Source organism: Pseudomonas sp. Pf153, assembly GCF_001269775.1.
In the GTDB taxonomy this organism is placed as follows: domain Bacteria; phylum Pseudomonadota; class Gammaproteobacteria; order Pseudomonadales; family Pseudomonadaceae; genus Aquipseudomonas; species Aquipseudomonas uvaldensis.
In genome coordinates this window covers 115344-230384 of sequence record NZ_LHVL01000013.1, presented here as the reverse complement: position 1 = coordinate 230384, position 115041 = coordinate 115344, and the positions used below count along the sequence as shown (strand labels likewise).

Annotated in this window: 106 protein-coding genes and 2 tRNA genes (2 of these 108 running past the window's edge); 47 read left to right on the top strand and 61 right to left on the bottom strand. The window is 62.0% G+C overall.

Annotated features, from left to right (window positions below):
• The 3 genes from AD666_RS09950 to AD666_RS09940 all read left to right on the top strand — a co-directional run.
• On the top strand, positions 1 to 53 hold the end of the coding sequence (locus AD666_RS09950) for a DUF6555 family protein (RefSeq protein ID WP_041022040.1). Its footprint begins 202 nt before the window's first position; only the last 53 of its 255 coding nucleotides appear in the window; the start codon falls outside the window, past its left edge; its stop codon occupies positions 51 to 53.
• A gap of 151 nt (positions 54 to 204) precedes the next feature.
• On the top strand, positions 205 to 435 hold the full coding sequence (locus tag AD666_RS09945) for a hypothetical protein (protein WP_053150995.1): 231 nt from the start codon (positions 205 to 207) through the stop codon (positions 433 to 435).
• A 118-nt stretch (positions 436 to 553) separates the two neighbouring features.
• On the top strand, positions 554 to 982 hold the full coding sequence (locus tag AD666_RS09940; protein ID WP_053150992.1) for a hypothetical protein: 429 nt from the start codon (positions 554 to 556) through the stop codon (positions 980 to 982).
• A gap of 10 nt (positions 983 to 992) precedes the next feature.
• On the opposite strand, the gene AD666_RS09935 is transcribed toward AD666_RS09940, so the two are convergent.
• Positions 993 to 1220: a PLD nuclease N-terminal domain-containing protein gene (locus tag AD666_RS09935; RefSeq protein WP_053150989.1), complete on the bottom strand. Its 228-nt coding sequence runs from the start codon at positions 1218 to 1220 to the stop codon at positions 993 to 995.
• A gap of 84 nt (positions 1221 to 1304) precedes the next feature.
• Positions 1305 to 1493 carry a hypothetical protein gene (locus tag AD666_RS09930; protein ID WP_053150987.1) on the bottom strand — a complete coding sequence of 63 codons (189 nt, stop codon included), beginning with the start codon at positions 1491 to 1493 and terminating at the stop codon, positions 1305 to 1307.
• Between the two features lie 284 nt (positions 1494 to 1777).
• Here AD666_RS09930 and AD666_RS09925 point away from each other — a divergent pair, with 284 nt between their 5' ends.
• Entirely contained in the window at positions 1778 to 2140 is a 363-nt protein-coding gene (locus AD666_RS09925) for an NUDIX hydrolase (RefSeq protein ID WP_053150983.1), read from the top strand.
• Positions 2141 to 2207: 67 nt separating this feature from the next.
• Here the strand turns inward: AD666_RS09925 and AD666_RS09920 are convergent.
• Positions 2208 to 2294: transfer RNA gene (locus AD666_RS09920), tRNA-Leu, on the bottom strand.
• Between the two features lie 196 nt (positions 2295 to 2490).
• Positions 2491 to 2564: transfer RNA gene (locus AD666_RS09915), tRNA-Cys, on the bottom strand.
• A gap of 351 nt (positions 2565 to 2915) precedes the next feature.
• Here AD666_RS09915 and AD666_RS09910 point away from each other — a divergent pair.
• From AD666_RS09910 to AD666_RS09865, 10 genes are all read left to right on the top strand, one after another.
• Positions 2916 to 3725 carry an SRPBCC family protein gene (locus AD666_RS09910; RefSeq protein WP_053150980.1) on the top strand — a complete coding sequence of 270 codons (810 nt, stop codon included), beginning with the start codon at positions 2916 to 2918 and terminating at the stop codon, positions 3723 to 3725.
• Complete coding sequence (locus AD666_RS09905) at positions 3725 to 4897, top strand: zinc-dependent alcohol dehydrogenase (protein ID WP_053150977.1); 1173 nt, start codon at positions 3725 to 3727, stop codon at positions 4895 to 4897. Before AD666_RS09910 ends, AD666_RS09905 begins: the two co-directional genes overlap by 1 nt.
• A 153-nt stretch (positions 4898 to 5050) precedes the next feature.
• Positions 5051 to 6286 (top strand): MFS transporter, encoded by a 1236-nt coding sequence (locus AD666_RS09900; RefSeq protein WP_053150974.1) that lies wholly within the window; start codon positions 5051 to 5053, stop codon positions 6284 to 6286.
• 107 nt (positions 6287 to 6393) lie between these two features.
• Entirely contained in the window at positions 6394 to 6909 is a 516-nt protein-coding gene (locus tag AD666_RS09895; protein WP_053150972.1) for a sigma-70 family RNA polymerase sigma factor, read from the top strand.
• A complete protein-coding gene (locus AD666_RS09890; protein ID WP_053150970.1) occupies positions 6910 to 7875 on the top strand; it encodes a FecR domain-containing protein in 966 nt (321 codons plus the stop codon). It begins immediately after the preceding gene.
• Positions 7876 to 7962: 87 nt separating this feature from the next.
• The gene (locus tag AD666_RS09885; protein WP_053150967.1) at positions 7963 to 10392 is read left to right on the top strand and encodes a TonB-dependent receptor; all 2430 of its coding nucleotides are present in this window, start codon (positions 7963 to 7965) and stop codon (positions 10390 to 10392) included.
• Positions 10393 to 10422: 30 nt separating this feature from the next.
• Positions 10423 to 11601: an ABC transporter substrate-binding protein gene (locus tag AD666_RS09880; RefSeq protein ID WP_082339737.1), complete on the top strand. Its 1179-nt coding sequence runs from the start codon at positions 10423 to 10425 to the stop codon at positions 11599 to 11601.
• A complete protein-coding gene (locus AD666_RS09875) occupies positions 11598 to 12653 on the top strand; it encodes an iron ABC transporter permease (RefSeq protein WP_053150964.1) in 1056 nt (351 codons plus the stop codon). Before AD666_RS09880 ends, AD666_RS09875 begins: the two co-directional genes overlap by 4 nt.
• Complete coding sequence (locus AD666_RS09870) at positions 12647 to 13402, top strand: ABC transporter ATP-binding protein (protein ID WP_053150961.1); 756 nt, start codon at positions 12647 to 12649, stop codon at positions 13400 to 13402. Before AD666_RS09875 ends, AD666_RS09870 begins: the two co-directional genes overlap by 7 nt.
• A gap of 102 nt (positions 13403 to 13504) precedes the next feature.
• Positions 13505 to 14284 carry a TSUP family transporter gene (locus tag AD666_RS09865; RefSeq protein WP_053150959.1) on the top strand — a complete coding sequence of 260 codons (780 nt, stop codon included), beginning with the start codon at positions 13505 to 13507 and terminating at the stop codon, positions 14282 to 14284.
• Here AD666_RS09865 and nudC read toward each other — a convergent pair.
• From nudC to AD666_RS09825, 8 genes are all read right to left on the bottom strand, one after another.
• A complete protein-coding gene (nudC, locus tag AD666_RS09860; RefSeq protein WP_053150956.1) occupies positions 14252 to 15082 on the bottom strand; it encodes an NAD(+) diphosphatase in 831 nt (276 codons plus the stop codon). The two genes, AD666_RS09865 and nudC, sit on opposite strands and share 33 nt — an antisense overlap.
• 5 nt (positions 15083 to 15087) lie before the next feature.
• Positions 15088 to 15900, bottom strand: coding sequence for a crotonase/enoyl-CoA hydratase family protein (locus AD666_RS09855; protein ID WP_053150953.1), 813 nt, complete (start codon positions 15898 to 15900; stop codon positions 15088 to 15090).
• A gap of 163 nt (positions 15901 to 16063) precedes the next feature.
• The gene (locus tag AD666_RS09850) at positions 16064 to 17545 is read right to left on the bottom strand and encodes an efflux transporter outer membrane subunit (RefSeq protein WP_053150952.1); all 1482 of its coding nucleotides are present in this window, start codon (positions 17543 to 17545) and stop codon (positions 16064 to 16066) included.
• Complete coding sequence (locus AD666_RS09845; protein WP_053150949.1) at positions 17542 to 20646, bottom strand: efflux RND transporter permease subunit; 3105 nt, start codon at positions 20644 to 20646, stop codon at positions 17542 to 17544. The genes AD666_RS09850 and AD666_RS09845 overlap by 4 nt, the downstream gene beginning before the upstream one ends.
• Before the next feature lie 109 nt (positions 20647 to 20755).
• Complete coding sequence (locus AD666_RS09840) at positions 20756 to 23851, bottom strand: MdtB/MuxB family multidrug efflux RND transporter permease subunit (protein ID WP_053150946.1); 3096 nt, start codon at positions 23849 to 23851, stop codon at positions 20756 to 20758.
• Positions 23848 to 25164 carry an MdtA/MuxA family multidrug efflux RND transporter periplasmic adaptor subunit gene (locus tag AD666_RS09835; protein WP_053150943.1) on the bottom strand — a complete coding sequence of 439 codons (1317 nt, stop codon included), beginning with the start codon at positions 25162 to 25164 and terminating at the stop codon, positions 23848 to 23850. The genes AD666_RS09840 and AD666_RS09835 overlap by 4 nt, the downstream gene beginning before the upstream one ends.
• A gap of 178 nt (positions 25165 to 25342) precedes the next feature.
• Positions 25343 to 25843, bottom strand: a complete 501-nt coding sequence (tpx, locus tag AD666_RS09830) for a thiol peroxidase (RefSeq protein WP_024779993.1) — start codon at positions 25841 to 25843, stop codon at positions 25343 to 25345.
• A 137-nt stretch (positions 25844 to 25980) separates the two neighbouring features.
• Entirely contained in the window at positions 25981 to 26652 is a 672-nt protein-coding gene (locus AD666_RS09825) for a DUF3313 domain-containing protein (protein ID WP_053150940.1), read from the bottom strand.
• A 263-nt stretch (positions 26653 to 26915) separates the two neighbouring features.
• On the opposite strand from AD666_RS09825, the gene AD666_RS09820 reads away from it, so the two are divergent.
• The 4 genes from AD666_RS09820 to AD666_RS09805 all read left to right on the top strand — a co-directional run bounded on the left by AD666_RS09820 (position 26916) and on the right by AD666_RS09805 (position 31162).
• Positions 26916 to 28301, top strand: coding sequence for a hypothetical protein (locus tag AD666_RS09820; RefSeq protein ID WP_053150937.1), 1386 nt, complete (start codon positions 26916 to 26918; stop codon positions 28299 to 28301).
• Positions 28302 to 28373: 72 nt separating this feature from the next.
• A complete protein-coding gene (locus AD666_RS09815; protein WP_156315929.1) occupies positions 28374 to 29297 on the top strand; it encodes a halovibrin HvnC in 924 nt (307 codons plus the stop codon).
• Entirely contained in the window at positions 29294 to 30289 is a 996-nt protein-coding gene (locus AD666_RS09810) for a halovibrin HvnC (RefSeq protein WP_256222564.1), read from the top strand. Before AD666_RS09815 ends, AD666_RS09810 begins: the two co-directional genes overlap by 4 nt.
• A gap of 180 nt (positions 30290 to 30469) precedes the next feature.
• Entirely contained in the window at positions 30470 to 31162 is a 693-nt protein-coding gene (locus AD666_RS09805; protein WP_053150934.1) for an aspartate/glutamate racemase family protein, read from the top strand.
• Between the two features lie 482 nt (positions 31163 to 31644).
• Here the strand turns inward: AD666_RS09805 and AD666_RS09800 are convergent, their stop codons facing one another.
• The 10 genes from AD666_RS09800 to AD666_RS09755 form a co-directional block, all read right to left on the bottom strand.
• Positions 31645 to 32625 carry a LysR family transcriptional regulator gene (locus tag AD666_RS09800; RefSeq protein WP_053150931.1) on the bottom strand — a complete coding sequence of 327 codons (981 nt, stop codon included), beginning with the start codon at positions 32623 to 32625 and terminating at the stop codon, positions 31645 to 31647.
• An 86-nt stretch (positions 32626 to 32711) separates the two neighbouring features.
• Positions 32712 to 33656, bottom strand: coding sequence for a peptidylprolyl isomerase (locus tag AD666_RS09795; RefSeq protein ID WP_053150928.1), 945 nt, complete (start codon positions 33654 to 33656; stop codon positions 32712 to 32714).
• Positions 33653 to 34123: a YbjN domain-containing protein gene (locus AD666_RS09790; protein ID WP_053150925.1), complete on the bottom strand. Its 471-nt coding sequence runs from the start codon at positions 34121 to 34123 to the stop codon at positions 33653 to 33655. Before AD666_RS09790 ends, AD666_RS09795 begins: the two co-directional genes overlap by 4 nt.
• Before the next feature lie 19 nt (positions 34124 to 34142).
• Positions 34143 to 34790, bottom strand: coding sequence for a hypothetical protein (locus tag AD666_RS09785; RefSeq protein ID WP_053150922.1), 648 nt, complete (start codon positions 34788 to 34790; stop codon positions 34143 to 34145).
• Positions 34791 to 34805: 15 nt separating this feature from the next.
• Positions 34806 to 36497, bottom strand: a complete 1692-nt coding sequence (locus AD666_RS09780; protein ID WP_053150919.1) for a putative porin — start codon at positions 36495 to 36497, stop codon at positions 34806 to 34808.
• A 39-nt stretch (positions 36498 to 36536) separates the two neighbouring features.
• A complete protein-coding gene (locus tag AD666_RS09775) occupies positions 36537 to 37241 on the bottom strand; it encodes a TonB C-terminal domain-containing protein (RefSeq protein ID WP_053150917.1) in 705 nt (234 codons plus the stop codon).
• Between the two features lie 2 nt (positions 37242 to 37243).
• Entirely contained in the window at positions 37244 to 37669 is a 426-nt protein-coding gene (locus tag AD666_RS09770) for a biopolymer transporter ExbD (RefSeq protein ID WP_053150914.1), read from the bottom strand.
• A 10-nt stretch (positions 37670 to 37679) separates the two neighbouring features.
• The gene (locus AD666_RS09765) at positions 37680 to 39479 is read right to left on the bottom strand and encodes a DUF2341 domain-containing protein (protein ID WP_053150911.1); all 1800 of its coding nucleotides are present in this window, start codon (positions 39477 to 39479) and stop codon (positions 37680 to 37682) included.
• Between the two features lie 16 nt (positions 39480 to 39495).
• Positions 39496 to 41094, bottom strand: coding sequence for a ShlB/FhaC/HecB family hemolysin secretion/activation protein (locus tag AD666_RS09760; protein WP_053150908.1), 1599 nt, complete (start codon positions 41092 to 41094; stop codon positions 39496 to 39498).
• A gap of 26 nt (positions 41095 to 41120) precedes the next feature.
• Entirely contained in the window at positions 41121 to 41723 is a 603-nt protein-coding gene (locus tag AD666_RS09755; RefSeq protein ID WP_053151263.1) for a transposase, read from the bottom strand.
• A 229-nt stretch (positions 41724 to 41952) separates the two neighbouring features.
• Between AD666_RS09755 and AD666_RS09750 the strand changes: the two genes are divergently transcribed.
• A complete protein-coding gene (locus AD666_RS09750; protein ID WP_053150903.1) occupies positions 41953 to 42630 on the top strand; it encodes a Crp/Fnr family transcriptional regulator in 678 nt (225 codons plus the stop codon).
• A 34-nt stretch (positions 42631 to 42664) separates the two neighbouring features.
• On the opposite strand, the gene AD666_RS09745 is transcribed toward AD666_RS09750, so the two are convergent.
• From AD666_RS09745 to norR, 8 genes are all read right to left on the bottom strand, one after another.
• The gene (locus tag AD666_RS09745; protein WP_053150900.1) at positions 42665 to 43030 is read right to left on the bottom strand and encodes a putative zinc-binding protein; all 366 of its coding nucleotides are present in this window, start codon (positions 43028 to 43030) and stop codon (positions 42665 to 42667) included.
• Positions 43030 to 43500, bottom strand: coding sequence for an SCP2 domain-containing protein (locus AD666_RS09740; protein WP_053150893.1), 471 nt, complete (start codon positions 43498 to 43500; stop codon positions 43030 to 43032). The genes AD666_RS09745 and AD666_RS09740 overlap by 1 nt, the downstream gene beginning before the upstream one ends.
• Positions 43494 to 44384 (bottom strand): U32 family peptidase, encoded by an 891-nt coding sequence (locus AD666_RS09735; RefSeq protein WP_053150887.1) that lies wholly within the window; start codon positions 44382 to 44384, stop codon positions 43494 to 43496. The genes AD666_RS09740 and AD666_RS09735 overlap by 7 nt, the downstream gene beginning before the upstream one ends.
• 10 nt (positions 44385 to 44394) lie before the next feature.
• A complete protein-coding gene (locus AD666_RS09730) occupies positions 44395 to 45390 on the bottom strand; it encodes a peptidase U32 family protein (protein WP_053150885.1) in 996 nt (331 codons plus the stop codon).
• A gap of 82 nt (positions 45391 to 45472) precedes the next feature.
• Entirely contained in the window at positions 45473 to 46720 is a 1248-nt protein-coding gene (gene glp / locus AD666_RS09725; protein ID WP_053150882.1) for a gephyrin-like molybdotransferase Glp, read from the bottom strand.
• The gene (gene moaB, locus AD666_RS09720; protein WP_053150879.1) at positions 46717 to 47271 is read right to left on the bottom strand and encodes a molybdenum cofactor biosynthesis protein B; all 555 of its coding nucleotides are present in this window, start codon (positions 47269 to 47271) and stop codon (positions 46717 to 46719) included. Before moaB ends, glp begins: the two co-directional genes overlap by 4 nt.
• A 90-nt stretch (positions 47272 to 47361) precedes the next feature.
• Positions 47362 to 48009, bottom strand: coding sequence for a pyridoxamine 5'-phosphate oxidase (pdxH, locus tag AD666_RS09715; RefSeq protein ID WP_053150876.1), 648 nt, complete (start codon positions 48007 to 48009; stop codon positions 47362 to 47364).
• A 192-nt stretch (positions 48010 to 48201) separates the two neighbouring features.
• Positions 48202 to 49728 carry a nitric oxide reductase transcriptional regulator NorR gene (norR, locus tag AD666_RS09710; protein ID WP_053150874.1) on the bottom strand — a complete coding sequence of 509 codons (1527 nt, stop codon included), beginning with the start codon at positions 49726 to 49728 and terminating at the stop codon, positions 48202 to 48204.
• Between the two features lie 159 nt (positions 49729 to 49887).
• Here norR and ytfE point away from each other — a divergent pair, with 159 nt between their 5' ends.
• Positions 49888 to 50562, top strand: coding sequence for an iron-sulfur cluster repair protein YtfE (gene ytfE / locus AD666_RS09705; RefSeq protein ID WP_053150871.1), 675 nt, complete (start codon positions 49888 to 49890; stop codon positions 50560 to 50562).
• A 145-nt stretch (positions 50563 to 50707) separates the two neighbouring features.
• On the opposite strand, the gene AD666_RS09700 is transcribed toward ytfE, so the two are convergent.
• Together AD666_RS09700 and AD666_RS09695 are read right to left on the bottom strand one after the other, a co-directional pair.
• A complete protein-coding gene (locus AD666_RS09700; protein WP_371259576.1) occupies positions 50708 to 51145 on the bottom strand; it encodes a hypothetical protein in 438 nt (145 codons plus the stop codon).
• Between the two features lie 25 nt (positions 51146 to 51170).
• On the bottom strand, positions 51171 to 52361 hold the full coding sequence (locus tag AD666_RS09695) for an NnrS family protein (RefSeq protein ID WP_053150864.1): 1191 nt from the start codon (positions 52359 to 52361) through the stop codon (positions 51171 to 51173).
• 393 nt (positions 52362 to 52754) lie between these two features.
• Between AD666_RS09695 and AD666_RS26425 the strand changes: the two genes are divergently transcribed.
• The 3 genes from AD666_RS26425 to AD666_RS09685 are packed head-to-tail and all read left to right on the top strand — an operon-like array spanning position 52755 to position 53826.
• Positions 52755 to 52910, top strand: coding sequence for a hypothetical protein (locus AD666_RS26425; protein ID WP_156315928.1), 156 nt, complete (start codon positions 52755 to 52757; stop codon positions 52908 to 52910).
• Between the two features lie 35 nt (positions 52911 to 52945).
• Complete coding sequence (locus AD666_RS09690; protein ID WP_053150861.1) at positions 52946 to 53629, top strand: Crp/Fnr family transcriptional regulator; 684 nt, start codon at positions 52946 to 52948, stop codon at positions 53627 to 53629.
• Positions 53626 to 53826 (top strand): hypothetical protein, encoded by a 201-nt coding sequence (locus tag AD666_RS09685; protein WP_053150858.1) that lies wholly within the window; start codon positions 53626 to 53628, stop codon positions 53824 to 53826. The genes AD666_RS09690 and AD666_RS09685 overlap by 4 nt, the downstream gene beginning before the upstream one ends.
• 5 nt (positions 53827 to 53831) lie before the next feature.
• On the opposite strand, the gene AD666_RS09680 is transcribed toward AD666_RS09685, so the two are convergent.
• The 6 genes from AD666_RS09680 to AD666_RS09655 form a co-directional block, all read right to left on the bottom strand.
• Positions 53832 to 55670, bottom strand: a complete 1839-nt coding sequence (locus tag AD666_RS09680; RefSeq protein ID WP_053150853.1) for a nitric oxide reductase activation protein NorD — start codon at positions 55668 to 55670, stop codon at positions 53832 to 53834.
• Positions 55671 to 55748: 78 nt separating this feature from the next.
• The gene (locus AD666_RS09675) at positions 55749 to 57176 is read right to left on the bottom strand and encodes a cbb3-type cytochrome c oxidase subunit I (RefSeq protein WP_053150852.1); all 1428 of its coding nucleotides are present in this window, start codon (positions 57174 to 57176) and stop codon (positions 55749 to 55751) included.
• Between the two features lie 3 nt (positions 57177 to 57179).
• On the bottom strand, positions 57180 to 57620 hold the full coding sequence (locus AD666_RS09670; protein WP_053150849.1) for a cytochrome c: 441 nt from the start codon (positions 57618 to 57620) through the stop codon (positions 57180 to 57182).
• A gap of 113 nt (positions 57621 to 57733) precedes the next feature.
• Complete coding sequence (locus tag AD666_RS09665; protein WP_053150844.1) at positions 57734 to 57982, bottom strand: cytochrome C oxidase subunit IV family protein; 249 nt, start codon at positions 57980 to 57982, stop codon at positions 57734 to 57736.
• Between the two features lie 11 nt (positions 57983 to 57993).
• Positions 57994 to 58581 carry a cytochrome c oxidase subunit 3 family protein gene (locus AD666_RS09660; protein WP_053150842.1) on the bottom strand — a complete coding sequence of 196 codons (588 nt, stop codon included), beginning with the start codon at positions 58579 to 58581 and terminating at the stop codon, positions 57994 to 57996.
• The gene (locus AD666_RS09655) at positions 58565 to 59368 is read right to left on the bottom strand and encodes a CbbQ/NirQ/NorQ/GpvN family protein (protein ID WP_053150840.1); all 804 of its coding nucleotides are present in this window, start codon (positions 59366 to 59368) and stop codon (positions 58565 to 58567) included. Before AD666_RS09655 ends, AD666_RS09660 begins: the two co-directional genes overlap by 17 nt.
• A gap of 309 nt (positions 59369 to 59677) precedes the next feature.
• On the opposite strand from AD666_RS09655, the gene nirS reads away from it, so the two are divergent.
• From nirS to AD666_RS09600, 11 genes are all read left to right on the top strand, one after another.
• Positions 59678 to 61246, top strand: a complete 1569-nt coding sequence (gene nirS / locus AD666_RS09650) for a nitrite reductase (RefSeq protein ID WP_232775923.1) — start codon at positions 59678 to 59680, stop codon at positions 61244 to 61246.
• 24 nt (positions 61247 to 61270) lie between these two features.
• A complete protein-coding gene (locus AD666_RS09645) occupies positions 61271 to 61582 on the top strand; it encodes a c-type cytochrome (protein WP_053150834.1) in 312 nt (103 codons plus the stop codon).
• Positions 61583 to 61694: 112 nt separating this feature from the next.
• Entirely contained in the window at positions 61695 to 62024 is a 330-nt protein-coding gene (locus AD666_RS09640; RefSeq protein ID WP_053150831.1) for a cytochrome c, read from the top strand.
• A complete protein-coding gene (locus AD666_RS09635) occupies positions 62021 to 63205 on the top strand; it encodes a cytochrome D1 domain-containing protein (protein ID WP_053150830.1) in 1185 nt (394 codons plus the stop codon). Before AD666_RS09640 ends, AD666_RS09635 begins: the two co-directional genes overlap by 4 nt.
• A 1-nt stretch (position 63206) precedes the next feature.
• The gene (locus tag AD666_RS09630) at positions 63207 to 63668 is read left to right on the top strand and encodes an Lrp/AsnC family transcriptional regulator (protein WP_053150829.1); all 462 of its coding nucleotides are present in this window, start codon (positions 63207 to 63209) and stop codon (positions 63666 to 63668) included.
• Positions 63661 to 64173 (top strand): Lrp/AsnC family transcriptional regulator, encoded by a 513-nt coding sequence (locus tag AD666_RS09625; RefSeq protein ID WP_053150828.1) that lies wholly within the window; start codon positions 63661 to 63663, stop codon positions 64171 to 64173. Before AD666_RS09630 ends, AD666_RS09625 begins: the two co-directional genes overlap by 8 nt.
• Complete coding sequence (locus AD666_RS09620) at positions 64166 to 64609, top strand: Lrp/AsnC family transcriptional regulator (protein ID WP_053150827.1); 444 nt, start codon at positions 64166 to 64168, stop codon at positions 64607 to 64609. Before AD666_RS09625 ends, AD666_RS09620 begins: the two co-directional genes overlap by 8 nt.
• A complete protein-coding gene (locus AD666_RS09615; protein WP_053150826.1) occupies positions 64584 to 65120 on the top strand; it encodes an Lrp/AsnC family transcriptional regulator in 537 nt (178 codons plus the stop codon). Before AD666_RS09620 ends, AD666_RS09615 begins: the two co-directional genes overlap by 26 nt.
• Before the next feature lie 23 nt (positions 65121 to 65143).
• The gene (gene nirJ, locus AD666_RS09610; RefSeq protein WP_053150823.1) at positions 65144 to 66325 is read left to right on the top strand and encodes a heme d1 biosynthesis radical SAM protein NirJ; all 1182 of its coding nucleotides are present in this window, start codon (positions 65144 to 65146) and stop codon (positions 66323 to 66325) included.
• A 37-nt stretch (positions 66326 to 66362) separates the two neighbouring features.
• Positions 66363 to 67202 carry a uroporphyrinogen-III C-methyltransferase gene (cobA, locus tag AD666_RS09605; protein WP_053150820.1) on the top strand — a complete coding sequence of 280 codons (840 nt, stop codon included), beginning with the start codon at positions 66363 to 66365 and terminating at the stop codon, positions 67200 to 67202.
• The gene (locus tag AD666_RS09600) at positions 67199 to 68695 is read left to right on the top strand and encodes a nitrite reductase (RefSeq protein WP_053150817.1); all 1497 of its coding nucleotides are present in this window, start codon (positions 67199 to 67201) and stop codon (positions 68693 to 68695) included. Before cobA ends, AD666_RS09600 begins: the two co-directional genes overlap by 4 nt.
• Positions 68696 to 68849: 154 nt before the next feature.
• On the opposite strand, the gene AD666_RS09595 is transcribed toward AD666_RS09600, so the two are convergent.
• The 7 genes from AD666_RS09595 to AD666_RS09565 all read right to left on the bottom strand — a co-directional run bounded on the left by AD666_RS09595 (position 68850) and on the right by AD666_RS09565 (position 78463).
• A complete protein-coding gene (locus tag AD666_RS09595; protein WP_053150813.1) occupies positions 68850 to 69377 on the bottom strand; it encodes a nitrous oxide reductase accessory protein NosL in 528 nt (175 codons plus the stop codon).
• A 28-nt stretch (positions 69378 to 69405) separates the two neighbouring features.
• Positions 69406 to 70236, bottom strand: a complete 831-nt coding sequence (locus tag AD666_RS09590) for an ABC transporter permease (protein WP_053150810.1) — start codon at positions 70234 to 70236, stop codon at positions 69406 to 69408.
• The gene (locus AD666_RS09585) at positions 70233 to 71150 is read right to left on the bottom strand and encodes an ABC transporter ATP-binding protein (RefSeq protein WP_053150807.1); all 918 of its coding nucleotides are present in this window, start codon (positions 71148 to 71150) and stop codon (positions 70233 to 70235) included. The genes AD666_RS09590 and AD666_RS09585 overlap by 4 nt, the downstream gene beginning before the upstream one ends.
• The gene (locus AD666_RS09580) at positions 71147 to 72454 is read right to left on the bottom strand and encodes a nitrous oxide reductase family maturation protein NosD (RefSeq protein ID WP_371259571.1); all 1308 of its coding nucleotides are present in this window, start codon (positions 72452 to 72454) and stop codon (positions 71147 to 71149) included. The genes AD666_RS09585 and AD666_RS09580 overlap by 4 nt, the downstream gene beginning before the upstream one ends.
• Positions 72455 to 72489: 35 nt before the next feature.
• On the bottom strand, positions 72490 to 74409 hold the full coding sequence (nosZ, locus tag AD666_RS09575) for a TAT-dependent nitrous-oxide reductase (protein ID WP_053150803.1): 1920 nt from the start codon (positions 74407 to 74409) through the stop codon (positions 72490 to 72492).
• Between the two features lie 169 nt (positions 74410 to 74578).
• Positions 74579 to 76735 (bottom strand): transcriptional regulator NosR, encoded by a 2157-nt coding sequence (gene nosR / locus AD666_RS09570; RefSeq protein ID WP_256222559.1) that lies wholly within the window; start codon positions 76733 to 76735, stop codon positions 74579 to 74581.
• A 252-nt stretch (positions 76736 to 76987) separates the two neighbouring features.
• Positions 76988 to 78463 carry a hypothetical protein gene (locus tag AD666_RS09565; RefSeq protein WP_053150801.1) on the bottom strand — a complete coding sequence of 492 codons (1476 nt, stop codon included), beginning with the start codon at positions 78461 to 78463 and terminating at the stop codon, positions 76988 to 76990.
• Between the two features lie 193 nt (positions 78464 to 78656).
• Between AD666_RS09565 and AD666_RS09560 the strand changes: the two genes are divergently transcribed.
• Positions 78657 to 81314 carry an excinuclease ABC subunit UvrA gene (locus tag AD666_RS09560; RefSeq protein ID WP_053150798.1) on the top strand — a complete coding sequence of 886 codons (2658 nt, stop codon included), beginning with the start codon at positions 78657 to 78659 and terminating at the stop codon, positions 81312 to 81314.
• A gap of 376 nt (positions 81315 to 81690) precedes the next feature.
• A complete protein-coding gene (locus AD666_RS09555) occupies positions 81691 to 82419 on the top strand; it encodes a LuxR family transcriptional regulator (RefSeq protein WP_053150795.1) in 729 nt (242 codons plus the stop codon).
• A 76-nt stretch (positions 82420 to 82495) separates the two neighbouring features.
• On the opposite strand, the gene AD666_RS09550 is transcribed toward AD666_RS09555, so the two are convergent.
• Positions 82496 to 83095, bottom strand: coding sequence for a LysE family translocator (locus tag AD666_RS09550; protein WP_053150790.1), 600 nt, complete (start codon positions 83093 to 83095; stop codon positions 82496 to 82498).
• Positions 83096 to 83684: 589 nt separating this feature from the next.
• Here AD666_RS09550 and AD666_RS09545 point away from each other — a divergent pair.
• Positions 83685 to 84455 (top strand): acyl-homoserine-lactone synthase, encoded by a 771-nt coding sequence (locus AD666_RS09545; protein WP_053150786.1) that lies wholly within the window; start codon positions 83685 to 83687, stop codon positions 84453 to 84455.
• A 31-nt stretch (positions 84456 to 84486) separates the two neighbouring features.
• Positions 84487 to 85353, top strand: coding sequence for a helix-turn-helix transcriptional regulator (locus AD666_RS09540; RefSeq protein WP_053150783.1), 867 nt, complete (start codon positions 84487 to 84489; stop codon positions 85351 to 85353).
• 125 nt (positions 85354 to 85478) lie between these two features.
• Here AD666_RS09540 and AD666_RS09535 read toward each other — a convergent pair whose 3' ends face one another.
• Genes AD666_RS09535 through AD666_RS09525 form a run of 3 tightly spaced genes read right to left on the bottom strand, consistent with a single transcriptional unit; the run spans position 85479 to position 91089 of the window.
• Positions 85479 to 88562 carry an efflux RND transporter permease subunit gene (locus AD666_RS09535; protein WP_053150780.1) on the bottom strand — a complete coding sequence of 1028 codons (3084 nt, stop codon included), beginning with the start codon at positions 88560 to 88562 and terminating at the stop codon, positions 85479 to 85481.
• Positions 88559 to 89641 (bottom strand): efflux RND transporter periplasmic adaptor subunit, encoded by a 1083-nt coding sequence (locus AD666_RS09530; RefSeq protein ID WP_371259575.1) that lies wholly within the window; start codon positions 89639 to 89641, stop codon positions 88559 to 88561. The genes AD666_RS09535 and AD666_RS09530 overlap by 4 nt, the downstream gene beginning before the upstream one ends.
• 17 nt (positions 89642 to 89658) lie before the next feature.
• A complete protein-coding gene (locus AD666_RS09525; protein WP_053150778.1) occupies positions 89659 to 91089 on the bottom strand; it encodes an efflux transporter outer membrane subunit in 1431 nt (476 codons plus the stop codon).
• 241 nt (positions 91090 to 91330) lie between these two features.
• Here AD666_RS09525 and AD666_RS09520 point away from each other — a divergent pair, with 241 nt between their 5' ends.
• Positions 91331 to 92671, top strand: coding sequence for a diaminobutyrate--2-oxoglutarate transaminase family protein (locus AD666_RS09520; protein ID WP_053150775.1), 1341 nt, complete (start codon positions 91331 to 91333; stop codon positions 92669 to 92671).
• Between the two features lie 61 nt (positions 92672 to 92732).
• Here the strand turns inward: AD666_RS09520 and AD666_RS09515 are convergent, their stop codons facing one another.
• The 9 genes from AD666_RS09515 to pedF form a co-directional block, all read right to left on the bottom strand.
• On the bottom strand, positions 92733 to 94103 hold the full coding sequence (locus AD666_RS09515) for a hybrid sensor histidine kinase/response regulator (RefSeq protein WP_053150772.1): 1371 nt from the start codon (positions 94101 to 94103) through the stop codon (positions 92733 to 92735).
• A complete protein-coding gene (gene ercA / locus AD666_RS09510) occupies positions 94087 to 95244 on the bottom strand; it encodes an alcohol dehydrogenase-like regulatory protein ErcA (RefSeq protein WP_156315933.1) in 1158 nt (385 codons plus the stop codon). Before ercA ends, AD666_RS09515 begins: the two co-directional genes overlap by 17 nt.
• Positions 95245 to 95373: 129 nt before the next feature.
• Positions 95374 to 95445: a pyrroloquinoline quinone precursor peptide PqqA gene (pqqA, locus tag AD666_RS25950; RefSeq protein WP_003243383.1), complete on the bottom strand. Its 72-nt coding sequence runs from the start codon at positions 95443 to 95445 to the stop codon at positions 95374 to 95376.
• A 243-nt stretch (positions 95446 to 95688) separates the two neighbouring features.
• Complete coding sequence (locus AD666_RS09505) at positions 95689 to 97209, bottom strand: aldehyde dehydrogenase family protein (RefSeq protein ID WP_053150767.1); 1521 nt, start codon at positions 97207 to 97209, stop codon at positions 95689 to 95691.
• Between the two features lie 296 nt (positions 97210 to 97505).
• On the bottom strand, positions 97506 to 99281 hold the full coding sequence (locus tag AD666_RS09500; RefSeq protein ID WP_053150764.1) for a PQQ-dependent methanol/ethanol family dehydrogenase: 1776 nt from the start codon (positions 99279 to 99281) through the stop codon (positions 97506 to 97508).
• A 148-nt stretch (positions 99282 to 99429) separates the two neighbouring features.
• Complete coding sequence (locus AD666_RS09495) at positions 99430 to 100359, bottom strand: quinoprotein relay system zinc metallohydrolase 1 (RefSeq protein WP_053150761.1); 930 nt, start codon at positions 100357 to 100359, stop codon at positions 99430 to 99432.
• 16 nt (positions 100360 to 100375) lie between these two features.
• On the bottom strand, positions 100376 to 101134 hold the full coding sequence (locus AD666_RS09490; protein WP_053150758.1) for a quinoprotein dehydrogenase-associated SoxYZ-like carrier: 759 nt from the start codon (positions 101132 to 101134) through the stop codon (positions 100376 to 100378).
• 10 nt (positions 101135 to 101144) lie between these two features.
• Positions 101145 to 102020, bottom strand: coding sequence for an ABC transporter substrate-binding protein (locus AD666_RS09485; protein ID WP_053150755.1), 876 nt, complete (start codon positions 102018 to 102020; stop codon positions 101145 to 101147).
• A 5-nt stretch (positions 102021 to 102025) separates the two neighbouring features.
• Positions 102026 to 102487 (bottom strand): cytochrome c-550 PedF, encoded by a 462-nt coding sequence (pedF, locus tag AD666_RS09480; protein WP_053150752.1) that lies wholly within the window; start codon positions 102485 to 102487, stop codon positions 102026 to 102028.
• Between the two features lie 252 nt (positions 102488 to 102739).
• Here pedF and exaA point away from each other — a divergent pair, with 252 nt between their 5' ends.
• Together exaA and AD666_RS09470 are read left to right on the top strand one after the other, a co-directional pair.
• Entirely contained in the window at positions 102740 to 104596 is a 1857-nt protein-coding gene (exaA, locus tag AD666_RS09475) for a quinoprotein ethanol dehydrogenase (protein WP_053150749.1), read from the top strand.
• Between the two features lie 142 nt (positions 104597 to 104738).
• Positions 104739 to 105383 (top strand): pentapeptide repeat-containing protein, encoded by a 645-nt coding sequence (locus AD666_RS09470; RefSeq protein WP_053150746.1) that lies wholly within the window; start codon positions 104739 to 104741, stop codon positions 105381 to 105383.
• A 35-nt stretch (positions 105384 to 105418) separates the two neighbouring features.
• Here AD666_RS09470 and AD666_RS09465 read toward each other — a convergent pair whose 3' ends face one another.
• Both AD666_RS09465 and AD666_RS09460 read right to left on the bottom strand, forming a co-directional pair.
• The gene (locus AD666_RS09465) at positions 105419 to 106057 is read right to left on the bottom strand and encodes a response regulator transcription factor (RefSeq protein WP_053150743.1); all 639 of its coding nucleotides are present in this window, start codon (positions 106055 to 106057) and stop codon (positions 105419 to 105421) included.
• On the bottom strand, positions 106054 to 107313 hold the full coding sequence (locus tag AD666_RS09460) for a sensor histidine kinase (RefSeq protein ID WP_053150740.1): 1260 nt from the start codon (positions 107311 to 107313) through the stop codon (positions 106054 to 106056). The genes AD666_RS09465 and AD666_RS09460 overlap by 4 nt, the downstream gene beginning before the upstream one ends.
• A gap of 428 nt (positions 107314 to 107741) precedes the next feature.
• Here AD666_RS09460 and AD666_RS09455 point away from each other — a divergent pair, with 428 nt between their 5' ends.
• The 6 genes from AD666_RS09455 (at position 107742) to AD666_RS09430 (ending at position 112851) form a co-directional block, all read left to right on the top strand.
• Entirely contained in the window at positions 107742 to 108905 is a 1164-nt protein-coding gene (locus AD666_RS09455) for an ABC transporter substrate-binding protein (protein WP_053150737.1), read from the top strand.
• Positions 108906 to 108932: 27 nt separating this feature from the next.
• Complete coding sequence (locus tag AD666_RS09450; RefSeq protein ID WP_053150734.1) at positions 108933 to 109913, top strand: YVTN family beta-propeller repeat protein; 981 nt, start codon at positions 108933 to 108935, stop codon at positions 109911 to 109913.
• Complete coding sequence (locus AD666_RS09445; RefSeq protein WP_053150730.1) at positions 109910 to 110641, top strand: ABC transporter ATP-binding protein; 732 nt, start codon at positions 109910 to 109912, stop codon at positions 110639 to 110641. The genes AD666_RS09450 and AD666_RS09445 overlap by 4 nt, the downstream gene beginning before the upstream one ends.
• The gene (locus tag AD666_RS09440; RefSeq protein ID WP_053150729.1) at positions 110638 to 111429 is read left to right on the top strand and encodes an ABC transporter permease; all 792 of its coding nucleotides are present in this window, start codon (positions 110638 to 110640) and stop codon (positions 111427 to 111429) included. The genes AD666_RS09445 and AD666_RS09440 overlap by 4 nt, the downstream gene beginning before the upstream one ends.
• Before the next feature lie 167 nt (positions 111430 to 111596).
• On the top strand, positions 111597 to 112130 hold the full coding sequence (locus AD666_RS09435; protein WP_053150725.1) for a PQQ-dependent catabolism-associated CXXCW motif protein: 534 nt from the start codon (positions 111597 to 111599) through the stop codon (positions 112128 to 112130).
• A gap of 55 nt (positions 112131 to 112185) precedes the next feature.
• A complete protein-coding gene (locus tag AD666_RS09430) occupies positions 112186 to 112851 on the top strand; it encodes a response regulator transcription factor (RefSeq protein ID WP_053151254.1) in 666 nt (221 codons plus the stop codon).
• 151 nt (positions 112852 to 113002) lie between these two features.
• On the opposite strand, the gene nahK is transcribed toward AD666_RS09430, so the two are convergent.
• A protein-coding gene (nahK, locus tag AD666_RS09425; RefSeq protein WP_082339721.1) for a hybrid sensor histidine kinase/response regulator NahK/ErcS' crosses the window boundary here: on the bottom strand, positions 113003 to 115041 show its 3' portion. It continues 598 nt past the right edge of the window; only the last 2039 of its 2637 coding nucleotides appear in the window; its start codon lies off the right edge, out of view; it ends in the stop codon at positions 113003 to 113005.

Genomic DNA, 115041 nt, shown 5'->3' with positions numbered 1-115041 from the left:
ACGTGCGCTGGCGTGCGAGTGTCGCGCCGAGCTGGATCAAGGAATCCGGCTGACCCCACGAACCGGTCTGCGGCGCCCGGCTGTCCAGTCGGGCGCCGGAACCTGCGGCACAACGCCAATAACTCAACTACGCTTAATCGACAGTACGACCCGCCTGCAGCGGGCTTCGTACTGCCTGAACAACTCTGAAAACGGAGGTGCGACATGTCAGAGAAAGAGTCCATCACCACCCTGCTCACCTTGCTGGACTCGCGCCAGGCCCGATTGACGGCAGCTTGCAAGGAAATCGCCGACTGGGTCGACCATCACGGTGGCCATCCTACCGCCGTGCGCATCCGGGACCGGCTCAACGACATCGAAAAGGATGCTCCGTCGATCCAGCATGCCCTGTCATCGCTCAAGCCTGTCGAACGACCCTTGCCCAAATTTCGCTAGCGTTACGCGTCAGACACGCGTTCTCCTGAGTTCTATCCATTGAAAGCCGATGGAACGCAGCGGGTTTTTGCCCCTCGATATTGAAACAAGGGCAAAAAAACGCAAAAGGAGATTCATCATGAACGCCAAAGTCCTGCTGCTGTGGGTGGCCTGCTCGAGTCCCACCGTCGTGATGGCGCAAGGTTGCGATGTCATCACCCGCTCACAGAGCCAATCGGTGTCAGAAATCGAAACCCGTAGCTGTTATGAATACAAAGGCGTCCCCGCCGAAGCCATCGGCTGGTCGTGCAGCAACGAAAGCAAGGGAACCCTGAGCACCAGGAAAACGCCCGTCGAACGCTGCGCTGAAGGCTATGTGGCGACATGCGAGGCCAGGCTCACCCAGGAAGCCCTGGCTAACCCGCGTTCGACCAGCAAAGACACCACGGGCGGCTCGGCCAACATCCCCGACAACGCCCGAGTCACTTGGTACCACTACGGTGCCGAGCACTTGCAGCAAGCGCAAAAAGACTGCGAAACCAACGGTGGCCGCTGGCAGAACCGCTGATGCGCCTGCACTAACCTTTACTGTGCTCCGGCGACGACGGTCCTTCCTTGACGCCTCGCGGCCCGGCCACGCCCCAGATGATCAAGCCCAATACCGGCAGAATGATCAGCAAAAGGGCCCAACCGGCCTTGGTGCCGGCCGATTTGTCGCTGCGAAAGACACTGACGATCGCCCACAGATCCACGAGCAGCAAAAGCACCGCAACGGCAATCCAGAAATAGCTGGCTAACTCAGACATGGCCTAATCCTCGTGTGAAGTCTATGGATTAGGCATGGGCACTGCGGCACCGTTCAAAGAATCTGCCCTTGCTGGCACGGGCCACTAGGTAGAGCGCTCGTTTAGATAACCGACCCATTGCTCATAGGCTTCATGCTGACGCCTGACAGCCTCTTCCCAGGCCGTTCCGGTCATCTGGTGCGCGCAAATGAGGGACATCATTTCCGATGTCGCCGTCTCGAGCTCCACTAAAAGCTCATGGGACTTGATTTTGAAGTCTTCAACAGTGGTCATCTGGCCTCTCCCCACTGCCCGGGGTAACTATCCACACAACATGGATGCCGTTTTTCCCATCTGATTCATTTTAGGCGATGGCCGGTCAGCCGATGCATGTGGCCTCACAGACTCAGACGAAATGCGCCGCCGCAGCCTCATGGATCGAAATCAATGTCAGTCTTTCCCGCTTGGCCGCGGTCGTACCGCTAAGGAGCCGGAAAATCGTTGGGCATGCGAACGAGACCCGCGCCTTATATTTCAGTTATATTTCATTTTTATGACAGCCATTGCCGGACGAGCCCATGAAAATTCGAGCGACCGTCATCTGCCAAGAAAACCGCCAGATCCTGTTGGTCCGCAAACCCAACAGCCGCTGGGCGCTACCGGGCGGAGCCGTCGAGCGTGGCGAAACCCACGCCGACGCAGCGATCAGAGAGCTTGAGGAAGAAACCGGGCTCGGGGCCGAAAACCTGCTTTACCTGATGCGTATCAATGATGGCGACACTGAACATCATGTCTTCGAGGTTTCGGTCAGCGATGTCAGTGCGGCCAGACCGCAAAATGAAATCAGCGATTGTTTCTGGTGCCCGCTGGATACCCTTGCACAGGTGCAGATGAAAAAAGGCACACGTGAGATTCTGGAAGCGTTTCGGCGACGGTTGTAACGTTTTCCACCAGCAAATCGGCAAACAAAAAGGGTTGCATGAAAAACATGCAACCCTTTGTTCTAAATGGTGCCCGAAGCCGGAATCGAACCGGCACGCCCTTACGAGCGGGGGATTTTAAGTCCCATGCGTCTACCAGTTTCGCCATTCGGGCGGTAGCGCGGCCAGGCTTCGTGGCGTTGTCGGATAGCGGATCTGACAGGATCGAAGCCGGTGCAACAGAAGGGACGAAATATATACATCCCTCCCCGACGAAGCAAGGTCGCTCATGCTCTTTCGAGGCAAAAACCTTCATTGCTGCGTAAATAAAAAAGCTCTGTAAATCAAAGATCTACAGAGCTTTTTGAAAGTGGAGGCCGAAGTCGGAATCGAACCGGCGTAGGTGGATTTGCAATCCACTGCATAACCATTTTGCTATTCGGCCTCAGTACGCTTGATGTAAATGAAACCATCAACCGTGTACAAACCAGATCAGGAGAGATTCAGCTTGATTAAAGCGCTATCTCCTTGAAAACATTGAGTTTTTTTACCTCTCAATGCGTTCGATGGGCGCAATTATGTACTCATTTCCCAAAGCTGACAACCCCTTGATTTCAAAAAAAAATCGCTCGGCGCGTCGACCTCCTTTCCCCCGGTTCACTCGCACGGCAGGCGCTTCCATCACCGCCAGAACCGGGCGACACCGCCTCATCGGAAACCGTGAACGTCGATGGAACGACCGCCGTCCCACTGGTTCATTCCTTATGTCGCCTCCGGTTCTATAAGGAAAATCATCATGACCGAACGTCCACCACTGGTTGCGAGCCGGGCTGCGGTACCGAGTCCGTCGCGACCCAATCTCGACACACCTGAACGTGCAGTGTCACTGCTGGCCGGTACGTTGCTGATTGCCAACGGCCTGCGCCAAGGCGGACTCAAGGGTTGGCCGCAAGTATTGTTGGGGGCTTGTGCGGCCTGGCGTGCTTATTCGGGCACCTGCCGGGTGAAGCAGGCGCTGACCCATACGCCGTTCGAACAGGCCTTCGAGCAGGATCGAGGCTGGGACGGGAGTAAGGTGATCTCGCGCAGCGTCACCATAGGCAAGCCCAGGGAGGAAGTCTTCGCGTTCTGCCGCAACCCCGCCAACCTGGGCGCGCTGGTGCCCTGGGTCGATGAGATCGAGCAGACCGGCGAACGCACCTACCGCTGGACGGCTCATGGCCCGAAGGACAGAACCCTGCATTGCGTGCTCGAACAGCAAGAACCCAAGGAGGGTCGCAAACTGCACTGGATTGCCGGACCTGATACGCGCTTCAAACACGATATCCAGATGCATTTCAGCGACGCGCCAAGCGGCCGGGGCACGCAGATCAAAGTCATCGTTGCCTGCAAGACATCTTTCGGGGCAGCCGGGTATGCCTTGGCCGCCGCCATCTCCAAGTTCTCGGACAAGGCCCTGCTGAACCTGCTTCGCGGCATCAAGCAGCAATTGGAAACGGGTGAAGTCACCACCAACAGGATGCGTCCCCAGGGCACGGAAGATTTCCTGTTCATCCACCCGGCAACCGCCCCGTCCACTGCCCCGTCCACAGGAGGAACTGTCTGATGCGCGCATTGACCTGGCAAGGCCCCAACAAACTGCAAGTCGACACAGTCGACGATCCGACCATTCTCAATCCCCGCGACGCCATCGTGCGCGTGATGCTGTCCTCGGTCTGCGGTTCCGACCTGCATCTGCTGGGCGGTTACGTGCCGACCATGCAAGCCGGCGACATTATCGGCCACGAATTCATGGGCGAAGTGGTGGAAACCGGAGCGGCCGTCACGCAGTTCAAGAAAGGTGACCGCGTCGTCACGGTGTCGATTCTCGGTTGCGGCCAGTGCGAGCACTGCCAGCGCTCGGACTTCTCCTGCTGCGACAACTCCAACCCCAACCCCACAGCCACGGACATCGCCTACGGCCAGCCGGCGTGCGGCATCATCGGCTACAGCCACGCCTTCGGTGGTTTCGCGGGCAGCCATGCGACGTACATCCGCGTGCCGTATGCCGACGTGAACCTGTTCACGATTCCCGACGGTGTAAGCGACGAACAGGCGGTGTTTGTCTCCGATGCAGTGCCCACCGGCTACTTCGCCGCCGATAACGCCAATATTCAGCGCGGCGACACGGTGGCGGTCTGGGGCTGTGGCGGGGTCGGTCTGATGGCGATTTCCAGTGCCTACCTACTGGGAGCGGAACGGGTGATCGCCATCGACCGCTTCCCTGATCGCTTGCGCCTGGCGGAAGAAAAAGCGGCTGCCATCACACTCAACTACGAAACCACTGACGTGCATGCTGCCCTGCTGGAACTGACCGGTGGCCGTGGTCCGGATCGCTGCATCGATTGCGTCGGCATGGAAGCCCATGGCACCGAGGTCGATTACTACTACGACAAGACCAAGCAGATGATGCGCCTGCACACCGAGCGCGGAACCGTGCTGCGTCAGTCGATCCGCGCTTGCCGCAAGGGCGGCACGGTATCGGTGGTCGGGGTGTATGGCGGCCTGCTGGACAAGTTTCCGATGGGAGCGATCGTCAACAAGTCCTTGACTCTGCGCTCGGGCCAGCAGCCTGGGCAACGCTACGTGCCGAGGCTGTTCGAACATATCCGCAAAGGCGAACTCGACCCTTCCTATTTGCTGACACACCCCATGGGGCTGGAGCAATCGGTGCAGGGTTACGAAATGTTCAAGGACAAGCGCGAGAACTGTTTGCGGGCCGTATTCCGGCCCGAGTGATGCGCTACGGCATGGGCCCAGGGGTTGCCGGGCTATCGGTCAGCAGCAAGACATCCGATGCCCGGCAGGGAATATCCCGAGGTATTTTTTCCTTGCCAGGATCGACACTCTGTCGGATAAGACACAGCCTCATCCGCCTTCAAGAGTCAGTCCATGCCCCGCTCCGGTATTTCCCAGGGTTCGAGCGTCCGATTACTGGTTTACCTGTTATTCGCGATCCAGCTGGTGTCCATGGGCGCCATGGAGATGAGCGGGCCGTTCTGGCCCGTTCATCTGCGCCAGTTGACCGCTGATGACGCTGTGTTCAGCTTCGCCAGTACTGCGGTGTATGTCGGCCCGATGCTGGGCATCATTCTGACCAGTGCCTTCTGGGGCCGTATCGGCGATCGCTATGGTCATAAACTGATGATGATCCGGGCATTGGCCGGGTTGTCTCTGACTCAACTGGGTCTGGCGCTGAGCAGCGACGTCTGGGTGATCCTGATACTGCGTTTCCTGCAAGGTGCGTTCGCCGGCTATATCGCCCCAGCCCAGGCCTATGGCGTCAGCATCGAAGCGCCGTCGAGACGGGCCAGGCTGTTTGCCATCCTGCAGATATCCACCAACGTCGGCTCATTGCTGGGCGCAGTGATCGGTGGACTGATTCTGGACCATGCCTCTTTTTTCTGGATCAACATCGTTGCGTCCGCCCTGTGCGCGCTGTGCACGCTGGTGGCGGCACTGACCTTGCCGAATGTACCGCCGATCAAGAAGGCCCCCGATACCGACCGGCCATCCAGCTCCCTGCCCGTAAAACGGTCCAACCCGGCGATCATTTCGTTGCTGGGTATCATGGGACTTCTGTTGTTGGCGCGGATGCTGCCGCAGACGTCGTTTTCGCTGTACGTAAGCTCGACCTTCGAGGTGAGCAACGCGATGGTCGGGCTCTGCTACGGCTTGCTCGCCCTGGGGTTCATTCTTTGCGCCACGTCTTGGTCGCGTTACTTCGAACACCGCAACGCGACACAAACGCTGCATGCCATCACCCTGATCGTCATGGGGTGCATGGTATTGACGGCCACGGCCGGCCTGACGCGTCAGCCGCTGGTCTTTGCCCTCGCCTATTTCGTCTGGGGCCTGCTGCTGGGCGCCACCACGCCGGTGTTGACGGCGCTCGTGTCCAAGAGCACCGACAACAGCCGCCAGGGCCAGGTGCTGGGGTTGGCGCAGGGTGTGTCGCAGACGGCCTCCATCCTTGGCATTTCCCTGGGCGCGTTGCTCAGTCAGGTCTACGGCCTGCAGTACACCTATCTTTATGTTTGCGTGGCCTATGGTGCTGTCCTGATCCCCCTGGCCCTGCTGCGCCATCGACCGGCCGGGCTGGCTGCGTGCGAAGCACGAACGGATTAGAGTCCGTCCCCCAGCCCGTCCCCCTCTTCGCAAGAGGATCTTGCATGAAGCCGAGCGCCTCCACTACTATTGGGAATAATTCTCACTATCAAAAAATATAACCAGTCATGAGCGATCAAGGGTCAGCGGTCAACGATTGTCATCTGCGCACCGTCGCAGACCTCTACAGCGGTCACCATGGCTGGTTGTACAACCGTCTCTATCGAAAACTGGGTAACGCGCTGGACGCTGCGGACCTGGCGCATGACACCTTTATCCGCATTCTCGCCTCGAAGGTGGCGGTCATTGAAGAACCGCGGGCGTACCTGAGCTGCGTAGCGGGCGGCATCCTGGTCAACTGGTTCCAGCGCAAGGCACTGGAGCGCGCTTACCTCAAGGCGCTGGCGTTGCTGCCCGAGCCTGAAGCACCCTCGCCGGAACGACGCCTGCTGGTGCTGGAAACCCTGCATGAAATCGATGCCATGCTCGACAGCCTTCCAGGGCCGGTCAAGCGGGCATTTCTGCTGTCACAGATCAGCGGCCTGAAATACGACGACATCGCCAGTCAACTGGGGGTCTCGCTGATTACGGTCAAGCGCTACATGAAACAGGCCTTCCTGCACTGCCTGATGCTGGTGGATTGAATGCTGCGACGCGATAGCCATACCCTCGATTCACGCATCCTCAACGAAGCGGCCGACTGGCTGATGCGCCTGAGCGAAGGCAACGTCAACGATGCCGAACGCCATGCCTGGGAGCATTGGCGCGCCAGCAGCCCGGCGCACAGCGAGGCCTGGGCACGGGCCGAGTTGTTGCTGAGCAAATTGCAAAGCCTGCCCCCAGCCCTCGCGATGCCTGCGCTGGATCGTCCCGGCAATCCCGAGCGACGGGCCGCCATGGGCAAACTGGCCGCCCTGCTCGCCCTGGCGCCGCTGGCCTGGGGTAGCTGGAAGCTGAACGAGTGGCAACAATGGACCGCCGATTACCGTGCACCGGTGGGTGAGCGACGCGACCTGACACTCAACGACGGCACCCTTGTCACGTTGAACACCGACACAGCAATCGACGTGTACTTCGATTCACACCAGCGCCTGCTGTTGTTGCGCCGCGGCGAGATACTGATTCAGACCGCGGCGGATCCTTCTCCGGTGCCCCGCCCGTTCAAAGTGCAGACCGAGCAAGGCCGGATGCAGGCCCTCGGCACCCGGTTCAGTGTGCGTGAAGAAACCGGACATACTCGCCTCGCCGTCATGGAAGGCGCGGTGCGCATCGAATTGAAGGGCCTCGAGGAAAAAGTCGTCAGCGCGGGCCAGAGCAGCGGCTTCACCGCGTTTGCCATCGACGCCGTCAAGCCCGTCGATAAATCGGCACTGGCCTGGACCCGGGGCATGTTGATGGCGGACAACATGCGCCTGGCCGACTTCATCGACGAACTGGCCCGCTATCGCAACGGCGTGCTGCGTTGCGACCCGGCCATCGCCAACCTGCGAATCTCCGGCGCCTTCCCCATCAACGACACCCGACGCACCTTGAACATGCTCACCCAGACCTATCCCATCAACGTCACCTCCCGCCTCGGTGACTACTGGATCATGTTGGCTCCGGCGTGACCCTGAAAAAATAATCACGCGCAGGTGATACTTTTTTCGATCCTGGCTGGCTAGAGAACAAAACCCTCTGAACAGGATCATCGCACCATGCCCGTTGCCCGCCTCCTGCGCTCGGATCGCAAGCTGAATCTGGCGATTCGCAGCGCAATGCTAAGCATTGCCATTTCGACCTCAAGCCCGGTTATCTGGGCCGCGACGGGCAACACGCTGGACAACGTCGCCAGTCAGTCCTACAGCATTCAACCCGGTCCATTGGGGCCGACGCTGTCGGCCTTCGCCGTGCAGGCGGGTATCGCCTTGTCGTTCGAACCTTCGCTGACCCAAGGGCTGACCAGCCCTGGCCTGTCCGGCCAGTTCACTGCGCGCGAAGCGTTTACCCGGCTGCTGGCCGGCAGCGGCCTCGACCTGGTGGCGCGTGAAGATGGCAGCTACACCTTGCAGAAGCGCGGCGCCAACGGCGAGTTGACCCTGTCGGAAACCACCATCAACGCCAGCGAGACCCGCCCGGGGGACCTGCAGCCAGTCTACAGCGGCGGCCAGGTTGCCCGTGGCGGTCGGGTCGGCTTGCTGGGCAACAAGGATCTGATGGACACCCCGTTCAGTGTCAGCAACTACACCTCGACCTTGATGCGGGATCAGCAGGCGGTGACCGCCGCCGATGTACTGGAACGTGACTCTTCGGTGCGCTCCACCGGACAGACCGGGGGCATCGTCGACTCATTCTTCATCCGTGGCTTCCCGGTGGGCGAAGGCAACCTCGGCGAGTTGGCGTTCGACGGTGTGTATGGCGTGGCACCCAACTACCGGATATTCACCGAATATGCCGAGCGCATCGAAGTGATCAAGGGCCCGGCGGCGCTGCTGTATGGCATGTCGCCCAACAGCGGCGTCGGTGGCGTGATCAACATCGTGCCCAAACGTTCGCTGGACGAAGACCTGACCCGCGTCACCGCCAGCTACGCCATGGATACTCAGGCTGGCGGCCACGTCGATGTCAGCCGTCGCTTCGGCGAGGAGCGACGCTTCGGTGTGCGGGTCAACGGCAGTCTCCAGGGCGGCGACACAGCGATCGACAAGCAGTCCCGGGACGTCGGGATCGGTTCGATTTCCCTGGATTACCAGGGGGACAGATTCAGAACCAGCCTGGATCTGATCAGCCAGGAAGAAGAATGGGACGCGCCTTCCCGACCGTTCCAGATCGCCAGTGGCGTCGAGATACCGTCCGCCGCCAATGGACGCAGCAACGTCACCCAGGAATGGGCCAGGTCAAAGACTCGCGACAAATCCGCGCTGCTCAGCGGCGAGTACGATCTGAACGATAACCTGACGGTCTTCGGGCACGCCGGTGGCGGCAAGTCCGATGTGGCCCGGTTGTCGGACCAGACGCCCATGATCCTCAACGACGCGGGGGACACTCGCTCGACACCCGGCTATTACAAATTCGAGGTGGAGCGCTACACCGTGGACGCCGGCGCCCGGGCTCGCTTTGACACCGGTCCGGTCAGCCATAGCGCGACGGTGCAGGTCAGCCGCTATCGCGATGAACTGCGCCGAGGCATTAACTCCGGTGCCCCGGTGTTCTCGAACATCTACCACCCGGTGGAACGCGATAAGCCGTCCATTGCGTCGCCGGATGTGGCGAAAGTCTCTGACACCGAACTGTCCGGCGCAGCGTTGGCCGATACGATGTCGATTCTGGATGAACGAGTGCAGGTAACCCTTGGCCTGCGCAAGCAACGCGTCGAATCGCATAACTACAACACCACCACCGGAGCCCGCACCACGCCTTCCTACGATGAAGAAGCCACCACGCCATTGTTCGGCGCAGTGATCAAGCCTTGGGAGCATGTGTCGTTTTACTACAACTACATAGAAGGTCTGAGCAAGGGCGACATCGCGCCAAGCACGGCAAACAACGGCGATCAAATTTTCAAACCCTACATCTCCCGCCAACAGGAAGTCGGGGTCAAGGTCGATTACGGTACCTTCACCTCAACCCTGGCGCTGTTCCAGGTCAAGAAACCCAGTGGTGAACTCATCAACAATACCTTTTCGGTCGAGGGTGAACAGCGCAACCGCGGTATCGAGCTGAACCTGTTCGGCGAAGTCCGCGAAGGCACCCGCCTGTTGGGCGGTGTCACCCTGCTGGACGCTGAGCTGACCAAAAGCGGCACCGCGGCTAATCGTGGCAACAAACCGGTGGGCGTACCGGAAGTGCAGGCCAACCTCTGGGCCGAATGGGACACCCCCTGGGTCCAGGGTGTGACCCTCACGGGCGGCGCGATCTACACCGGCAGCCAATATGTCGACCAGGCCAACAGCCGGGAGCTCGACCCCTGGACCCGTTTCGATGCCGGCGCCCGCTACAGCACCGTGCTCGACGGTCGACCCACGACGTTCCGCGCCACGGTGCAGAATGTCTTCGACCGCGAATACTGGTCCGGCGTCGCTTCCTACGGCGCCTTCTCCCAAGGCGCGCCCCGTACCTTATTGCTCTCGGCCACGGTCGATTTCTGAGTGTTCCCGGTCGCCAACAAGGTTTCGTACATGCTATCCAGTACTCGAACACGCCCGTCGTTCATCGCAGGATGCCTGGGGTCCGTTGCTCTGCTGCTGAGCGGCTTTGCCTATTCCGATACGGCCCCGGACACCGTGCAAAAAACCACCGTGACCGACCTTCAAGGCCGACAAGTCCAGGTCCGCATTCCTGTCCGGCGGGTCATCCTCGGCGAAGGCCGCCAACTGTATCTCGTGGCGGCCCTGGACACCGACAATCCGCTCCGGCGCATCGTCGGTTGGCGCAAGGACATGATCCAGTCCGATCCGGACACCTACGGTGCCTATCTGCGTCACTATCCGGCCATTGCCCAAATCCCGACCTTCGGTGGTTTCGAGGACGGCACGTTCGACATCGAGCAAGCGATCAGCCAGCAACCGGACGTGATCATCCTCAACGTAGAAGCCCAGCACGCGACCGAGGATGCGCGCTACATCGAGAAGCTCGACGCCCTCGGCATCCCCGTGGTGTATGTGGACTTTCGCAACAACCCGATGCAGAACACCGAACCGACCATGCGTCTGTTCGGCCAGTTGTTCGGTGAAGAAGCCCGAGCCGAAGCGTTCATCGCCTTTCGCAATCAGCAGATTCGCCGGGTCACCGATGTGCTAGAGGCCAGGCAGCCGCCCAGGCCCAAGGTGTTCATCGAGCGCATCGGCGGCTATACCGAAGACTGCTGCCTGAGCTTTGGCAATGAGAATTTCGGTCGCTTCGTCGAGCTGGCCGGCGGCCGCAACATCGCCAGCGCCATTATTCCCAACACCTTCGGCCAGTTGAACCCGGAACAGGTGATCGTTGCCGACCCGGAGCAAGTCGTGATCACCAGTGCCAACTGGGAAGCTTTCGCCCCCGGTGGACATTGGGTGGGAGTCGGTCCCGGGGCCGATCTGGCCGAGGCCCGGCGCAAACTCCAGTGGTATACCCGACGCCCCGCCTACGCAGGTATCAAGGCCCAGCAGACCCAGGGCTTTCACGCGATCTGGCATCAGTTCTATAACAGCCCCTACCAGTTCATCGCCATCCAACAGTTGGCCAAGTGGCTGCATCCGGATCTGTTCGCCGACCTGGACCCCGATGCGACGTTTCGGGAATTCCATGAACGCTTCCTGCCGTTGCCCTACGAGCCCGGTTACTTCGTCAGCCTCAAACCCGCGCAGGCCCAGCCATGAATGGTCGTGTCGAGGTCTCCCTGGGTACGATCTATCGACAGCAAGTCTGGCGAAAGCGGCTGATGCTGGCGGCGCTGACGGTGTTGCTGCTGTTCAGCGTGTTGCTGGACCTGGCCCTTGGCCCAGCCAGCTACGGCCTGGAAGAAGTACTCACAGCGCTCTTTACACCCGACGCCGCCGCGCCTCAGGTACGCGTGGTGATGTGGGACATCCGCCTGCCGGTGGCCCTGATGGCCGTTGCGGTAGGCGCCGCCCTTTCCCTGGCCGGCGCGCAGATGCAGACGATCCTCAACAACCCGCTGGCGAGTCCTTTCACCCTGGGACTCTCCGCCGCGGCCAGTTTCGGCGCTGCCCTGGGGCTTGCGTTCGGCGTGGCGCTGGTGCCCGTGATCGCTCAATACATGGTGCCGCTCAATGCGTTCTTGATGGCGATGCTCTCGGCTCTGTTGATTCATGTACTGAGCCTTCGCAGAGGCATGACCAGTGAAACCATCGTGCTGCTGGGCATTGCCCTGGTTTTCACCTTCAATGCATTGCTGGCGCTGGTTCAATTCTTCGCGACCGAGCAAGCCGTGGCTGCCGTGGTGTTCTGGACAATGGGCAGCCTGACCAAGGCCACCTGGCCGAAACTGGGTGTGACCTGCCTGGTCATTCTGGTCACGCTTCCCCTGTTCGCTCGCCGCGCCTGGGCCATGACCGCCCTGCGACTGGGGGATGACAAGGCCGCGAGCTTCGGTATCAACGTGCGCAGGCTGCGTTGGCAGACGCTGGTCATGGTCAGCCTGCTGGCGTCCTTTCCCGTGGCCTTTGTCGGCACCATCGGCTTCATCGGCCTGGTGGGCCCCCACATCGCCCGGATGCTGATCGGTGAAGACCAACGGTTTTTCCTGCCGGCCTCGCTGCTGACCGGCGCCCTGATCCTGTCGGCCAGTTCGGTGGTGAGCAAGACCCTGATACCTGGGGCGATCTTTCCCATCGGCGTGGTCACCTCCCTGATCGGCGTGCCGTTTTTCATCTCACTCATCCTTGGCGGGAAGAAGCAGTCATGGTGACCCTTCAATTGGAGCATCTGGGCGCCGGGTATGGCGGCCGATCGATCCTCGACAATGTCAACACGCCCTTATTTTGCGCCGGAGAAGTGGTCGCCGTCATCGGGCCCAACGCCGCCGGCAAATCCACGCTGTTCAAACGCATCGCCGGTCTTGTCCCGGGACCCGGCCGGGTTCGCCTGGAAGGTTCCACCAAAGGCCAGGCGGGCATCTGCTACATGCCCCAAAACCTCAACGCCAACGCTCGGTTGACGGTCTACGAATCAGTGCTGCTGGCCCGCAAGCAACAGGCTCCCGGCTGGGTCGTGCAAGCGAACGAACTGCAGGTGGTGGATCGCATCCTCGAATCCCTGGGTATCAGCGACCTGTCGTTCCGTAACCTCGGCGAACTCAGCGGCGGTCAGCAACAACTGGTGTCCATTGCCCAGACGCTGGTGCGCGAGCCCGAGGTCCTGCTGATGGACGAGCCCACCAGTGCCCTGGACATGCACCGCCAGGTCCAGGTCCTGACGTTCATGCGCAGCCTCGCCCGTCAGCACGGGATGATCGTGTTCATCGCCCTTCATGACCTGAACCAGGCGCTGCGCTTCGCCGACCAGGTATTGGTCATCGCCCGAGGCACCTTGCAAGGCAGCGGCCCGAGCGAAGAGGTGATTACCGAGCAGATGTTGCGCAACATCTACCGGGTCGAGGCAAGGATCGAACAGTGTTCCAGAGGGGAGCGGCACGTGATTGTCGACAGCGTGGTCTGAGCCATCGGGCCCGAGCGCTCCGGCAGTCGCGGCCCACCGCCATTGCAGGTAACATACCGGCCTTCCCCGCAGCCTCTGCGACCTGCCCAATAAGCTCATTCCATGCCTTTTGAACTCAGCGTCGACCTCACTACCCTCGCCATCCTTGCCATTGTCGCGTTCATTGCCGGCTTCATCGACGCCATCGCCGGGGGCGGTGGCCTGTTGACCACGCCCGCCCTGCTGACCGCCGGACTGCCGCCGCATCTGGTGCTGGGGACCAACAAACTCAGCTCGACGTTCGGCTCGGCCACGGCCAGCTTCACGTTCTACCGACGCAAGCTGTTCCATCCAAGGCAATGGACCCATGCGCTCGTCGGCACATTGGTCGGCGCCCTGACCGGCGCCATCGTCGCCCATTACCTGCCTGCCGAATGGCTGAACAAGATGTTGCCGGTGATCGTCTTCGCCTGCGGCCTGTACCTGTTGTTCGGCGGCACGCCCAAGGCACCGCTGGACAGCGACGCGCCGATCAAGAAAACCTGGCAATCATCCCAAGGCTTCAGCCTGGGCTTCTACGATGGCGTCGCGGGGCCCGGCACTGGCGCGTTCTGGACCGTCAGCAGCCTGCTGCTCTACCCCATCGACCTGGTCAAGGCCAGCGGCGTGGCTCGCAGCATGAACTTCGTCAGCAACATCGCGGCGCTGGCGGTGTTCATCTTTTCCGGGCAAGTGGACTGGATCATTGGCCTGAGCATGGGCCTGTCGGTCATGGTTGGCGCATTCTTCGGGGCTCGCACCGCCATCAGCGGCGGCGCGAAGTTCATCCGGCCGGTGTTCATCACCGTAGTGCTGGGCCTGACCGTGCGCCTAGCCTGGCAGCACTGGTTCAGCGTGGCCTAGACGCCGCGCCACGTAGAGGTCGATCAGGTAACGGGCAATCGAGCGCGAAGCCGGCAACGGCGGCAGGTCGTGGATGCTGAACCATCGGGCATCCTCGATTTCTTCTTCCTGGCACACGATTTCACCGCCGGCATATTCGGCATGGAAACCCAGCATCATCGAATGAGGGAACGGCCAGCATTGGCTGCCCACGTACTGGATGTTCTTCACCTCGATGCTGACTTCCTCCCGCACCTCCCGGATCAGGCAATCCTCGGCCGACTCGCCCGGCTCGGCAAACCCCGCCAGGGTGCTGTAGATACCGGTGACGAAGCGCGGCGAACGGGCCAGCAGGACCTCATCGCCCCGGGTGATCAGCACGATCATGCTCGGCGACAATCGCGGGTAATGCCGCAGGTCGCAGACGTCGCAATACATTGCCCGCTCCAAGGGAATCTGGACCATGCGCTTGCCGCAACTGCCGCAGAAACGGTGTTCCCTAGCCCAGGTGCCGATCTGCGCCGCATAGCCCAGCACCTTGTAGAGCGTGTGGTCATCCTCCAGCATAAAGGCCCGCAGGCCTTTCCAGTTGCAACCGGGAATATCCAGGGGGCTGTGTAGCTCCAGCAGGTAGACCGGCTCGCCGTCCAGGTGGCCGATGCCGTGCTCGGCGAGCACCGAGAGGTCCTGGCGCTTGAGCCATTCGCGCGGAAACAGCGGGCCGTTGTCGTCGAACAAAAAGCCTTCCGGGCTGCGGGCCACGGCCCAGCCGCCCGCCAGATCGGTATCGAGTACTGCGGTGCTCCAGCGTGGAATCATGATGGTCAATCCAGAAATTCGGGTTTCTGTTTGCTCATATGGGCGGCCATGGCCACGCGCAGGTCGGTCGATTGCAACATGGCGGCGTTCCAGGTGGCGACGTATTCCAACCCGTCGTCGATGCGGTGATCGCGCATGTAGCTGATCATTTCCTTGGTGCCGGTCACGGCAATCGGCGACTTGGCGGCGATGTCCCGGGCGATACCCATGACGCCGTCGAGCAGGCTGGCGGTGTCTGCATAGACGCGATTGACCAGGCCGATGCTGCGTGCTTCGTCGGCACCGAACGTACGCCCCGTATAAGCGAGTTCACGCAGCATGCCGTCCCCGATGATCCGGGGCAAGCGTTGCAATGTGCCAACATCGGCCGCCATGCCGATATCGATCTCCTTGATGGAGAACTGGGCATCCTCGGCGGCATAGCGCATGTCGCAGGCGGAGATCAGGTCGATGGCCCCGCCCAGGCAGTAACCCTGGACCGCGGCGAGCACCGGTTTGCGGCAATTGTCCACCGCATTGAACGAGGCTTGCAGTTGCAGGATCTTGCGCCGCAGCACGCGCGCGTTGCGTCCCACATCCTTGCCCAGTTCATTGGCCACGCCGGCCAACATCATCAGGTCGATGCCCGAGGAAAAATGTTTGCCGGCCCCGCTCAATACCACCACCCGCACTTCATCGGTGTCGTCGACCCATTGGAAAATCTCGATGATCTCGCTCCAGAACGCCGCGTTCATCGCATTGATCTTGTCCGGGCGATTGATCTGCACATGGGCGATGTTGTCCGCGAGTTCGACGTTGAACGCTTGGTATTGCGACATGGCAGTGATCCTTTACCGGCTGGGAAGAGGCCTGAACTATAGCAAGGCATTACGACAGGTCGTAGACAGTGCATCGGCCAAAAACGGGACCTGGCCGCCAGGCAACCCAAGGAGAATCTTGTGGCGAGGGGATAAATCACCTCGCCACAAGACCCTGTTCAGATCAGGGTTGTTCCTGTGCCTGTAACTGCCCATCCCAACCCCCACCCAACGCGGCGATCAGTTGCACGCTGGCGATCAGCCGGCTCTGTTGCAGGCTCAGCACACTGCGCTCGTTGCTCAAGGCAGTGGCCTGGACCGTGACCACGTCCAGGTAGGCAATGAGCCCGGCCTTGTACTGGTTCTGGGTCAGGCGCAAGGATTCGCGGGCGGCGTCGAGGGCTTCCTGGCGCACGCGGGCTTCGTCTTCCAGCACCTTGAGTTGGATCATGTAGTTTTCCACCTCGCGGAACCCGTCGAGCACGGTCTGGCGATAGGTGGCGACGGTCTGGTCATAGGCCGCGACGGTGCGGTCGACCTCCGCCGAGCGCTGTCCGCCGTCGAACAGGGTCATCGCCAGTTGCGGGCCCACTGACCAGAAGCGATTCGGCACACTGATCCAGTTATCGTAGGTACTGCTGCTATAGCCCCCGCTCAGGCTCAGCGTCAGGTCCGGGTAATACGCCGCCTTGGCCACGCCGATGTTGGCGTTCGCGGCCATGACCGAGCGCTCGGCCGAGGCAATGTCCGGGCGGCGCTCGAGCAATTGCGACGGCAGTGCCACCGGAATCTGCGGCAACGCCGGGATGTCCCGGGTTTCGGCCAGGTTGAATTCAGCCGGCGGCAAGCCCATCAGCACAGCAATGGCGTTTTCGAATTGGGCACGCTGCCAGATCAAGTCGATCAGGTCGCCCTGGGTGGTTTTGAGCTGATTCTGGGCCTGGGCCACCGCATCCTTGCCCGATACACCGGCACGGTACTGGTTCTCGGTCATTTTCAGCGAACGCTGGTAGTTTTCCAGCGTGGCTTGCAGCAAGCGCTTTTGCTCATCGATCACCCGCAATTGCAGGTAGTTCTGCACCAGTTCCGACTGCTGGCTCAGGCGCATCGCGGCCAGATCAGCGTAACTGGCCTGGGCACTGGCTTCGTTGGCCTCCAGGGTACGGCGCAGCTTGCCCCAGACGTCTGCTTCCCAGCTCACCCCGGCCTGGGCGCTGTAGGTATCGCGGATACCGCTGGCCGAGCTGCTCAGGCTCGAACTGCTGCTGCCGGTGCCCTGGCTGGAGCGGTTCTTGCCGACGGTCAGGTCCACCGTCGGGAAGAAGGCACCACGGGCACTGCGCGCCAGGGCCTGGGCCTGGCGGTACTGGGCTTCGGCCTGGGCCACGGTCTGGTTGGAAGTGTTGAGCTTTTCCACCAACTCATTGAGTTGCTTGTCACCGTACAGCTCCCACCAGGCACCACGGGCCAGTGCGTCGCTGGGGTTGGCCTGGCGCCAGCCCTGGGCCTCTTTGTATTGCGCCGGCTCCGCAGCAGCTGGGCGCTGGTAGTCCGGGCCGATGGCGCAGGCGCTGAGCATCGCCACGCACAGCGCCAGGCTCAACGCCCGGGAGCCCCGGGCGGTCGCCAGCGGTGCGACAAGGTTGAAAAGCGAACGGTCGGTCATAGCGGAGTTTCCAGGGCAGCATCGGTACGCACGCCACGCCAGCGGTTGAAACGATGGCGCAGCTTGTCGAGATAGAGGTAAACCACCGGCGTGGTGTAGAGGGTCAGGACTTGGCTGAACACCAGCCCGCCAATAATGGTCAGGCCCAACGGCTGGCGCATTTCCGAGCCCTCGGCGCCGCCGATCAGCAAGGGCAAGGCACCGAGAATCGCCGCCAGGGTGGTCATCAGGATCGGCCGCAAGCGCAGCAGGCAGGCACTGCGAATCGACTCCTGCGGCGCCAGCCCGCCACGCTCCAGTTGCAGCGCCAGGTCGATCATCAGGATCGCGTTCTTCTTCACCACGCCAATCAACAGGAACAACCCCAACAGGGAAATCAGGCTGAACTCCTCGCCCAGCACATAGATCGAGAGCAGTGCACCGACACCGGCCGACGGCAAGGTGGACAGGATCGTCAGCGGATGAATGTAGCTCTCGTACAGCACCCCCAGCACCAGGTACACCGCCAGCAGCGCTCCAAGGATCATGAGCGGCTGGCCCTTCTGGGTGGCCGCGAACGCATCGGCGGTACCGGCCATCTTCGCGATGACGTCTTCCGGCATGCCGAGCCTGGCGATGGCCCGTTCGATGGCCGCCGTGCCCTGCTCCACCGTCACGCCTTCGGCCATGTCGAAGGAAATCCCCTCGGACGCGAACTGGCCCTCATGGCTGACCCGATCGGCTTCCAGGCTGTTCTCATAATGGGCAATGGTCGACAGGGGCACCCGTGCGCCATCGGCGGTGATCACCTGGACCTGCTCGAGGGTGTTCGGGTCCTGGGCATACTTGGGATTGACCTCCATCACCACCTGATACTGGTTCAGGCTGTCGTAGATGGTGGAAATCTGCCGCTGGCTGTAGGCGTTGTTCAGCACGGTGGTAACCATTGCCATGTCGATGCCCAGGCGCTTGGCCTGGTCACGATCCACCACCAGCGTCACCTGCTGGGCACCGCCGCCGTCCCGGGCATCGATGGCGGTCAGTTCCGGCAAGGCCCTGAACGCCGCCACGACCTTGGGATACCACTCACGCAGAGACGCCAGGTCGGCGCTTTGCAGGATGTAGGAATATTGCGAAGTCGTCTGTTCGCGGCCGCCACCGAACTGCAAATCCTGGTCGGCCATCAGCATCAACTGGGCACCAGGGACCTTGGGCATTTCCTTGCGCAGGCGCTCGATGACTTTCTGGGCAGAAATAGACCGCTCCTTGATCGGTTTCAGACGCACCAGCATGAAGGCGTTGTTAGTGCCGTTGTTGCCGCCGATGAAGCCGGCCACGCTCTGCACCGCGTCGTCCTTGAGCACAGCGCGCCGGAAGACTTCCATCTTCGGCTGCATCACGCTGAACGACAGCCCGTCGTCACCACGCACGAAACCGATCAATTGGCCAGTGTCCTGCTGCGGCATGAAGGTCTTCGGTACCACCACGTACAGTGCGATGTTCACGCCGACGGTCACCAACAGACTCAGCAACGTCAGGCGACGATGGCGCAGTACCCAGTCCAGGCTGGTGGCATAGCCGCTGACCATCCAGTCGTTGAGACGCCGGCTGGTGCGTTGCAAGCGGTTTTCCTGCCCTGGCTCATGGGGCTTGAGCCAGCGGGCACAAAGCATCGGCGTAAGGGTCAGGGAGACCACCAGCGAGACTACGATGGCCGCCGCCAGGGTGATGGAAAACTCCCGGAACAGGCTCTCGACGATACCGCCCATGAACAGGATCGACAGGAACACCGCCACCAGCGAGGCATTCATCGACAACAGGGTGAAACCCACTTCTTTCGCGCCGAGGTACGCCGCCTGCATGGGTGGCACCCCTTCGTCGATGTGCCGGGAGATGTTCTCCAGTACGACGATGGCGTCGTCCACCACCAGGCCGGTGGCAAGTATCAGCGCCATCAACGACAGGTTGTTCAGCGAGAAGCCGTAGAGGTACATCACCGCAAAGGTGCCCACCAGCGACACCGGCACCGCCAGGGTCGGGATCAGCGAGGCGCGAAAGTTGCCGAGAAACAGGAACACCACCAGCACCACCAGGGCCACGGCGATCAACAGGGTCATCTCCGCTTCGTGCAAGGTGGCCTTGATCACTGGAGAACGGTCCATGGCCAGGTTCAGCTTGACGCTGGCCGGCAATACGGCCTGCAACGCCGGCAGTTGCGCCTTGATCTCGTTGACCGTCTCGATGATGTTGGCCCCCGCCTGGCGGTTGATCACCAACAGCACGGCGGCATCGTTATTGAAGAAGCCGCTGTTGTAGCGGTCCTCGACACCGTCAGTGACTTTCGCCACGTCCTTGAGCCTCAACACCGAGCCGTCCTGGTAACGGATGACCAGGGTTTCGTAGTCCTTGGCCTTTTCCAGCTGGTCGTTGGCCTGGATCTGCCACATGCGCTGATCATCTTCGACCGACCCTTTGGGCCTGCGCACGTTGCTGTCGGCGATGGCCTTGCGCACGTCGTCCAGTGCCACGCCGTACTGGTTGAGCAACTGCGGCTCCAGTTCGATCCGCACCGCCGGCAGGGAACTGCCACCGATCTGCACCTCTCCGACCCCCGACACCTGGGACAGGCTCTGGGACAGGATGGTGGACGCCAGGTCGTAGAGCTGGCCCTTCTCCAGGACATCGGATGTCAGCGACAGCACCATGACCGGCGCCTGGGACGGGTTGACCTTCTTGTAGGTCGGCATACTGCGCATGCCGCTGGGCAGCAGGTTGCGCGAGGCATTGATCGCCGCTTGAACTTCCCTGGCCGCACCGTTGATATCGCGGTCCAGGTCGAATTGCAGGATCACCCGGGTGGAACCCTGGCTGGAGCGGCTGCTCATGGTATTGACCCCGGCGATGGCGCCGAAGGATCGTTCAAGCGGCGTTGCCACTGTCGAAGCCATCACCTCCGGACTGGCACCCGGCAAGTTGGCCTGGACCACGATCACCGGGAAATCCATCTGCGGCAATGGCGAAACCGGCAGCAGGCCGAAGCTCATGCCGCCGAGCAGCATGATCGCCAGACTCAGGAGCATGGTCGCCACCGGACGGCGGATGAAGGGCCCGGAAAGGTTCATGGGCGATAGCTCCAAGCTTCGAGCGGCAAGCGGCAAGCTAAAAGCGAGCGCTGTACCTTCTCTTCTCTTGAAGTTTGTAGCTCACCGCTTGAAGCTGCGCTCGCCGCCGTCATACCGCCACCTCTTTTACGTCAGGCTTGGCGAATCTGCGCCCCAACCGATCAAAGGCCAGGTAGATAACAGGCGTCGTGAAGAGCGTCAGCACCTGGCTGACCAACAGCCCCCCCACCATCACCAGGCCCAGGGGCTGGCGCAACTCCGCGCCGGAGCCGGTGGCGAGCATCAGCGGCACCGCGCCGAACAGGGCCGCCAGGGTCGTCATCAGGATCGGCCGGAAGCGCAGCAACGCGGCCTGGTAGATGGCTGTCTGCGGGTCCACGCCCTGGTTGCGCTCCGCGTCGAGGGCAAAGTCGATCATCATGATCGCGTTCTTCTTGACGATGCCAATCAGCAGGATGATGCCGATGATCGCGATCATGCCCAGGTCATTACCGCTGAGGATCAACGCCAGCAAGGCACCGATGGCCGCCGACGGCAAGGTGGAAAGAATCGTGATCGGGTGGATGTAGCTCTCATAGAGCACGCCCAGCACAATGTACATGGTCACCACCGCCGCCAGGATCAGCAGCAAGGTGCTCGACAGCGACGCCTGGAACGCCTGGGCCGCGCCCTGGAACTCGGTCTGTACGCCCACCGGCATGCCGATGTCCTGCTGAACCTTTTCGATCACGTCCACGGCATGCCCCAGGGCCACGCCCGGGGCGAGGTTGAACGACATCATCACCGCCGGAAACTGGCCGATGTGGGCAATCGCCAACTGTGCCTGACGCTCCTCGACCCGCGCCAGGCTCGACAGGCGCACCTGTCCACCTTCCGTGGTCTTGACGTGGATCTGGTCCAGCGCCTGTGGCCCGATCCGCTCCCCTGCCTGGGCCTGCAAGACCACGCGGTACTGGCTGGCCTGGGTGTAGATGGTGGAAATCTGCCGCTGGCCGAATGCGTCATACAGGGCATCGGTGATATTCGACACCGACACCCCCAGGCGCGAGGCGGCGTCGCGGTCGATCACCAGATAGACCTGCAAACCCTTGTCCTGCAAATCGCTGGTGACATCGGTCAGCTCCGGCTGGCCGGCCAGGGCCTCTGCGAGCCGACCGCTCCAGAGGGTGAGCAGTTCGGCGTCCGGCGACGACAGGCTGAACTGGTACTGGGTACGACTGACCCGGTCTTCGATCGTCAGGTCCTGCACCGGTTGCATGAACAGGCGAATACCCACCAGGTGATCCAGTTGCGGCTGCAGGCGGGCAATGATCTGGCTGGCGCTGTCGTCCCGTTCGCTGTGGGGCTTGAGGTTGATCAGCATGCGACCGCTGTTGAGCGTGGCGTTGTCACCGTCCACGCCAATGTACGAGGACAGGCTCTGCACTGCCGGATCGGCGAGGATGACTTTTGCCAGTTGCTGCTGGCGCTCGCTCATGGCAGCAAAGGAAATCGACTGCGGCGCCTCGGAAATGCCCTGGATCACGCCGGTATCCTGCACCGGGAAGAAACCCTTGGGCACGACCAGGTACAGCACCACCGTCAAGACGAGACTGCCCACCGCCACCAGCAAGGTCAGGGGCTGATGTTTGAGGACCCACTGCAACTTTCGGCCATAGGCGGCGATCAGCCAGTCGATCCAGGCACCACTGGCTCGATAGAAACGGCCCTGTTGTTGCTCCTTGGGCTCACGCTTGAGCAAGCGTGCACACATCATCGGCGTGAGGGTCAGGGACACCACCAGGGAAATCAGGATCGCCACCGCCAGGGTGATGGCGAACTCCCGGAACAACCGCCCCACCACGTCGGCCATGAACAGCAGCGGGATCAGCACCGCGATCAGCGACAGCGTCAGGGACACCAGAGTGAAACCGATTTGCTTCGCGCCCTTGAGCGCAGCCTGCAAGGGACTGTCGCCCTCTTCGATGTAGCGGGCGATGTTCTCCAGCATGACGATGGCATCGTCCACCACGAAACCGGTGGCGATGGTCAGGGCCATCAGCGTCAGGTTGTTGATGGAGAATCCGGCCAGGTACATCACCCCGAAAGTACCGATCAGCGACAGCGGCACGGCCACGGATGGGATGATGGTCGCGCTGAAACGGCGCAGGAACAGGAACGTCACCATGACCACCAGGGCGATGGCAATCAGCAACTCATGCTGTACGTCGGTGACCGAGGCGCGGATGGTCTGGGTGCGGTCGGTCAGCACGGTGACGTCCAGCCCGGCCGGCAGGTTGTCGGTGATGCTGGGCAACAGGGCCTTGATCCGGTCCACCACTTCGATGACGTTGGCCCCCGGCTGGCGCTGGATGTTCAGCAACACCGCCTGGTTTTCGTTGGCCCAGGCCGCAAGGCGCTCGTTTTCGGCACCGTCGACGATCTGTGCCACGTCCTTGAGCCGCAACGGCGCCCCGTTGGCGTAGGCCAGGATCAGTTCGGCGTAGTCCTTGGGCGAGGTCAACTGGTCATTGGCATCGAGCATCGAAACCCGCGTCGGCCCGTCGAAGTTGCCCTTGGGCTGATTGACGTTGGAGGCACCGATCAGGGTGCGCACATCCGCCAGGTTCAGGCCGTTGGCCGCCAGGGCTTCGGGATTGACCTTGATCCGCACGGCCTGGCGCTGGCCACCGGCGATGGTGACCATGCCCACGCCGTTGATCTGGGCGATCTTCTGCGCCATGCGCGTGTCCACCAGGTCATTGAGCTTGGGCAGCAGCATGGTCTTGGAGGTAATCGCCAGGGTCAGCACCGGGGTATCCGCCGGGTTGACCTTGTTGTACACCGGCGGTGCCGGCAGATCGTCGGGCAGCAGGTTGGTCGCCGCGTTGATCGCCGCCTGAACCTGCTGCTCGGCGACGTCCATGTTGGTCTCGAGGTTGAAGCGCAGGGTAATCACCGATGCACCACCGGAGCTGGTGGAAGCCATCTGCGTCAGGCCCGGCATCTGCCCGAACTGACGCTCCAGAGGCGCGGTCACGGCGCTGGTCATCACGTCGGGGCTGGCGCCCGGGTACAGGGTCATCACCCGGATGGTCGGATAATCGACCTGGGGCAATGCCGACACCGGCAGCAGTCGATAGGCGATCAGGCCGGCCAGGACGATGGCCAGCATGCTCAGGGTAGTGGCGACAGGACGAAGGATGAACAGCCGCGAAAGGTTCATGCGGCGCCCTTTTTCGCCTTGTCGGCGGCCGCCGGCTCAGCCGGGGCTGCGGCAGGCTTGCCCTGCAGGTGCTCGGTCGGCGTGGTCGGCACGTCCTGGCTGTCGTTGACCACCTCCACTTCGCTGCCCTCCTTCAGACGGTCAGTGCCTTCGAGCACCACCCGGTCGCCGGCGGCCAGCCCCTCGGTGACCACAGTGTTCTCACCGTCGCTGGGGCCGGTCTTCAACGGTTTGATGGTGACTTTCCGGTCGCCATCCAAGGCATAGACGAAGGTGCCATTGGTGCCGAATTGAATGGCCGCGGTCGGCGCCAGGACCACGCCCTTGAGGGTGTCGGCCAACAGGCGGACGTTGACGAACTGGTTGGGAAACAGCGATTGCTCGCGGTTATCGTAGCGGGCCTTGAATTTCAGGGTGCCGGTGGTGATGTCGATCTGGTTGTCCAGGCTCTGCAGCACGCCGCTGGCCTGGAGCTTCGCATCGCCACGGTCCCAGGCCTCGACAGGCAGCTTCGCCCCGCCGCGGTAACGGGCGAGCACGGTATCGAGACTGTTTTCCGGCAGGGTGAAGACAACGCTGATGGGTTGGGTCTGGGTAATGACCGCCAGGGCTGTGGTGTCGTTGGCCGCCACCAGGTTGCCGACGTCCAGCTGCCGCAGGCCGACGCGGCCGGAAATCGGTGCGCGGATCTTGGTGAATTCAAGGTTGAGCCTGGCGTCGTTGACCGCGGCTTGATTGGTCTTGACAGTGCCCTGGTATTGGCCCACCAACGCGGCGGCGGTATCCAGCGTCTGCTTGGCGATGCTGTCTTCGGCATACAGCCCGCGATAGCGTTCGAGATCGACCAGGGCGTTCTTCAACTGTGCCTGGTTCTGCAACAGCGTGCCTTCGGCCTGGAGCAAGGCATTCTGGTACGGACGCGGATCGATTTCGGCCAGCAGGTCCCCGGCTTTGACCATCTGCCCTTCTTCAAAGGCGATCCTGACCAGTTCACCGCCCACCCGGCTGCGCACGTTGATGGTATTGAGGGCCGTGACCGTGCCCAGCGCCTTGTAGTACAGCGGGAAGTCACCCGTGACTGCCGGCGCCACCCGGACCGGCACCGGCCCCGTGGCCCCTCCGAAGCCAGGACGCATGCTGCCTGAACGCCCCGCGTTCCCCTGCGCGGCTTTCTGCCCCGCCCCTTGTTTGGGATCCGTGCCGGCGGGCCAGAATTTCCAGGCCAGCACCGCCACGACCAATACGATGAACAGGCTGAACAGCCAGCGGCGGGAATTGCGGGGAGCAGAGGATTGCATGGAATGATCGACCATTGGACGCGTGGGCTTCTTTTACAGGAGGCTGAACGATAAGCACTGGCAGGGATTTAGCAAAGCGCCTTTACCGGCAATTTACCTTGGGTTTACGTATCGCTTTGTGACGCCAAACTCTTGAAGTACAAATGAAAACGGCCTGGACATGGCCAGGCCGTCAACAATTGTAATAAATACCTTACTTCAGGACAGCCAGCGCAGCGTCGTAGTTGGGCTCTTCGGCGATTTCCTTGACCAGTTCGCTGTGCAGCACCGTGTCATTTTCGTCCAGCACCACCACGGCGCGGGCCGTCAGGCCTTTCAGCGGGCCGTCGGCAATGGCCACACCGTAGTTCTGGATGAATTCAGCACCCCGCAGGGTGGACAGGTTCTGAACGTTCTCCAGGCCTTCGGCGCCGCAGAAACGCGCCTGGGCGAACGGCAGGTCGGCGGAGATGCACAGCACGACGGTGTTGTTCAGCTCGTTGGCCTGGGCATTGAACTTGCGCACGGAGGTGGCGCAGGTCGGCGTGTCGACACTCGGAAAGATGTTCAGCACTTTGCGCTTGCCGGCGAAATCCTTGAGGGAGACGTCGGACAGATTGCCGGCAACCAGAGAAAAGGCTGGCGCCTTGGAACCGGCTTGTGGCAGTTGGCCGTTGACCTGGACCGGGTTGCCTTTGAGGGTGACTTGAGCCATGAACGGTTTCCTTCTGACAGGTTTGAAAATGGTGAGGCCGGAGTTAACCACGAATCGGGCGCCGGACCTATGGCTGGACATGAAAAGTCATGATCCGCCTGCCCTCGTGGGAGCAAGGCTTCACTCCTCCAAGGAAATTATTTCGCCTTGAGCTTGAGGAATGACTGGTGCAAATCCGAAGCCCATCCGTCAATGACCCCTTTGACATCATCGGGTTTCATCACCTGGGATTCGTTGGACAACGGCTTACCCGTCCCCTTGCGCACCACTTGGGCCACCACCGCATTGTTGCCTCCGTCAAGAAACACCGCTTCGGTACCCAGGGTGGTTTCCTGATCGCGAATGCCGCTGGCGGTACTGACCGCAGCCGCCACCAACGCAATCGGCACCACCTCGTACGGTTTCAGACCTTCAGTCTTGCTGCTGACTGCGGTGATGGCCGCACGCATCACCAGCACGCCAGGACCCGGACTGGTTGCCAACGGCAGGGATTTTGCTGCTTCGCGCATGAGCGCCTGATCGTAATACCCTGTGATGCCGGACAAGGTTGCCTGGGGGATCTTCACGGTGGGCTGCGGCTTGGGATACAGCTGCGTCGGTTCGATGTAGATCCGGGTGTACTTGTCAGGGTCGATCTTCGGATCGATCCACCGCATCACCACGGCGCCCGACGGTGATTTCTCCTCCTTGAGTCGGCTGTAGTCGCCCAGGAATCCGGAGTATTCCTCAGGCTGGGTGACTTTGCTCGAACACCCCGCCAAAGCGAGCGTGGCGATGCAAACAGAGCCAATCATTGACGCGAACTTCATGTCTTCACTCCTGTAAGCCACACGAGACGGGGCCGGAACTACAGGTATAGCCAAAGGGCAGGTTTTTGCCTGTTTGCCAAATCGGAAAACCTTTCTGGCATGGCGGGGCCGCTACCGGCAAATCCGATGAATGGAAGCTCTTATGCCTGGGTTTTCCATCCCACCTGTCAGGAATGACAGTAGTCAAAGTCGCACGTGGAAGGTTTCATGAAATGACCGCCGGGACGGTAGACCGCCGATGCCTGACAACCGGAGAACGCGACATGACCAGCCATCCCCTAGACAGTGAAATAGTGCAGATCGACCCCGTCATCATCCTGGGCATGGTGTCGGTTGAACACCCTGCGGCCCCCCACGGCGGTGTCCCGCTTCGTTTGCTCATCAATGGATCGTTACCCCTTCTGGTGGAGCCCTGGACCCCGCAGGCGCCCTTTGATGACGCCCGCATATTGTTGGGCACTTCCGATATCCCCGTCTTGAACAAGACCATCCTGCCGGGCGAAGAAAATAAGTCGTTCACCCTGAACCTGCCGGGTGCCCTGCTGAGCAACGGCATCAACCAGATTCGCCTGAGCGTGCTGCGTGTGGGTCAGTCAATTCCCGAGACTTCACAGCCATTGAACATACTCTTCCACCGGCCACAACCGGGAGGCGAAGTCTCTACCCCAGGCGACAATCCCAACCTCACCCTCGGCCTGCCTGCCGATGTCATTGCCAACGGCGTGGATGCGGCGGCGGCCAACCAAGGGGTGATACTGACCGTTCGCTATCCGTACATGAGGGACAAAGATGTCATCACACTGGATCGTGACAGCCAGGAAATGCCGCGCCCCGTAAGCGCTGCCGAAGCCGCGGCCGGTAGTGTGGACATCATTCTGAGGACGGCCGACTTCTGGCAAGACAATCCCAGATTCGCCTTGCGGTACAGGGTCGCTGACTTGTTGGGCAACTCCAGCGGCCCACAGGCGATATGGTCGAGAACCACCTACATCGATGTACATATCCGCCAACCGACACTCGACCTCACCAAACCCCGGGTACTGGAGGCCAGGGAGCTCAACGGTCAACGCCTGAACTTCGAAAACGATTTCTACGAGGCTCAATTCGCCAACGTCGAGGTGAATTACATCGGGTCGGCGCCGGGGCAAACCGTAAAACTGTATTGGCTGGGACGCAGCTCGACGTGGGGCAGTGAGCCCCAGACCGTTTCGGTCGCAGGACAAACCTTGAGATTCCAGGTGCCCCGAAACGAGGTGGTGGACTGCATCGGCACCGGGGCGGAGGTCAGCTACACCGTCCGCCTGCCCGGCACCAGCACGGACATTCCGTCGAAGGATCTGGACCTGACCGTTACACCACAAAAATACACGCTACGGGAACCGACCCTGGACAGCAGCAAGACCAATCTAAGGGCTTACCATCCTGCCCTGTTCACTGCGCACAAGGCCCGGATAGCCCTGTTTGGGGTGACGACCCGCTACGGCGAGGAAATCCCAATGACCGCCGGGACCACCCAGACCGACTTGGCCGTCCCCCCCGCCTGGATAGCGGAAAACCGGGGAAAACCCATCATGATCAACTGGACACTCAGGGAAACCGGCACCAACGCGCCGATTATCTTTTCCTGGTTTCTGAGACTGATTGCCTGACCCGTCTTTTCCACCGGGCCACAGCTCTGATCCACACCTGGCGCTGCTTTTCTAAAAGTAGGAGGATGTATCGTGCGTGATTTAATGGGCGCTCTGTTAATGACGTTGATGGTCGGTTGCGCCCAGGTCACGACAGCGCCGCCTTCTCCCATCACGATCAATGGGGTTCAGGTACTCGACGGTCCGGCCACCGCCGAATCCCTGACGACGCTTTATCACCGGAAATTTCCCAACTGCAACACCTCCGACTCGCAACCCGCATTCCTTTGTTCGGGCGTCACCTTGAGGGTGACGATCAAGGACCCCGCAGAGCAATACAAAGTCTGGGATCCCAGCCCGACCTCAATAGCCAACGGCGGAGTGTCATTCTCCTATCTACGCGCCGACGCCAATTTCGGTAGGCTGGCATGGGGGCATGGCAACGGCTATATCCTCTATCCCATTTTCGGAGCACCACAGGACAAGATTGACTTGGACTATCTGTGCTCATTTCCGATGGATGCCTGGTCCTGGAATCGAACGACGCCTTGCGGACACTCCGTCGACTACCCCGCGCTAAGCCGCCCCTGCCACCTGGCCGGCGTGACCACCGCGCAACAATGGTTGGGCGTGTGGACGATGCCAGGGGGCAACGAATACCTGCGGCAATGCGGATTCGATGTCCAGGATGACCGTAATCACCTGGCTGGCCCTGCGTTCTACCAATCGGTACTGGGCAAGGTTCTGGTAGGGGCGCGTGGATTCGCGGAGCATAACGAAATCATTATCAAGACCTGGACGCCAGGACGGCCGAACACGTTTCCCCTCATGGCGTTTTTCTTTATTGCGGGCGGCACCAACGAGGGGTTGGCCGATGCTCGATACAACCAGCGCGATTTCTATAACTCCACCAATCCGAAAATCATAGTACCGATCATTCGTTTGACACCCGCTAACACTGCCGCCGGAAGCGCCACGTTTACCTATGTGGCGGCCGATCAAGCGGTGGCGCAATGACGTGCTTGTTGTTTCAACCTATGGGCAAAGCGTTGCGACGGTTGATATTGGGATCAGCGGGCCCGCTGTTGATCGGTTTGATGATCGGTTGCACGCAGCTTACGACTAAACCGCCTGAGATCATGCATATCAACGGTACTGACATACTGGATGGACCGGGGACCGCTGCTTACTTGACGACGCTTTACAATCGCAAATTCCCCAACTGCAATCGAGTCGACTCTCAACCTGCATTCCTTTGTTCGGGCATTACCCACAGGCTCACGGTAAAAGACCCCGCTAACCTTTACAAAGTCTGGGATCCCAGCCCTATCTCAGAATCCAATGGTGGGGTGTCTTTTTCCTATATGCGGGCGGATACCAACTTCAGTGCTTTTGGCGGCAATTACCAGAACGGCTATATCATCTATCCATTTCTCGAGGCGCCTGCGGGCAAGATTCAGTTGTTTTATATGTGCTCCTATCCGATGGACGGATGGACCCAAAGCCGGATTCAGGTTTGTGGTCCTCATGCCGATTACCCCAACCATAGTCATCTGTGCCAATACCATAACGTGACCATAGCCGAGCAATGGGTCTATGTTTGGACATACCCAAATCCGAGTGCCGAACTTCATCGCCAGCAATGCGGGTTCGACGTCTCCGACGACCGCAATACTTTAGCCGCGCCGGCATTCCATGAATCCTTGCGAGCCAGGGCCCTGTTGGCTGCGGTCCATCCAAGCTATGCGGCCCAGGTTTTCAGCGAGCATAACGAAATCATCATCAAGACGTGGGCGCGAGGACAGCCCAACAATCTTCCAATCCTGGCGTTCTTTTATGTCGCGGGATATCCCCTTGGTTTGGCCGAGGCCCAATATAACCAACGTGACTTCTACAACTCGACCAACCCAAAAATCCTGCTACCGATCATTCGCCTGACACCCGCAGCCAGCCTCAGCCAGAGCGCCTCTTTCGCCTATGTCACGACCGATCAAGCGGTGAGGCCCTGAATACCGCCCCTTAGCATCGACTCCGGGAGCCAGTACCAACCACAGCCGATCCAGGCACCATTACACCTGCCACCAAGATGAGCGCAACAGTTGATCTTGCGCTGGCATCCGTTCATCGACGAATAGAGACTCCAGGCAGGCCTGCCTTGTCGGTACAGGCCATTGTCTGAGGATTGACGAATGCGCACCATTGGCTTGATTGGCGGCATGAGCTGGGAATCCAGCGCCGAATACTATCGCCTGATCAACCAAGAGGTTCGAGACCGACTCGGGCCGTTGCGCTCGGCGCAGTTATTGATGCACAGCGTTGATTTCGGCCCGGTGGAACAGGCCCAGCATGCCGGTCGCTGGGACGACGCCGCCGCGATACTCGTGGATGCGGCGCGCCGGCTTGAAGCCGGCGGCGCCGAGTGCGTGGTGCTGTGCACCAACACCATGCACAAGGTCGCGTCGCAGATCGAGGCAGCCATTTCGATTCCGTTCCTGCACATTGCCGAACCCACTGGTCAGGCTGCCCTTGAGGCGGGCACCGTGACGGTCGGACTGTTGGGCACCGCCTTCACCATGGAACAGGACTTTCTCAAGGACCGACTGGGCGCACAGGGTTTGAACGTCCTGATACCCGACACCCAGGAGCGCCAGGCGGTGCATCGCATCATCTATGACGAGCTCTGCGTGGGCGTGATCAGTCCGGCATCGCGCCAGGTCTACCAACGCGTCATCGACTCCCTGGCCGAACGCGGCGCACAGGCAATCATCCTGGGTTGCACGGAAATCGGCCTGCTGATCAAACCCGAACACAGCCCCCTGCCCCTGCTGGATACCACCCACCTGCATGCCCGTGCGGCGGTGGCGTTTGCGCTGGGGGATTGACCGACGCTTTTTACTCCAGGGCTCGCACATAACAACCGCGCTCCGCCAGCAGCGCCGCGAACCATTGTGTAGGCTTGTTCGCGATAGCGGCGGCACATCCAGCCTCACCGGTTCAGGCAGACCGCTATCGCGAGCAGGGCTCGCTCCCACAGGGAACTGCGGTCCGTCAGGTGCACCGTGAACCACTGTGGGAGCCCAGCTTGCTGACGATGACTGCGGCTCATCCAGCATCACCGGCTCAGGCAGACCGCTATCGCGAGCAGGCTCGCTCCCACAGGGAACTGCGGTCCGTCAGGTGTACCCCGAACCACTGTGGGAGCCCAGCTTGCTGGCGATGACTGCGGCTCATCCAGCATCACCGGCTCAGGCAGGCCGCTATCGAGAGCAGGCTCGGTCCCACAGGGAACTACGGTCCGTCAGGCGCACCGCGAACCATTGTGGGAGCGAGCCTGCTCGCGATGACGGCGGCACATTCAACATCGCTATGCCTGGAACCAGTCCCCACGCTCGTCCAGTGTGTGGCGGATCAGCTCGACGAGCATCTGCACCTGTGGGACGTGCCGGGGCTGGGTGCCGACGGCCATCCACAAGTGGCGTTGCATCGGCACGTCGAACAGCCCCGGCAAAGCGATCAAGCCACGGTCGAAGTGGCTCATGTATTGGGGTAGCAAGCCGATGCAGGCGCTGCAACGGATCATCTCCAGCATCAGTTCGTAGGACTGCACTTGCACCACGCCAGCACGGCGTTGCTCGATCAGGGCGTTCCAGGGGGTGAAGCTGTCCACCTGCCGGTCCGCCTGCCATTGCACCAGCATGTAGTCGTTCAGGTCGCCCAGGCAGCCAGGCCGGGTGACGGGTCTTGAATAGCGTTTGGCGATATGGGGCAGATAGTCCAGGCGCGCCAGCCGTTTCGCTGGTTGCGTGGGGAAACTTGGCCCTGCCACCGAACCGAGCGGATCACTCAACCACAGCACAAGGTCGGCACTGACGGATTGCAGCGCCATTTCGCTGTCCAGTGTGATGATCTGCAGGCGCACACTGGCATTGCGGCGTAATAACGCGATCAGGTCACGCCCCAGGATGTCATGCAGGATCGACTCGGCCACGGCCAGGCGGATCAGTGGCTGGTCGAGCATGGGCTGCGGGCCGCCGTCGGCCAGTGCGATCAGCCGCGACTGCAACTGGCGCCCCTCACGACTGAGGGTCAAGGCACTCCCCTGGAAACTGAACAACGAACGTTCCAGCCGTGCTTCCAGCTGCGCCAGTTGCTTGCGCAGCCAGGTCGTCTTGACGTTGAGGCTGCGGGCTGCCTGCATGAAGCAGCCGCAACGGGCACTGACCAAAAAGCACTGCGCCACTTGGGGTTCGATGTCCACGGCCAGCGCCAGCCAGGGTTCGGGGGCACGCAACGGTGCACGGTATGGAATGGCGGCCTGGCGTCCTGCGGGCTCGATGAAGGTCATGGGTGACTCCCTGTCGGTTGTACAGATAAGCGGGGAACGCGTGAGACTCCAGCCAGCACATTCCCTCGCCACGGGCAGAAGCTGGTCTAATGAGTCTCCTCCAACACCTTGCTCAACTGCGCCCCATCGATGCTCAGGGTCGCCGTATCGAGCATGCCATCCAGGTAGGCCTTGGCAATCTGCTCCTGACGCTGGGCACGCAGGGCCTGGGTCAGTTGAGCGCGCACTTCGTCCAGGGTGGCTTCCCGGGCCGGTTGCTGCTCGGTGAGTTTGATCACATGGAACCCCGCCGCGCTCTGCACCGGTTCCGAAACGGCGCCTGGTTTCAAACGCGCCACCGTCTCACGCACTTGCGGCACGAATTGCTGCAGCGGTTGCATGCCGCTGTCCCCGCCCCGCTCGGCACTGGCACGATCCTGGGAAAAACGACTCGCCAACGCCGCTAATTCTCCCGGCGATGCCTGGGCTTTGCGGCTCAGTTCGACCGCTTGCCGGCGCACCGCTTCCACCGTTTGCGGCTCAGTGGCCGCCAGGAATATCTGACTGACCCGATACAACGTCGGCGTCGTCCAGTTGGCTTTCCCGGCCTCGTAGGCCTGCTTCAGTTCCTCTTCGCTGGGATACCCAGCCGGCACCTGACTGACCGACTGCAAGTAATCCCGGAACACAATCTGCTCGGTCGCCGCCCGGGTCTGGCGCTCCACGTCCGGTCGCTGTCGCCAGCCTTGGGCATCGGCCTGCTCCAGCACAGCTTTCTCCGCCAGTCGCGCCCGGATCCAGCCTTCCAGTGCCGCCCGGTTGCCACGCAGCTGTTGCCGCACGTCTGGCGTCATCGCCTTGAACAAGGCCTTCAACTCATCAGGACTGACAGTTTGACTGCCCAATCGCGCCAGGCTTGGCGATTCGACCGAGACCCCATTGGCGGTCTGCACGGCAGCCACCGGATCGTTTCCTGGTCGCAGGCCCAGGACCACTGCCACGACCAGCAGACCTGCCGCCGCTGCGCTAAAGACAACCGTCGGCTTTTTCACGATGCAGCAACCTCCTCCACCGGGGCCTCGGCCTGGGCCTGCATACGCAAGGCGTTCTGGCTGTATTCGCGCAGATAAACAATAAATTCCTGCAACAGACGGTCCCACAGTTCAAGGTTGCTGCGCAGATGGTCGGCGCTGACACCCGCGGCCACCACCACATCCATCTCCATCACCAGGAATTCACCCTGCACCGACAACCGGGCGAAGCGCCGGGAGGCATTCCACAATTCGGCCAACCCGACCGGCAACTCACCTTGCACCCGCAGGGCGCAGCTGAACGTGAAGTCCAGATAGTCGCCAGCCGTTGGCGTCGGATTGCCGAAGCGCACCGCGAAACCGATGCCCTGGCTGGCACTGAGCAATTGCACGATACCGTTTTGATCGGTTTGGTTGACCCGGTAGCCAGCAGCCTGTAACAGCTCGGTCAGGGATTTTGGGGAGACGTGTTCGATCAATGAAGTCATGCTCGGTTCATCCTTGCTATCAATGGGTAATCGAGGCCTGGGGCGCATCGAAACGGTTCTTGTAGAGCTCGTCGCCAATGCCCTGGGCCAGCTCTTCGAAACGCACCCGGGCCTTGGCGGCGAACGGTTGGCGGATCTTCATGACATCAGCCACATCGATGGTTTCGTAGGCGTGCAGCAGAGATTGGGCCACTTCGTACATCTGCTGATTCTTGACCGAACATTGCTGCACTTGTGTGTCACGTTCGGTCAATTTCGCTTCCAGGCGGGCCCGTTCGGCCTCCTTTCCGCGGGCCAGGACCAGTAGTTCGTCGTAGGCTTTCTTGAATTTGCCGATCTGCTCATTGCTGGCCGCCACCTGGGCCTGGGCCTGGTTCTGCAGGCTTTCCTGGCGCCCGGCCAGTTGCTCAGCCTGGGCCTGGGCCTTGGTCAACTGCGCGGTCAATTGCTTGATCTGCGCCTGGGCCTCCCTGGCCTGGCTTTCGGCGGCCTGTCGGGCGGCACTGGCCTGGGCCTGTTCACTTTGCAGGGCCTGCAACTGCGCGGTGGTGCTGCGCAGTTGCGCCCGCAGGCGCTCCTCCAGGCCTTCACCGTGGGCACTGGCATTCAAGAACAGACCCAGCATCAGCAACGCAACGGGATAAGGAATATTGGCTCGCCTTTTCATGAGGCCTCCCTGCGCTTAGAAGCGCGTGTTGATTTCAAGCTGCATCACGTCGATGTCGTACGGCGCGCCGTACACCGCTTCGGAACTCAGCCAGCGACCGGTGGCGAAGACGTTGCTCGCCAGGCCATAGTTGCCGCCCAGGAAATAACCCTTGGCGTTGGTGCCGCCCAGGTGGAACGACGAGTCGTTGAAGCCGTCCGGCAAGGCATCCGGCTGGATGTACTTGTAGCCGGCGAACAGGTTCCAATCGCCTTCGCGTTTGAGCTCCAGCGCGTTGCCCAGGGTGAATTGGAACATCCAGGCGTTGGCGCCGCTTTCCAGCTCGCCGTTCTCGTCGAGGTTGTTGGCGAACTGGCCTTCGGAGCGCTTGCGCATCTCGCCTTCGTCGTAGCCCAGGTTGTGCACGTAGTGCGCCTGGCTGCGCAACTTCAAGTCCGAGGGCAGGTCGGTATCCAGCGCCAGATTCAGGTCCAGCAAGTTGAACTCCGAAGCCAGGCCAACATACTGCGGCTGTGGCGTGGTGGACGGATTGAGGGGATTGGGCGTGATGTCGCGCAGCAGGAATACCGTGTTGCCCTTCTGCATGAAGGCCACGCGAGAGCCGTCGCTGTCGCAGCCCGGGTCACCGGCCCAAGGCTGGCACGGCGAGGACCGCTTGCCCTCGATGTCATCGAAGCGGTAATAGGCCAGCGCCCCCTTGACCCGGTTACTGTCGTTGATCGCCCAGTTCGCCCCCAATTGCGCACCGTAGAGCCACTTGTTGTCGCTCTCCTCCTTGTCGGTCCCGTTGCTGGTACTGGTGTCGTTGGTGTACTCCACCGGAAACGCACCGACGGTACCGAACAGCCCCCAATCCTGGTTGAGCTTGTGGTTGAAAATCGCCGCCACGCCGTCGAAGTTCAGGTCGCCGGAATACAACAGGTCGGTGGAGAAAAACGGGTTGGCGAAACGCCCACCGGTCAGGGTCAGTTCATCCGACGGTTTCCAGGTCAGGTAACCCTGGTCGAGCCAGATGTCTTTCTTGCCGAAACCGCCGCCCAGGGTCTGGGTGGTGGACACCGGGTTGTTGTCCGAGCCGGTACCGATCCGGATACCGGCGGTCCATTGCGGCGCGATCACGGCTTTCATGCCCAGGCGCGCTCGCAGGCGGAACAGATTCTCCCGGTCTTCGCGGGTGTTGAGCAACGGCGGCAGGCTGGAACTGCTGTTGGGGTTGACGTCGTACGGTCCCTTGTCATTGAGCCGGGCGAAGTCGACGATCTCGTTGCTGTTGTTGCCCGAGTAGTAGCGCGACTCATCCCGCAGGCGAATATCGCCATCGAAACTGATGCGCGACACCCAATCCGGAAAGGTGTTGGGCTGGGCCCAGTTTTCCTGTTTGGCGGTGGCCATGACTTCCGCCTTGACCTGGTCGCGGATCTGCTCACGCACGATGTTCGGCACGTATTGCACCCGTACGTCTCCCGGCGCCCCAGCGGGTGCTGCGGCAACCGCTGCCGAGGCCTGGCGGGCCTGCACGGCTTCACGTTCGGCCTGGGCGATCAAGCCATCGGCCTGATCCTGTTTCAGCACGCCCTGCTGCACCAGCAGTCGGATCAGATTGATCGTGGCGTTTTCCGAAGGTGCCGGGGCGGCGGCCGCATGCCCGGCCAGGCTCAGGACCACCAGGCCGACCGTCCACGACAATCGATTCACATTGGAAATCATCTGCACACAACTCCTGTTGGCAAACTTTCAAGCATTCGGTTAACCCGGACGTCGTCCCTGCAAGGACAGGCGCACGGGCAAAGTCAGGGAAGCCGGCGGTCGCTCACTCAAATGGGGTGAGGCGCGCAGGGCCGAGATCACTTGTTCATCCACTTGCGGGTTGCCGCTGGACTTGACCAGCTCGACCCGAGTGATCTCGCCCACGGCGCTCAGCCAGACGTCGGCCTGCAGCGAAAACGCCAGGCTGCGCAGATCAGGGTTTTCCCGCAGCAGGCGCTGGAAGGTGAACGCCAGAAACTGGCTGTAAGTCCCATTGCCCAGGCGCCCGCCCCCGGCACCGGCCATGCCACCGCCCTTGCCAGCGCCGATGTTGAAGGCGTCGTTGCCAGCCTGGGCCTCGCCGTCCATTTGCATCGGATTCGCCAGGTCATCCACTGGTGAAGGCGGTGCTTCTTCTTCGGGCTTGACCTCTTCGGGTTCCGGGGTCGGCTCGGGCTCGACCACTTTCTCCTCGACTTGGGGTTCCGGCTCCTTGGGTTTCTCCGGCGGCGGTGGTGGCGGAGGCGGCAATGGAATGATGGTGGGCACCTTGGGCGCTTCACGCCGCACACCGCTCATGTCGTTGGCCCACTGCCACAGCAGCCAGGCCGCCACGGCGCCCAGCACAAGGCCGGCGGCCCACTTGAGCAGGCGCAGCGGCGAAGGCTTCACCGGGGGTGGGTTAATGGGAAGTCTGGCGGTCATGGTCAGCCCTGGCTCGGTTTGCCGGTCACCAGACCGACCTGGGACAGTTCCAGGCGCCGCAGAAGGTCCAGCACTTCGATGACCTTCTGGTACTGCACCGTGGCATCGCCGCGCACGATCACCGGAAAATCAGGGTTCTGGGCCTTCTCGATGCGCAGGCGTTCTTCCAGTTCCGCCAGGGTCACCGGATAGGCATCGAGAAACACCTGGCCGCCGTCGTTGACCGAAATCGCCTTGGTCTTGGCTTCGGACAGCGACACCGAGGCACTGGCCTTGGGCAGGTTGATCTGGATACCCGACACCTGCGCCGTGGCGGTAAGGATGAACATCACCAACACCACCATGAGCACGTCCACCAGCGGCGTGATGTTGATGCTGTCCACCGCGGCGTCATCGTCGTCATCGTGCGAAGCATTTACGCTAGCCATCGCGATTTCCTCAGGCCGGTACGGAGGTTGGGTGGTGATGATCGCGGCGGTGAGTCGCTTCGCCGGATTGCCCTTCACCGTGCATCTCCGCCAGACGCGTGATGAACTCATCGACGAACACCCGCATGTCGGCACTGACTTCCTTGTTTCGAGTGATCAGGCGGTTGTAGCCAAACAGCGCGGGAATCGCGACGAACAGCCCCATGGCAGTGGCGAGCAATGCCGCGGCCATGCCGGGAGCGATGGCGTTGATGTTCACGTCGCCAGCCATGGCGGTGCCCAGAAACACCACCATGATCCCCAGCACGGTGCCGAGCAGGCCAATGTAGGGCCCGCCGGCGATGGCGTTGGACAAGGTCGAGAGTTTCGAACTGAGCTGCTGGTTTTCCCGGGTGCGCACGCCGTCCATGGAGCAGCGGATCGCTTCGATGGTCGCGGCCGACACCGATGAGGTATCGGCGCCCTGCTCGCGACGGGTACGGATTTCCTTGACCGCCACCAGGTACAAGCGCCACAGGGAGGAATGTTGCAGGCGCTGGGCCAGGTCCTGATCGTCGGCAAACATCTCCAGGCGTGTGCCGACCCGGGCGAACTGTTCGCGAAAAGCTTCGTTGGCCGAGCTGACCCGGCTGACCATACGGTTCTTGCGGATCATGATGACCCACGACTGGACCATCATCAGCACCAGTATCGCGATGATCACCCAAGCGTCCATCGGTACGGCGTTAAGTAAAAAGCCCAAGCTGCCGAAGCCGAAGCCGGACTGTTCTTCATCGACCCCGTAGGCTACCAGTTTCGATTCGGCGCCCTGGGCGTTGGCGTCGGCCAACAGCAGCGGTGCCGGGCGGGCAACCTTGGACAGGCGGGCCTCGTCCAGGGCACCACTGAACGGTGCGAAGGACCCGGCGGCGACATCGCCCCCCAAGGCGATGGGCGAATTGAACGCCGGCATGGCCATCGCGAGGCTCGCGGTTTCACGGCCGTTGACGTACAGCACCACCCGGTCTCCCGAAGCGGTCACCGCCAGATGTTGCCATTGGCCGGGATTCAGCGGCTGGGTGGAGACGGCGCGCTGATCGTTGACCGCCAGGAACGGCACGCCCTGGTTTACGCCGACCAACAGGCTGGTTGTGGATTCGCGGCGAGCCAGGATGACCTGCTCACCGCTGGCCTGGTCCTGGCGCAACCAGGCGCTGAAGGTGAATGCCGCGCCGGCGTTGTGTTGCAGCGACGGGCTGGCGGGCAGCAGCAGCGGCTGGCCGCTGAACTGCAAGGCGCGGCCGATCACGCCATCGATGCTGGTGCCGGCGGCGCCTTGGGCATTGTTGCCGTAGGCCGTGGTGTCCCGGGGCGGCACACCGGTTGCGCCGTCAAAGTGATACAGCGCGGTGTAGTCCGGGTCGAAGGTCAATTGACCACTGGCGGTGGCCGGTGCCTTCTGGTTGCCGTAATACATCCAGAAATCCTGGCGCTGGCCGCCCTCCACGCTCGGCACATCGACCCAGATCAGTGCCATGCCCATCAGCGGGTCGAAGCTTTCGATCTGGTGGTTGAACACGGTCTTGTCGTCGGCACTGACGAAACGCAGGTCCGAGCCGTCCTCCTTGACCCCGTCGAAGGTGAAATTGCCGGTGTGCAGGCGCACCAGCAACGCGGTGCGACCAAGCGCCTGGGCGATGGCCGCGCCTTGGGGCGTGGTGTCCACCGATATCTGTTTGCGGTAGTGCCAGTCGTCCTGCCACCAGGCGTTGGCGGTCGCCGGAAGGACCAGCCCCAGGCAGATCAACAGGGGTAACAATAAGCGTTGCATGGCATGACTCCTGGGTTCAAAACGTCGCCTGCAGGTTGAAGTGCAGGCGTGATTCCTGTTTCGTGGTGTTAGGACCGTCGAGCAGCGGATAGCCCCAATCGAGGCTGCCCGACAACCATTTGCTCAGGCTTGCGCGAGTGCCGAGGCCAACGCTGGCCAGGCTGTAGTCGGCTTCCTGATCGGGCAATTCGTCACGCAGGTACAGCTGAGCGCCTTCTGCAAACGCATAGAAACGCCATTCCTGGACGTAGCTGCCGACGAACCTGGCGAGAGAGGGTGTGCGCAACTCTTGGGACAGCAGGTAGCCATCGTCCCCGGTGCGTTCGGCGGCCAGGTACCCGCGTATGGAGGTGGCACCGCCGGCGGAAAACTGTTCGTTGGACACCAGCGGCCCGGACGCCAGTTGGAACGCGGCCTTGGATGCGGTCTGCCAATCGTTGCCGAAGGTAAAGGTGTAGTTGCCGTCGCCCTTGAGCACGGCAAAGCTGGGGCTGGCGCGGTAGCGCTTGTAGTCGAACTCTTCGTCCGAACTTCCGTAGCCCAGCAAGCTTCGTGTCCCCGCCACCAGACTCAGGCCAAGGCCCAGCTGGCTCTTTTCGGTGTAGCGATACCCGTTATAGGCAAAGGTGAAGGGTGCGTACTTGAGCGGGGCCTTGTCGCTGGAACCGCCCAGGCTCAACTCTTCATCGAAATCCTTGAAATCCACGCCGGCGGATAAGGTATTGGACCAGGCGCCACTGGAGGGCAGGCTGTAGATCGCCGAGACCCCGTAGGAATGCCCCTTGCCCAGCACGTTGCTACCACCGACGGTCGCCACGTTGCTGTCGGATTGGTAGCCGGAGAACTGCACGCTCCAGCGTTCATTCAACGGCGCGGTGTAGGACCCCGACCAGACCTTGGCGTTGTCAGTGTCCTGGGGCGCGGTAAAGAAGGTCAGCGAAACGCTATGTCCCAGTTGCCAGAGGTTGTTGTAGCCCAGGCTGGCAACGGTGCGCAGCTTCTCGGTGTCGGCACTGTAATCGTTGTTCAGGCCAAGGCTGGCCTGCCAGGGGTTCTGGTCCTCGACCTGCAGATCCACATCCATGGTTCCGGGCCGCTGGCCTTCACGGACCAAGGGCATCACCTGGCGCCCCGGGGTCTTGTTCAACTGCGCCAGTTCGGCCTGGACTTGGGCAAAATCAGGCACTTCGCCTTCCTTGAGCGCCGGGACGTCCTCGCGGATCTCCAGCGGCGAATAATGCTTGGCGCCCACGACCCTGACCCGGCCGACCTTGGTTTCGCTGACTTGCAGATAAACGATGCCGTCTTCGACCTTTTGCTCCGGCAGTTCGACGAACACCGATTGATAGCCCCGAGCCTGATAAGCCTTCTGCAGCGCATCGCGGGCCCCTTCGATATCGCTCATCGCTTTCTGCGGACCGAGGAACGGGTACACCGCCTCCTCGATGGCACGGGCGTCGAGCACGGTGTTGCCGCGCACGAAATACTCGTTCACGTCCACCAGACGGGCCGCCTGGGCCTCGGTCCCTTCCTGCGCGGCAAGGGCCGACGGACCGCCGACTGTCAGCAACAGCCAGCCCCACAGCGCCGGCCGTGACTTGAAGAAATGCTCCACACCACCCCCTGAATTCAAAGTACCGCTCAATTGCTGGTCGTCGATGTCGTGGCATGCCGGGCCAGCCAGGTGTGCAGCAGCGCGAAGTTCAAGGAGAACTCCGGCATTTGCAGCAAGGCGCCACAGAACACTTCGCCGATGATTTTCTGGATGAGTCGCACGGCACGCACATCGCCCAGCAACGTGGCGAGGTCCCTGCTCAAGACGTCATAGCTCCAGACCTTCTGGTTCAGCTCCAGGCCGACGAACCAGCGGAACAGCAGGTTGTAATTGAGCTGCTCGTAGAGTTGCTGCTCGCTGGGCACCGAATAGAGCAGTTGCAGCAAGAGGATGTGCATGGCGGTCTGCGGCGCAATCCGCATTCCGGCGGCGGTATCGAGGGCTTGCAGTACGTTGCGATGCTCGTCCAGGAGGTCGTCGATCTGCGGACGCAGCAAGACCAGCGAGTGGCCCTGTGGGATGTAACTGGACACTTCCTTGAGCGCGCCCTGCCAGTCATCCTGGGAAACGATCCAGACCCAGGGTGCGCCATAGCGATACACCGAGACCGGCTGTTTGCGCGCCGCCTCGACGATCTTCGACAGCCGCTGATCGAGCTCCTGCATGCCCACTTTCGAATAACGTTCCATAGTCCCCATTGCCTCACTCCCGGCTTTGCGCCCCCGTTTCGAAAGACCTTGAAGGTCTCCTCGAACGCGTCACACAGGCATGACGGGAATGGCGATGTGCTACCGAACTTTTGTCATGAAAGCTTCATGTGGGCTTTCCGGAACATGGCTCCCTCTTCCGAGGTAGGCCTGCCGAGGCATATGCCGGCGAGGGCTGGAGCCCTACCATGGCGGTACGCGGAGGTACGCCATGTTGACCCACCCTTCTATCGTTCTACTGTTGCGCCGTCATCATCTGTTCAGCCAGTTGCCGGAACGTGTCTTCGAAGAGGTGTGCGGACTCGCTGTGCTCAAGCGCCTGGCTTGCAATGGCACGCTCATGCACCAGGGCGACCCGGCCAAGCGCTTTTTCCTGCTGATCAGCGGCCAGATCAAGTTGTTCCGGGTCACCGGCGAAGGCCAGGAAAACCTGGTGGAAATCATCCAGCCGGGGCAGACCTTCGCCGAAGCCCTGCTGTTCAGCCAGGCCCGCTGCTATCCGGTGAGTGCGTCGGCGCTCAAGGACAGTGTATTGGTGAGTATCGAGGGCGCCCATTATCGCAAGGCCCTGGAAGACCAGCCCAAGGTCTGCCTGGCGATCCTGGCGAGCATGAGCGTGCACTTGCACCAACGCCTCAGGGACATCGACAACCTGACCCTGGCCAGCGCCAGCCGGCGCGTGATCAATTTCCTGCTGCAAGAACGTGATCCACGGGACGGCCAGGTGGTATTGCAGGTATCCAAGCGTCTGGTGGCCTCCAAGCTGGGCATCCAGCCGGAAACCTTCTCGCGGATTCTTCATCGCCTGGTGGACGGCGGACTGATCACCATGGAGCGACGCAACATCCGCATCCTCGCCGAAGAGGAGCTGGCGGATTACCAGCAGTAAACCGCGCTCCCCTGTGGCGAGGGTGTCGTTGCAATCAGTCGGCGCCTATCAGAGGCACCAACCGCTCGAACAACGCCTCTGCTTCCTCCTCCGTGCAGTCGACTCCGAAGCGCTTGCGCAAGCCCAACTGGTTCAGGATCACATGCACGTCCGCTACCAGGTCATGTTGTTGCAGGCAGGCCTGGACGCACTGCAACGCGCAGCCGTCCAGTGCAATGATCCGTCGCCCCGAGCGCGCCTTGTCGACCAGGGGCGTCACGTGCCCGCCCACCCCGACGATGCACGACATCTCGGCCAGGCCGGCCCGGTCCAGGCGTAAGGCAACCGAGTTGGCCAGTTGCGCGACGTTGGAGCAGCCGGAACAGGAATACACCAGGGGCAGTTCGTTCGAGGCTTTCATCACGCTGAAGCCAACCCCTTCCCCGCCCGTTCCAGATTGCGCCATAACCATGGCGGCAGTACGTCCGGGTCAAGACTGTCGATCAGGTTCTTCACCGCCAGCCCCAGTTCGGTGTCGCCCTCGATGACCAGCCGGCGCCGGAAGAACAAGGTATCGGGGTCTTCCTGACGGCTGGCCAGCAACAGGAATTCACGCCAGTTGCCGCTGATGGTGACCTGGGCCTCGGCCCGTTCGGCAATGCGCAGTCCGTCGCGCGCCAGCGTCAGATACCAGCACAATTTCAGGTCGAGCACCCGCAGGCACAACCAGCGACCGCGCAGCATATCGAACCCGCCTTCGCGCAACGGTTCGGCCAGGCAGCGATTGAGCGCCTGCTGCAATGCCAGGCGCTGCACCACAAAAGGCACCTTGCCCACCAGTGGCAGCAGTCGATCGGCGCCCTTGAGCACCCACTTTTTCGGATTCAGCACAGGCCAGCCTCCTCGACTTTCAGCATGCCGGCCTGACCGTGCCAATAGCCGTTGCAACCCTCGACGAACAGCGGCGGTGCCTCGCCCCGGCGGACCTTGTCGAACGCAGCGACCACTTCGGCCATGCCTTGAGCCCGTGGACTGAGGCGCAGCACATCCGCACCGCAGGCCATCAGTGCGTTGTAATCGGCCAGCAGATTGGTCGGTTCACCGGACATCGTCTGGATGCCATTGAGGGTGAACAATGACTGGCCCTCCTGGCTGCTCAGCGCCAGGCCATCGGGGTAGTTGATGCAGCAGAACTGACAATCATCCTTGGGTCGGTTTTCCGCACGCGCGGTAAAGCAACGTGCCGAATAGGCCAAGGGCAGATGCCCGTAGGAAAAGATTTCCACCTCCGGCACCTCGCGGTCCATGCCCCGCACCTGCTCCAGCACATCGGCGATCAGCGCGGCCGAGCACTCCACCGGAGGCACCCAGCGGATCATCCCGCTGTCGAGCAGTTGCGCCAGGGCGTGGCCGTTATAGAGGTTCAGCGCCGGACCGCCCACGAATGGCAGCTTGCGCTCGGCAAGGAAGTGCACCGCGCCCATGTCGTTGGCTTCCACCAGCAACTGACCGTTGTCACATAGCCGACGCAACGTGGACAGCTCCGATGCGGCCTCGATCAACGTCAGACTCGACAATACGATTTGCGCCTGGCTGCTGGCCTGAAGCTCACGCCCCAGGCCCAGCCATTGATCCAGTGAGAAGGCCCGGCGTTTCGAGCACACGGTTTCCCCCAGGTAGATCACGTCCAGCGGCAATGCCGACATGTCGGCGTAGAAATTCCCCAGTTGTGTTTTGTCCCAATAGAACAGGACCGGTCCCAGGCTGAGTTTCATCAGGCTTCCCTCATTGCCACGATCGATGGTAGGCACCCAGGGTGGTCTGGCTGCCTTCCGACAGACCGGCCAGCACCTGGCGCCATTCTTCCCGCACCCGGAACCGTTGCGGCGCGGACCGGTGTGCATCCAGCGCCGCACGCCAGACCCGGGTCACCTGCTCGACATAAGCCGGGCTGCGTTGGCGACCTTCGATTTTCACCGCCTCGACGCCGACCGCCGCCAGCTCCGGCAGCAAATCGAGGGTGTCCAGGCTGGTGGGCTCTTCCAGGGCATGGAAACGCTTGCCACCCACCAGGAAACGGCCCTTGCACAAGGTCGGGTAGCCGGCCGGTTCTTCAGGGGTGTAACGGTCGATCAGCACTTCGCTCAAGCGTGCACTCAACCCTTGGGCGTCTTCGCTCCAGCGCACCGCCTTGGCAGGTGAGCAGACGCCGCACAGGTTCGGCGACTCCCCTGTGATGTAGGAAGACAAGTGACAGCGTCCCTCGGCCATGATGCACAGGCTGCCGAAACCGAAGACTTCGATGGGCACGGGGCTATTCGCCGCCACCTGGCGCACCTGGGCCAGGGACAGCACCCGAGGCAGCACGGCACGGCGAATGTCATAGCGCTGGGCGTAAAAGGACAGCGCCGCCGCGTGGGTCGCAGAGCCCTGAACCGACAGATGCAGCGCCAGGTGTGGATGGCGCTGACTGGCGTAGCCGAGCACGCCGGGGTCGGCGGCGATCAGGGCATCCACGCCGAAATCGGCGGCGCGATCCACCGCTCGCTGCCAGCGCTCCCAGCCCTTGGGTTGCGGGTAGGTGTTGACCGCCACGTACAGCTTGCGTTGGTGCTGGCGGATATGCGCGACAGCCGCATCGAATTGCTTATCGTCCATGTTCAGCCCGGCGAAATGCCGGGCATTGGTGTCGTCGCGAAAGCCGACATAGACGGCATCGGCGCCTTGGCGCACGGCCGCTTTGAGGGCAGGCAGATTCCCTGCCGGGCAAACCAGTTGCATGGGGCATCCTCATGGAAGAACTAACAGCGCCGCCCAGTCTAGCCAGCCCCCGGGCGAGCACCTTGACGGCAATCAATTGCCGTCAATGCATCAATGCGGTGAACGGCACATACATCACCCGGTCGTGCTTGTGCACCAGGGTGTCCCGTTCCACCACCGCCAACCCATCCGCCCAACACGCGGCACTCAACATCGCCGAACTCTGCTGGGGATGCACCTCCACGCACAAATGACCATTGGCATCCGGGACGAGTCTGGCGCGCAGGTATTGCCGACGCCTGTTGCGCCGCAGCCAATCGAAACCCGCCGGCAACGACAGCGGCACAGGCAGCACATCGACCATGCCCTGAGCCCGGAGCAGGAACGGCCGCACCACGACCAGCGCCGTCACCAGCGCCGCCGACGGATTGCCCGGCAAACCAATCCAGGGCTTGCCCATCACATCACCGAACGCCAGGGGTTTGCCCGGCTGGATCGCCAGGCGCCAGAGGTCGATATTGCCCAAGGCTTCGATGGCTTGCTTGAGGTGGTCTTCCTCGCCCACCGACACACCGCCCGAGGTCAGCAGCAGGTCACACTCGCCAGCGGCCAGGCCCAACGCTTGCCGGCTGGCCTGCAACCGATCGGGCATGACGCCGAAATCATGCACCTCGACACCCCAGCCACGCAGCAGCGCGGCGAGACTCTGGCGGTTGCTGTTGTAGATCTGCCCGGGTGCCAGCGGCTCACCCGGTTCGCGCAACTCATCGCCGCTGCTGAGCAGCCCCACCCGCAACGGACGATACGCCTCCACGCACGCTATCCCGGCACCGGCGAGCAACCCCAACTCCTGGGCACGCAGGCGCGTTCCGGCCCTCAGCAGGCGCGCGCCCTGGCGCAGTTCTTCACCTTCCTTGCGTACGTGGTCACCCGGCTGAATCGACGCTACCCACACGCGCTCGCCTTCTACCCGACAGCTTTCCTGGGGCACCACCGTGTCAGCGCCCGGCGGCAGTGGCGCGCCAGTGAAAATCCGTACCGCCTGCCCTTCTTGCAACGAAGCGCCGGCGCCGTCGCCCGCGGCGATTCGTCCACTCACCGTCAAGAAGCCGCCGACGCTCGGCACGTCGGCGGCGCGCAGGGCGTAACCGTCCATGGCGCTGTTATCCCAGGCCGGCAGATTCATGGGGCAGATCACGTCGGCGGCCAGCACCCGGCCCAGGGCCTGGCCCAGGGCAACCGACTGTACGAACGGTGGCGGCGGCGCCTGGTCGAGCAGATGACGAATCGCCTCGTCCACGGGCATCAGCACACCGCTGTCACAGGCCGAACCGCACCCACGGCTGCTCATGACCGCGTCTCGCAAGCAACCGGGACGACGCCCGTCTGCGGCTTGAGATGGGGAGTGAAGTTGCAGGGGCCGGTACGACTGTCCAACTGCGAGGCCAGGATCTGCTCCCAACCGGTCCGGCACGCGCCGGGCGAACCCGGCAGACAGCACACCAACACGCCATTGCTCATGCCGGCCAACGCTCGGGACTGCAGGCTGGACATGCCGATTTCCGCCAGTGAGACCTGGCGGAACAGCTCACCAAAACCGTCCACTTGCTTATCCAGCAAGGGCAGGACCGCTTGTGGCGTATTGTCCCGTGGTGTGAAGCCGGTACCGCCGGTCATCAGCACCACTTGCACGTCCGGCGCGGCGATCCACTGCGAAACCTGGGCGCGGATCTGATAGATGTCGTCCTTTACCAGCCCGCGGTCGACCAGCACATGACCGGCCGTTTGCAGTAAGTCGATGAGCGTCTGCCCGGAGCTGTCGGTGTCGAAACGGCGGGTATCGCTGATGGTCAGCACCGCAATGTTCAGCGGTTGGAAGAGGCGTTGCGTCAGATGGGCCATGGTCTCAGCCGTCCTATCAGAAAAGATGGCCCAGCCTGAACTGCAATCCTCCCCCGGCCTATTCCTCCATGGAGGTACCTCCCCTGGCGCTCAGGGCGCCAGACGACTGCGCTGCCAGATACCCGCCCGCAAGCGGTAGTCGAGGCGATCATGCAGACGGTCGGCGCGGCCCTGCCAGAACTCCAGCCGCTCGGGGCACAGGCAGTAGCCACCCCAATGCTCGGGACGCGGCACCGGTTGGTCCGGGAAACGCTGTTGGACTTGCGCCAGCGACACCTCCAGCGCAGCCCGTCCTTCTACCGGAGAACTTTGCGGCGACGCCCAGGCACCGAGGCGACTGGCCACGGGACGGGAGTTGAAATAGGCGTCCGACAGCGCTGGGTCGAGTCGGTGGACCTGCCCTTCGATGCGCACCTGCCGCTCCAGTCCCGGCCAGAAAAACGTCATGGCCGCCCAGGAATTGACTGCCAGATCCCGCCCCTTGGCGCTGTCATAGTTGCCGAAAAATACAAAGCCGTCCTTGCCGAAGCCTTTGAGCAATAGCACCCGGGCATGGGGCCGGCCCTGTGGATCGACCGTCGCCAGAACCATGCTGTTGGCTTCCACCGGCGGGCTCTCGGTGTCGCGGGCCTGTTGCATCCAGCGTTCGAACAAGGCCAATGGCTCGTCCGGCGCCTGGGCTTCATCGAGGCCATCGCGGGTGTATTGGCGGCGCATATCGGCCAGGGATAGGGGCATGGCAATGAGCTCCACGTTGGATTTGGCCCAGTGTGGATTTTGTGGCGTGGAGAGGCCTTGATCGCTGTCAATGCCGGCTTATTTGATGAATGTGCCGGCCTCTTCGCGAGCAAGCCCGCTCCCACAGTAGTCGCTACCGATCCTGTGTGGGAGCGAGCTTGCTCGCGAAGGCCGCACCGCGGTTGCACAGGATTACTTGAGCCCCAACCGCCGCGCCAGTTTGTGCAGGTTGCTCGGATCGACCTCCAGCAACCGCGCCGCGCCGGCCCAGTTCTGCCCGCAACGCTCCAGGGCCTTGAGAATCGCCTGGCGCTGGCAGGCGTCGACGGTTTCATTCAGAGACAGCAACGGTGCATCTCCTGGCGCCACAGGCGTGTCCTGCAGCGCTTGCACCGCGTTGGCATTGACGTCCAGGTCAAGCACCTGGGGTTCAAGGGTCATGATCAGGCTGCGGCTGGCGCCCCGGCTCAATTGCTTCAACGCGGCGCGGCTGATGACATGCTCCAGCTCCCGCACATTCCCCGGCCAACGGTAGGCCAACAGGGCCTGCTCGGCCGCCGGCGACAGGCGCAGCCCGCGCAAGCCCAACCGGGTGCGGTTCAATTCGAGGAAATGCCCCGCCAGCATCAGCACATCATGGCCACGCTCGCGCAGCGGTGGAATCGGCACCGGATAGACCGAGAGCCGGTGATACAGGTCGGCGCGAAACAACCCGTCGCGAATGCTGTCAGGCAGGTGCCGATTGGTCGCGGCAATGATGCGCACGTCCACGTGCAGCGGCTTGTCCGCCCCCAGGCGCTGGATTTCGCCATTTTGCAGGGTGCGCAGCAGTTTGGCCTGTACGCTCAACGGCAGCTCCCCCACTTCATCGAGGAACAGCGTGCCGCCATTGGCCGCGTCGAAGCGTCCGGCGCGATCCGTCGTCGCCCCGGAGAACGCCCCCTTGACGTGACCGAACAGCTCGCTTTCGGCCAGGGACTCCGGCAATGCAGCGCAGTTGACCTGGATCAGCGGCTTGTGGCCCCGCCGGGACAAGCGATGCAGACGCCGGGCGAACAGTTCCTTGCCCACGCCGGTTTCACCCAGCAACAACACCGGCAGTTCGGAGTCGGCCAGCACGTCCAGTTCGTTGAGCAGTTGTTGCAGGCCCTCGCTGCGTCCGAGGATCTCCCCCTCTTCGACCGGCACGCGCAAGTCCGAGGGATCGCTGCGCGACGCCCGCAGGCTGCGGTTCTCCTGTTCGAGCCGGGTCACCCGCACCGCGGCCTCGATCTGCAGGGTGCAGCGCTTGAGCTCCTCGCGGGCCCGACTGTCAAAGGTCCCTGCGTGCAACGCATCCAGGGTAATCGCGCCCCAGAGGCGCCCCTCCACGTAAAGGCTCACGCCCATGCAATCGTGCACCGGCAGCGGCTCACCGACATGGTGATCGAGCAAGCCGTCGTAGGGGTCCGGCAGGCGGCTGTCGGGCTCGAACCAGGTGGGTTCACGCGAGGCCATGATCGCCGCCAGACGAGGGTGTTGGGCGATGACGAAGCGCCTGCCCAACGCCTCATGAACCAGCCCCACGGTCGCCACGGGCCTCAGGCTGTCGTCGTCCAGGCGCAGCAGGCCCACGGCGCCACTGTTGAAGTATTCGCGCAGGGTCTGCACCAGACGCTGCAACCGTACGGCATTGGGCAGCTCGACGATCAGGTCGGCGGCCAGGCTTTCACGCAGCATGGTAATGAGTACCCTCCAGGGTTCGTTTGACCCCTTCCGGCCGGGGTAGGAATCACCCCGACATAAAAATATTCGTTGTTTTTCAATCGGTTGACTCTGGCATACCGGCTGCAGAGCCCGCTTATCCGTCCCACCCGGGATTCAACCCAAGGAACCACGATGAACCTCGATCTGCTGGAACAAAGCCTCGGCCAGTTGGCCTGCGACATTCCCGGTGCCACCCGTACCTTCCATCATTACAACCTCGACTTCTGTTGCGGCGGGCAAAAGACCCTGCGCGAAGCGGCGCTGAACAAAGGGCTTAACCCACTGCTGATCGCCGAAGCCCTCGGTACGCTGCAAGCCACCGGGGAACCGGGCCATGACTGGCGCAACGAACCCCAGGGACGGTTGATCGCCCACATCCTGGAACGCTACCACGCACGCCACCGCGAACAACTGCCGGAACTGATCCGCCTGGCCCGTCGCGTCGAGCATGTACATGGCGCGCGAGCCAGTTGCCCCAACGGCCTGGCCAACCACCTGGAGGACATGTACCAGGAGCTCGAGGGCCACATGCTCAAGGAAGAACAAGTCCTGTTCCCGATGCTGCAACACGGCCTGGGTGAACGCGCCTCGGCGCCGATCCAGGTGCTGCGCTACGAACACGACCAGCACGGCGAAGCCCTGGAAATCATGCTCACCCTGACTAACCAGATCACCCCGCCGGCCGATGCCTGCAATACCTGGCGCGCCCTGTACCGCGGTCTTGCGGAGCTGCGTGACGACCTGATGGAGCATATTCACCTGGAAAACAATGTGCTGTTCCTCAATGCGATGAAGGCGGCTCACTGACCGACATCCCCACACAACACTTGTGGGAGCAAAGCTTGCTCGCGATGGCTGATCCACCGCTATCGCGAGCAAGCTATGCTCCCACAGTGTTTCATCCCCACAGTGCTATACCCCCCACAGCGTTTTGCTCCCACAGGATCAGCGGTTAAAACTGCCAATAGAACATCCCCTTCGCCAACACCACGATCAGCACCATGTGCCCAAGAATGCTACGCCGCAGCCAGCAGGCCCGCCCCGGACTCAACCGACCTTGGGTCAGCCAGTAAGCCAGCAACAGATAGTGCCCGATGATGCTCAACGCCAGCAGTATCTTCAGGCTCAGCAGCAGGCCGAAGCTGTTGCTCAACGGCTGGCTCAACGCACCGCGATGCTGCCAGGCCAGACCGATCCCGGCGCTGTACAGCACCAGCACCACGCCATGCAGCACATGCCGCGACCGCTTGGCGATGGCCTGGTCGGCAGCCTCCCGGGCGTCCTGAGCCAACGACCTGCGGGCGGCATGCCAGATAAACACTTCGAAAAACAGCGTGCCGATGAAGGCAATCGCCGCCAACAGATGCGTGACCAGCACAATCCCGTACATCATCGATCACCTGCGCGCAGTCGGTTCATCCCGGATGTCCATCCACCCGTGACCTCACCAGCATCGGACCGTATCGCCAGGCATAGAGCCCGAACGCCAGCGTCCAGCACAACCCTGCCAGCCACAACGCGGCCAGTGGGAAGAACGTCACCAGCAATACGCGACTCAGGCAGGCCAGGTTGAGCAGGATGAACGCCAGGGTCATGCCCGCCGGCGGTTCCAGCGGTCGCCCGGTGTGGCCCAGGCTGACGCGGGCGATCATCGCCAGGATCAGGCCGGCCATGGCGCCGATGGTCAAGCTGTGCACGGCCAGGCTCGGGTTCAACGGCGCGCCGAAATGCCAGAGCGCCATGCCCAGACAAGCCAGCATCAACCATGCATAGGCCAAGTGCAGCGACCACAGCAACGGCACCCGCCACAAGTCCCGGTCATGCCAACGCACCAGCCGGATCCCATGCCCAAGCGCCAGTGCAGCGAACAGCAGGCCGCATCCAAGGTTGGCGGTCAACGCCGGCCCGAACGCATACAGCAGCGCTACCGCCGCCGAACCCGCCAGCAACAGCCGGTCGAGCCATGGCCAAGGGGCAACGCCCTCTACCCGACCGAGTCCACGTTGGGTGAAGAACGGGATCACCCGGCCGCCGATCAGTCCCATCATCGCCGCCACCAGCCACAGGCCCGTCAACACGCTCTGGCGCTGCAAGCCTTCGTCGTGCTGCACCAGCCCGTAAACGGACAATCCATCCGCCGCGGCCAACAACAGCAAAACCAGCACAATCGGATAATTGCGCTTCTGCCGCACACGCCACAACGTGACCCCCATCGCCACCGCGACCGCCACGGCGAAACCCAACTCCAACACCATCAGCAACGCCCACGGCGCATTGATCAACCAGGCCAGCCGCGCCCCCAGCCACAACAGCGCCAACGCCGCCAGGCGCCTGCCACTGAGCCCCGGCGTGCCGGTCCAGGTCTGCACGGCCGTCAACAGGAACCCGGCGATGATCGCCAGACCGAAGCCGAACAACAATTCATGACGGTGCCAGGCCAGCCAGCCTCCCGCCGGTTGCCAGGCAGACAGTTGACCACCGAACACCGCCAGCCACAGCGGTATGACCGACACGGCAAGCACACAGCCAGCCAGGAAAAACGGCCGGAACGCCAAGCGCCACAGCGGCGGAATGGCCATGGCCTTGCGACGATCGAGCACTTGCATACCTCACTCCTTTACCGCTTCGCGGTGCCGTCCTGTTGATGAAGATCAACAGGGTCCGAATGATCGGCTATCGACACGAACAGACCTTGTCTCAGATCAAACAAGCCCATCGGCGGATCGCCTTGCATGAGGCCTTGCAAGGGCTTGCCGAAATGCGTCGCGCAACATCCGGCCCTTACCCCTGTAGGAGCAAAGCTTGCTCGCGATAGCGCCGGCACGCTCAGCATCGATGGAGATGTCCCACCGCCATCGCGAGCAAGCTTTGCTCCCACAGGCCCTACACACAGAGGCATTGGGGTATTTATTACCCTTTTATGGTGATTATCACCCTGTCTTGCCAGGGTCATTAATACCCTGATCGGCCGCAGGCGCCCAAACATAAGGGCCACAGCCATGGCCCATCTCTTGCTCTGGCAGGAGAACACGATTCTTTCCCACGGGGTTGCCATGAAAGTTGCCATGAAACACGTCGTCTTGCCGCTTACCTGGTTCGTCCTGCTGTCCTGCGTTGTGGCGCTCGCCAGCGGCTTGTCCCTGAGCCTCGTCTGAACCCTTTTTCCTTTGCCCAAACAAGGATCCACGCCATGGTGCTCCACCGCGTCCATCACCAGATTCTGCGCAGCCATCACTTGTTCGAACCGCTCAACGAAGAACAGCTCGACGAACTGATGAGTACCAGCCAACTGCTGAACATCGACAAGGGCGACCCGCTGTTCCGCCAGGGCGAACCGGCCCAGGCGTTTTACTTCGTGATCGCCGGGGCGGTGAAGATCTACCGGCTGACGCCGGACGGCCAGGAGAAAGTGTTCGAAGTGATAGGCGAGCGCCAGACCTTCGCCGAAGCCATGATGCTGATGGACACGCCCAACTACGTGGCGTCGGCTGAAGCCGTCGGCCCGACCCAGTTATATCGCTTGTCCAATGCCACTTACCTGCGCCTCTTGCAGAGCAACAGCCGGCTGACCTTCGCCCTGCTTGGCAAGCTGTGCGTGCGCCTGCACCAGCGGGTCAACGAGATCGAAACCCTGTCGCTGAAGAACGCCACCCACCGCGTGGTGCGCTACCTGCTGACGCAATTGGTGCGCCTGCACCCCGTGGAAAGCCAATTCGAACTGCCGATGGCCAAACAGTTAATCGCCGGGCACCTGTCCATCCAGCCGGAAACCTTTTCGCGAATCATCCGGCGCCTGATCGACGAGAAAATCATCACCCAGGACGGTCGCCACATCGCCATTCTCGATCGCCCGCGCCTGGAGCAGTTCGAATGAGTCCGCAGCCCACCTGCCTGTACTGCCAGCAGGCCAATCCCGTGAATGAAACCGAATGCCGCCAGTGCGGCATGCCCCTGCCGACCGAAGCGGCACTGGCGCAAGAACGCCGGTTGCGACGCTTCACCTGGTTCTGTGTGGGGCTGACAGTCTTTTGCGTTGCGATGTTTTTCTGGTTGCCGCGCAACATGGTCTGAACGCCTCAGTCCTGGGTCAGTTGCCGGTACAACTGCGGCAACCGCAGCGGTAATTGCTCGGGCTGACGGATCAAGGTGTAACCGTTGGCCCCGAACATGTAAGGCAGATAATCCCCCGCTTCGCGGTCGATGGTGATGCAGAACGGCGTCAGCCCCTGGCGTCGGGCTTCCAACACCGCCTGGCGGGTGTCCTCCACGCCGTAGCGCCCTTCATAGCGATCCAGGTCGTTGGGCTTGCCGTCACTGAGCAGCAGCAACAACTTGCGCCGTCGCTTGCAGCTCGCCAACTGTTGTGTGGCCTGGCGGATTGCCGCGCCCATGCGCGTGTAGTAACCGGGCTTGAGCCCCTGGATGCGGCCGCGGGTGTGGTCGTCATAACGCTGCTTGAACGCCTTGAGTTCATGCAGGCGCACCTGCTGGCGCCGCAAGGACGAAAACCCGTACAAGGCGAAATCGTCCCCAAGTACCGACAGTGTTTCGGCGAACAGCAACAGGCTGTCGCGGATCACGTCGATCACTCGGTGTTCGTCGTTGAGGTGGGCGTCGGTGGACATCGACAGGTCCGCCAACAGCAGGCAGGCCAGGTCGCGACGGGTCTGGCGCTGCTCCATGAACAGGCCCCGCTCGCTGCACGGGCCTTGCTGGCGTTCGACATGAAAGTCCAGCCAGGCTTGCAGATCCAGTTCCGAACCCTGGGTTTGCTGACGCAGCCACTGGCGATCGTTGCGCAGGTGCTCGAACTGGCGACGCAACCGCTGGGCTGGAGCACGCAGGCGTGGCGGCAGGGGCTGAGGTTCGCAGTCCCGGGGAATGAAGGTCTGCAAACTGACGAAATCCGCCTGGAGGCGTTGCTTTCGGTAGTCCCATTCCGGCAACAAGATGCCCTCGCCCAATGGGATGTCATCCACGTCGGCGGGCGGCAGATCCAGGTGCAGTTTCAACCCGCCGCCCTTGCGCAACCGGGTGCGCGACAGGGTCAATTGGTCCAGGTCTTCAGCCACCCGGGCGGCGTCCGGATCTTCGCTATCGTCCGACCAGCGATCCAGATCCACGTGTTCGGTCCAACTGAACAGGTTCTCCAGGCGAACGATGAGCAACCCACCGTCACGGGTGGTTTCGTCGATACGCTCGGCGCGCTTGCGACCACCCTGCTGCTCGCCCGGTGGCGTCGCGAGGTATTGCTCGGAATCCTCCAGGCTGGCCGCCTGGGGGTTGCTCAAGTGACGAGGCGGATACAGCCATAGCGGCAACGGCCAGGCGGCTCGCTCGCTACGGGGAAAATGCTCGACACTGCCCGGCTCGCGCAGGGCCTGGCACAGCGCTCGCTCCAACGCGGCTTCGGCCGAACTCAATGAATCCGAGTCGGGACGAAGGGACAAATGCGCCTCCACCAGGCGCCGATAACGCGGGCGCAGCGCCGGGTAGCGCCGCAACAGCGCCAGGGTCCAACGCTGGTTATCACGGCCCCAGTGTTTCATGGGGTCCGATTGCGCCGCCAGCAAGGCGAGCCAGCGATAAAGCTCCTCGTTCAGCCCGACGTCGGGAAACGCCGCCAGGCTCGCCGGCAATCGCAGATTGTCGCCATCGCACCAGGCCAGCGGCATCTGCTTGCAGGTACCGGCGATCTGCTGCAACAGGTTACGGCGCAGCAAAAGCTCACGATCACTGACCGCTTCCACACCCAGGTGCCGGGCACCGCCGGTGGCGCGAAACAGCACTTGCAAGGCGCGTTGCCGGGGGATCAGCTCCACCCGCGCCTCAGGAAAATCCGCGCTGGCGCGCCGGGTGATGAAACGGTGCCAGACACTGCCGACCCATTCTTCCAGCTCCAGGGTGAATGCCATGCTTGTCCTCCTGTTCGAACGAAACCTGTGTGGCGAAGGGATTGCGCCCCTCGCCACTGTTCATTCAACGGCCAGTGCTCACGACGACACCACTGCCACCGGAACACGTTGTGTTGCGCGACCACGCTGCCTGAAGCTCAGGAGGTAGCAGAGCAACCCCAGCAGGAACCCGACACCGCTGAACAAACGTGCCCAGAACAACGGTTTCAAGTGATCCATGGTCGCCATGAAAGGCATGGCACTGCCATCCGCCATCCAACGCTGCAGCCATACCTGGACCACACCGGCCGCGGTGAGGAACAACGTGATCATCACCATCGACAGGGTCATCAGCCAGAAGCCCCAGATTTCCAGTCGCTGTGAACGCTCGTCCGCCGCCTCCCCCAGACCGCGCAAACGCGGCATGGCGTAGCTGATGAGCGTCATCACGATCATCGCGTAGGCGCCATAGAACGCCAGGTGGCCGTGGGCCGCCGTCAGTTGCGAGCCGTGGGTGTAGTAGTTGACCGGTGCCAGGGTATGCAGGAAACCCCAGACGCCCGCGCCGAAGAACGCAGTGACCGTGGTGCCCTTGGCCCACAGCGTGGCGGCACGGTTGGGGTGTTGCCGACGACGGTTCTTCACCATGCTGAAGGCGAATACCACCATCGCCAGGAACGGCAGCGGTTCCATCGCCGAGAAGATCGAGCCAACCCACAACCAGACCTCGGGCGCGCCGATCCAGAAAAAGTGGTGACCGGTACCGATGATCCCGGTAATCAGCGCCATGGCGATGATGACGTACAACCATTTCTCCACCACTTCACGGTCCACGCCGGTGACCTTGATCAGCACGAAGGCCAGCATCGCGCCCATGATCAACTCCCAGACGCCTTCGACCCAAAGATGCACCACCCACCACCAGTAGTACTTGTCGCGAGCGAGGTTTTCCGGGTTGTAGAAAGAGAACAGGAAGAACACCGCCAGGCCGATCAAGCCGGTCATCATGACCATGCTGACGGTGGTCTTGCGGCCCTTGAGCAGGGTCATGCCGATGTTGTAGAGAAAGCCCAGGCACACCACCACGATGCCCATTTTGGTAATCGTCGGCTGCTCCAGGAATTCGCGCCCCATGGTCGGCAGCAAATCGTTGCCGGTGACTTTCGCCAGCGTGGCATAGGGCACCGAGAGGTAGCCCAGGATGGTCATCACCCCGGCCGCCGCGAATACCCAGAACAACAGCAGCGCCAGTTTCGGGCTGTGCAGTTCGCGATCCGCCTCCTCCGGCACCAGGTAGTACGCCGCGCCCATGAAGCCGAACAGCAGCCAGACGATCAACAGGTTGGTGTGGACCATGCGGGCCACGTTGAAGGGAATCAGCGGGAACAGGAAATCGCCGACCACGTATTGCAGCCCCATGATCAAGCCGAACAACACCTGCCCCAGGAACAGCATCAGGGCGAACACGAAGTACGGTTTGGCGACGGCTTGCGAGGCGAATTTCAGATGCGGGTTAGCCATGCTCATCTCTCAGCCCTCCTTGTTTGGCGGCCAGCCATTGGTGTTGATTTTCGAGCTCCACTTGAGGAACTCGGCAATGTCGTCGACCTCTTGCTCGCTCAGGTTGAATTGCGGCATGGCCCGCCGTCCCGGAACGCCCAGGGGCTGCATTTTCATCCAGGCCTGGAGGAAAGGCTTGAAGGCTTCCTCGCCGCCGCGACGGTTGACCACGTTGCCCAGCTCCGGCGCAAAGTAAGCGCCCTCGCCCAGCAGCGTATGGCAGCCGATGCAGTTGTTGCGCTCCCAGACGCCCTTGCCGCGAATCACCGATTCGGTCAACTGCGCCTGGTTGCTACGGTCTGGAAAGGTCTGTTCCGTGTGGTAGGTCAAGGCCAGGAATATCAGGAAAAAGAACACGCTTCCCCCGAAATAAATATTCCTGGCCATGCCTTTGGTGAAGGTATCTGACATGGTCACTTCCTCATTGCTTGGCGTGTTCATTCTAGGAAGCGAGGGGTCTGGAACCGCTTGATGGCGATCAAGAATTTCCGATGGTTTTGGTGGGGTATCAGGGTGAATTTGCCTTATGGCAATGTTGCGCCGATCACGACTGCCAGCATCACTGCCCAACTCAACACCAGCCACCGCCACAAGCGTGGCGCACGGCGAAGTTCCATGAAGCCGTCGGCGATCAGCCAGGCCTTGGCCACGGCGACCGTCAACAAGGCGAAGGTGCCCCATCCGGTGGCGGCGGCCTGCCCCAGCGCCACAGTGCCTGCGCTGAGCATTGCCAGGGCCATCCAGCAAGCGATCAGGACACGGGAAGTCGACATGTTGAACTCACTCAATCGAGGATATAGACCAGCGGAAACAGCACCACCCACACCAAGTCCACCATGTGCCAATACAACACGCCGGACTCCAATCCACTGCAGCGCTGGGGCCTGTAGCGATGTCGACGGCAGCCTTCGGCCAGCCAGCCGAGGATCACCATGCCCAGCAGCACGTGCAAGAAATGGAACGCCGTGAGAATCCAGTACAAGGTGAAGAAGGTGCTGTGCTCCAGGCCCAGGCCGCTGGCCGAGAGGTGGGCATATTCCGTGAGTTTGATGGCGACATAGCCGCTGGCCGACAGCAGCGCCAGGCACAAGCACAACGCGCCCCGGCGGGGTCGGTCGAGACGGACCTGTTCCTGGGCCAGCGCCGCGAACAACCCGGCGGTCAGCAGGCTGAGGGTCATCGCCAGGCCAGTGGAGCGGTCCAGCCACTGCCGGCCTTCGCTGAAGGTCTGCGGATACAATGCCTGGGCAACCGTGAATGCCAGCATCAGCAAGGCGAACACCGACAGCTCGGCGAGGATGAAAAACCACATCGCCAGGTCACCCGGCAGATGTCGCCGGGTGTCGATCGTGGTGTCAGCCGAAGTGGACATCGACCACATCCATCAGCGCTGCAACCGTCTGCGGATCGTCGCTCAAGGGCTCGGCCAGGCATGCCAGGCAGGCCTGGCGCGGATCCATGCCGGCACCGATCATGCGCGCCGCGAAGATCAGCAAGCGAGTGGAAGCGACTTCCTCCAGGTCATGCTGATCGAGCCGACGCAGCGCCTGTCCGAGCCGTACCACCTGGGCCGCCAGGACCATGTCCACGTTGGCTTCGCGAGCCACGATACGCTCTTCATCGGCCTGCGCCGGATAGTCGAAGCGCATCGCCACGAAACGTTGGCGGGTGCTGGGTTTCATGCCCTTGAGCAGGTTCTGATAACCGGGGTTATAGGACACCACCAACATGAAGGACGGCGGCGCCTGGAGCACTTCGCCGGTGCGCTCCAGATACAGCTGACGACGGTCGTCCGCCAGCGGGTGCAATACCACCGCCGTGTCCTGACGCGCTTCGACCACCTCATCCAGATAACAGATACCGCCCTCGCGCACCGCACGGGTCAGTGGCCCGTCCTGCCACCAGGTGCCCTGGGCACCGATCAGGTGCCGACCGACCAGGTCGGCGGCGCTCAGGTCGTCGTGGCACGCCACCGTGTACAGCGGCAGCTTCAGGCGGTGAGCCATGTGTTGGACGAAACGGGTTTTCCCACAGCCTGTCGGGCCTTTGATCAGCACCGGCATGCCGTGGCGCCAGGCCTGTTCGAACAACGCCGGCTCGTTGTCCTGGAACTGGTAGAAGGGTTCGTCCGGCTGCTGGAGAGAGAGACTTGGGTTCATTGAATGACCTTCGCGAGCAATACGATTGCCGCTCACGCTACGGTGCCCTGCGACAACCTGGCAAGGCGCTCGGCGGGCAAACTTGATCGACGTCAAGCGGGTTACCAGCGGCCAGGGAATAGCCTTGCATCGCACCCGGAACCTGCGCGCCGAACCTCCATTACAGCGCAGCGCGGGTCATGCCTGAGGAGAAATGGAATGCTGATCAGCCACAAAAAATCGTGGGTCTTGAGTGTCACGGCGCTGTGTACCGCGCTGGCTGCACCCCACGCCTTCGCCGACCAACCCGCCGCCCCGGAACAGCCCCGCATGGTCAAGACCGAAGGCGCGCCGGACCTGAGCCAGGCCGATTTCGACGCGGCCAAGGAAATCTACTTCCAGCGCTGCGCCGGTTGCCACGGAGTGCTGCGCAAGGGCGCAACCGGCAAGCCATTGACGCCGGACATCACTCAGGCGCGCGGCCAGGCCTATCTGGAAGCGCTGATCACCTACGGCTCGGCCGCCGGCATGCCGAACTGGGGCACCTCCAATGCCCTGACCAAGGACCAGATCACGGTCATGGCCAAGTTCATCCAGCACACCCCGCCGACGCCGCCGGAATGGGGCATGGCCGAAACCCTCAAGACCTGGAAAGTGCTGGTCAAGCCGCAGGACCGGCCGAGCAAGCAACTCAACTCCCTGAACCTGCAAAACCTGTTCTCGGTGACGCTGCGCGACGACGGCAAGATTGCCCTGATCGACGGCGACAGCAAGAAGATCGTCAAGCTGATCGACACCGGTTATGCGGTGCACATTTCCCGTATTTCCGCCTCGGGACGCTACCTGCTGGTCATCGGTCGCGACGCCAAGATCGACATGATCGACCTGTGGCCGAAAGAACCGACCAAGGTCGCGGAGATCAAGGTGGGCATCGAAGCCCGCTCGGTGGAGACCTCCAAGTTCAAGGGCTATGAAGACAAGTACGCCATTGCCGGCTCCTACTGGCCGCCGCAGTTCACCATCATGGATGGCGAGACCCTGGAGCCCAAGCAGATCGTGTCCACCCGCGGCATGACCGTCGACACCCAGCAGTACCACCCCGAACCGCGGGTCGCCGCCATCATCGCGTCCCACGAATGGCCGGAGTTCATCGTCAACGTCAAGGAAACCGGCAAGGTAATGCTGGTCAATTACCAAGACATCAAGAACCTCACCATCACCAGTATCGACGCGGCGCCGTTCCTCCATGACGGCGGTTGGGACAGCAGCCACCGCTATTTCATGACGGCGGCCAACAACTCCAACAAGGTCGCGGTGATCGACTCCAAGGAGCGCAAGCTCACCGCCCTGGTGGATGTCGGCAAGACCCCGCATCCGGGACGCGGCGCCAACTTCAATCACCCACTCTACGGACCGGTCTGGGCCACCAGCCACTTGGGTGACGCCGGGGTTTCGCTGATTGGCACCGACCCGGTCAAGCACCCGCAATACGCCTGGAAACAGGTGGGTTCGCTCCAGGGCCAGGGCGGCGGTTCGCTGTTCATCAAGACCCATCCGCAGTCACGCCACCTGTACGTCGACACCACCCTCAGCCCCGATGCCAAGCTCAGCCAATCGGTGGCGGTGTTCAACATCGACAAGCTCGACGCCGGCTACACCGTGCTGCCGATTGCCGAGTATGCGGGCATCAAGAAAGGCGCGCTGCGCGTGGTGCAGCCGGAGTACAACAAGGCCGGCGATGAGGTCTGGTTCTCGGTCTGGAGCGGTCAGGAAGACGAGTCGGCGCTGGTGGTGATCGACGACAAGACCCTCAAGGTCAAGGACGTGATCAAGGACAAGCGCCTGATCACCCCGACCGGCAAATTCAACGTCTACAACACCCAACATGACATCTATTGAGCTCCATCAATAAGAGGAAAAACCATGAAGCCTATTCTGATCGCACTGGCCTTGACCGCTGTCTCCAGCCTGCAACCGGCCCTGGCCGAAGACGGCCCGACGCTGTTCAAGAGCAAGCCCTGCGCGGCCTGCCACTCCATTGATACCAAGGTGGTGGGCCCGGCGCTCAAGGATATCGCGGCAAAAAACGCCAACGTCCCCGGTGCACAGGACGTGCTTGCCAAGCACATCAAGGAGGGCACCCAAGGTAACTGGGGCCCGATGCCGATGCCGGCCAACCCGGTGACGGAAGAGGAAGCCAAGGTACTGGCGGCGTGGGTGTTGAGCCTCAAATAGCCCAGGCACGGAACCCGGTGGCGCGGGGATAAATTCCCTCGCCACTGATAATTCCATTTCACTGATAAAGCTTCTTTCTGAAGAGGCGCGAAAATTTCGATCAGGAGGCGTCATGGAACGACACAGCTCTGCACACCGGATGGGCGCCTTCCTCCTGCTCTTCTGCACCTCGGTACTGGCCGCGCCCGACAGCCAGCGCCAGGCTCAACTCCAGCATTTGCTGGACCAGGACTGCGGCGCCTGCCACGGCCTGTACCTGACCGGCGGCCTCGGCCCGTCGCTGACACCGCAGGCACTCGCTGGCAAATCCCGCGACAGTCTCATCGCCACCGTCACCCAGGGACGCCCCGGCAGCGCCATGCCCGGCTGGGCAGCCCTGTTGGGACCCGACGATATCCGCTGGCTGGTGGACCGGCTTCTGCAAGGAAAACCTGCCTCATGATCCGCATCCGCGCCTTACTGACCTCGACCGCCATCGCCCTGTTGCTCTACGGCTGCACCCAGACCCCGCTGCGCGGCACCGGCGACCTGGGCGTGGTGGTGGAGCGCGCCACCGGCAGCGTACAAATCATCGAGAGCGACACCCGCACCGCCCTTGCCCGCGTCGACGGACTGGGGGATCTGTCCCACGCTTCGGTGGTGTTCTCCCGCGACCAACGCTACGCCTATGTGTTCGGCCGCGATGGCGGGTTGAGCAAGGTCGACCTGCTGACTGCGCGGATCGAGCGCCGGATCATCCAGGGTGGCAACAGCATCGGCGGCGCGATCAGCCAGGATGGCAAGCTGATCGCCGTTTCCAACTACGAACCCGGCGGCGTCAAGGTGTTCGATGCCCGGACCCTGGAGCCAATCGCCGATATTCCCGCCACCCCCTTGCCTGACGGTCACAAGCGTTCTCGGGTGGTGGGTCTGGTGGACGCGCCGGGACAACGCTTCGTGTTCAGCCTGTTCGACACCGGCGAAATCTGGATCGCCGATTTCAGCCAGGGCCCAGCACCGCGCATCGAGCGTTTCACCGCCATCGGCCAACAACCCTATGACGCACTGATCACCCCGGACGGCCGCTATTACATGGCCGGGCTGTTCGGTGAGGACGGCATGGCGCAACTCGATCTCTGGCATCCTGAACGGGGCGTGAAACGCGTGCTCGGGCATTACGGACGTGGCGAGGCCCGGCTGCCGGTGTACAAGATGCCTCACCTGGAAGGTTGGGCCCTGGCCGACCAGCAAGCATTCGTCCCCGCCGTCGGTCATCACCAGGTGTTGGTGATGAATGCCCGCAACTGGCAGCCGGTCGACGCCATTGCCGTCGCCGGCCAACCGGTGTTTGTCACGGCCAGGCCGGATGGCCGTCAGGTGTGGGTCAACTTCGCCTACCCGGACAATGACCGCGTCCAGGTTATCGACACCCAGACCCACGCCATCGTCGCCGACCTGAAACCAGGGCCCGCGGTGCTGCACATGGAGTTCACCGCACGGGGCGACCAGGTGTGGCTGTCGGTCCGGGATGGTGGCGAGGTACAGGTATGGGATCCGTACCGGGTCGAGCGCCTGGGCGCCCTGCCCGCCCTCAGCCCCAGCGGCATTTTCTTCAGCAGCCGTGCGCATAAACCGGGGTATTGATATGTCCAGTACCTCGCTCGCCCGCCGCCTGATCGATCGCTTCCAGCATGGCCTGCCATTGTGCGCCGAACCTTACCGGGCCATGGCCGACGCCCTGGGTTGCACCGAGGCTCAAGTGCTCGAATGCCTGCAACACCTGCAACTGGCCGGCAGCCTGTCGAGGGTGGGCCCGGTGTTCGAACACACCCGGGCCGGGGCCAGCACCCTGGCGGCCCTGGCGGTGCCCGTCGATCGTTTGCATCACGTGGCACACCGTGTCAGCCAGTACCCCGAAGTCAATCACAACTATGCACGGGAACATCGCTACAACCTGTGGTTCGTCCTGACCGGTCCCAACCGCGCGCACCTGGACAACATCCTCCAGGAGCTGGAAAAAGACACCGGCCTCACGCCCCTGGACCTGCCCATGCTGAGCGCCTACCGCATTGATCTGGGTTTCCCACTGGAGGCTTCCCATGAATAACGCCTTGAATGAGCAACAAGCCCTGGCCCTGCGCCGCCTTCTGGAGACGGGCCTGCCCCTGACGCCGCGCCCGTTCCGCAACCTGGCCGGGCAAATCGATGCGAGCGAACAGCAGGTGCTCGACCAGGTGCAGCACTGGCATGAACAGGGTCTGTTCCGTCGCGTCGGCCTGGTGGTCAACCACCGGGCCCTGGGTTTCGCTGCCAACGCCATGCTGGTACTGGACGTGCCGGACGCCTTGGTCGATGAAGTGGGACGACGCCTGGGGCAAGCGCCGGGGATCAGCCTTTGCTATCAGCGACCACGACGCCTGCCCCAATGGCAGTACAACCTGTTCTGCATGATTCATGGCCGTCAGCGCGATCGCGTGGAAGCCCAGGTGCAGGCCCTGCTCGAACACCATCTACTGGACGACCTGCCCCACGAGCTGCTGTTCAGCTCCCATCTGTTCAAGCAATGCGGCGGACGCTTCGCCCCACCGGCTGGAGCCGTTCTCCATGGATGAGCTGGACCGCCAACTGATCAACCGCCTGCAACTGGGCCTGCCGCTGGTGCGTCATCCCTGGCGGGCATTGGCCCATGAGCTGGGTAGCAGCAGTACCGAGTTGCTCGACCGCCTGCACGAGCTGCTCAACGACGGCGTGCTCACCCGTTTCGGCCCGATGTTTGATATCGATCGCCTGGGCGGCGCGTTCACCCTGGCGGCGCTGGCAGTGCCCGAACCGCGCTTCGACACCATCGCCGAGCTGCTCGCGGGCATGCCCGAAGTGGCCCACAACTACCGTCGCGAACACACCTGGAACATGTGGTTCGTGCTCGCCTGCACCAGCGAACAGGCGATCACCGACACCCTGCTGCGCATCGAACGCCTCACCGGCCTGGTGCCGCTGAACCTGCCCAAGGAGGAGACCTACCATGTCGGCCTGTATTTTCCGGTCTGATGCTTCGCTGCAAACGTCCACACGGCTGGACGAAACACCCGCGGCGCGGCGACTGGTAGCGCTGACCCAGGCCGGCCTGCCCCTGGTGGAAGACCCCTGGGCCTGGCTCGCGGAGCAATTGGGGATGGACGTGGACGCGACCCTCAAGCTGCTCAAGCAGTTGCAGGCCGAAGGCGCCATTCGCCGCATCGCCGCCGTCCCCAACCATTACCGCCTGGGCTTTCGCCACAACGGCATGACGGTCTGGGATGTATCCGACGCTGACATGCCGCGCCTCGGCGCACTGCTGGGGGCGCAACCCTTTGTCAGCCACTGCTATCGCCGCCCGCGTCGGCCCGGCTGGCGCTACAACCTGTTCGCCATGGTGCACGGCCGCAGCCGCGAAGAAATCGACCGCTACCGCGACCATTTGCGTTACCTGCTGGGCGGCGCTTGCGAAGCCGACGACATGCTGGTGAGCAGTCGCATCCTGAAAAAGACCGGCCTGCGCCTGCCACCCGGCGTGCGCTAATCCCATGAGGACAAGGAGTGTTTATGTTGAGGATCAGCCACTACCTGCGTGCCCTGGCAGGTCATTGCCCCGCCCCGCGTGTCGCGTCCCCGGGCAGCCTGCGGGCACCGGTGGTGATCTGGAACCTGCTGCGACGTTGCAACCTCACCTGCAAACATTGCTACGCCACTTCGGCTGACAGCGTTTTCCGCGACGAGCTGGACACAGAAGCGGCGCTCAAGGTGATCGATGAATTGCATGACGCCGGCGTGCGGGTGCTGATCCTGTCCGGCGGCGAGCCCCTGCTGCGCGAGGACCTGTTCCAGCTCAGCGCCTATGCCCGCGACAAGGGGTTCTTCCTTGCCCTGTCCACCAACGGTACGCTGATCACCCCGGACAACATCGGGCAGATCCACGCCGCGCAGTTCGACTACGTCGGCATCAGCATCGATGGCCTTGAGGCGAGCCATGATGCGTTCCGCCAGCTCAAGGGAAGTTTTGCCCGCTCCATGGCCGCCATCAAGCTGTGCCGCGAGCACGGGATCCGGGTCGGCCTGCGTACTACCCTCACCCAACAGAACCATGCCCAGCTGCCCCAGTTGCTGGCCTTGATGCGCGAGTACGACGTGCAGAAATTCTATCTGTCGCACCTCAACTACAGCGGCCGGGGCAAACGCAGTCGCAAGCTCGATGCCCATCAGCAGATGAGCCGCGAGGCCATGACGCTGATTTTCCAGCGAGCCTGGGACGACATCGAGCAAGGGCGCGACAGCGACTTCGTCAGCGGCAACAACGACGCCGATGCGATCCTGCTGCTGCAATGGGTCGCCCGCCACCTGCCCCAACACGCCGGCACCCTGGAGCAGTTGCTGCGGGCCTGGGGCGGCAACGCCTCGGGGTGCGGCATCGCCAATATCGACAATACCGGCGAGGTCCATCCCGACACGTATTGGTGGCAGCACTCGGTGGGCAACGTACGGCGCACGCCGTTTCGCACCCTCTGGTTCGAACGCCCCGATGCCCTGCTGATGAAACTGCGCGAACACCCTCGAACCGTGGGGGGGCGCTGCGGACAGTGCCGTTGGCTGGCGATCTGCAACGGCAACACCCGCACCCGCGCCTGGGCCGAGGGAGACCTGTGGGGCCAGGACCCCGGCTGCCACCTGCTCGATGAAGAAATCGGCCTGCACGCGATCCCCAGCGTTGCGATGCCCTGTGCCCGATAACCGACGGCGAACCCGTTACCGAACCAAGGAAGTCCCAATGCCTGCCCCCATCGTTCTGCCCGCGGCCCTGCAATCACCCTTCAGACCCGGGGAAGTGGCCCTGGTCGGCGCCGGCCCCGGTGATCCCGGTCTGTTGACCCTGCGCGCCTGGAGCCTGTTGATGCAGGCCGACGCGGTGGTCTACGACCGCTTGATCAGCCCGCAACTGCTCGGCCTGGTTCCGCTGACCTGCGCCCGGCACTACGTGGGCAAGGCCGCCGGTTGCCACAGTCTCCCCCAGCCGCAGATCAACGAGCTGCTGGCCGACCTCGCCGACCAGGGGCAACGGGTGGTGCGGCTCAAGGGCGGCGACCCGTTCATCTTCGGACGCGGCGCCGAAGAGCTGGAATACCTGCTGGCCCGTGGCATCGATTGTCAGGTGGTGCCCGGCATCACCGCCGCGGCCGGGTGCAGTGCCTATGCCGGTATTCCGCTAACGCACCGCGACCTGGTCAACTCTTGCCGCTTCATCACCGGACACCTGCAACACGACGGCGAATTGGACCTGCCCTGGCAAAGCCTCGCGGACGACAGCCAGACGTTGGTGTTCTACATGGGGCTGTCGAACCTGGGCACTATTGCCACGCGGCTGATGGCCGCCGGGCTGGCGGCGGACACCCCCGCGGCACTGATCTGCAACGGCACCCGCCCCGACCAGCAGGTGCTGCGCGGGACCCTGGCGCGGTTACCGGACATGGCGCTGGAGGGCTGCGACGGCCTGCCCACGCTGACCGTGATCGGTCAGGTGGTCGGGTTGTTCGCTCACCAGCCGCTGCATCATCCGGCGTGCCTGCACCCGGTGCGAGCTCAATTGCTACTCTCGAAGGTGGCGCCATGATCCGCTGGTGGCTGGCCCCCTTGGTGTGGATTGGCACAGCCCATGGCAACGAAGCGAGCGTCCCGGACATGGCCTTGGCCGAACGCACTTATCAGCAACATTGCCAACAATGCCACGGGGTGAATCGCATCGGCGGCGCCGGACCGGCGCTATTGCCCCAGAGCCTGAGCCGGATCAAACCCGACGAGATCCGCCAGGTGATCGAAAAAGGCCGTCCGGCGAGCCAGATGGCGGCATTCGGCACCGTGCTGGACGCGGCGCAGATGGACAGCCTGACCCATTACCTCCAACGCCCGCCAGCCGTCGAGCCCACCTGGAACGAAGATGACATCCGCCACAGCCACCGCCTGCTGGCGGATCCAGCCAGCTTGCCGAACACGCCCCAGCACAAGGCCGACCCGCTGAACCTGTTCGTCGTAGTGGAAGCCGGCGACCATCATGTCGATGTCGTCGATGGGGACCGTTTCGAAGTGCTGGCCCGCTTCGCCTCGCACTTCGCGGTGCATGGCGGGCCGAAGTTTTCTCCCGACGGGCGCTTCGTCTACCTGGCGTCCCGGGACGGCTGGGTCAGCCTGTATGACCTGCACAACCTCAAGCTGATCGCCGAGGTACGCACCGGACTCAACACCCGCAACCTGGCCGTCAGCAAGGACGGGCGCTGGGTGCTGGTGGGCAATTACCTGCCCGGCAACCTCGCCGTGTTGGACGCCCGCGACCTTTCGCTGGTCAAGACCATCGAGACCCTCGGCGACGATGGCCAGGCCTCCCGCGTCAGCGCGGTGTACACCGCCCCACCGCGCGACAGCTTCATCGTAGCCCTCAAGGACGTGAAGGAGGTCTGGGAGTTGTCCACCGGGCCGAACCCGGATTTCGTACCGAGGCGTATAAAAGTCCAGGACTACCTGGATGACTTCTCCTTCTCGCCCGATTATCGCCAGCTGCTCGCCACGTCACGCAAGGCCCTGGGTGGCCAGGTCATCGACCTCGATAGCGGCCACGTCGTCACCGACATCGCCCTGCCAGGCATGCCGCACCTGGGTTCGGGGACCTATTGGCGGCGCAACGGGCATTGGCTGTTCGCCACGCCCAACATCAGCAAGGGACTGGTGTCGGTGATCGATTTCGATACCTGGAAAGTCATCAAGCAGATCCCTACTCTCGGGCCGGGCTTTTTTCTGCGCAGCCACGCCAATTCCCGCTACGCCTGGACCGACGTGTTCTTCGCCCCTGGCAACGACGCCATTCACCTGATCGACAAACAGACCCTGGAAATCGCCCACACCCTGCGCCCCATGCCTGGCAAAACCGCCGCCCATGTCGAGTTCACCCGCGACGGCCGCTACCTGCTGCTGAGCATCTGGGACACCGACGGGGCGCTGATCGTCTACGACAGCCAGACACTGGAGGAAATCAAACGCCTGCCCATGAACAAACCATCGGGCAAGTACAACGTCGGCAACAAGATCGAATTCGCCGAAGGCACGTCCCACTGACAAACACCAAGGGCAAGGCTTGCCCGCGATAGCGGTCTATCTGACCCGATGATGTCGGATGGGCCGCCGTCATCGCGAGCAGGCTCGCTCCCACAGTGGTTCGCGGCGTGCCTGAAAGACCGCACTCCCTGGTGGGCCATGAGGAAGGGTCCGGTCAGTGGTTCATCGATGACATGGCCGAAGCCTGTCCAAGTACCTTCTGGTCAATCTCTTCCAGACGCAGCACGCGCCCGCCGGTATCGCCGGCAAGTTTCCGGGCTGCCTGAGCATCGGAGAACGAGGCCAGCACCACGCCCATGGCGCCCTTGAGGCCGGTGCCAACGACGAACCAGGCGGTTCGCGCATCGATCAAGTGGGCGTCATCCGGTGCGTTCCAGTGGCTTTGCCCCATGTCGTGGACATACAGCTTGACGTCGGCCCGATGGTTCTCCGGCTGCAGCCACCAGCCAAGCATTTCCGCTGGCGAGCAAAACTTCTTCACACCGCCCGCCCCCACCGCAGCCCCCTTGGGCCCGGGAAAATCAGTGATCACCATGCCGCACACGTGGCACTCATCATTGGGGTGAAACGCCAGGGCCGCTTCGGTCCCCTTGGATGAGGACACTTTTTCACATCCCACCATCGCCAGGCACACCCACATTGCGGCCAGGAACCGACTCGCCTTAAAGGACACCTTGTTCATTGTTGCATGCTCCCTTACCCATCAGAAATCACGGGCACCGGCGGTTGAACAATCGGTAGGCCAACCACAACGGCACCGCCATCCACAACCCGAGGCAAAGCCAGAGCACCAGCCCCGACACCGGCAAGTCGCCGCCCAGCGCCATGACCGAGGCACCGTTGGAGGCGGCGTCGAACCCCGACAGATTGATCAACCGGTACACATCGGCAGGGTTGAACAACAGCAGCCACGGCAACAGCTCCGGACTGAAGCGGCCCTCGCTCAGCACCAGCAATGCCAACAGCACCAAATCGAACACCAGCACAAAGAAGAACCACACGCCCAGCGCCAGGCCGGCGGCGGTGGATTTTTCCGCCGAAACACTGCTCAGCACATAGGCCAGTCCCAGGAAGACCCAGCCCAGCAGCGTGCTCGACAGCATGAAGCGACCGAAGGCCCAGAGCAGCAGGCTCAACTCGACATCATCGACCCACAGGGCGATGGCGAGCATCGCGCAGCCGAAGCCGATCAGCGTCGCCAGAGCCAGGATGAGGCCATGGCCGACGAACTTGCCCAGCAGCAACTGGCCGCGACTCAACGGATAGGTCAGCAACAGCAGCAATGTCCCGCTCTCGTCCTCGCCGACAATCGCGTCATACGCCAGCAGCAAGGCGATCAAGGGCATCAGGAAAGTTGCCAGGCTCGCCAGGCTCGCTACGGTCGCCGGCACCGAGGTGAACCCCAGTTGACCGGACGCCGCCGCGCCCAGCCACGCGATACCGATTGCCAGCGCGGCGAACAACAGACTGATCGCCAATAGCCAACGGTTGCGCAAGCCATCGCTGAGTTCCTTGCGGGCCATGTTCCAGATCGGGTTCATTGACAGGTCTCCCCGGTTGCCGCGCCGTTCATGTAGTGCCGGTACAAGTCCTCGAGGGACGGCGGCTTGACCTCGACGTCCGTCGGGTTGTGTTGCGCCAGTAACTGGCGCAGCAAGGCCAGTTTGCTGCCGTCCGGCGCGGACACCTGCAAGCCTTGGGCGCCCCAGCCCTGGGCCAGATGCCCTTCACTGCGCCAGTGCTCTTGCAGTTGGCTGGCCCGTGTGACACCCGATGCGCGGATCAGCGTCGGCAGCCCCGCCTCCCGACGCAACCGATCCAGGCTCCCCAGGGCCAACAGGCGCCCTCGGGTCAGGATCGCGGCACGGTTGATGTGAGCCTCGACGCCCGGCAGGACGTGGGAGCAGAGAATGATGCTGGTGCCCTGCCAGCGCAGGCGGTCGAGCATCCGGTAGAGATCCTGGGTGGCGATGGGGTCAAGGCCCACCGTGGGTTCGTCCAGCAATAACAGGCGCGGTTGGCCGAGCAACGCCTGGGCCAGCCCCAACCGTTGGCGCATGCCCTTGGAGTAGGTCCGCACCCTGCGTCGCGCCGCCTCCGCCAGCCCGACCTCTTCCAGCAAGCGTTCGACCTGTGCCGGCGTCGCCCCTTTGAGCCGGGCGAAATGCTGCAAGGTTTCCAGGCCGCTCAACTGCGGGTAGAACATGACGTTCTCCGGCAGGTAACCGAGCATCCGGCGCACCGTCGAGTCGCTGGGCTCACGGCCGAACACCCGCACCCGGCCTTCACTGGCCCGCAGCAAACCGAGTATCAGCTTCATGGTGGTGGTCTTGCCCGCGCCGTTGTGGCCGAACAGGCCAAGCACCTCGCCCTGGGCCAGGTCCAGGTCCAATTCATGCAATACGGTGGCATCCCCGTAGTGCTGGCTCACGCCTTCGATCTCGACGACGTTCAAGATGCGTCCTCCGAAGCACTGTTGCGTTGTGGGGCGAGGACCGGTGGCTCCATCAACGGATGGCGGTCGGTTACCCCTGGGGATTTCATCACCGGGAACGCCCGCTGGACCCAACGCAGCAACTCGATCCCCGGACTGTTCATCAACAGCCGTACCTGCGGGTAGCGCCACAGAAGGCGGTCGACGTTATCGTTGGGTTCATAGGGCACGTCGCCCAGGCCATCGCCATTGCGATCCCAGCCGAGGTAGTCGCTCCAATAATTGCCGCGCCCATCCGCCGACCATTCCTGCAAGCGCGTGGCTACGTACTTGACCTGGCGCTGGTTGCCGGCAAAGACATTCCCGACGATGCGGTTGTCCTCCGAACCGGCGGTCAGATGGATGCCCAGGGCACTGCGCTCGAAGCGATTGCCTTCGATGCGGTTGAACAAGGAGTTGTAGATGAACAGTCCCTTGCCCTCGGCGCCAGTGATCATGGTGTCGCCGGTGGACCCGTCGCGTACGTCGCTGACGACGTTGTCGCGCAAGGTCGAATAAGTGATGTAGTTCATCAGGATCCCGTAGTTCTGGTCCTGTTCGGAGCGGTTGCCGATCACCGTCAGTTGGCGGCTCTGCATCAAGGCGTACCCGGTACGGGTACGCCGGGTGGTATTGCCCAACAGGCGGTTATCGTTGGCAAACATGTAATGCACGCCGTAGCGCAAATCCTCCAGCGTATTGCCCTGGAGCAGGTTGCCACTGGAAGTGTCGATGTAGATGCCGTCACGGGTTTCGCGTATCTGGTTGCCGATGACCCGGGCACCATGGACGGCATACAGATGAATGCCATTGCCACGATCCTGAGAACGTAGGCTCGGGTCACCCTGGATAACGTTATCGATCAGGCTGACGTCCCGTGCGCCATCGACCCAGATGCCGAAGCCCTGACCCTGCATACGGTTTCCCTCGATCACCGCGCCTTGTGCAACAGGCTCGATGAACACGGCGGCATTCATGGCCGTCAGGTCATGGCCCCAAGCCTGAAACGTACAGCCCTGGACCTGAACATTCGGTGCCCGGATAGTCAGGCCATTACCCTCACCCGCCCCCCGGAATACTGCGCCCGGTTCACAGGTGAGGGTCATGGATTGATCGACACTGAACGAGCCCTGGTACTGGCCGGCAGGCAAGCGCCAATGCAGCTCGCCGTCGGCCTGCAAGGGCAGATCGGTGATCGGCTGTGGCGCCGCGAGCACGCCACCGGACACCAGCCAGAGCACCAGCGCAATGACCGGTTGCCGAGCGTCGCTCGCAAGTCGTCGCATGTTCCCGATCATTGCAGTCTCCCGGATCGGCCGACTCAGGCCTTTTCAACCAGCATGCGCCCGACCATTTCCATGTGCAGGGCGTGGCAGAACCAGCTGCAGTAGTACCAGTGCAGGCCAGGCTTGTCGGCGGTGAAGGTAATGGATGAGGTTTGCTGAGGGCTGATCTCCATGCTTACGCCGTGGTTGGTCATGACAAAACCGTGGGACACGTCCTCGATCTGGTCGATGTTGGTGATGGTCACCGTCACTTCGTTGCCCTGTTTGACGGTGAACTCCGTCAGGCCATAGGCCGGCGCCATGGACGTCATGTAGACCCGCACCTTATTGCCGTCGCGGATGACCTTGTTGTCGGTTTCCAGGTTGATGCCATCCTTCTTGGCGCGCTCCACCGTGGGGGCGAAGAACGGGTCGTTGCGGTTCCAGATTTTCTGGGTCTTGATCTGGTCCCGCCGGGCGAGGATGCAGTCGTGGGGTTCGGCGAAGGCCGGGCCGTCATGCACCAGTTTCATTTCGTCGCCGGAGATGTCGATCAACTGGTCGTTCTCCGGGTGCAGCGGCCCGGTGGGCAGGAAACGGTCCTTGGAGAATTTGCACAGCACTACCAGCCATTTGCCGTCCGCCTCACTGGTCTCGGTCAGCGACGCGTGGTTGTGGCCGGGCTGGTACTGCACGTCGAGTTTCTGCTTGATGTAGTTGACCTTTTCGCCCTTGTAGGCGCGGATGGCCTCATCCATGTTCCACTTCACCACCTGGCTGTCGATGAACAGCGTGGTGTACGCATTGCCGCGTCCATCGAAGGTGGTGTGCAGCGGCCCCAGGCCCAGTTCGGGCTCTGCGACGATTACCTCGCGCGGATCCTTGTAGCGGCCCTCGAACAGGCCATCCAGGCGGTCGATGGCGATCATCGAGACAGTGGGCGACAGCTTGCCGTTGGCGATGAAATATTTGCCGTCCGACGAGGTGTTGCACCCGTGGGGGTTCTTCGGCACCGGGATGTAGCGGGTGAATTCGGAGTCCTTGCCATCGGTCTTGCGACCATCGACCACCGGTACCTTGGAGCCGTCCAGGGTAATGAACTTGCCGGCCTTGATCGCCGCCTCGATCCGCGGGATGTTGAACACCACCACCCAGTCGCGTTCGTTGCGCATCATGCCGCCCAGATCGTAGGCTTTCTCCGAGTTGTAGCAGGTGCTGGCAGCGTATTTGCCGGTGTAGTCCGCGTCGGAGTTATCCAGGTTGCCATCGACGATCACCTGGAACGCCATCTCCATTTTCTCGGCATCGATGGCGTTGAACATCGTGTAGCTGTTCTTGTCTTGCAGGTCGAAAGTGCGGCCGTCGTTGGGGTGCGGGATCACGAACTCGGCGTTGGCGAACACATACTTGGTGTACGGCACCTTTTGCAGGCGCAGGCCGTGGATTGCCTGGACGTTGGGCACGGTGAGGATCTTGTCGCACTTCATGATGTCCAGCCGAATGCGCGCGACCCGGGAGTTGGCCTTGTCATTGATGAACAGGTATTTGCCGTCGTATTTGCCATCGGTCATGGAAATATGCGGGTGGTGGCAGTCGCCGTTCTGGTATTTGGCGCTGTCCCCCAGGATATGCTTGCTTTCGTTGGTCAGGCCCCAACCGGTGGCCGAATCGACGTTGAACACCGGGATGCGCATCAACTCGCGCATCGACGGAACCCCCAGCACCCTCACCTCGCCCTGATGGCCTCCGCTCCAGAAACCGTAGTACTCGTCCAGCTCACCGGGCGCGACATGGATCTTGGACTTGGCTTCCTTGGCCGCCGCTGCCCACGACTCGCGGGTGAACGCTCCGGCCCCCAGCGCCGTGGCGCCGGCCAGCACCGCGCCCGTCACCGCGCCCGTGCCAAGGAAGCTGCGCCGGCTGACACCCCTGGGTTCTGGCGCCACCTCGGTGGTGTCGTTTGTCTTGTCGTTCATGCTAATGCTCCATCAAGAATGAATCGGTCGAAGGGAACAGGTCACCGGGTCATGCCGATCAGTGATGTCACACACCTGTGGGAGCAAAGCTTGCTCGCGATTGGGGCAAGGCAGTCGACACTGTATTGACTGGCTATCGCGAGCAAGCTTTGCTCCCACAGGTTGAACTTCACCGTTGCACCACGGGAATCAATTGCGCATCGGTCACGCTCGCTTTGCCGCGCTTCTTGCGCTTGTTGATCAGCGGCGGGCATTTGTTTTCGTTGTGCCAGGTCATCTGGCAGTCGAGGCAGTAGTGGCATTCGTTGGCGTTGATCCGGCCGTCGGGATGAATCGCCTGGATCTCGCATTCCCTGGCGCACAACTGGCAAGGGTTACCGCACTCCTTGCGGCGCTTGAGCCAGTCGAACAGCCGCAGGCGCGTCGGCATCGCCAGGGCCGCCCCCAGCGGGCAGATGTAGCGGCAGTAGACTTTGCGGGTAAACAGATTGACCAGCAGCAGGCCCGCCGCATACGCGACGAACCACCACTGGCGATCGAACCGTAAGGTGATGGCGGTCTTGAACGGCTCGACTTCAGCCAGCCGCTCGGCGGTGGCCATGGACTCCAGCGAGACACCGAACAGCACCAGCAGAATGATGTACTTGATCGCCCACAACCGCTCGTGAACGGCAAACGGCAGTTCGTATTGAGGCATCTTGAACCGGCGCGCCAGTTCGTTGATCAGCTCCTGCAGAGCACCGAACGGGCACAGCCAACCGCAGAACACGCCCCGTCCCCACAGCAGAATGCTGGCGGCGGTGAACACCCACAGGATAAAGATCAGCGGATCGGTGAGGAAAAGCTCCCAACGAAACCCTTCGAACAATGCATGGACGAACGTCAGCACATTGACCACCGACAGTTGCGCCAGGGCATAGCCGCCGAGAAACACTACCGTGAACACCAAATAGCCCCGGCGGACCCAGTGCAGCAGCTTCGGCCTGCGGGCCAGCGCATCCTGGAAGAACAGGATGACGGTGAGCACCAGCAAGGCCACCCCCAGCACGACGATCTCGACGCTTTTCTGATACCAGAGCGTCAGCCACAGGGGGCGGCTGGCCTCCTCGGCCGCCGCCAGTTGCGCGGCCGTGGGCAACGGCCGCTCCAGATACGGCTCAGGCAGTTGGTAGCCAAGTTCGAAGCTGCTGAAGATACCGCTGACGGGGCCGGTCTGGCGGCGCACCAGCAGCTCCAGGCTCCAGGACGAGCCGGGATCGAAACGGTGGGACGCACGGATGATGAAGATTGCCATTTCATCGAACGCCGGCATGTCGTCGAGGGCCACATCATCCAGGCGCTGGAAATCCAGATCGCGGAAGCTGATGGTGTCACCGAACTGGCGCAACACCACCCGGTCGAAAATGCCCCCGCGTACGTAGCCCGAGCCCTTGAATGAATAACGCCCGCTGCCCATTACGGCGATGGCCTGCTCGCCCGGCTTGAGCTCGGCCATCAGCGTGCGATATTGCACCTCACCCAGCAGATTGCGACCGATGGTGGGTGGGTTCAGGTGCGTGACGTACAGGTCGATGAAGGTGTCATCCACCTGCCCGGCACTGGCCATTTCGACCTGCTCGGCCTCGGTGCCCTTGAAGGAAGCATCCACTTGACCGCGGGTCAGCAGCAAACGCCGCACCGAGCCATCCCCGACCAGCGTGTTCCAGTCGGCGGTGTGATAGGTATCTTCACGCACCCAGGCCGGCGCCACGACCACCCCGGAATTGCCTTTGACCAGGCCCAGGGACACCGCGACGTCATGGGCGGCGCGCATGATCACTTCGTTGACCACCATCGCCGTCACGGTGGCACCGGCTATGGCGTCCACCGTCACCGCATCCGGGTCGCTGGAGTGCCCCACGACGACCCGCTGGTTGACCTTGATACCGCTGTAGCGCGCACTGAACCTATGGAGCTTTTCTTCGGCGATGCCGATCAGCAGGATCGGCTCATGGTGTTCGAGCACATAGGCATCCAGAATCATGCCGGCGGGATCGAGGATGACCTGGACGTTGATCGGCTTGCCCGAGTAGGCGGGAATGTTCACGACATCCAGACTCTGGAACACGTAACCCAGAACCTTGCCCGCGGCGGACAGCGTGCGCACCTTGAAGGGGCCTTCAGGCGCGGAGATCGTATCGGTTTTGTTCAGGACATGGCGGATGCGCTGTTGCTGGATCTCGCCGTAATCCCTGGCCTGGGCGAGACTCATGAAGCTCAGCAGGAGCGCAAGCAGTCCATGAAGCCAGAAGCGGGATGGGTACAGCATCACAAAGGAAAGGGTCATGGACGCCAGGGCTTGAAGGCACAATCGTGGCGATGATGCTAGGCGCCGCCCCCTCCCCGGCCCTTGATTGAAATCAACTTGGAAAAACTAAACCTGTGGGGAGGGAGGTGGATGTCCAGCCCTCATCGCGAGCAGGCTCGCTTCCACAGGGTTTTTCTATCGACCACAAAACCTGAGCCCACCACAGCCCCACTGGGGGAGCGAGCCTGCTCGCGATGGCGTCAGCCCGAACACCTCCGATCAGCCCGATCCTCAACGCAACCCATAGGAATAAATACCCACATCCTTGTTGTCATACCAATTGCCGTTACCCCAGATCACCCGATCCTGCGCCGGCTGGAAACCGACGATGCCCAGATAGCCCGCAATGGCCAGGCGTTTCCACGACTGGCCCCAGTCCCTGGAATAAAACACCCCATCGGCCGAGATGCTCGCGTCCGACCACCAATAGAGCCAGCGCGGCGGGTAATGTTCGCTGGTGGTGTTGATCAACAGGCTGTTCTGCCCGACCCAGAAATTCGTCCCGCGCACCCGGCTTTCCGACGCCAGGGGGGCAAACACGCTGGGCAGTTCGCTCAGGGTGCGCCAGGTCAGCGCGGTGGTGTCCAGTTCGGCGACGACGTCGCGGCCTCGATTGCCCTGATCGATAAGGCCAATGACCTTGCCGGCATCGTTCTGGACCAGTTTGGAGACAAACAGGTTGTCGTCGCGCTGTACCTCGACGACTCGCCAGGGCCCTGTTTCGCGTTGCAGGCGGGCCCGCGTGGTCACGTTGAACGCAATGTTGTTGCCGACGCCGTCGGGGTTGCTTGCCCAGAATCGCTGGGACACCCAGATGAAGGCCTGCCGGGCATCCAGTTGCAGCACGTTGGTCTGCACGTCCCCCTGCTCGCCTGAGCCGGTGTGCCATTCATTGATCTCCGGATACTTTTCGTGCACTGACTCAGCAGCTACCAGCAACGGCTCGGAGGCGACAATCGCTGTGCTGCTGGCGCCGCGATCAGCCGAATAGAAAACGCCGGTGGAAACGCTGCCCGAGGTCCCTTCGCTGCTGTCATCGTCCGCAGCACTCGGCCGGCCCCACGCCCAGACTTCGTCCGTACCGTGGAAATAGGGGGTCAGGCTCCAGGCCAACCGATCGGCTTCGGCAAACCAGCCCTCGCTCAACCAAGTCCAGTGTTTACCTTGATCGTCGCTACGAAAGACCACGGTCTGGTTGATGTCGTCGGCGTTTGCGGTATCAGGGCGGTCAAGCCCCGTCAGCAGGAATACGCTGGCGCCGTCCGGACTGGCGACCAGGCAAGCCGCGCCGCTGACGTGGGCCACCAACTGGAATTGCCCCTGGGCGTCCAGGCGAGAAATAAAGGAAGTTTCCTTGTCACGTCCAAGCAAGCCCGGGAAAGGTGCTTGCGGCTCATCTTCGCCCGCTTCAGCCGGTTTGCCATAAACCACTGTGTCCAGGTCCACGACATCCGCAGTGGGCTCCAACCGACTCGCGTCCCCCTCCAGGCGGCCGACCAGCCAGGTGCTTTGCCCGGTCACGACAACACCCGTGCAGTATTGGGTCATCGCACGCTGTTGGATATCCTTCACCACACCTATGCGTTGCTGGTCCGGACTGGCGCCGCCCCACTCCAATTTGGCGCTGGTGATCATCCACATGTACCACAGCGCGGCGGCACCCACTAATGCGGCAAACAGGGTAGAGAACAGCTTTGATCGAGGCATGGGAGGTCCGTATCCTGGGAAATTCCGGGAAGCTTTTCGCATCTCTCTGGCCCGGAGTAAATTTTTTTTTGCACGAGAACGAATGAAGCCGGTCGCATACTGGTCAACGCCTTGAACCAGGTTCAACTCTCCAGGAGGCGCCGTGCCCCCGAAGCCTCAACGCGCCAAAGCAGACGCCCACAAGGAATGCTCCATGCCCTCACGCTCCGGCCCCGCTTCCTCCACATCACAGACCGAAAACACCGGGTTCGTCCGGGTCCGTGGTGCCCGCGAACACAACCTCAGGAACATCGATGTCGATATTCCTCGCGATGCCCTGGTGGTGTTTACCGGCGTGTCGGGGTCTGGCAAGTCATCGCTGGCGTTCTCCACCCTCTACGCCGAAGCCCAGCGTCGTTACTTCGAGTCCGTCGCGCCTTACGCCCGGCGCCTGATCGATCAGGTCGGCGTACCCGATGTGGACAGCATCGAGGGCTTGCCGCCAGCGGTGGCCTTGCAGCAGCAGCGCGGTACGCCCAGCGCCCGCTCCTCGGTGGGCAGTGTCACGACCTTGTCCAGCCTGATCCGCATGCTTTACTCCCGCGCCGGCAGCTATCCGGCCGACCAGCCCATGCTCTACGCCGAAGACTTTTCGCCCAACACGCCACAAGGCGCCTGTCAGGAATGCCATGGCCTGGGCCGGGTCTATGAGGTGACCGAAGACTCCATGGTGCCGGACCCGTCGCTGACCATCCGCGAGCGTGCCGTGGCGGCCTGGCCCATGGCCTGGCAAGGCCAGAACCTGCGGGACATCCTGGTCACCCTGGGCTACGACGTCGACATCCCCTGGCGCGACCTGCCGCAAGCACAGCGTGACTGGATTCTCTTTACCGAAGAAACGCCCACCGTCCCGGTATACGCCGGGATGACGCCGGCGCAGACCCGCTCCGCCCTCAAGCGCAAACTCGAACCCAGCTACCAGGGCACGTTCAGCGGCGCCCGGCGTTACCTGTTGCACACGTTCATGCATTCCCAGAGCGCCCAGATGCGCAAGCGCGTGGCGCAATACATGCGCGCCAGTGCTTGCCCGGTGTGCGAAGGAAAACGCCTCAGGCGCGAAGCGCTGACCGTCACGTTCGCGGGGCTGGATATCGCCGAGCTGTCGCACCTGCCCTTGCTGGAGCTGGCCGAGGTGCTCAAGGGTGTCACGGCACCCGCTTATCTGGAACAGGCCGAAGAGCCCGGCGCGGTCTTAAGCCATCGGCAAACCCGAGAGGCCCGCGAACAGCGTGCCGCCAGAGGCGAAAACCCTCACGCCGGAGGGCCGGATGCGCGCCATACGCCCAACCTGTCCCTGGAAAAACGCCTGGCTGCCCAACGCATCGCCGCTGAATTGCTGGAGCGGATCGTCACCTTGATCGATCTTGGCCTGGGCTACCTGTCCCTGGAGCGCAGCACCCCGACCCTGTCCTCCGGCGAGCTGCAACGCCTGCGCCTGGCCACCCAGCTCAATTCCCAGCTGTTCGGTGTGATCTATGTACTGGACGAACCGTCCGCCGGCTTGCACCCGGCCGACAGCGAAGCCCTGTTCGATGCCCTGCAACGACTCAAGGCCGCGGGCAATTCGGTATTCGTCGTCGAGCACGACCTGGATACCATGCGCCGCGCCGACTGGCTCGTCGATGTCGGCCCGGACGCGGGTGAACAGGGCGGCACGATTCTCTACAGCGGCCCACCGGCCGGCCTCGGAAAAGTACCTGAGTCACGAACGCGGGCCTACCTCTTTGCCGAACGCACCCTCGCTACGCACAGCCCTCGAACACCCAGTGACTGGCTACGCCTGGAAGGCATTACCCGCAACAACCTCGACAACTTGAGCGCGGCCTTCCCCCTCGGCTGCTTTACGGCCGTGACCGGTATCTCCGGTTCTGGCAAATCCAGTCTCGTCAGCCAGGCGCTGCTGGACCTGGTGGGCGCCCACCTGGGCCAGGCCAGCCAGCGCGCCGAACCTGAAGAACAGAGTCTGGAAGACGAACCCCGGCAAACCAGCGGCGGGTACGTCAGCGCCGGACTCGATGCGATCAAGCGACTGGTCCAGGTGGACCAGAAACCCATCGGCCGCACCCCACGCTCCAACCTCGCCACCTACACCGGCCTGTTCGACCATGTGCGCAAGCTGTTCGCCGATACGGAGCAGGCTCGCACGCTGGGATTCGATGTCGGGCGATTTTCTTTCAACGTTGCCAAGGGACGCTGCGAAACCTGCGAAGGTGAAGGCTTCGTCAGTGTCGAACTGTTGTTCATGCCCAGCGTGTATGCCCCCTGCCCGACCTGCCACGGCGCTCGCTACAATCCGCAGACGCTCACGGTGAACTGGCAAGGGCTGAACATCGCCCAAGTCCTGCAACTGACCGTGGACCAGGCACTCGAAGTCTTCCGCGAACAACCCGCGGCAAAGCGCTCACTACAGGTGTTGCAGGACATCGGACTGGGTTATCTGCGCCTGGGCCAACCGGCTACGGAGCTGTCCGGCGGCGAAGCCCAGCGCATCAAACTGGCGACGGAACTGCAACGCAAGGCCCGCGGGGCTACGTTGTATGTGCTGGACGAACCGACCAACGGATTGCATCCCCAGGACGTGGACCGACTGCTGGTGCAGCTCAATCGCCTGGTGGATGAAGGCCATACCGTGGTTGTGGTGGAGCATGATATGCGGGTGGTTGCGCAAAGTGACTGGGTGATCGATATCGGCCCGGGAGCCGGGTCCCAGGGTGGGAAAGTCGTAGTATGCGGATCGCCGGGCGCAGTGGCCCAATGCCAGGAAAGTCGGACGGCGGGGTTCCTGAAAAACGTCTTGAGGACTGAACATTAAAGCTTTTTTAACGAGACTGGCCGTACGGGAAAAGGTGACTATACTGTGCGTCAGTTAATCGTTTCAGTCCGCGTAATTCGACGAAAGCCTCTTCCTCCATGGATGCAGGCGCTCATGCCAGGAGGCGCAATGATATCAACCACACCAACAGAACAGGCCTCCCTCCGGGAGGCGAAACATCATCAAGGCCCTCCCAGGCAATCTGTGACGAACTGCTCTCGCGATCCGATCTTCTCTTGTGCATCGCCGAAGGCCGAGGTCTATCGTTGTTGTTGAAACCTGCACAGCGAACATTGTTCAACACTATTTGGCGCCCCCTGAAGGTAAGAGCCTGGCCGCGTCAAGTCTTTAGTTTAGATATTTCGGCTCGCTTATTATGTTCAAACCCATTTCCAGTCATTTGTTCAATCTGGTCCAAGAGGTAGAAAACAATATCTCGGGCGTGAGCGAAGAGGAGTACACCGAAATATTGGGTTGGATATTTTCAAAACTGGGCATCGAGAAATTCGCTTACGTCCATCTGGAACCGACGCCCTTCAATAATTCGAAAATTTCCATCTATAGCAATTATCCTTCCGAATGGGTTGAGACCTACCGCAAACAGTCGCTCTACAAGACGGATCCCGTCATGGCAAACACTGCCGTCACGGCAACCCCTTTTTTCTGGGATGAAATTCCCGAAGAGATGGACACCCATTCCGACATATTCGAGCAATCAGCCTCGTACGGCATCAAACAGGGATATACCGTTCCTATCCATGAACCCGGTCGGGCATTCGGTTCCCTTCACCTGTCCTCCGAAGAAAACGATCCTGATTTCCCCACCATTGTCCGTTCGAACCTGTTCATCATCAAAGCCCTCAGCATCATTGCCAATCAATATCGCCCCGTGGAAACCACGGTCGAGAGCAACTTGAGATTATCCCCCAGGGAAATAGAATTCCTGCGCTGGTTAGCCTTGGGGAAAAACTATAAAGAAATAGGTTTGATCATGAACATTACCGAACGAACGGTAAAATTTCATGCCAAGCAAATGACCGAGAAAATGGACTGTATCAACGTCAAGCAGGCGATGATCAAGGCCGTTCAGCTTAACCTCGTCTGATATTTATCTTTTATCGATCTACAACCACCTGGCGTGGTTCAGTGACTCGATGCCGGCGAACTCTTATAAAACACACTCAAGCGAACGCCACTTGTGATGCAATATTGAACAGCATCCCACAAGCGAACAAACCGATGACCAGGGATATGGCTCGACTCAAGAACCGCCCGGACACAATGGCATGAAGTTTACGCCCACAGAATGCGCCGATCGCGATCCAGACCAATCCGACCGGGAATATGATAGCCGTGAATAACGACATGAAAGACACATAGTTGCCCAAGGACAAAAACGTGCCGGCCGGAGCAACGAAGGAAACAAAAAACAACCCCTTGGGATTGGTCAATGTTGCCACGAACAAATCCGGCACACTGATACCGGTGGTTTTACCTGGCAGGTGATCCTTGACCGAAAACCACAACTTCAACGAGATATAGAACAGAAAACATACCGCAAAAATCTTGGTGGCAATGACCACCCACGAGTGGTCGGTGATCAGCAGATCGATAAACACGCCCCACATCGTCATCTGAATGATATAAGCCAACCACTCCGCAACGACGAATCTCATGGATCGGGCATTCAGCCCTCGGTTTATCCCTGTCTGCAAAAGCAGCGAATTGGTTGGGCCCGGAACCAACAGGACCGTCATCAGTGAAAGCGCGATATAAGACATAAGGTCATCCATGCCAGGAGCCACGATGGCTCATTTCTTCAGTTCGGCTCGGGTCTATCGATACTAATCAAATTTTTAGTTGTATGACAACAGACCAATTTCTGCCAGTAGAGTAACAACACTAAAGCAACGTTAACGCTGCTTACCGTCTATCCGGTTCCGCCATTAATTAATCCACTCCCCTACCATCCATGTTTCCAAAACAACCTTTCATAAGCTTGTGACCCTTTCATTGCAGGCTGTAACGCGTCTTCTCGCGAGCGTCAATTTTCCGGCCTACAGGATATCAGGGACTTAGCCATACCAGTAGTCAGCGTCAAAAAATCCACCTTGGAAAACTATATCGATCCCGCCCTCTTGCCTCTTGAATCAACACTTTCACATCCTACTGTCTGCCGGTACTTTTTTGGACTCGGCACAATACTAAATTGTCAACTCGGATATTTTGTCCCGGAATACAACCGCATCGCCCTGCCGACAACTAATTAGACTATACACTCTACAAATCCTCGCACTGTACTTTGGGACAGTTGAAATGCCTTAGTGCAAAGTTAACAGTAGCTCCACCGACAGCCACGAAACGTCATTCATGAACTACTCCTCATGCACCTATCGTTTTTTCGGCGTATCTACCCGCATTGCAAGCTACTCGACAATTCCGACTAAAACGCTCGAACAAATACTGGCCATTCGCAAAGCCGCATTTATCGATAGAAAGAAGTGGGACATAGGAAGTTATCAGGGCACGGACTACGAATGGGATGAATACGATGATGCTGATGCGATCTATATATATTCCCATCTAAACGATTGCGTGACCGGATGTGTTCGGTTACGCCCTTGCAGCAAACCGACGCTCTTGAGCGGCGCCTTGAGTTTCATTCTTCCCAGCGACAAAAACAGACCCCACCCCCACACTTGCTGGGAAGCCACACGCTTCGCACTTTCCTCCGACAGATCAGCTTCTGGAGAATTGACCCATGCCTATGTAGACGCACGTACCGCAGCACTTTTTCTCTCAATGATGAAGTTCGCCCACCGGCAAAACATTGCTCTTTATGAGGTGGTCGTGGATACCCTGATGGAAAAAATCCTGAAGCGTTCCGGCTGGCCCGTGGAAAGGCATAACACAGCAGTGGGCTCGAAAGGCGAAAATATCATCTATGGAACACTGTCCTGCACACTTTCCACTTACGAGGGCGTCCTCAGGAAGAACGCAACCCACACCACACTATATGAACCATTCCTTATGACGAACCGTTCGTCAGACACACTCCAACCATCCATCGATATCGGTCAAATGCGCCCCGACCGAAACATTCCAGCAAAAATACATATGCACACTGAGCTGCATCTATAAAACAAACTTCTGGTATGAAATTGGAGAAAGGATGAACCTGCAAAGACTATTCCCGCACGTTGGCAAAGTCATTGCCAGTACCGGCAGTCGCCACTTTCCGCGCATGTTGCACGACTTGATACTTACGGAAATTCCCGTCGATGCAACGCATATCACTGAACAAAGGATAGGGACTGCACACATTGCAGAACCGAGCACTTCCAGTATCGGCTTTGTCGGCATGGACAACACTTGCGTCGATGCCGTCATGGATACGCATACCGCAAAACCGTTTTTCCTGGCCGAAGATATTCTCTTTGAAGACGCCACCCCGCAAAAAGTACCGAATTTCTCCCGGTGCCTCTTGAAACCTGGACAGGCGAGCAGCCCATCCAGCCACAACACAACCACCCAACTGCATCTGACCACTCGAAAAAATGGCCGTCGTTATGTGTTGTCCGTCTACCGATCCCCCTTTTCCAAGGGTTTCACTGCACAAGAGCACGCCCTGCTGAAGGATTTTTCCTGCCTCTTGTTGCCCATGGTGGAAGAACACGTCGCCGCCCTGGTTCCGCCGGAACCCCATCGTCATGACCCGAGCCTCCCCCTCGAAGGACCGGAAAATGGCGGAATGGAAGCATTGCGTCAGAGATTCGCCGACCGACTACAGCTGTCCGGGCTTACTCTCTCTACCCGCGAGACTGAAGTATGCGTGGGTTTACTCGCCGGGCGCACGGCACCTGAACTTGCGGAGCAACTCAACCTTAAAGTCAACACAGTCGAAAGCTATCTGAAACGCGCAGCCATAAAAATGGGTATTGGCGGACGCCGTTCACTCATCCGCTGGATGCACTCGATGGATGCCACGCCACCGGGTATTGAATGGAACGCTGCCCCTCCTATTCGCCAGGCCGTCTGAAAACGTTCCCCAATCTTAGGCGCTGTACGAAAACTCGCCGCTCGGCGATTTTTCGTACAACCCCTAACTCGATCAATCCAATCGAGCAGTATTGGGGATCATGACTCCCTCAGTCCCTCAGTCCCTCAGTCCCTCAGTCCCTCAGCCGCCGAACCTTCTCTGTTCGTTACCCCCGCAAGACGCTTGAACCATTCCAGTACATCGTCCACGTAAGTGAAGATTACCGGCACCACCAACAGACTCAGCAGCGTCGATGTCAGCAGCCCCCCCATAACGACCACGGCCATCGGCCGCCTGAAACTCGGGTCCTCGCCCATACCCATTGCGGTCGGCAACATACCGGCACCCATCGCAATAGTGGTCATCAGGATGGGCCGGGCGCGCTTGTGGCAGGCATCGACCAGCGCGTCGTACCGCCCCAGGCCATAATCGCGGCGAGCCATGATCGCGTATTCCACCAACAGGATGGAGTTCTTGGTCACGATACCCATCAACATCAGCAAGCCAATGATTGACGGCAAGGAGAAGCTGAAGTTGCACACCAGCAACGCGATCAATGCCCCGCCCAACGAGAGGGGCAGCGCCGAAAGAATCGTGGCCGGTTGCAGGAAGTCGTGGAACAGCAGCACCAGCACCGCATAGATGCAAAACACACCGATGGCCATGGCCACGCTGAAACTTCCGAACAACTCCGTCATGAGCTGCAACTCACCCTGCTCCACCGGCTTGACCTCAGGCGGTAGATTGCGCATCGCCGGCAGCTGGCTCGCCTCGGCCATGACCTCCCCCAGGTTGCGGCCATTGAGTTCGATGGAAAGGGTGACATTGCGCAGGCGATCGAGCCGACTGATCTGCGCCGGACCGCTACCCAGACTGATCTCTCCCAGCGACGCCAGCGCGACCTGGCCGTCCCGCCCGGTCACCCGTAGCTGGTTGATGCTCTGCAGATCATCGCGCAACAGGGTATCCATCCGCACCCGCACATCCACCTGACGCTGGGACAGGTTGATCTTGCCCAATTGCGAGGAATACTCGCCGTAAGTCGCCATGCGCAAGGTATCGGCGATCTCCTGGCTGGTGACACCCAGTTCCGCCGCGCGGGCGAAGTCGGGGCGCATCTGGATTTCCGGCCGCTGCAGGGCGCTGCTGGACGTGACATTCCCGATTCCACGCAGCCCGCGCAACTGCGGCTCAAGGGCATTTGCGGTGCGCTCCAACAGCTTGCCGTCGTCACTGGCCAATACGATGTTGAGCTTCTCGCCGCTGCCATCCCCCCCAACATTGACCCGCACTCCCGGCAGCGTACGCAACGCCTCACGCATCTGCGCCTCGACTTCCACTTGTCTACGCTCTCTCTGGTCGCGCGGCACCAGGTCGACCGTCAACGCCGCATCGCCAGCACCGGTGATATCGGCGGAGCCGCCTCCCGAACTGCTGGCAGTGCCTACCGCGACGAACACGTGTTGGACGTCCGGGATGGCACGCAGCCTGTCGCTGGCCTGCAACGCCATTTCGGTGGTTTGTTCCAGCGTCGTGCCGGGTGGCAATTCCAGCGTAATGTTGCTGTGACCCGCGTCCTGTGGCGGCAGGAAGCTGGTGGGCAGCAACGGAACCAACGCCAGGGCACCGATGAAGAACAGGCTGGCCAGGAACATCGTGGTCTTGCGTCGAGTGAGGCTGGCATGGATCCAGCCCAGGTACCGGGTCATCAACGGGCCGTCGTGGGTTGCGTCCGTTTTCGCCTTGAGGAAATACGCGGCCATCATGGGCGTCAGTACCCGAGCCACCAGCAACGAAAACAACAGGGCCACCGAGGCGGTCACGCCGAACTGGCGAAACAGTTTGCCAGCCACACCGCCCATGAACGCCGTGGGCAGAAAGACCGCTACCAGGGTCGCCGTCGTCGCGAGCACAGCCAGGCCGATTTCGTCTGCCGCCTCGGTGGCGGCTTGAAGCGGCGTCTTGCCCATGCGCAGGTGCCGCGCGATGTTCTCGATCTCGACGATGGCATCATCCACCAGTACGCCGATAACCAGCGCCAGCGCCAACAGCGACACGGCATTGAGCGTGAATCCGGCCAGGTACATGACCCCGAAAGTGGGAATGATCGACAGTGGCAGCGCCGTCGCGACGATAAGGGTGGCGCGCCAATCGCGCAAAAACCACCCCACCACCAACACCGCCAGCAGCATGCCCTCATACAGCAGGTTCATCGAGTCGTGGTAATTGGCGAGAACGGCCCTGACCGTATCACTGGCTTCGGTGATTCGCACATTGGGGTGTTGCTCCACGAACGTGGCCATGGCCGTGCGCACATCCTTCGCCACACCGACGTCGGAAAAGCCCAGTGACCGGGTGACCTGGAAACCGATGACCGGTTTACCATCGCGAAAAGCCCGGCTGCTGCGCTCGGCATGGGTATCGCGAATATCCGCCAGTTGATTCAACGCCAGCAGACGACCGTCTCCGCTGGGAATATCGATGGCGCCCAAGGCCGCCGGATCATCAATGGCACCCAGGGTCCGCATGGCCTGTTGACCGCTGCCCAGGTTGCCCTGACCGCCGGAGTTGTCCTTCTGCATTGCCCTCAATTGAGCCGCGACATCGGCAACGCGGATACCCAGCCCGGCCATCAGGGCCGGATCGAGGTTGACCTGGATTTCTCGGTCGACGCCGCCGACTCGTGAAACCAGCGCAACCCCCGGCACCGACAACAGCTTCTTGCTCAGCTCGTTGTCGACGAACCAGGACAAGGCTTCTTCGTCCAGGGTGTCGGAGTCGATGACGTAGGTCAGCAGCGGCGAAGCGCTGGTGGTCAGGCGGGAAACCGAGGGTGTGTCCAGGCTGGCGGGAAGTTGCGGCATGGCACTGTCGACCGCATTGCGGACTTCGTTGAGGGCCTCGTTGCCATCCTTGTCGATGTCGAAAGTGATACTGATGTTGACTGCCCCGTCGGTGATCACCGTGGTCACATGCTTGAGCAGGCGCAAAGATGTGAGCTTGTCCTCGATCTTGCGTGCCACCTCTGTCTCCAACTGTTCGGGAGCCGCCCCTTCCAGCGAGGCATTGATCACCACCACCGGCAGGTCCATGTCGGGAAAATCCTGGATGGCCAGTTTTCCGAACCCCAGCAGGCCGAAGAGCGTCAGCAGGATGAACAGCATGACGGCCGGGACCGGATAACGGATCGACAGGGCTGAAATATTCATGGCTGCGCAACCTGGGATTGAACGACGGTGACGCTGGCCCCGTCATTGAGAAAGGCCCCGCCGGCGCGCACGATACGGGCCGGTTCCTCCAGGCCGCCGAGAATTTCCACGGCCTGATACAGGCGCCTGCCCACCGTCACGGGCCTCTGGACGACGTGCATGTCGTCGTTGAGCGTGAACACATAGGAGCGGCCGTCACGCAGGATGACGGCGGTATCCGGCACCGTGAGGGCTTCGCGGGCGGGCAACTCGATCTGGCCACTGGCGTACATGCCGGCCTGGGCGGGACTGTCGCTTGGCAGGGAGATATAGACCAGTGCCCGACTGGTCTTGGTGTTCAGCGTTGGAGAGACCAGCCGCACCCGCCCTTCCACGCTTTGCCCGCCCGGCAAGGTCAGGCGCGCCACTTGTCCGGCCTGTACCTGTGCGAGCTGGCGGGCGTCGAGCTCGGCTTGCCATTCGATGCGGCCGTCGCGCACCAGGCGAAACAGCTCATCGCCGGCCGCCACCACTTTTCCGAGCAATGCGGTACGCGCGGAAACGACGCCATCGTCCACCGCCACGATACGCGTCTGCCGCAACCTGATCCGGGTACTTTGCAGCTCCGCCCTGGCGCCGGCCAGATCGGCCTCGGCGAGGGCCACTTTGATTCGGTAATCTTCGCGCTGCTGTTCCGACAATGCTCCGCCCTGGCCGACCACCTTGGCACGCCGGTCGTTGGAGCGGGCCTGCTCCAGATTAGCCACCGCCTGGGCGACGAGCGCCACCTGCTTGCGCTCCTCGGCCAGCACCGAATCAGAGGCCAGAGTGGCCAGCAATTGGCCCTTGCTGACCCGGCTACCCACGTCGGCTTCAAGGCTGGCGATGCGCAGGTTGCCGGTCTCGGCATTGATGACCGCCTCCTGCCAGGGGGCCAGCGCCCCGCTGGTGAACAGCAATTGCGGCCACAGCTGACGCCGTGTCTGGACCACCTCCACACTCAGGCTGCTGGCCGTGGGAGCAGCCACGGCCGGTTCGGCGCCACGGCGAATTGAAATGAAGATCACCACAACCGCCAACACGACGGACGCCAACAGGATGTTACGCAACGTCGACCTCACGCTCCTTCTCCATTCGATGCCGGGTGTCGAGCCAACGGTTGGTCCGCTTGCCACCCGCCACCCAGGGCCTTGTACAGGGCGATCCAGTAGCGAACCTGGTCCTGCTGCAAGGTGATCAATTCGATTTCCGCCGTCAGTGCCTGGCGGCGAGCGGTTTCCCGGTCCAGCAGACTGACGCTGCCGGCCTGCCAGTTACGGTCGATGGCCTCGAACGACTCACGGAAACCGGCGGTGGAGCGCTCGACGTCGGACTCCCGCCGCCGCGCCGCATCGAGGCGCACCAGCGCCTGTTCGACTTCCATGACGCTGGTGCGCAACGTTTGGCGATACACCGCCAGGGCCGCGTCGTAAGAAGCCCTTGCCCCCTCCACCGCCGCGCGGCGCTTGCCACCGTCGAACAGCGGAATCGACAACACCGGGCCCAGCGACCAGGAGCGGTTGCGCTGCCCCACTGTATCGCCGACCGAAAAGCTGCCAGAGAGGCTCAAGCTGGGCAGACGATCGGCCTGGGCCACGCCGATCTCGGCGTTTGCCGCCGCCAGTTCCCGCTCGCTGGAGGCGACATCCGGGCGCTGGCGCAACAAGTCCGCGGGAATCTGCCGCACATCGAGCCCGGCCGGCCTTGGTAGTCGGGCCGGCGTCTTGCCGAGCACCGCCAACAGCCGCTCCTCATCACCACCGGTCAACGCGACCAGGCTTTTCAGCAATACCTGACACTCACTCTGCTGCTGGACCAGGGCTGCCTCGCTACTGGCGGCACTGGCATCGGCCAGCGCCGCATCGGCGGACGACGTGAAGCCGGCCCCGAACGACTGACGGGTGATGCGCGCCGTGTCCTGTTGCGACTGGGCCTGGTCCCGGTAGGCCAATACCAGTTTCTGGCAGCCGCGGTACTGCACGTAGTAGTCGCCTACCTGGGCGGCCAGCGACACCCGCGCGTCATGCCAGTCATCCACGCGCGCTTCGACACGGGAACGGGCCGCTTCGTTGTTGCGTCGCAACTTGCCGAACAGATCGATCTCCCACGCAGCGTCCAGCGCGGCGGAAGAACCCGATCCCCCCAGGCGCTGCGAGCCGGTCTGCTGCCCGCCACGACCGCCGGACAAGCGACCGTCGACGGTGGGCAAGGCATCGGCCGCATCGCTGTCGGCTGTCGCCCGGGCCAATGCGATATTGGCCCAGGCCTGGTCCATGGACGGGCTATCGGTTTCGGCCAGACGTAACAGCTGCGCCAGGGCCGGGTCGTCGAATTGCTGCCACCAGTCGGCCAGGGCGGCCACCGACGCGCCGTGTGGGAGCGGCGCCTGCCACTTCGCGGCAACCGGAACGGTCGGCACCCGATAGTCAGGCCCCAATACACAACCGCCCAGCAACACCGCACACAGTGTCACCAGCAGCATGTTTCCTGGGGGCTTCAAGGCAGGCATAGGGTTCTCTTGGACCTGGCGCGGATGAACCAATGGCCAGGTGCGGCTCGGGATATGGCAGATCAACAACGGTGGTTATTTAACCTTGGGCCCGCTGGTGTGTCTGGCGTGGGAAACGGGGACAGGTCCCGGCAAGAAAACTCGCGATATATCCGGGGGGCTGCTGAAATGCCTCGACCTGAAAACAAGGGCCGCATGTTCCCTGTCCGGCTCCCTTTCCATAGCCAATGGATGATCGAATATGGAAGCACTCACTTACCTCAAAAGCGTCGAGTCCAATGCGCGAACCTATGCGCAGACTTTCCAGCGGCTATTTGTCAGCGGCAACGGGATGCGTATCCGGGATGCCAGCGGGCAGGAATTCCTCGACTGTCTGTCGAACGCCGGCACCCTGGCCCTCGGGCATAACCCTCCCGAGGTGCGGGATGCCGTGATGGCGTTTCTCGGCAGCGATCACCTCCAGCAGGCGCTCGACCTGGCCACACCAGCCAAGCATGCATTTGTGCAGCAACTTTTCTCGATGCTGCCGGCCAGGATGCGCGACACCAGCAAGATCCTGTTCTGTGGTCCCAGCGGTTCGGATGCAGTGGAAGCCGCCATCAAGCTGGCGCGCCATTACACCCGGCGCTCGCCGTTGATGGCTTTCCACGGGGGGTACCACGGGATGACCGCCGGGGCGTTATCCGCGATGGGCAAGCTGACGCCGAAGACCGGGGACGGCCTGATTGCCCAAGGCACGCACTTCCTGCCGTTTCCCTATCGGTTCCGCTGCCCGTTCGGCACCGATGGCGAACACACCGAGCAATTGTCCATCGACTACATCCGCACGGTCCTGTCGGATCCCGAAGGCGGTGTCGCCAAACCGGCCGCGGTCATCGTGGAAGTGGTGCAAGGCGAAGGGGGCTGCATCCCCGCCTCGGCCAACTGGCTGAGAGCGTTGAGAGAAATCACCCTGGAGCAGGACATCCTGCTGATCGTCGACGAAGTCCAGACCGGACTGGGACGAACCGGCAGCACCTTCGCCATCGAACATGCCGGGGTCGTACCCGACATCCTGGTGCTGTCCAAGGCCATTGGCGGTGGCTATCCCCTGGCGGTCGTGGTGTATGCCGAACACCTGGATACCTGGGGCCCTGGCATGCATGCGGGCACCTTCCGCGGCAATCAGGTGGCCATGGTCGCGGGCGCCGCGACCATGCGCCAGATCAGCAGGGACAACCTGGTCGCCAATGCCGCCCGGATGGGTGAGCGGTTGCAGGGCGGCCTCCGGGAGATCGCCCAGCGTTATCCCTTCATCGGCGACATTCGCGGTCGTGGCTTGATGATCGGCGTCGAAATTACCAAACCGCCAGTCCAGCAACGCGCCGGCCAGGCCGACGGAACCCTGGCCCACGCCATCAAGCTCAACTGCTTCGACAATGGCTTGATGATGGAGACCGGAGGGCGCCACGGCGCGGTGCTCAGGTTCCTGCCGCCGCTGACCATCACCGAGGGTGAAGTCGACATGGTCCTGGACCGGTTTGACCAGTCACTCGCAAAGGTCGTCGATAAACGCCCCCAGGTGGCACGCGAAACAGTCTGAAAGACAACCCCCTTGTGGGACTCCCACAAGGGGTGGGTGTCCCGCGTGAAGCCATAGGGGGTTACGCGAGCAACTGACTCAGCACTGCACGCAACTTGCCAGGCTTGACCGGTTTATTGAGCAACGGCGCGTTCAGCTTGCGCAAGGCGCGACGGCATTGGTCGCTGCGGTCGGCGGTGATGATGACCGCCGGTATCGGCTGCTGGAAATGCTCGCGCAAGTGCCTGACCACTTCGCATCCGACCACGCCATGATCCAGATGAAAGTCCGCCAGCACCAGTTCCGGTGCCCGGCCCTGCAACACATCCAGCGCGGCCGCTTCATCAGTGGCCGTCAGCACTTCACAGCCCCACTGCTCCAGCAGCGCGGCCATGCTTTGCAGAATACTCAGCTCATTGTCGATCACCAGCAGCCGGCGTCCCGGCAATGGGTTACCGGCCACCGCCTGGACAGGCACATGCGACACGGGCAATGGCTTGTCATCGGACAATGGCACCTCGATGCTGAACACCGAGCCACGCCCGGGTCGGGAACGTACCTGGACGCGATAACCGAGGATATGGGCGATACGCTCGACAATGGCCAGCCCGAGCCCTACCCCTTTGCGGTCAGCCGCCCTGCCCACATCGAGTTGGTTGAATTCGAGGAAGATCGATTCCAGGCAATCGGCCGCAATCCCGCGTCCCGTATCCCAGACCTCCACGCTCACCCGACCGCCTCTGCGCCGGACGGCCAGGAGAATGCCACCTTGATGGGTATAACGGCAGGCATTGCTGAGCAGGTTGCGCAGGATGCGCGTCATCAGCCGCAGGTCGGTCAACACCGCTTCGTCGACAAAGCGCACCCTCAATTCCAATCCGGCTGCGCCGGCCACCGACTGAAACTCCGAAACCAGCGGCGCCAACAGCTCGTCCAGGCGATACGACGCCAGGTCCGGGCGAACCGCCGCCTGGTCCAACCGGGAAATATCCAGCAGGTCGGTGAGCAGGTCTTCGGCGCCTTCCAGCGCCTGGTGGGTTCGCTCCACCAGCACGTGTTCGGGCGCAGGCAAGGGGCGCTCGCGCAACGTGGCGATCAACAGGCGTGCGGCGTTCAGCGGTTGCAGCAGGTCATGGCTGGCGGCGGCGAGGTATTTGTCCTTGCTGCGATTGGCGGCCTGGGCGGCGTCCCGGGCATCGCGCAACTGTTGCTCCACGCGCTTGCGCTGGGCGATCTGCTGCTGCAGGTTGTGGTTGGCCTCCAGCAGTTCATCGGTGCGCTCGGCCACCCGTTGTTCCAGCTGGTCGTTGAGCTGCTGCAGGCGATGCTTGGCCTGCTCCAGCTCCTCGAGGCGTGCCGCCAGTTCAGGGTAATGGCTCTTGCGCGTCGAATGGTTGCCCAGTCCCAGCAGCCCCGCCAGGGCTTCCTGTCGCTCGTCAGAGGGCTTCGCCATAGACGACCTCGACATCCCGCTGGCTCGACTCCCGAGGATTGGTGAGGATGCACGGGTCATCCATTGCGTGTTGGGACAGGAACGGAATGTCCGAGGTGCTCACCCCATGCAGTCCCAGGGTCTCATGGAAGCCTATGGTGTGCTTGAGCGCGATCAGGTGCTCCACCAGCCGCGTGCGGATCTGCCGGTGGTTGAGCCCGCGGCAGTCGATGCCCAGCGTCTCGGCAATCACCTTGAAGCGCTCCGGCGCCGAGCTGTAGTTGAACGCCACCACGTGCTCCACCAGCACGGCGTTGCACAGGCCATGGGGCAGGTCCAGGAAACCACCCAGGCTGTGGGACATGGCATGTACCGCGCCGAGGATAGCGTTGGAGAATGCGAGGCCGGCCTGCATGCTGCCGAGCATGATCTTTTCCCGCAACGCGACATCCGCCGGATTGGCGATCATCTGTACCAGATTGTTGTTGATCAGGCGCATCGCCTCCAGCGCATGGGGATCGGTCAGCGGCCCGTGCCCGGTGGATACGAATGCCTCGATGGCGTGCACCAGCGCGTCGATGCCGGTACAGGCCGACAGAAACGGGTCCATGCTCAGGGTGGTTTCAGGGTCGATCAGCGACACATCCGGCACGGCCGCCTTGCTGACGATGGAGAACTTCATGCGCTCCTGCTGGTTGGAAATGATCACGAACTGCGACACATCGGCGGAGGTGCCGGCCGTGGTGGGGATCAGGATCAGCGGTGGACTGGGGATGTGCAGGGTGTCGACGCCTTCGAATTCAAGGATGTTGCGACCGTGGGCGACGACGATACCGATGCCCTTGCCGCAATCCATCGGGCTGCCGCCACCGACCGCGACGATGACATCGCAGTGGTTTTCCCGGTACAGCTCGGCACCGAGCATCACTTCCTCGACCCGGGGATTGGGCGAGACGGCGCTGTAGATACAGTAATCGATCCCAAGGGCCTGGAGACTGGCTTCGACATCGCCCACCCAACCGGCGGCGATAACCCCGGGATCGGTGACGATCAGCACCTTGCGTGCACCGAACGTCTTGGCGTAATTGCCGACATTGTGCCGGCAACCGGCGCCGAACATGATTTCAGGAGATACGAACTTGCGCAGTGGACTGAGGCTCATCTTTTCCGATGCATGGCTCATGGGTAAGCCTGTTCTTATTGTGGGGTACCCTGAGCCTAAAGCATCCCACCGTGATTGCAATCAGACCAATGGGTAGCCCGGCCTGAGAGGGTCAGGCCGGGCCGGTACTCACCGGTTGGCGAAGTACATGGTCACTTCGAAGCCGATACGCAGGTCGGTGTAGGCAGGTTTAGTCCACATGGGTCTTTCCTCTTCTTGTGCCGGGCCATTCCGGCAAGGTCATTAATGCATGGGGAGCACCGGGTTCGAATGCTACTTTCGAAGCGGTGGGTGGGGTGCGTTGGTAGTGATTTCAGGTGTTACCCAAACCCTATGTGGGAGCGGGCTTGCTCGCGAAAGCGGTCGGTCAGTCACTGAATGAGTGGATGCACTGCCGCCTTCGCGAGCAAGCCCGCTCCCACAAGAGTCTGGGGTGGCTTCAGTTTAGAAGAACCCCAACGGATTGATGTCGTAGCTCACCAGCAGGTTCTTGGTCTGCTGGTAGTGGTCGAGCATCATTTTGTGGGTTTCGCGGCCGACCCCGGACTTCTTGTAGCCACCAAACGCGGCGTGGGCCGGGTACAGGTGGTAGCAGTTGGTCCACACACGGCCGGCCTTGATCGCCCGGCCCATGCGGTAGGCGCGGTTGATGTCGCGGGTCCAGAGGCCGGCGCCGAGGCCGAACTCGCTGTCGTTGGCAATCGCCAAGGCTTCGGCTTCGTCCTTGAAGGTGGTCACGCCCACTACCGGGCCGAAGATTTCTTCCTGGAACACGCGCATCTTGTTGTGGCCCTTGAGCAGCGTCGGCTGGATGTAATAACCGCTCGACAGGTCACCTTCCAGGCGCTCGGCCGCGCCGCCGATGAGCAGTTCGGCGCCCTCTTCCCTGGCGATGTCCAGGTACGAAAGGATCTTGTCGTATTGCTGCTCGGACGCCTGGGCGCCGACCATGGTCTCGGTGTCCAGCGGGTTACCGCGTTTGATCTGCTCGATTTTCTTCATCACCACTTGCATGAATTCGTCGTAGATCGACTCCTGCACCAGGGCGCGGGATGGGCAGGTGCAGACTTCGCCCTGATTGAAGAACGCCAGCACCAGGCCCTCGGCTGCCTTCTCGATGAAAGCCGGCTCGGCCTGCATGATGTCTTCGAAGAAGATGTTCGGCGACTTGCCGCCCAGTTCCACAGTGGACGGAATAATATTCTCGGCCGCGCATTTCATGATGTGCGAGCCCACCGGGGTGGAGCCGGTGAAGGCAATCTTGGCGATGCGCTTGCTGGTGGCGAGGGCTTCGCCTGCTTCGCGACCGAAACCATGGACAATGTTCAACACACCGGCCGGCAGCAGGTCGGCGATCAATTCGACAAAGACCATGATCGACAGCGGCGTCTGCTCCGCCGGCTTGAGCACGATGCAATTGCCTGCCGCCAGGGCCGGTGCGAGTTTCCAGGCGGCCATCAACAGCGGGAAGTTCCACGGGATGATCTGCCCGACCACGCCCAGCGGCTCGTGGAAGTGATAAGCCGTGGTCAACTCGTTGATCTCGGCCGCCCCGCCCTCCTGCGCCCGGATGCAACCGGCGAAATAGCGGAAGTGATCAGCCGCCAGCGGCACGTCGGCATTGAGGGTTTCCCGTACGGCCTTGCCGTTATCCCAGGTTTCGCTGACCGCGAGCACTTCCAGGTTCTGCTCGATGCGGTCGGCAATCTTGAGCAGCACCAGGGCACGGTCCTGGACCGAGGTCTTGCCCCACGCATCGGCGGCGGCATGAGCTGCGTCCAGTGCCTTGTCGATGTCGGCGGCGCTGGAGCGCGGGAATTCGGCGATCACTTCGCCGTTGACCGGCGATGTGTTGGTGAAATATTCCCCGTGGACCGGCGCGACGAATTCGCCGCCGATGAAGTTGCCATAGCGCGGCTTGAAGGAAACGACGGCGCCTGGGGTTCCGGGTTGTGCGTAGATCATGATTGGGCCTCTGCCTGGTCGATGCCTGTCACGGGACAGGCGATAGGCCGATGGTAGAGAGCCCCAGGCGGCGGACGAATGCGTCGTTGGCAGTGGGGCTCTCGTTATTTGGTCGTAGGTTTTTGGGGTGGGAATCCTGAAAGCTGGTGCTGGTGCTGGTGTTCTGTGGGAGCAAGGCTTGCCCGCGATGGAGGCACCTCGGTTTCAGGATGAACCGAGTCAACTTCATCGCGGGCAAGCCTTGCTCCCACAGGTTGCCGCCTCACCACAGAGACAGCGCCCTGCTCTGCTTCAACTCAGCGCTTGGCGACCAGGTCCTTCGGCAACTTGAACGTCCAGAGCATCCCGCCCTGGTTGAAATCCTTCACACGCTTGGCCACTTCGCCGCCCCACAGCGGCACCGCGCCGCCCCAACCGGACACCACGGAGACATACTGCTCGCCGTCCATTTCCCAGGTGACGGGCGAACCGAGCACGCCGGAGCCGGTCTGGAACTCCCAGACCTTTTCCCCGGTCTTGGCGTTGAAGGCCTGCAGGAAGCCCTCAGGCGTACCGGTGAACACCAGGTTGCCCTTGGTGGTCAGCACCCCACCCCACAGCGGCGCGAAGTTCTTGTGACGCCACACTTCCTTGCCAGTCTTGGGATCGATGGCCCGCAGCACGCCGATGTAATCTTCGTTCAGCGGCTTGATGGTGAACCCGGCACCGAGGAACGCCGCGCCTTTCTTGTAGGCGATGCCCTCGTTCCAGATATCCATGCCCCATTCGTTGGACGGTACGTAGAACAACCCGGTGTCCTGGTTGTAGGCCATGGGCATCCAGTTCTTCGCGCCCAGGAAGGCCGGCGCCACGAACACCGAGCTGCCCTTCGCTTCGCTGCCCGGCGCGCCCGGACGGCTGGCTTCGTTGTAGATCGGCCGCCCGTCCTTGTCCAGGCCGCTGGCCCAGGTGATCTTGTCGACAAACGGGAAGCCACGGATGAACTTGCCGTTGGTGCGATCGAGCACGTAGAAGAAACCGTTGCGGTCAGCGGTTGCCGCGGCCTTGATGTCCTTGCCGCCGTCCTTGTAGTTGAACGAGATCAGCTCGTTGACGCCGTCATAGTCCCAGCCGTCGTGAGGCGTGCTCTGGAAGTGCCATTTAATGCTGCCATCGTCCGGGTTCAGGGCCAGGCGCGACGAGGAATAGAGGTTGTCGCCAGGGCGCAGGTGGGAGTTCCACGGAGCCGGGTTGCCGGTGCCGAACAGCAGCAGGTTGGTTTCCGGATCGTAGTAGCCGCCCAACCAGGGCGCAGCGCCGCCGGTTTTCCAGAGGTCGCCCGGCCAGGTCTTGCCAGCCTCGCCACCGGAGATGCCGTTCTCGACGGCCTTGCCGTTCTTGTAGACGTAGCCCATGTGGCCTTCCACGGTCGGACGGGTCCACAGCAGTTCGCCGTTCTTCGGGTCGAAGGCGCTGATCTGGCCCACCACGCCGAACTCGCCACCGGCCACACCGGTGATCAGTTTGCCGTTAACGACGATGGGGGCGGCACTGATGGAATAGCCTTCCTTGTGGTCGGCCACTTTCTTGCTCCACACCACCTTGCCGGTGTCTTTGTTCAAAGCCACCAGCTTGGCGTCGAGGGTGCCGAAGTACACCAGGTCGCCATACAGTGCCACGCCACGGTTGATCACGTCGCAGCAAGGACGGATGTCATCGGGCAGGCGCGCATCGTACTGCCAGAGTTTCTTGCCGGTGCGCGCATCCACCGCGAACACCCGCGAATAGGACCCGGTCAGGTACATCACCCCGTCCTTGATCATCGGCTGTGCTTGCTGGCCGCGCTGCTTCTCGCCGCCGAAGGAAAACGCCCAGACCGGACGCAGGTCCTTGACGTTATTGACGTTGAGTGTATCGAGCGGGCTGTAGCGCTGGCCCTGGACGCCCAGGCCGTTGGTCACGACCTGCTGCGGGTTCTTCGGGTCCTGGAGAATTTCCTGGTCGGTCACGGCGGCAAGTGCCGAACCGGACAGCAGCATGGCACTGAGCAGCAGGCTCACGGCGAAGGGTTGGCGACGTGCGGGATGAGTCATGACGGCTACCTCTGCGGTTATTGTTATACCCGGGAAATTTTCCCGGTCTGCCGCAGATTCTTGGGCTCGGGGCCGCTACCAACAATTGCCCGCTGTATTGAGTTTTCTAGTTCCTTGGTACAGGTGAGGGTCGCCGCAAGACCTGTGGCTATTGCGCATCCACCCGCCTCATCCCCGCCCGCTCATAGCGCGGATAAAGATGACTGACACTGCGAATCAGCTCATAACGACTCAGGCTGATCCCGGCAAATCGCTCGGGGATGGGGCTGCGAATCATCTCGGCCATGTCGTCGCCACGGGCCGCGCCGTCGCGCATCAGTTGATCGAGCCAGCCCAGATAATCGCGCATTTGCACGAAGGGCGAGGTATCGCTCGCCAACGGGCCATGGCCGGGCACGATGAGTTTCCAGGGCAAGGCTTGCAAGGAGTCCAGATCCCGGAGCCAAACATCGAGTCCCGGACTGTTGGGGGTGGTCAGGGCCCGCTCGTAGAACACCAGGTCGCCAGCGAACAGCACGCCGGTGGTTTCGTCCAGGACCGCCAGGTCGGCGCCGGTGTGCCCGGCCAGTTGCAGCAGGCGCAGCGAATGATTGCCCACCGTCAACGTGCCGGGCTCCACCACCTGGGTGGGCAACACCACCTCGGTACCGCGCATCCAGTCGCCGACCAGTCGGTACATGTTCTCGGCCATGGCCTCGCCTTGCTGTTTCAGCAGGTCCGTGGTGTTCGCCAAGGCACCGATGGGCACATCGTTGAATGCCTGGTTACCCAGGACATGGTCGGGGTGATGATGCGTCAGCAGGACGCGAATCACCGGTTTGTCCGTGGTCGCCGCGATGGCTTGGCGAAAAGCCTCGCCATAGCGTTTCGACGGTCCGGTATCGATCACCACGACGCCAGCCTCGGTGACGATGAAGCCGGTGTTGACGATATTACCGCCGTTGGCCTTGGCGAAGTTCTCGGTGCTGCCCTCCAGCAGCCAGGTACCCTCGGCGATCTGCCGGGGCTTGAGGGCATAGTCTGTCCCGGCCCAGGCCGCCCCATTCAGGCTAATGAAGATCAGCAGCAACCAGCGCATGGGACGCTCCTTATGGTCAGGGAATGGCCGCCTCGAACGCGTTGCCACTGTTATCGCGCAGCAACAGGCGAGTTTGGCCGGGGCCCTGGATGTCAAAACCCAGGTTGGGGTTTTCGCTGACCGCCGGAAATAGCTCCAGCCGCGCCAACACCCCGCCGTCGGCGTCCAACAGCCGGGCCTCGTTGAGGAAAAACTCCGGGATGCCGCTCACCAGGCCGTTGTCCATTGGATGGGCTACCTGCAGCCGCAGTCGACTGGTGTCGCCCCGGGGATAGCGCGCACCGAGCACTTCGCCCAGATGCTCCTCCCAACCCGGCTGGGTGCGCACCACACTGGGCGCGGTACAACCACCTCCGGCCGCGTCGATCACAGTCGAACCGACATGCCAAAGCCCGTCGCGGGTTTGTACGGCGGCACGCAACGGGGTGGCCTGTTCGATGCGGATGCGGATCGACAGCCAGGGCAGTACACGATCCCCCGGTTGAAAATCGACGATTTTCGGCAAGGGGTTCAACTCGGCCCAGGCCAGTACCCGCACCACATCACCGGCGAAGGCACGGGCATCGATTTCCAACGGCACCTGGCGCGCATCTTCGGCGAAAGGCGGCGCCACCACTCGGACCCGGTCATCGAACACGAACGGTGCGTCAGCCAGCAGTTGCTTGTGATAGAACGCCCACATCACCGAAGGCACCGGGTCCGTTCCCGGTTCCACCGCAGCCGTCGCCATCGTCGATAAGCCGCACGCCAGCAGCCAACACGCGAGCCCTTTCATCCCTGCGCTCCTATTGATACATCTCGGGCACTTCGTAGCGCAGGCCGTAATGCGCGTAGAGGTTCTTGACGCTGCCGTCGCGGATCAAGCCTTCCAGCGCCTCCTCCACCGCATAGGCCAGTTGCCGGTTGCTCTCATGCACCGCCATGCCGATTTCCCAGCGTTGCTTGCCCATGTTCGGGTAGGCGTTTTCCGCCAGGGCCAGTTGCGGGTCGCCTGCTTCGTGCACCTGCCAGTCGACCTCCCCGCGCATGGCCATGACCGCGTCGACGTTCCCGGCCTGCATCGCCTTGAACGCCTGGCTGACACTGGGGTAATGGTGAGTCCTGGCGCTGAGCATGCCGTTGAACACCGACGTCAGGTAGAACGACGGCACGCTGTCGACTTCGACGCCGATGGGGTGCTGCTGGAACACTGCGACGCTGCCCACCGAATCCAGCCGCCGACGGTCATACGCCACCTGCCAGCACTCCTGCTGATAGGGTCCGAACATCACCACCTGGGCATTTTCCAACTCCCCGATGTCGTTGCGCCTTTGCACGTAGTCGTGATCGTAAGGCACGCGCATCATCAGGTCGGCCAATTGCCGATCGTGCAACGGGCTGCTGCGCCAGATGTAATCGCGCAGGTCGTCATCGAGCTTCTCGCCGGGGGGCGCCCAGATCAGTTTCAGGCGTACGCCCATTGCCTTGGCCAAGGCTTGGGCCAGTTCCACATCGACGCCCCTGGGCTGGCCGTTTTCTTCGAAGCTGTAGGGCGCGAAGTCCTTGTAGACCGCCACTTTCAACTCACCGGCGGCGATCATCTGATCGTAGCTGCGCACCTGCGCCTGCACCGTCTGGCCGCACAGCAGCAGGCTGCAAATCACCCACGCGAACAGGCGCATGGCGATCACTCCTCGACGTGCACGCTGTCGAGATAAGTGCGCACGGCCCACAAGGCTTCCTGGCTCAGGTAATCGGCCATTTTCGGCATGTAGACCCGACCGTCGCGTACGGCGCCGTGACGCACGCGTTCGACGAACCATTCGTCGCCGGCCTCGGCGGCATCGAGCATGCGCAGGTCGGGGGCAATCCCGCCGGATTTGGCTTCCAGGCCATGGCACGCCGCACAGTTCTGGTTATACGCCGAGGCGCCGATCTCCACGGCCCGGTCCCGTTCGGGAGAATTGCGATAGGGGTTCTGGGAAGCCCAACCGTCGGCGTCCAATGGCAGGTTGGTGTCCTTGATGGGGGTCAAGCCCTTGGTTTCCACTGCCTGGGGCACTACGTTGCCATGGGCCCATGCGGAGCCTGCGCCGATCAGCCCCATCAGCAATGCGGTAGCGATGATGGCGTTGCGTTTTGTTGTCATTGTTATGCCCTCTGGATTACACGCAAGACCTCTTCGCAGAGGCCGTGCCGTCATCTTAGGAACCGTGTCGCGCCAGCCGAATGCTGCTTTGGTGCGCGGGTCCTAGTTCCTTGGTAGCAAGCCCTCCGACGCAGGTCGCAAAGACAGGCGGTTCGGGAAGACTTCCCGGCAAGGGCGGGATTTTTTCCGTATCGGCCAGGCCCCGGCGCGACCCAACCTAGTCAGGCCAAAACCTCACTGGGAATGCCCACCATGACAATAAAAAACCCACCCGCCCTCTGCGCCCTGAGCGCCGCCCTGCTGCTGGCCGGCAGCTTGTCGTTCAGCTCCCTGGCCAGCGCTGCCGTCAGCTGGGAAGACATCGCCAACGACCACCTGACCCCTCAGGACGTGCTGCAATACGGCATGGGCACCAACGCCCAACGCTGGAGCCCGCTGGCCCAGGTCAACGACAAGAACGTCTTCAAGCTCACCCCTGCCTGGTCCTATTCGTTCGGCGACGAAAAGCAGCGTGGCCAGGAGTCCCAGGCCATCGTCAGCGATGGCGTGGTGTACGTCACCGGCTCGTATTCCCGGGTGTTCGCCCTCGACGCCAGGACCGGCAAGCGCCTGTGGACTTACAACCACCGGCTGCCCGACAACATTCGCCCGTGCTGTGACGTGGTCAATCGCGGCGCGGCCATCTATGGCGACAAAATCTACTTCGGCACCCTGGACGCGCGGGTGGTTGCCCTGGATAAAAACACCGGCAAAGTGGTCTGGAACAAGAAATTCGGTGATCACTCCGCCGGCTACACCATGACCGGCGCCCCGGTGCTGATCAAGGACAAGAGCAGCGGCAAGGTGCTGCTGATCCACGGCAGCTCCGGCGATGAGTTCGGCGTGGTCGGACAGTTGTTCGCCCGCGATCCCGACACGGGTGAAGAGGTCTGGATGCGGCCCTTCGTCGAAGGCCACATGGGCCGCCTGAACGGCAAGGACAGCACCCCGACCGGCGACGTCAAGGCGCCCTCCTGGCCCGACGACAAGACCACCGAAACCGGCAAGGTCGAGGCCTGGAGCCACGGCGGAGGCGCGCCCTGGCAGAGCGCCAGTTTCGACCCCGAGACCAACACCATCATTGTCGGCGCGGGCAACCCCGGCCCATGGAATACCTGGGCCCGCACGGCCAAGGACGGCAATCCCCGCGATTACGACAGCCTTTACACTTCCGGCCAGGTGGGTGTCGATCCCAGCACTGGCGAGGTGAAATGGTTCTACCAGCACACGCCCAACGATGCCTGGGATTTTTCCGGCAACAACGAGCTGGTGCTGTTCGACTACAAGGACAAGGATGGCAGGGTGATCAAGGCCACCGCCCATGCCGACCGCAACGGCTTCTTCTATGTCGTGGACCGCAACAACGGCAAGTTGCAGAACGCCTTTCCTTTCGTCGACAACATCACCTGGGCCAGCCACATCGACCTCAAAACCGGCCGCCCGGTGGAAAATCCCGGCCAGCGCCCGGCCAAACCGTTGCCCGGCGAAACCAAGGGCAAGCCGGTGGAAGTGTCCCCGCCGTTTCTCGGCGGCAAGAACTGGAACCCCATGGCCTACAGCCAGGACACGGGGCTGTTCTACGTCCCCGGTAACCAGTGGAAGGAAGAGTACTGGACCGAGGAAGTGAACTACAAAAAGGGCTCGGCCTACCTGGGCATGGGGTTTCGCATCAAGCGCATGTATGACGATCATGTCGGCAGCCTGCGGGCGATGAATCCCACCACGGGCAAGGTCGTCTGGGAACACAAGGAACCGTTGCCGCTGTGGGCCGGCGTGCTCGCCACCAAGGGCAACCTGGTGTTCACCGGCACCGGCGACGGTTTCTTCAAGGCTTTCGACGCCAAAACCGGCAAGGAGCTGTGGAAATTCCAGACCGGCAGCGGCATCGTCTCCCCGCCCATCACCTGGGAGCAGGACGGCGAACAGTACATCGGCGTCACCGTCGGCTATGGCGGCGCCGTACCGCTGTGGGGCGGCGACATGGCCGAATTGACCAAGCCGGTGGCCCAGGGCGGGTCGTTCTGGGCGTTCAAGATTCCGAGTTGGGATAAGGCGACGGCGCAGAAGTAGCAAGCTCTCAGAACCTCAACCCAATTCCCCATTGTGGGAGCGGGCTTGCTCGCGAAGGCGTCAGGTCAGCCGATATCCATGTTGCTGACCCGACGTCTCCGCGAGCAAGCCCGCTCCCACAGGGTCAACCGAGTTTACTGCCATGAATTACTTACCCCTGGCATTGGTGCTGCTCGCCTCTAGTGCCCATGCCGACGACTCCGACGCGGCCCTGATCCTCAACGGCTGCGTCATCGCCGAATCCAGCCAATGCCCCGGCGCCAACCTGCGCGGTGCCCGGCTGGCCAACCAGGACCTGCGCAAGATGAACCTCAGCGGTGCCGATCTACGGGATGCCGACCTGCGGCACGCGAGGCTGGACCTGGCGAATCTGGAGCGCGCCCGACTGCAGGGCGCCAACCTGACCCGCGCCAGTCTGCAGCAAAGTAACCTGCGCCTGGCCGACTTCACCGGTGCGACGCTCAAGGCCATCCAGGGCTGGGGGCTGTTTGCCCAAGGTGCACAGCTCCAGCGTGCCGACCTGAGCGCAGCCTATCTTCAGTTCGCTCGCTTATCCGGCGCGCGACTGCACGGAGCCAACTTGCAAGCGGCCGACTTGGAAATGGCTTGGCTGAGCAAAGCCGACCTCAAGGGCGCCGACCTGCGCGACGCCAACCTGCAAGAAGCCAAGCTCGGCGAAAGCAACCTGGAACAGGCCGACCTGAGTGGCTCGCGTCAGCATTACGGGAACTTCCAGGATGCAAACATGCAGGATTGCAAAGGATGTCCGGAATCCTGGGACCGATGAGAGCCTTTCGCCACAGGATGAGTTCTATAGGTTTTTTACCCCGCCACCCGCACCAAGCCCAGGTCGATCCCCAGATGCACCAGCTCGGCATGAGAGCTGACCTGCAACTTGCTCTTGAGCAGTGTCAGATGGTTCGACACGGTTTTAGCGCTGATGCACAACTGCTCGGCGATGGTGCGTGCGGGTGTGCCCTTGGCGAGCATGACGAAAATCTCCAGCTCACGCTGGGTCATGCTTTGCAGGCGCGGGTCGGTGTTTTGCCGGGGGCCGGCGCAAGCCAATTGGGTCGCCAGGGACTGTTCGATATAGGCGTGGCCGGCCAATACCCGGCGCACCGCCTCCACCAGCACCTGGGGCGCCGAGTTCTTGGTCAGATAACCGCAGGCACCGGCGTCCAGTGCCTGACGCACCAGCGGCAATTCATCGTGCATGCTGAAAAACAGGACCCGCAGTTGCGGCAGGCGCTGGCGCAGGCGCCGCGTGGTCTCCAGGCCACTGATACCGGGCAGGCCGAAGTCCATGATCACCAGATGCGGTACCTGTTCCTGCACGTGGCTTAACGCCTCTTCTCCGGTGGCTGCCTCCCGGACATGCAAATCCGGCATCAAGGCCCGCACAAGACTGGCGTAGCCCTGCCGAACCACCGCGTGGTCGTCCACCAACAAAATGTTCATCGTGCCTCCAGAGGGATATTCAAGGCCAGTGCCCAGCCTGCACCGGGCCGGCAGATGACGCGCAATTCGCCGCCCAGGCTGCGGGCCCGCTCGCACATCGAATGCAGGCCCACGCCCGGTCGATACGGCTGGAGGGCGCCCTGGCCGTTGTCGCGAACCAGCAGGCGCAGACGGCCGGCACGCTGACGCAAACGGATCCGTACATGGGTCGCGTTGGCATGGCGGGCAACGTTGGTCAGTGCTTCCTGCAACAGGCGATACAGGTGGGTCTTGTCCGGTCCCGACAACGGTGGCAAGGCATCCGCGATGCGTAACTCACAGGCGATGCCATGGGTGTCCTGGCATTGCCGCGCCAGCAAGCCAATGGCTTCGCCAAGCGGCAAGTGTTGCAGCACCACCGGGTACAGATCATGGACCAACGCCCGGAATCCCTGTTGCAAGTGCTCGCAGTCGTGCTCCAACTGACTGACCGTCTGCTCCAGTACCGAAGGCTGACCGGTGACCAGGCGCAGCAGACAGGCCCTGGCGCGGATGCCAGTCACATACTGGCCCAGGTCGTCGTGCAGCGCCTGGGCCAAATGGGTACGCTCACGCTCCTGCACCGCCAGCAGCGCCTGGGTGAGCCGGGTGTTATCGGCCCGAGATTGGGCCAGGACGGCGGTCATTCGATTGAAATGCCCTGCCAACTGTCGCGCCTCAGGGATGCCTTCGGCGGGCAGGTGCACTCGCAGGTCGCCGCTCGATACCTGGCGCAGCGCCCCCAGCAACTGATCCAGCATGCGCATGACCCGGTCCACCGCCCAGCGAATCACCAGCAGGCTGAGCAGCAGGGCCATGGCACAGACAACCAGCAACTGCACCAGCGAATCGAGGATCTCGTCGATTTCGTCTCGTGGATCGACGGCAATCCAGGCCCGTCGCCCGTCGCGCAACTGCACCACTTGAGCCATAGGACTGTCGTCGAGCAGCCATCGCCCGACCCAGCCCTTGGGCCCCTCTTCGTCCGGTATCGGGAACACCTCTCCAGGCCCCAGCCAACGCACCCGCACATGGCGCAAGCTGCCTGTCAGCCGTGGCTGCAGGCTCGTCGGATCGCGCTCGGCGGTTTCCTTGAGGTAATGCACCACGGATTCGGCTGATTGCAACTCGCGCTTCACGTCGGCCACGGCCTGATGCAACAGCAGCAGCGCACAGGCCAGGGTGACCAGGGCGAAGAATGCCGTGACCCAGAGGTTGATGCGCCACAGAGCAGACATGGTCAGTACCCCATTGCCGGGTTGAACTCACACCCCCAGCGCCAGACACATCCCTCTTGTGGGAGCGGGCTTGCTCGCGAAAACGGTCGATCGGTTTGCATAGAGGTGGACAGTGCCGCCGCCTTCGCGGGCAAGCCCGCTCCCACAGGGGGCCGCGGGTGTTTGCAGGTTTCGTGTTCACCGCACGATCCCTGTTTTCCAGACAACCGATCAACCCCGATCAAACTCAGGACCAGCAACAACGGCAACAGCAGCGCTTTGAAAGTCCGCACAGTCCGTCCGCTCCCTGATGAATGACAATGCCCTGCATCCTAGAACCCCGGGCCCGGCGGCGGGTTACTACCTTGGTACTGCACCGGCGATACTTTCTGCATATTTCCCCATGGGCGCGTGCTTCCTATGCTGGCGCTACCTGTAGTGGAGGTGTTATGCGTCGGCTCGTCAGTCTCACCTTGATTACTCTTCTTGCAGTCGCCGCCCAGGCGGATGAGGCGGCGCCGTTGCAGGTGCGTATCGGCTACCTGGGTTACCGTCCCGATCCGGGCCTGCTGCTCTCAAACGTGATCGCTGAGCCTGCCGACGCCGGACTACGTGGCGCTGAACTGGCGATCATCGACAGCAACAGCACCGGACGTTTCCTCAAGCACGATTACCGCCTGGAAAGCGCCAGCGTCGACAGCCCCGAAGCGCTGCTCCAGGCGGCCCGCGCCCAGCATGACCAGGGGCTGCGGTTGTTCGTGGTGAACGCCCCGGCCGCCAGCCTGCGCCAGCTCAGCGCCGCCCTGCCCGACAGTTTGCTGTTCAACGCGGGCAGCCCCGATGACAGTCTGCGCACCACGCAATGCCTGGGGAACGTACTCCACAGCCTGCCCGATCGGGCCATGCTTGCCGATGCTTTGGTGCAATTCAGTGTCGTGCGCAAATGGCAGCGGGCACTGCTGATCGTCGGCCAGACGCCAGACGACCAAGCCTACGCGACCGCCCTGCGGCGGGCCATGAAGCGCTTCGGCATGAAGGTGGTCGCCGAAAAAGCCTGGCAGTTCGACAACGACCAGCGCCGCAGCGCCCAGGCCGACATGCCGCTGTTCACCCAGACCGCCGAATACGACGTCGTGCTGGTGGCGGATGAACGCGGCGACTTCGGCGAATACCTGCCCTACCAGACCTGGTACCCGCGTCCGGTGGCCGGCACCCAGGGGTTGGTGCCCACCGGCTGGCACAAAACCGTGGAAACCTACGGCGCGGCCCAACTGCAAAAACGCTTTGAATCCCTGGCCGGTCGCTGGATGAACGACCGCGATTTTGCCGCCTGGATCGCCGTGCGCAGCATCGCCAGCGCCGTCAGCAAACTGCGCCAGAACGATGCTCTCGCGATCCGCCAGTTGGCCCTGAGCGATCAGTTGCCGCTGGACGGATTCAAGGGACGCAAACTCAGCTACCGCCCCTGGAACGGGCAACTGCGCCAGCCGATTCCCCTGGTACAGCCTCGGGCTCTGGTGAGCACCTCGCCCCAGGACGGCTTCCTGCATCCGTCCAACGAAATGGACAGCCTGGGCTACGACCGCCCCGAAGTGAGCTGCCGTTACCCCTGATCCGATAACAACAATAAGGAAACCGCCATGCGTCGCCCATTGCTGCAAGCCTGCCAAGCCCTGTCCCTGGGCATCGCGTTGTTCGCCGCCAGCCCTGCCGGCGCCAGCATCGCCTGGGTCTCCAACGAGAAAGACAACAGCCTGAGCCTGATCGATCTGCAGAGCCTGGAAGTCATCGAGACGCTGCCGGTGGGCCAGCGCCCCCGAGGGCTGTTGCTGTCTCACGACAATCGTCTGTTGTACATCTGCGCCAGCGATTCGGACCGGGTGCAGGTGATGGATGTGGCGACGCGCAAAATCGTCAAGGAGCTGCCCTCGGGCAAAGACCCGGAACAGTTCGCCCTGCACCCCAACGACCGCTGGCTGTACGTCTCCAATGAAGACGATGCCCTGGTCACAGTGATCGACACCCAAACCTCCGAAGTGCTGGGCCAGATCGGCGTGGGTGTCGAGCCCGAAGGCATGGCCGTGAGCCCGGACGGCAAGTGGGCAGTCAACACCAGCGAAACCACCAACATGCTGCACTGGATCGACACCAGTACCCAGACGCTGGCCGACAACACCCTGGTGGACCAGCGTCCGCGCTTCGTCGAGTTCAGTCGCGACGGCACCCAGCTCTGGGCGTCGGCGGAGATCGGCGGCACTCTGACGATTCTGGATGTCGCCACGCGCCAGGTGCTCAAGACCCTGACGTTCCAGATCAAGGGCGTGCACCCAGACAAGGTGCAGCCGGTGGGCATCAAGCTCAGCGCCGACGGCAAGCTCGCTTTCGTCGCCCTGGGCCCGGCCAACCATGTGGCGGTTATCGACGCCAAGACCTTTGAAGTGCTGGATTACCTGCTGGTGGGCCGGCGGGTCTGGCAATTGGCGTTCACCCCGGACCAGCGTCAGCTGCTGGCAACCAACGGCGTCAGCGGTGACGTCTCGGTGATCGACGTGCAGAGCCGCAAAGTGCTGAAGTCGGTGAAGGTCGGGCGCTATCCTTGGGGCGTGGTGGTGACGCCATGAACGCCTTGCAGGTCAGCGACCTGAGCTTCGCCTACGGTACACGCGACGCTCTCCGGCAGTTGGATTTCAGCCTGCCCGCCGGGCAATTCGCCTCGCTCCTGGGGCCCAATGGAGCGGGTAAGTCGACGTTGATCGCGCTGCTCACGCGCCTTTATGACGTGCAATGCGGCGAGATCCGCGTCGGCGGTCACTCTTTGCAAACCTCGCCCCGCCCGGCCTTGCGCCAGTTGGGCGTGGTGTTCCAGCAAAGCACCCTGGACCTGGATTTGAGCGTGGAGCAGAACCTGCGTTATCACGTCGCGCTGCATGGCCTGTCCCGACGCGAGGGCAGCGTCCGGATCGACACTGAGCTGGCCCGTCAGGAACTGACCGAACGGCGCCACGAACGGGTGCGCAATCTCAACGGTGGACATCGTCGCCGGGTGGAAATCGCCCGGGCGCTGCTCCACGAGCCGCGTCTGTTGCTGCTGGACGAACCCAGCGTCGGCCTTGATCCGGCCAGCCGCCAGGCCCTCGGCCAACACGTTCGTCAACTCTGCCGCGAACAGGGCATCAGCGTGCTCTGGACCACCCACCTGCTGGATGAAGTGCAACCCAGCGATACGTTGTTGATCTTGCATCAGGGCCGCCTCGTCGCCAGCGGTCCCGCCGAGGTCATTAGCCTGGAGTACGGCGGAACCCTGGGCTCAGCCTTCAATCGATTGACCGCTGTGGGAGCCCACCCATGAACGCGTACTGGCAGTGTTTGCGCGGCATCGTGATGCGCGAATGGCTGCGCTTCGTCTTGCAACGCACGCGCCTGCTCAGTGCTCTGGTCCGACCGTTGCTGTGGCTGCTGGTGTTCGCTGCGGGTTTCCGGGCGGCATTGGGCATCGCCATCATCGCGCCCTACGACACCTACATTCCTTACGAGGTATACATCGTGCCGGGGTTGGCCTGCATGATCCTGTTGTTCAATGGCATGCAGGGGTCGTTGTCGATGGTCTATGACCGGGAGATGGGCAGCATGCGCGTCCTGCTGACCAGCCCCCTGCCCCGCGCCTTCCTTCTGGCGAGCAAACTGCTGGCGACTTCGCTGATCTCGCTGTTGCAGGTCTATGCCTTTCTCGCCATTGCCTGGTTGTACGGCGTCCAGCCGCCAGCGATGGGCCTGTTGCTGGCGCTGCCGGCCCTGTTGCTGGTGGCCCTGATGCTCAGCGCCCTGGGGTTGCTACTGTCCAATGCCATACGGCAATTGGAGAACTTTGCCGGGGTCATGAACTTCGTGATCTTCCCGATGTTTTTCCTGTCCTCGGCGCTGTATCCGCTGTGGAAGATGCTTGAGGCCAGCCCCTGGCTGTATTGGCTTTGCGCGGTGAATCCGTTCACCCATGGCGTGGAACTGGTGCGCTTTGCCCTGTATGGGCAATTCAATTTGCTGGCGATGACGGTCTGTGCCGGCTTGACCCTGGTCTTCGCGCTGCTGGCGGTGTGGACGTTCAATCCGCAGCATGCGGCGGTGCGCAAGGCTGGCTGACGGTTTGCCTCTAATTCCGTGTGGGAGCACAAATTCGCGCATGTCGATGGATCCATGATCCTCCACTCATTTTTACGACTTTAGTACTGGTTTTCCTGTCTATGGTCGCATTCACAAGACCGCCACCCTGGCATGTAATGGACGCATAACAATAAGGATCAATCCCTATGTTCCGTTCATTGGCGATCGTCTTGCCCTGCCTGTGGCTGTGTGTCGCGCAAGCCGACACCTCGTTGTTCTCTCCCGAGGGTTACCGCATCGACCGGTATCGCAGCCCGACGCCCGCCGTGGCGCAAGGCGCGCAAACCATCGATACCCAGGCGTTGCAGCAACTGCTGGGGCAAACCCCGCCTCCGGTGCTGATCGATGTCTACCGCAGGCCCTGGGTGCAGGGGCAATTCATCGACAATGAGCCCCACGCCAACCTTCCCGGCAGCTTGTGGCTGGCCAATACCGGCGACGGCAATCTGGATCCCGCCTGGCGGGATTACTTCGTCCATTACCTGCGCAAAGCCACCGCTGGGCGTGCGGATCGACCGCTGGTCTTTTACTGCCGCTCCGATTGCTGGTTGAGCTGGAACGCGGTAAAACGCGCCGCGTCCATGGGCTATAAGCATCTGTATTGGTACCGTGATGGCCTCGATGCCTGGGAGGCGGCCAACCTGCCCCTGCAAGCGGCCCGGCCCGAGCCCTTTCCTTGATCCTGAATGTGCGTGCAACCGCTCCAGCCCCAACACAATAACGAGGTGAATGGCCGTGTATAAAATCCTGATAGCCGACGATCACCCACTGTTTCGCGAAGCCATCCACAACGTCATCAGCGACGGTTTTCCCGGCAGCGAGGTGATGGAAACCGCCGATCTGGACAGCGCCCTGGCCCTGACCCACGAGCACGACGACCTGGACCTGATCCTGCTGGACCTGAACATGCCCGGCATGCATGGCCTCAATGGCCTGATCAACCTGCGCAACGAAGCGCCCACCATACCCGTGGTGATCGTCTCCGCCGAACAGGACAAACAGATCGTCCTGCAAGCCATCACCTACGGCGCGGTAGGGTTCATTACCAAATCGTCGCCGCGCTCACAGATGACCGACGCCATCGAGCAGATCCTCAACGGCAACGTGTACCTGCCACCGGACATCATCCGCACCCAGAAGAACCCGGTAGGTCGACGCCTGAGCGAAACCCCGGCCTTCCCGCCCGAACTGCTCCAGGCCTTGACGCGCAAGCAATTGCTGGTGCTCGAGCGCATGACCAAGGGCGAGTCGAACAAACAGATCGCCTACACGCTGGACATTGCCGAAACCACGGTCAAGGCTCACGTCTCGGCCATTTTGCGCAAACTCAACGTGCACAACCGGGTGCAGGCGATCCTCAGTGCGGGGGATATCGATTTCGGGGCTTATCTGAGGCGCTGAGCCGCAATATCCCTTTGCGCAGTTCCATGTTTCGCAGAGTGTTCAATCCTGTGGGAGCTGAGCTTGCTCGCGATGGCGGTGGGTCAGCTTGCCTCCAAGTTGAATGTACCAAAGTCATCGCGGGCAAGCCTTGCTCCCACAAGAACCTGCGCTATTGAGGCCGGACCAACAGGTGACTCATCGCCGTTTTGAGCTTCATCGGCCGCACCGGTTTGTGCATCAGGGTGTGGCCGCGTTCGCGGATCTGCTGCTTGAGTTCGTTGCTGTAGTTGGCGGTGATCATCATCGCCGGGATCGGCGTGGCCCGCCGGGCATTGATCCGCGCCACGGCGTCCACGCCGTTCTGGTCATGGTCCAGGTGATAGTCGGCGATCAGCAGGTCCACCTCGGCGTGATCGCTGTCCAGCTGACGCGCCAGATCCTCCTCGGACAACGCAGTCACCACCCGGCACCCCCACCCCTCGAGCAACGTGCGCATACCGGCGCAGATCGCCGCGTCGTTGTCCAACACCCAGACTCGCGCGCCACGCAAGCGTTCGAGCATGGGTTCGCTCATGTCCAGGCACGGTTGCGGCTTGGGCGCGGTGGCGCTCAAGGGTACATCGATGGCGAACATCGAGCCCTTGCCCGGCCATGAACGCACTTGGATCCGATGCCCGAGGATGCCGGCGATCTTTTCGACGATCGCCAGCCCCAGGCCCAACCCGCGATCCTGGTCCGGGCGCTGCACGTCGCCGCGTTTGAACTCCTGGAAGATTTCCTCCAGGCGCTCCTCGGCGATGCCGATGCCACTGTCCCAGACCTGGATCGAGACGCGCTGGCGGTGCCGCCGGCATCCCAGCACGATTCTGCCGCTGGGGGTGTAGCGAATGGCGTTGCTCAACAGGTTGCGCAAGATCCGTGCGAGCAGTTGCATATCGCTGCGCACCAGCACCGAACACGGCACGAAGCGCAGTTCCAGGCCTTCACTGCGGGCCACCTGCGCATATTCAGCGGCCAGGTTTTCCAGCAATTCGCTGAGGGCGAAGGGTGCGATATCCGCCTTGATCACCCCGGCATCGAGTTTGGAAATGTCCACTAATGTACCGAGCAGATTCTCCACGTCCTGCAAGGAATTGCTCACATTGCGCACCAGTTGAGCATTCGCCACCGGCTCACGGCGTTCGAGCAAGGCGCTGGTGAACAACCGGGCGGCGTTGAGCGGTTGCAGCAGGTCATGGCTGACCGCCGCGAGGAATTTGGTTTTCGACAGGTTGGCCTGCTCGGCCTCTTGCTTGGCTTCGCGCAGGCGCACCTCCACCCGGCTGCGCTCGTCGATTTCACGTCGCAATTGATCATTGAGGGTGGTCAGCTCGGCGGTGCGCTCCTGGACCCGCTGCTCCAGGTTCTGATAAGCCTGATGCAGCGCCTCGGCGGTGCGGCGGCGCTCGGTGATGTCGCGAATCAGCACGAAGATCCCCACCACCTCGCCGTTGGCCAGCCGGTTCGGCACGTAGGAGCGCAGCATGTAGCGTTCCTGGTTGTTGATGTTGGTTTCGGCGAATTCGAACGTCACGCTTTCACCCGCCAATGCCCGGGCCACGTAAGCCTCCAGGCGCTGGTAATGCTGCTCGCTGTGGGCCTCGCGCAGGCTCTGGCCGAGCATTACGCCCCGTGGCCAGCAATACCACTGCTCGTAGACTTTGTTGGTGAACTCATAGACCAGATCGGCGTTGAGGTAGGCAATGAGTGCCGGGACGTGATCGGTGATCAGCCGGATCCAGCGCTCGCTTTCACTCAACGCTTCGGCGTGCTGATAACGCTCGGTGATGTCGGTAAAGGTGTTGACGTAGCCGCCGGTGGGCAGCGGATGGGTACGGATTTCCAGGACCCGGCCGTCGGACAGGCGCTGCTCGCACTCGTGGATCAATCGACCGTTGCTGTCGCGGCTGGCGGGGGTCAGCAGTTGCAGTTCGCTGTCGGCGATCACCTCGTTGAACGGCCGGTGGGCCGCCACTGGTGCCAGGCCGCTGAGCTCCAGGAAGCGACGGTTCCACAATTCAAGCACGCCCTGGGCATTGACCATCGCCATGCCCTGGGAGAGGTTGTCCACCGCGCGCTGCAACAAATGGGATTTCTGCGCGACAGCCTGTTCGCGGCGCACGGTTTCACTGAGCTTGACGTCGGTGATATCGGTGAACAGGATCACCC

Bases quoted from the DNA above. Each gene is read 5' to 3' on its own strand.
- AD666_RS09845 (WP_053150949.1), bottom strand. From the start codon at position 20,646: ATGAACCTTTCCGGGCCCTTCATCCGCCGTCCGGTGGCGACCATGCTC.
- exaA (WP_053150749.1), top strand. From the start codon at position 102,740: ATGACAATAAAAAACCCACCCGCCCTCTGCGCCCTGAGCGCCGCCCTG.
- AD666_RS09455 (WP_053150737.1), top strand. From the start codon at position 107,742: ATGCGTCGGCTCGTCAGTCTCACCTTGATTACTCTTCTTGCAGTCGCC.
- AD666_RS09775 (WP_053150917.1), bottom strand. From the start codon at position 37,241: ATGACCGCCAGACTTCCCATTAACCCACCCCCGGTGAAGCCTTCGCCG.
- AD666_RS09660 (WP_053150842.1), bottom strand. From the start codon at position 58,581: ATGTCCACTTCGGCTGACACCACGATCGACACCCGGCGACATCTGCCG.
- AD666_RS09670 (WP_053150849.1), bottom strand. From the start codon at position 57,620: ATGTCAGATACCTTCACCAAAGGCATGGCCAGGAATATTTATTTCGGG.
- norR (WP_053150874.1), bottom strand. From the start codon at position 49,728: ATGCTGCGTGAAAGCCTGGCCGCCGACCTGATCGTCGAGCTGCCCAAT.
- AD666_RS09435 (WP_053150725.1), top strand. From the start codon at position 111,597: ATGTTCCGTTCATTGGCGATCGTCTTGCCCTGCCTGTGGCTGTGTGTC.
- AD666_RS09895 (WP_053150972.1), top strand. From the start codon at position 6,394: ATGAGCGATCAAGGGTCAGCGGTCAACGATTGTCATCTGCGCACCGTC.
- AD666_RS09900 (WP_053150974.1), top strand. From the start codon at position 5,051: ATGCCCCGCTCCGGTATTTCCCAGGGTTCGAGCGTCCGATTACTGGTT.
- AD666_RS09470 (WP_053150746.1), top strand. From the start codon at position 104,739: ATGAATTACTTACCCCTGGCATTGGTGCTGCTCGCCTCTAGTGCCCAT.
- AD666_RS09800 (WP_053150931.1), bottom strand. From the start codon at position 32,625: ATGACCTTCATCGAGCCCGCAGGACGCCAGGCCGCCATTCCATACCGT.
- AD666_RS26425 (WP_156315928.1), top strand. From the start codon at position 52,755: ATGGCCCATCTCTTGCTCTGGCAGGAGAACACGATTCTTTCCCACGGG.
- AD666_RS09905 (WP_053150977.1), top strand. From the start codon at position 3,725: ATGCGCGCATTGACCTGGCAAGGCCCCAACAAACTGCAAGTCGACACA.
- AD666_RS09855 (WP_053150953.1), bottom strand. From the start codon at position 15,900: ATGTCGCAATACCAAGCGTTCAACGTCGAACTCGCGGACAACATCGCC.
- AD666_RS09490 (WP_053150758.1), bottom strand. From the start codon at position 101,134: ATGAAAGGGCTCGCGTGTTGGCTGCTGGCGTGCGGCTTATCGACGATG.
- nudC (WP_053150956.1), bottom strand. From the start codon at position 15,082: ATGATTCCACGCTGGAGCACCGCAGTACTCGATACCGATCTGGCGGGC.
- pdxH (WP_053150876.1), bottom strand. From the start codon at position 48,009: ATGCCCCTATCCCTGGCCGATATGCGCCGCCAATACACCCGCGATGGC.
- AD666_RS09540 (WP_053150783.1), top strand. From the start codon at position 84,487: ATGAACCTGCAAAGACTATTCCCGCACGTTGGCAAAGTCATTGCCAGT.
- AD666_RS09765 (WP_053150911.1), bottom strand. From the start codon at position 39,479: ATGCAACGCTTATTGTTACCCCTGTTGATCTGCCTGGGGCTGGTCCTT.
- AD666_RS09565 (WP_053150801.1), bottom strand. From the start codon at position 78,463: ATGCCTCGATCAAAGCTGTTCTCTACCCTGTTTGCCGCATTAGTGGGT.
- AD666_RS09870 (WP_053150961.1), top strand. From the start codon at position 12,647: ATGGTGACCCTTCAATTGGAGCATCTGGGCGCCGGGTATGGCGGCCGA.
- AD666_RS09940 (WP_053150992.1), top strand. From the start codon at position 554: ATGAACGCCAAAGTCCTGCTGCTGTGGGTGGCCTGCTCGAGTCCCACC.
- AD666_RS09690 (WP_053150861.1), top strand. From the start codon at position 52,946: ATGGTGCTCCACCGCGTCCATCACCAGATTCTGCGCAGCCATCACTTG.
- AD666_RS09735 (WP_053150887.1), bottom strand. From the start codon at position 44,384: ATGAAACTCAGCCTGGGACCGGTCCTGTTCTATTGGGACAAAACACAA.
- AD666_RS09635 (WP_053150830.1), top strand. From the start codon at position 62,021: ATGATCCGCATCCGCGCCTTACTGACCTCGACCGCCATCGCCCTGTTG.
- AD666_RS09850 (WP_053150952.1), bottom strand. From the start codon at position 17,545: ATGACCGACCGTTCGCTTTTCAACCTTGTCGCACCGCTGGCGACCGCC.
- nosR (WP_256222559.1), bottom strand. From the start codon at position 76,735: ATGACCCTTTCCTTTGTGATGCTGTACCCATCCCGCTTCTGGCTTCAT.
- AD666_RS09440 (WP_053150729.1), top strand. From the start codon at position 110,638: ATGAACGCGTACTGGCAGTGTTTGCGCGGCATCGTGATGCGCGAATGG.
- AD666_RS09745 (WP_053150900.1), bottom strand. From the start codon at position 43,030: ATGAAAGCCTCGAACGAACTGCCCCTGGTGTATTCCTGTTCCGGCTGC.
- AD666_RS09685 (WP_053150858.1), top strand. From the start codon at position 53,626: ATGAGTCCGCAGCCCACCTGCCTGTACTGCCAGCAGGCCAATCCCGTG.
- AD666_RS09805 (WP_053150934.1), top strand. From the start codon at position 30,470: ATGCGCACCATTGGCTTGATTGGCGGCATGAGCTGGGAATCCAGCGCC.
- AD666_RS09665 (WP_053150844.1), bottom strand. From the start codon at position 57,982: ATGTCGACTTCCCGTGTCCTGATCGCTTGCTGGATGGCCCTGGCAATG.
- AD666_RS09695 (WP_053150864.1), bottom strand. From the start codon at position 52,361: ATGCAAGTGCTCGATCGTCGCAAGGCCATGGCCATTCCGCCGCTGTGG.
- AD666_RS09935 (WP_053150989.1), bottom strand. From the start codon at position 1,220: ATGTCTGAGTTAGCCAGCTATTTCTGGATTGCCGTTGCGGTGCTTTTG.
- AD666_RS09460 (WP_053150740.1), bottom strand. From the start codon at position 107,313: ATGTCTGCTCTGTGGCGCATCAACCTCTGGGTCACGGCATTCTTCGCC.
- AD666_RS09875 (WP_053150964.1), top strand. From the start codon at position 11,598: ATGAATGGTCGTGTCGAGGTCTCCCTGGGTACGATCTATCGACAGCAA.
- AD666_RS09700 (WP_371259576.1), bottom strand. From the start codon at position 51,145: ATGTACGGGATTGTGCTGGTCACGCATCTGTTGGCGGCGATTGCCTTC.
- tpx (WP_024779993.1), bottom strand. From the start codon at position 25,843: ATGGCTCAAGTCACCCTCAAAGGCAACCCGGTCCAGGTCAACGGCCAA.
- AD666_RS09820 (WP_053150937.1), top strand. From the start codon at position 26,916: ATGACCAGCCATCCCCTAGACAGTGAAATAGTGCAGATCGACCCCGTC.
- nosZ (WP_053150803.1), bottom strand. From the start codon at position 74,409: ATGAACGACAAGACAAACGACACCACCGAGGTGGCGCCAGAACCCAGG.
- AD666_RS09515 (WP_053150772.1), bottom strand. From the start codon at position 94,103: ATGGCGAAGCCCTCTGACGAGCGACAGGAAGCCCTGGCGGGGCTGCTG.
- AD666_RS09910 (WP_053150980.1), top strand. From the start codon at position 2,916: ATGACCGAACGTCCACCACTGGTTGCGAGCCGGGCTGCGGTACCGAGT.
- AD666_RS09600 (WP_053150817.1), top strand. From the start codon at position 67,199: ATGATCCGCTGGTGGCTGGCCCCCTTGGTGTGGATTGGCACAGCCCAT.
- AD666_RS09545 (WP_053150786.1), top strand. From the start codon at position 83,685: ATGAACTACTCCTCATGCACCTATCGTTTTTTCGGCGTATCTACCCGC.
- AD666_RS09645 (WP_053150834.1), top strand. From the start codon at position 61,271: ATGAAGCCTATTCTGATCGCACTGGCCTTGACCGCTGTCTCCAGCCTG.
- cobA (WP_053150820.1), top strand. From the start codon at position 66,363: ATGCCTGCCCCCATCGTTCTGCCCGCGGCCCTGCAATCACCCTTCAGA.
- AD666_RS09465 (WP_053150743.1), bottom strand. From the start codon at position 106,057: ATGAACATTTTGTTGGTGGACGACCACGCGGTGGTTCGGCAGGGCTAC.
- AD666_RS09825 (WP_053150940.1), bottom strand. From the start codon at position 26,652: ATGAAGTTCGCGTCAATGATTGGCTCTGTTTGCATCGCCACGCTCGCT.
- AD666_RS09890 (WP_053150970.1), top strand. From the start codon at position 6,910: ATGCTGCGACGCGATAGCCATACCCTCGATTCACGCATCCTCAACGAA.
- AD666_RS09505 (WP_053150767.1), bottom strand. From the start codon at position 97,209: ATGATCTACGCACAACCCGGAACCCCAGGCGCCGTCGTTTCCTTCAAG.
- AD666_RS09885 (WP_053150967.1), top strand. From the start codon at position 7,963: ATGCCCGTTGCCCGCCTCCTGCGCTCGGATCGCAAGCTGAATCTGGCG.
- moaB (WP_053150879.1), bottom strand. From the start codon at position 47,271: ATGGCCCATCTGACGCAACGCCTCTTCCAACCGCTGAACATTGCGGTG.
- AD666_RS09495 (WP_053150761.1), bottom strand. From the start codon at position 100,359: ATGCGCTGGTTGCTGCTGATCTTCATTAGCCTGAATGGGGCGGCCTGG.
- AD666_RS09445 (WP_053150730.1), top strand. From the start codon at position 109,910: ATGAACGCCTTGCAGGTCAGCGACCTGAGCTTCGCCTACGGTACACGC.
- AD666_RS09680 (WP_053150853.1), bottom strand. From the start codon at position 55,670: ATGGCATTCACCCTGGAGCTGGAAGAATGGGTCGGCAGTGTCTGGCAC.
- AD666_RS09675 (WP_053150852.1), bottom strand. From the start codon at position 57,176: ATGAGCATGGCTAACCCGCATCTGAAATTCGCCTCGCAAGCCGTCGCC.
- AD666_RS09770 (WP_053150914.1), bottom strand. From the start codon at position 37,669: ATGGCTAGCGTAAATGCTTCGCACGATGACGACGATGACGCCGCGGTG.
- AD666_RS09810 (WP_256222564.1), top strand. From the start codon at position 29,294: ATGACGTGCTTGTTGTTTCAACCTATGGGCAAAGCGTTGCGACGGTTG.
- AD666_RS09925 (WP_053150983.1), top strand. From the start codon at position 1,778: ATGAAAATTCGAGCGACCGTCATCTGCCAAGAAAACCGCCAGATCCTG.
- AD666_RS09945 (WP_053150995.1), top strand. From the start codon at position 205: ATGTCAGAGAAAGAGTCCATCACCACCCTGCTCACCTTGCTGGACTCG.
- AD666_RS09595 (WP_053150813.1), bottom strand. From the start codon at position 69,377: ATGAACAAGGTGTCCTTTAAGGCGAGTCGGTTCCTGGCCGCAATGTGG.
- AD666_RS09785 (WP_053150922.1), bottom strand. From the start codon at position 34,790: ATGAAAAGGCGAGCCAATATTCCTTATCCCGTTGCGTTGCTGATGCTG.
- AD666_RS09755 (WP_053151263.1), bottom strand. From the start codon at position 41,723: ATGGAACGTTATTCGAAAGTGGGCATGCAGGAGCTCGATCAGCGGCTG.
- AD666_RS09750 (WP_053150903.1), top strand. From the start codon at position 41,953: ATGTTGACCCACCCTTCTATCGTTCTACTGTTGCGCCGTCATCATCTG.
- AD666_RS09790 (WP_053150925.1), bottom strand. From the start codon at position 34,123: ATGACTTCATTGATCGAACACGTCTCCCCAAAATCCCTGACCGAGCTG.
- nirJ (WP_053150823.1), top strand. From the start codon at position 65,144: ATGTTGAGGATCAGCCACTACCTGCGTGCCCTGGCAGGTCATTGCCCC.
- AD666_RS09525 (WP_053150778.1), bottom strand. From the start codon at position 91,089: ATGCCTGCCTTGAAGCCCCCAGGAAACATGCTGCTGGTGACACTGTGT.
- AD666_RS09590 (WP_053150810.1), bottom strand. From the start codon at position 70,236: ATGAACCCGATCTGGAACATGGCCCGCAAGGAACTCAGCGATGGCTTG.
- AD666_RS09520 (WP_053150775.1), top strand. From the start codon at position 91,331: ATGGAAGCACTCACTTACCTCAAAAGCGTCGAGTCCAATGCGCGAACC.
- AD666_RS09500 (WP_053150764.1), bottom strand. From the start codon at position 99,281: ATGACTCATCCCGCACGTCGCCAACCCTTCGCCGTGAGCCTGCTGCTC.
- AD666_RS09535 (WP_053150780.1), bottom strand. From the start codon at position 88,562: ATGAATATTTCAGCCCTGTCGATCCGTTATCCGGTCCCGGCCGTCATG.
- AD666_RS09580 (WP_371259571.1), bottom strand. From the start codon at position 72,454: ATGCGACGACTTGCGAGCGACGCTCGGCAACCGGTCATTGCGCTGGTG.
- AD666_RS09485 (WP_053150755.1), bottom strand. From the start codon at position 102,020: ATGCGCCTGTTCGCGTGGGTGATTTGCAGCCTGCTGCTGTGCGGCCAG.
- AD666_RS09865 (WP_053150959.1), top strand. From the start codon at position 13,505: ATGCCTTTTGAACTCAGCGTCGACCTCACTACCCTCGCCATCCTTGCC.
- AD666_RS09630 (WP_053150829.1), top strand. From the start codon at position 63,207: ATGTCCAGTACCTCGCTCGCCCGCCGCCTGATCGATCGCTTCCAGCAT.
- AD666_RS09930 (WP_053150987.1), bottom strand. From the start codon at position 1,493: ATGACCACTGTTGAAGACTTCAAAATCAAGTCCCATGAGCTTTTAGTG.
- AD666_RS09555 (WP_053150795.1), top strand. From the start codon at position 81,691: ATGTTCAAACCCATTTCCAGTCATTTGTTCAATCTGGTCCAAGAGGTA.
- AD666_RS09625 (WP_053150828.1), top strand. From the start codon at position 63,661: ATGAATAACGCCTTGAATGAGCAACAAGCCCTGGCCCTGCGCCGCCTT.
- AD666_RS09550 (WP_053150790.1), bottom strand. From the start codon at position 83,095: ATGTCTTATATCGCGCTTTCACTGATGACGGTCCTGTTGGTTCCGGGC.
- AD666_RS09655 (WP_053150840.1), bottom strand. From the start codon at position 59,368: ATGAACCCAAGTCTCTCTCTCCAGCAGCCGGACGAACCCTTCTACCAG.
- AD666_RS09835 (WP_053150943.1), bottom strand. From the start codon at position 25,164: ATGGTCGATCATTCCATGCAATCCTCTGCTCCCCGCAATTCCCGCCGC.
- nirS (WP_232775923.1), top strand. From the start codon at position 59,678: ATGGTCAAGACCGAAGGCGCGCCGGACCTGAGCCAGGCCGATTTCGAC.
- AD666_RS09840 (WP_053150946.1), bottom strand. From the start codon at position 23,851: ATGAACCTTTCGCGGCTGTTCATCCTTCGTCCTGTCGCCACTACCCTG.
- AD666_RS09620 (WP_053150827.1), top strand. From the start codon at position 64,166: ATGGATGAGCTGGACCGCCAACTGATCAACCGCCTGCAACTGGGCCTG.
- AD666_RS09615 (WP_053150826.1), top strand. From the start codon at position 64,584: ATGTCGGCCTGTATTTTCCGGTCTGATGCTTCGCTGCAAACGTCCACA.
- AD666_RS09880 (WP_082339737.1), top strand. From the start codon at position 10,423: ATGCTATCCAGTACTCGAACACGCCCGTCGTTCATCGCAGGATGCCTG.
- AD666_RS09450 (WP_053150734.1), top strand. From the start codon at position 108,933: ATGCGTCGCCCATTGCTGCAAGCCTGCCAAGCCCTGTCCCTGGGCATC.
- AD666_RS09780 (WP_053150919.1), bottom strand. From the start codon at position 36,497: ATGATTTCCAATGTGAATCGATTGTCGTGGACGGTCGGCCTGGTGGTC.
- AD666_RS09730 (WP_053150885.1), bottom strand. From the start codon at position 45,390: ATGCAACTGGTTTGCCCGGCAGGGAATCTGCCTGCCCTCAAAGCGGCC.
- ercA (WP_156315933.1), bottom strand. From the start codon at position 95,244: ATGAGCCTCAGTCCACTGCGCAAGTTCGTATCTCCTGAAATCATGTTC.
- pedF (WP_053150752.1), bottom strand. From the start codon at position 102,487: ATGACAACAAAACGCAACGCCATCATCGCTACCGCATTGCTGATGGGG.
- AD666_RS09560 (WP_053150798.1), top strand. From the start codon at position 78,657: ATGCCCTCACGCTCCGGCCCCGCTTCCTCCACATCACAGACCGAAAAC.
- glp (WP_053150882.1), bottom strand. From the start codon at position 46,720: ATGAGCAGCCGTGGGTGCGGTTCGGCCTGTGACAGCGGTGTGCTGATG.
- ytfE (WP_053150871.1), top strand. From the start codon at position 49,888: ATGAACCTCGATCTGCTGGAACAAAGCCTCGGCCAGTTGGCCTGCGAC.
- AD666_RS09640 (WP_053150831.1), top strand. From the start codon at position 61,695: ATGGAACGACACAGCTCTGCACACCGGATGGGCGCCTTCCTCCTGCTC.